Source organism: Chryseobacterium rhizoplanae, from assembly GCF_900182655.1.
Classification (GTDB): Bacteria; Bacteroidota; Bacteroidia; order Flavobacteriales; family Weeksellaceae; genus Chryseobacterium; species Chryseobacterium rhizoplanae.
On record NZ_FXTC01000001.1, the window covers coordinates 1095496 to 1196357 of the forward strand.

Here is a 100862-nt window from a genome sequence, read left to right on the forward strand (position 1 = left end):
AAATGGAATAGAAACGATTCCACTGTTCTGCAAAATCTGAAAGCAAAGAACAAAGTAGCGAAGATCAACACATAATCATGTTGAGCGATTGCTACATTATTGCAACATTACCTTACCGTCCAATTAAGATTAAAAATATCCGACACTCCTACACAGGATAGGGAGTCAAATAATTGATGGCTAAAAGTAAAATTGATAATCACTCTTTAATATTAATATTTAAACTATGAAAACAAACAAAATGTGGCTACTGGCCTTTCTGTTAATCATTCTTTCCAGCTGTTCTACGATGGAAGAAAAAGTTTTTTCAGAAGAATCTGAAACTAACCTGAATGCCAGTGCAAGAGCATTGGCAGCAACACCAATGCTGCATGTCGGAGGTAGAAACCTCCAGGACCCTTGTGGCAATAATGTTCTCTTACATGGTGTTGCCATAACACCCAGCCCTTGGTTTAACGGATGTCAATATGGTGCCAATTCAGGCTATTGTACCTGGGACAATTACAATGTTCAGGGAGCCCTGAACTATAACAAAGCTGTCATGAACAAGCTCAGCAACGCTGCCGATGGCTGGTATCTCAATTATATTCGTCTTCACATTGATCCGTATTGGACCAATGATCCCGGACCAGCTATCCCTGAGAACGATATCTCAAGATTCAATTATAACCGCCTGGTTACTTATACAGATCAGGTGATTATTCCACTAATCAACCATGCCCGCAGCCTGGGAATGTATGTCATCCTGCGTCCGCCAGGGGTATGTCCGAGCCGTATTGCCGTGAACGATGCCTATCATAGTTATCTTAAAACCGTATGGACCTTTTTGTCACAACACCCGGGCTTAAAGAATGCTGACAACGTAATGTTCGAATTAGCGAATGAACCTGTTGAAATCCTGGGAACAAATGGTACATGGGGATCTACGGGGAACGAGCACTTTGCAGCACTTAAAAACTTCTTCCAGCCTTTAGTCAATATTATCCGTAATAACGGAGCTAATAATGTTTGCTGGATACCGGGTACAGGATGGCAATCGCATTATCAGGGCTATGTCAATAACCAGATCACAGGGGGAAATATTGGCTATGCTGTTCACATTTATCCGGGTTACTGGGGTGGTGTCAACAACTATCAATCCTTTCAAAATGCATGGAATATCAATGTTAAACCAATCGCAGACATTGCTCCGATTGCCATTACCGAGACCGACTGGGCACCTCAGGGATATGGTACCTTCGGTGTTGCTACAACCGGTACGGCAGGTGGAAGCGGATTTGGTGCAAACTTAAAATATATTGTGGATCAGTCGGGCAATGTGAGCTGGAACCTCCTTGCCCCTGATGATCTGCTTCACAAGGGAGACCCTAATGCAGGAACAGCCTTCAACAACGACTGGGAGGCCTGCGCCGCCCCAAGCAAACAGTGGTTTCAGCAATATGCATCCTCCAATTATCCCGTTGGAAACTGTAACACAACCAGCAGCCTTGTCAATAATGGCATTTACGAGATTGAATTTCAGACTGATGCCAATAAAGTACTTGATTTAAAATCAGGTGAGGATGCCAATGGCGCAGTGTTAAGACCATGGACAAGAAATGGTGCTAATGCACAGCGTTGGGTTGCCATTGATGCTGGCAATGGTTACTGGCGTTTTGTATCCAAAGCGAGTGCGTCTAACCGTTGTATTGACCTGACAAGCAACAGCAATACACTGGGAACGTCAATCCGCCTTTGGCAGAACTATAGTAATGACGCACAGGCATGGCAGGTAGTTGCCGTCTCCAATGGTTATTACAAAATTCTTTCAAAGGTTGATGCATCACGTGGCTGGGATATTCCAAGCTGTACCATGGACGGCAATTCTAACTTACAGCTTTGGGATTATTATGGCACATCCTGCCAACTGTTCAAGTTCAAATTTATAGCAATGAACTAAACATCTCAGAAAGATGTAATAAATGTGACTTTATTTTCTAAAATTTTTATATTATTTCGCGGTAAGGACTACTTACCGCGATTTTTTTAAACAAAAAACTAAAGTTTCACTCTATAAGAAATTCATTTCAGCAACTTGCCATTTCTCCTGATCGTATGCTTTTGAACTGTAAATCATATATAAATTGACAATTTAATAAGCTGTTTTTATGCCAATCCGTTTCCCCATGAATGAAGTTCAGAAAGAATAGGCCCCAGCTTTTGACCTCTTTCTGTCAGTTTATAATAAACTTCCGGTGGAAAATTATGCACTTCAGTCCGTTCAATAATAAGATCTTTTTCCAGCTGTTTCAACTGTTCTGCAAGTACTTTCTTGGAAACCCTGGGCATATTCCGCCAAAGCTCCACAAAACGCACCCGATCTTCTTCAAAGAGGTTTTGTAGAATTAACGGTTTCCATTTACCAGAAAGGATATTCAGACTTCGTCTTAATCCACAGTTTTTAAATTCTTCAAAATTCATAAATCAGTTGAATATTTATGGTTAACCTTTTGGTAACCTTCGATTGTTTTACCGTGATCAGGTAATAACTTTGTTCAACAAAAATACCCAAAATGAAATTACAATTGTGGCGTAACGCAACATTACTACTGAATATTGATGGAGTTTCTATTCTGATAGATCCCATGCTCGGAGACAAAGGTTCCAGAGGAAAAATGCCAATGACAGACAGCGAATTACTCAATCCTCTCGTAGACCTGCCTTTTAATAAAGAAGAATTAAATAAAAAATTAAAAAGCGTAGATGCGGTTGCTGTAACCCATCTTCACCCTGATCATTGGGACGCTGCTGCTATTGAACTTCTTGATAAAAATATTCCGGTTATCTGCCCGGGTGTCATTTCGGAACAAATTGCAGGACAAGGTTTCAAAAACATTATTACGATTAATAATGATCCGGTTCAATTCAAAAATATTGAGATATCAACCACAAAAGGACAGCATGGAACCGGAGAAATCGGAGAAAAAATGGGAATAGTGAATGGATTTGTATTTAAAACAGAAAATAAATCAGTATACATCGCTGGAGATACTATCTGGTATGATGAAATTGCTCAGGAAATTGCTCAGCATCAGCCACAACACATCATTGTAGCAGGAGGAGCCGCTACTTTTTCCGTAGGAGATCCCATTATTATGACCAGTGAAGACATTCTGAAAGTCTGTGAATATGCTCCGGAGTCTACTGTTTGGGTAACTCATCTTGAAACCTTAAGCCATTGCAGGGAAGACAGAAAATTTATTAAGGAAAAAATCAATAAAAACCGCCTAGAGAAGAGATGCTTTGTACTTGATAATGGTGAAGAAGCTGAATTAAAATTTTAAGCGACTATATATAATTTTACACCATTGTCATTGACTACGTCGAATCTTCGATTTCTGACGAAGGAAGAATCTCATGTAAACTGGATTCTTCATTTCACTGCGTTACATCCAGAATGACAGAGTCATAATAATGAGATAGCAGCAGTAATGTAAAATTATGTATAACTACTAAATTTTAATTAATAAAACTGTTTGAAAAATCAAAAAAATTAAGGATAGAAAGCAATAATTAATTGATTTCTATCCTTTAAACGTATGACTAATCTTCTACATATTTATTTCTCGCAGCCTTCATTCCGAAATGGAGCATTAACAGTACCGCAGAACTCAATAAATAAAATGAGCTGTTCCAGGAAACATCCCAATCATGCAATTTTCCAAATAACGGAGGACCAAATGCAGCAATCAGATATCCAACAGACTGTGCCATTCCGGAAATCTTAACAGCATTGATGCTGCTTTTCGTTCTCGTAGAAAAAAACAGAATAGATAAACTGAAAGACAAACCGTTGGAAATTCCTATGATCACGGCATTCACATAAATCCACTGAGATTTCAGGAACACAAACATCATCGTACTTCCGAACATCAGAGTGCATATAAAAAGAATCATCAGCCTCTGATCTTTCATCTTGCTGGCAATAATCGGGCAACAGAATGTCACAGGAATCATCGTAATCTGAATCACAAAGAAAACCCATCCGGAACTTTCTCCCTGCATATTAAAATCTGCAAGAAATGAAGGCAACCAGGTCACCAGACAGTAATAAAATAAAGACTGCAGGCCCATAAAAATACTGATATTCCATGCCTGAGCGGATTTGAACATATTAAAACCAGAAGTAGTGAGTGCAATTTTAGGAAGATTTTGATTTCTTTTATTAAAGATAAATTCCAATGTTAAAACAAGAAAACCTAATGCTGCAATAATAAGCCAGATTCCTAAAGAACCTTTCCATCCAAAACCCGTCAGTTCCCCGATCTTTACACTAAAACCAGAAGCCAAAGCTGCCGTAAGATTCATGGATACTGCAAAAATCCCCGTCATAAGGCCAATCTGATTCGGAAAATTATTTTTAACATATCCAGGAGTAACCACATTTCCAATGCATATCCCTAAACCAATGAATACAGAACCTAAAAACAACAGCCAAAGGGATCCGCTGATACGTAGAAATAAGCCAAAACTTAAAATAATCAGGGAATACATCAGAAGTTTACTAATTCCGAACTTATTAGAAAATCTACTCACCAATACTGAGCAGGCCGCAAACATAAACAGTGGAATAGAGGTAAGCAGACTTACCTGAAAATTATCCAGTTTCAATGCCTCTCTTATTTCACCCAATACAGGAGCTACTGCCACAATCGGAGAGCGCAGGTTACTGGAAATTAATATAACTACCAGAACGTTAATGATTAACAAAACATACGAAGCATTCTTTTTTACTTCATTCTTCATCATGATAAAAACTTTTCTGCAAAATTAGTATAGTAATTTTGTTTAATTTTGCCAAAGTTTTAACCTAAAACGACATGAACGCTAACGACAATATAAAAATAGATGATCTTGAGAAACCTTATTTTGTATGGTTTGAAGAAAACTGGGTTCATGATGATGTTCTTCACCATCACAAGAAAGGCCAGCTTGTATATGTGGAAAGCGGTTTTCAGTACATCACCATTGATGAAAAAATTTATCTGCTTCCACAAAATCATGCGGTGTGGATTCCTCCAAATGCGGTTCATAAAACCAATTCACATTCTGAAAAGATCAAACTAATGATCATGTTTGCTGATATCAGGACAAAAAAAACTTTTTATAATGAAATCAATGTATTTTCTGTTCCCCCGGTTTTAAAAGAAATGATAAAATATGCAGAAAAATGGTCTAAGCAAACGGTTTCAGATGATAATGAAAACCTATTTCTGAAAGCATTGTTCAACGAACTTCCACAATTTGTGGAGCATTCATTAACTCTTCATATCAGTCTTCCAAAAGATCAGCGCCTTACAAAAGTTATTGAGCATCTTCATCATCACTATCGGGAAGAAATTAAGATGGAAGATCTCAGCGATACAGCCCTTTTGTCTTTCCGTACACTGGAACGTATTTTCAAAAAAGAAACCGGGCTCACCTTAAGTAAATACCAGCAGATGCTTCGTATCATTAAAAGTCTGGAGTTTCTGAGTGCCGGTCATCTTACCATTTCAGAAACAGCTTATGAAGTAGGGTATAGGAGTGTACAGGCTTATACCAGAAGCTTTCTGTCTGTGATGCAGTTCAGACCTACAGATTTTGTTAAAACAATTCAATAGCCGTTTAAAGCAACTACAGAGCTGGTCGAAATACCGTAAAAAAGAGAGTTATTGAGATCTTAAAACTTTAAGTATTCCTTTATATAAAAGTAACTGACTCGTTTAAAAAATAGAATAATTCACATTTTACATCATTTTCCACTTCAGTAGTCAATATTCAATTATGATATTATTGAAAACAAAAAGGTCTCCACGAATGGAGACCTTAAAAAAACACAAATGATGAAAAAAAATTATTTCGATTCACAAATATAAACAAAAATCATATTATGCAAAACATCATAAGCTCATTTTTTTTAAAAATTATTTATTTTAAGTAAAAATAATTATTCTCTAAACGATTTTAGTTTTGTTTAGGATTCCGGAATTCTTTACATAAAAAACATATCCTGCTAAATATAATTCGCGCCCTGATGAATTGTATGCCGTTTTTTAGCCTCAACAGAAAAATTGCAAAAAGTGAATTATTATAAAAATAAAGCTTCTTTAACACAGTATCTAAACAAATGTTTAACTTTTTTGTGACTCTACTCATAAAATTCTATAAGATTTTTACAGTAATTTCTCCAAAACATACAGCATGAGTCCAAAAAAATTTAAGGGAGTTCCTAAACAAAGATTCGGAGGTTTTCATGATACGGAAACCAGAAAACTATTTGATCAGGAATCCATGTCGTTGAAATTTGAAACATTAAAAGAACGGTTTTTCTCAGTCAATAAGTGGCAAAGCTATTGTGGGGACGCATTTGCAGCATTCAAACTCTACGATTTCAGCGGCCATCCGGTGGACCGTGAACCCCAGAAAGGAGATTTTATCAGAATTGATATTCCGGGACCGGGAGAGCCTGAGGCCAAAGGATATGATTGGGTAGAGATTACAGATATCTGTTTTTATGAGAACAGTTTTGCTGAATGCATAACAATGACCTGCAGACCGTCCAGAAATCCGGAAGACAAAAAAAATCGCCATATTGCTCATTTTTACAGCTCCGGATCAACCTCTACTTTTATGATATCAAAAAGTCCTGGTCATTTAAAAGCCGCAGTGTATGGACGAAATGAAAGACCCAATCTGAATGCTGGGTTCCTTGATGTCATCAGAAATCTTGTTATCGCTGCCGGAGGAATAATGGGAACCGCTAAAATACAATGGAAACAGCTTACCGACGGTTTTTTAGATTTTGAATAACAATTTTCTGCCTTTTTTGATCTAGATCAAAGTTTAGTATTTGTTGTACAGGGACCTTTGCACCCGAATATTTTAAACAAAATTTATGAGTACAACATTAGAAAAAGGGCAGACTATTAATTTCTATCAGGCGACTGCTCCTATTATCATTTCGGTATTCGGGGTTTATCTTACGATAGGAATTGCCTTGGGAGTACTTCCCGGGTTTGTCCAGAACACACTAGGCTTTGACAGCATTATTGTGGGGCTTGTTATTGGTCTCCAGTCGTTGTCAACACTTTTAACCCGCGCATATTCCGGAAAAATTACAGATACCAGAGGAGCCAAGAAAAGTAAAATGTCCGGTGTGGTATCAGCTGTTATTGCCGGGATTGTTTATGTACTGGCAGTGCTGTTTCAGGCTCATCCGCTGACGGCACTTATCTTTCTGCTACTGGCAAGAATCATTCATGGTGTTGGCGAAAGCTTTCTGGTTACCGGAGCATTAACATGGGGAATAGGACTTGCAGGACACTCTAACTCCGGAAAAGTAATGACCTGGAACGGTATTGCTATGTATGCGGGAATTGCCATAGGAGCTCCTTTAAGTATCTGGTTGAGTAGGGAATACAACATCATGTCTGCTTTTATGCTCATAGCTTTGCTTCCGTTTGTAAGCTCGCTTTCTACTACAAAACTTCCTTCTATTCCTGTAGATAAAGATCATGTACGAACGCCTTTTTATAAGGTGATCGGTGCGATATCAGGCCAGGGGCTGAGCCTTGCTTTTTCATCAATGGCTTTTGGATGTATTGCTTCTTTTATTGCATTATTTTTCTCACAAAAGAATTGGGGGGATGCATCACTTGCTTTTATGATTTTCGGAATATGTTATGTTCTTACCCGGATTTTCTTTGCTTCATTTCCGGATAAATACGGAGGTTTTAAGATTGCTTTGATCTCTCTGATTATTGAAGTGGCAGGGCAGCTGCTGATCTGGACGTCTGCCTCCAAAACACTGGCCATTATCGGATGTGGATTAACCGGGGTTGGATTTTCATTGATTTTTCCGGCTCTGGGAGTTCTTGCCATTCGAAAAGTAAAACCACAAATGAGAGGAACAGCATTGGGAGCATATGTTGCTTTTGTTGATCTTTCGTTAGGATTAGCAGGACCCATTGCCGGACTGATCGCCGGTTGGTTCAATTATCAGACAGTCTATCTTTTCGGAGGCATTAGCTGTATTGTATCTATGATCATTCTATTATGTAATAAAAAATAAAAAAATGGAAAATTCTATAATCACTCAAGCAGAGAAAACGAAAAAAATACGTTCCGCATTTATCGTTAAAAATAAACAATATCTCACTCCACATCTTATCCGTGTAGCATTTGAAATTGATGAAAATCAGGCTAAAATGCTGGCTAATGTACGGTCTGGTTCTAATAATAAAATATTTATTCCAACTGAAGAGGGAAGCGCTCCTTTAATCAGAACATATACCAACAGAAAAATTGATCTGGAAAACCGGGAATTAAGTATAGATTTTGTTGCCCATGGTGATAACGGACCTGCTTCTGCCTGGGCGTTACAGGCGAATCCGGGTGATTCATTGGAAATCGGAATGAAAGAAAGCACAAGACCTTTAGTTCCTGATGCCGATTTTTATCTGCTGGCAGGAGATGCAACAGCATTGCCCGTTATTTGCGCTATTGCAGAGCAGTTTCCTCCTTATATATCAGCAAAAATACTATTAGAGGTGGCAGGCAAGGAAGATGAACTTATTTTGTGTTCCGCAGCAGATACATCCGTCGAATGGCTTCATAATCCTCATCCGGAAGAGGGAAGCCGGCTTTCAGAAGCTGTAAAATCGGTTCAGTTTCCACCCGGAGTTTTGAAAGAATATGTGTATATCGCTGCAGAATATTCAACAGTACATGAACTTCGTACTTATTTTAAAACAACCCTGCAATGGGATCCTCATGCAATATATGCATGTTCTTATTGGAGAGCAGGACAACCGGAAGGGAAATCATCTGAAAGCACTTAAGAAGCTGGAACCGCAGTAAATTTTAACATATTTATTACTACATTTGCTGCGACTGATTTAAATAAATGGAAGACGTATTAGTTTCATATATTAAAAGCAAAATATCAATAACAGACGAAGAATTGAAGGTTATTCTTTCTTATTTCAAACCTGTCAAATTAAAAAAGAACGAGCTTCTCGTTACCAATGTTCATTCTCCCAAAAAAACATTCTTTGTTGTAAAAGGCTGTTTACGGATATTTTACATTAATAAGGAGGGACAGGATTCTACAAGATATTTTGCTTTTGAAAATCAGTTTGCTACAGCGCTTCATACCTTTATTACTTCGGAACCTTCTGATGAACTTCTCCAGGCTGTGGAAGATTCGGAGGTATACTATATTACCCATCAGGATTTTTATCATTTATTAGACATTATCCCACAATGGGAAAAATTTTACCGAATTTATATTGAAATTGCCTGTATTGCTAACACCAAAAGGCTAATGTCTTTTATGGTGCAGGACGCTCTTGAAAAATACAAACAGTTACTGGAAGAAAACCCAATTATTGTACGCCGGCTTTCTAATAAAATGGTAGCTTCCTATCTAAATATTTCTCAGGAAACCCTAAGCAGGTTGAAGTCAAAACTATGATTTTTTTGTTTGACAAATCTAACATGATCAGGAATGACTATTCTTTATTTAAACCATTTTTAAACTAGCTAAAATTATCAAAAAATTAATACCAGAGCCTGTTCAGGAAAAATTTAAGCCCTATATTTGCACTCATGTTAAAATGGTTCTCCATATTATGCTCGATGATGTATGTGCTGGCTACCACCAATGCGGGGGAAGTACTGAAGGTACCTATGTTTGTGGAACATTTTATGGAATACCAAGGAAGCTTATCAGAATTTGTCATGGAACATTATGATAATCACAAACAGGATTCTGACTGGGATACTGATCAGAAGCTGCCATTTATCAATCCTCCCATCGTACTGACTGTACATGCCCAGCTTCCGGAATTGACTTTTGAAATAAAAAAGCCTAAAGAAATTACTGTTTCCAAGAAAAACAGCATCTATAAGGAAAAAGATTTCTCCAATCATTATCTTTCCCAGATTTTCCAGCCTCCACGGCTTTCATAATTGATTTTACACTGACATGCTTTAGCCTTAAAGCAGTCTATTTATTATTACATCAATTTAACCTGTTGTGCATTATAACACTGTTTATGATGTCTTTACTAAATTTTGTTGTAAATTTTTCATGATGATAAGTTTACAACAAAGCACATGAGTATCAGGCAGATATTCTTATTTGCGGGTATAATGTCTTCTGTGATCGTACAAATAAAGACTTCAGCAGCTTTTATAAGACACTCCGGGCTATCAATTAATAGTTTTTTCCATGTTAAATAAAATTATTGAGTTTTCTGTAAAGAATAAACTCATCATTGCTCTGTTTACAGTGGGGCTTGTTCTTTTTGGGGTCTATGAAACCACCAAACTTCCCATAGATGCTCAGCCGGACATCACAAATAATCAGGTCCAGATCATTACCACAGCGCCTTCATATGGCGCGGCAGATATAGAACGTCTTGTTACATTTCCTATCGAACAGGCTACAAGTAACATCAGCGGAATTACCGAACTTAGAAGTTTCTCACGTTTCGGACTTTCATTAGTAACGGTAGTTTTTGATGACAAGACAGATGTCTATTGGGCTCGTCAACAGGTTCAGGAACGTTTACAGCTTGTTCAGGACAACATTCCTGCGGGAATCGGTAAACCGGAATTAGGCCCTATTTCCACAGGATTGGGGGAAATTTTCCAATATGTCATAAGAGCAAAAAAAGGATATGAAAATGTCTATGATGAAACTGAACTCAGAACCATCCAGGACTGGGTGGTCAGAAGGCAGCTTCTGGGAACTAAAGGTGTGGCGGATGTCAGCAGCTTCGGAGGAAAACTGAAGCAATATGAAATTGCCATTAATCCAAACAAACTTCAGGCATTCAATATCAATATCAACGATGTTTTTGGAGCATTGGAGAAAAATAACCAAAATACCGGAGGCGCCTATATTGAGAAAAAAGAAACGGTTCTGTTTATCCGCAGTGAAGGGCTTCTGGGAACTACGGATGATATCGGGAGTATTCAGGTGGCGGAAACCAAAGAAGGTATTCCGGTGCATATTAAAGATGTTGCTTCTGTGAAAATAGGGTATGCGACAAGGTATGGTGCCATGACCTATAATGATACCGGAGAAGTATCCGGAGCTATTGTACTGATGCTGAAAGGGGAGAATGCCAATGTAGTGATTGGGAATATTAAAGAAAGACTGGAAAAAATTCAGGAATCACTACCTGAAGGCGTTGTCATTGAACCTTTCCTTGACCGTGCAAAAATGGTAAATAACACCATCAGTACAGTAAAAACAAACCTGATGGAAGGAGCTTTGATTGTTGTTTTCATTCTGGTTTTATTCTTAGGAAACTTCAGAGCGGGATTATTAGTAGCTTCTGTAATTCCTTTAGCCATGCTTTTCGCAATCATCATGATGAATATTTTTGGGGTAGGAGGAAATCTGATGAGCCTTGGAGCACTTGATTTCGGACTTATTGTAGACGGAGCCGTCATCATTGTGGAAGCGGTACTGCATCAGCTGGCCCACAAAAAGCATTTCGGAAAAGACAATATGCTCAGCAAAAAAGAAATGGATGACCAGGTTTCCGGTTCCGCTACCAAAATGGTGAACAGTGCGGTTTTCGGGCAGATCATTATCTTAATTGTATATCTTCCGATTTTTACACTTCAGGGAATTGAGGGGAAAATGTTTAAACCAATGGCTCAAACTGTTGCTTTTGCACTGATTGGAGCATTTATTCTTTCCCTTACTTATATTCCTATGATGAGTTCTCTGGTACTGAGCAGAAAAAAGAAGGAAAAAGAAAATATTTCAGACCGCGTAATGGGTAAAGTGGAAACAGGTCACCAGAAATTCCTGATAAAAGCCCTTAAAAATAGAAAAACCATTATTCTGGGAGTATTTGTACTGTTTGTTGGTGCTGTTTTTACCCTTTCCAGAATGGGTGGAGAATTCATTCCATCTTTGGAAGAAGGTGATTTTGCGGTTGAAATGAGAATCCTTCAGGGAAGCAATATCAACGAAAGCAAAAAAGCAACCACCCAGGCAGCCAACATCCTTTTAACCCAGTTTCCGGAAATACAAAAGGTGGTCATGAAGATTGGTAGTGCAGAAATTCCTACAGAACCAATGCCCATGGATTCCGGGGATATGATCATTGTTTTAAAACCTAAAAAGGAATGGACTTCCGCCAAAACATTCCCGGAGCTTTCCAACAAAATGAGTAAAGCACTGAGCGTTATTCCGGGATTGACCACCAGCTTCCAGTTTCCGGTACAAATGCGTTTCAATGAATTAATGACCGGAGCGAGACAGGATGTGGTATGCAAAATCTATGGGGAAGATCTGGACAGCCTTGCTGCTTACGCAAAAAAGATGGGAAGCATTATCAATACGGTAAAAGGTGCCCAGGATCTTTATATAGAGCCCGTTGTAGGAGCTCCACAGGTTGTGATTGATTATAACCGTTCAGAACTGTCCCGCTATAATATTTCTGTAGCAGATATCAACAGGGTTATCAATATGGCTTTTGCAGGGCAGACGGCAGGCGCTTTATATGAAGGAGAAAAGAAGTTTGACATTGTTGTCCGAATGGATAATGAACATAAAAAAGACATCACCAGTATTCAGAATCTATTAATTCCTACTTCATCAGGAGAGCAGATTCCATTGTCACAATTGGCAAAAGTTGAGCTTAAAAACAGTCCGAACCAGATCCAGAGAGAAGATACCAAAAGAAGAATTATCGTAGGGTTTAACGTAAGAGGAAGAGATGTTCAGAGTATAGTGGAAGAGCTTCAGCAAAAGGCTGCTAAAAGCCTGAAATTATCACCTGGCTATACCGTTTCTTATGGAGGAGCCTTTGAAAATTTAAATAAAGCCAAAGCCAGACTTGGAGTAGCTGTGCCGATTTCATTAGTGATGATCTTCCTGCTGTTGTTCTTTGCTTTCGGTTCTGTAAAACACAGCTTACTGATCTATACTGCCATTCCATTGTCAGCCATTGGAGGTGTTTATTTCCTGGCGTTGAGAGGAATGCCTTTCAGTATCAGTGCGGGGGTAGGATTTATCGCTTTATTCGGAGTTGCAGTACTTAACGGAATAGTTTTGATATCAGAGTTTAACCGATTGAAAAAGAACGGAATAACCAATACCAACAGAATTGTACTGATAGGCACAAAAATCAGGCTTCGTCCCGTTTTAATGACCGCTTTTGTTGCTTCGTTAGGATTCCTTCCTATGGCAGTCAGCAACGGTGCCGGAGCAGAAGTACAGCGACCTTTGGCCACCGTTGTTATTGGTGGATTGATGCTTGCTACACTTCTCACTCTTTTTGTACTTCCTATTCTCTATGTTTTGTTCGAAAATATTAATAAAGATAAAATGAAATTCTCTAAAAAAACCAATTATAAAAAACTGTCAATTTTCTTACTGCTGATCTCTTTCAAAAGTTTTCAGGCTCAGGAAAACATTACTTACGACCAGGCTTTGGAAAAGGCCTATCAGCAAAACGGCATCCTTAAAAACTCAAAATTAGTATCAGATTATCAGGAAAAACTCAAGGGCAGTTATCTGGATATTCCGCAGTTGGAAGTTACAGGAGGATTTGGACAGATTCAGGGAGAAGAAACCGATAATTCATTCGGAATTTCTCAAAGATTCAGTTTTCCTACGGTATATTCAAAAAGAAAGCAGATGCTGGATGCAGAATGGTCCGCGAGTATCATTAATCAAAACCTTACCAAAACACAGCTTACCAAAGAGGTTACAGACGTTTTTTACAGAATATTGGTGCTTCAGGAAAAGAAAAAAGTATTGGAATACATCAGCCAGATGTACAATAATTTTGCTGACAAGGCCGGACTAAGATTAAAAAAAGGAGAAGCCAATATTCTGGAAGAATCAACCGCAGAAATCCAGAAAGAACAGGTAAAAATACAGCTGAACAGTCTTGAAAATGATCTGAATATGGCAAAACTCCAGCTTCAGTTATTGCTTCAGTCAGAAACTCCTTACCAGCCGGTTGCTGATCAACCGATAATGAATATCGGGCTTCAGATTTCCGAGGAAATGGTAAAACAACATCCTGAACTTCAATATCTGCAGCAACAGATCAAAGTAGGAGAGGCCGAAGTGCAGCTGGAAAAAAGTAAACTTCTTCCGGATCTTCTTGTTGGATACACCAATCAGAGCATGAAAAACATCAATAACAACCGTTTCAATTCAGTGCAGGTAGGTGTAGGAATTCCATTGTTTACAAAAGGACAAAGAGCTTTGGCAAAGGCGGCACAGGCAAAAATTGCCATCTCTGAAAATCAATTCCAAAGAAAAGAAATTGAACTTAAAAACAGATTGAAACAGCAGCTGAATAATTATATGAACCAACAGAGAATTATTGAAAATTATGAACAAAAACAGCTTCTAAAATCTGAGACTATTTTAAAGACAGCCCAGAAACAGATGGAAGTAGGAGAAATTGATTATCTGGATTGGGTAATATTGGTGAACCAGGCCGTAAAAACGAAGGCAGATTATATCGATCAGCTGGAAAAACTGAATCAAATCGGTGCCGAACTTAATTTCTTAATTTCAAAATAACAACGTCATGCATTTCAAGAATATATCAATATACAGCCTTATCCTAATCCTTACTTTATCTTCATGTTCAGGGAAAAAAGAAGAAGAAAAAACGGTTTACGAAAACACAAAATTTACCAAAAACAATGAAAATTCGGTACATCTTACGGAAAAACAAGTTCAGTCTGTAGGAATTACCATCACATCCATTCAGAACAGGAATATGGAAAAGCTGGTAAGACTGAACGGAAAAGCAGAAATTGCGCCTTCCCACATCAGTTCGGTTTCCAGTATTATGGGCGGACACATCAAGTCTATTAACGTAATTAACGGAAGTCATTTCAACAAAGGGCAGGTTCTTGCTGTTGTAGAAGATCCGCAGTTTATACAGCTTCAGCAGGATTATCTGGTGACAAAAGCACAACTTGAAGCGGCAAGACTGAACTTTAACCGTCAGAAAGACCTTAATACGAGCAAAGCCAGCAGTGATAAGACGATGCAGACCGCTCAGGCAGATTATGCTACCCTGAATGCTACTTTAAGAGGGCTTGAAGAAAAGCTGAGAATCATCGGAATCAATGCCAAAGGTCTACATACCGGGAATATCAGAAGTAAGATCAATATTTACGCTCCGTTTAGCGGTTTTGTAAGTAAGATTCTTGTGAATAACGGACAATACATCAATCCGGCAGATACTTTGTTTGAACTGATCAACCCGGCAGGATTGCTGTTGGAGTTAAAAATCTTTGAACATGATGTGAATGACGTGAAAGTAGGTCAGGAAATTTTAGTGTACAACAATCAGAATCCGGATGTGAAATCCAACGCCAGAATCGTCAGTGTAGTTCCAAGTATTGAAAATGGAGGATCAGCAACGGCAATTGCTAAGTTGTCTTCGGTAAATTCTGAATTTGTAAAAGGAATGTATATCAATGCTGAAGTTAATATCAGCAGCCGTTACACACAAGGCCTTCCGAACGAGGCGGTAGTTTCTTTTGAAAATAAAAATTATGTTTTTGAAGATCTCGGAAAATTCAATTACAAAATGATTCCAGTAGCAACCGGAATTTCAGATGATCAATTTACTGAGATTGTAAAAGCAGATGCTTTAAAGGATAAGAAAATTGTACAGAAAGGAGCGTACAGCCTTCTGATGATGCTTAAAAACAAAGCAGAATAATTTAAGCTAAGGTTTTTTATTCAGTTTATATAACCACAAAAGGCACAAAAGCTTTCATTTTAAAACACTTTAGTTATAGTAAGTTTAAAATATTAACGTAAATAAGTTCACATAAGACGAAAATCAAAGATTTTCATAAAACTTAGGTGTACTTATGATACATAAAGCTAACTCTTAAAAAACTGAAATGTTCAAAACTTTTGTGCCTTTTGTGGTTAAAATAAAACATATACGAAAAGATCAGTCAGCCGGCTGATTTTTTTACCTTTAAAAGAATAAATACAAAGCATTCATAATCAAGCCTTTATCAGTGACAAGGTCGCATCTCTTTGCTTCCTCAAAATATGCATTTTAGTCATGTTACTTTGCATTAAAAATTACAAAAACATGACATTTGACATGTTTTAAGCATTGAGAAATGTTATTTAACGCATAATTCATTTTAAAATAATATATTTAAGAAGTGAATAGTTTTTAAAGGATTTTTTAGATGAATAAGAAAAGAACTTTTATCGAAAATTTATGACAAAAAAACCTTTGCACAATTTCCATATTCCGGTAATGGGACTGGCTTACACTATAGACAGCCCGATCCGTGTTGCACAATATGGAATTTCTTCTGTGATCTCTATCATTGATGATGAAATCCTTGAAAAGATGAAAAACTTTTATAACAAAAAGTTTAATCTTGACTATTTTGGGATCTCAACAAAAACAGACGATTACAGGGCAAGAAGAGTTACTGCCTATCTGGATATGGTGGATGATATCGTGAATGAAAAATTTGAATCTTTCAAACAGGAAATCAGCAAAAATACAGAGGCATTAAAAGACTTCATGGCCATACTTCCGAATACTTCGGACCTTAAAACCGGCCTTCAGAATCTTATCAATCAAAAAGATAACTGGAGCTCCAATATCAAAAACTTCATAGAGTCCAACCTGAAACCAGGAAGCATTGACGTCAATATCATGACGAAAGTGGATAAGGACAATTATCAGAACAATGAGCAGCTTCCGGTAATGTATAATGATGCCCATGCTTCACTGCGCGGATTTGCCAAAAGCAAACTGTCCTCATCAATGGTTCTTTCTGCAGGAATGAATCCTCGTCTGTACAGCTATATGGAAGAATTTGAAGACTTTTATCCGGATGAAAACGGAAATATCAAAAAGAAAATAATCCTTAAAGTAAGTGATTTCCGTTCAGCAATGATCCAGGGAAATTTTCTGGCTAAAAAAGGATTGTGGGTCTCAGAATACAGAATAGAATCCGGCTTGAACTGCGGAGGACATGCTTTTGCAACCGAAGGATTACTTCTCGGACCGATCATGGAGGAATTCAAGCAAAAGAAAAATGATCTGGTACAGTCGGCACATACCTTAATGACAGCCGCTTTGGAACAAAAAGGAAAGCCTGGGGTTTCTGAACCTTTAGAAATGAAAATTACCGTTCAGGGCGGAGTAGGAACTTCCGAAGAGCATGAGTTTCTATTGGCCCATTACAATGTAGACAGTGTAGGATGGGGCTCTCCGTTTTTACTGGTGCCGGAAGCAACCTCTGTAGACACAGAAACCAGAAATCTGCTTGTGAAATCAAAAGAACAGGATCTGTATCTGAGTAATATTTCGCCTCTGGGAGTACCTTTCAACACGGTAAAAGGAACCTCTAATGAAATATTGAAATATGAAAAAGAGGGCAAAGGCAAATACGGCAGTTCATGTCCGAAAAAGCTTCTGGCATTAAGCAAAGAATTCTCTCCTGAAGGAACCTGTACCGCTTCTAAAAAATATCAGGACATCAAACTGAAAGAATTGTATGCAGACCGTGAAGCCTTAACAGAAAAGGAATTCGATAAAAGAAAATCTCAGATTACCGATAAAGCCTGTCTGTGTGTAGGACTTGTAAATGCTGCCTATATGGAGCAGAATATTGAAATCAAAGGTGAAAAGCAAGGTGTTGTGATATGTCCCGGACCCAATATTGCCTTTTTTGACAAGGAAGTTTCGCTTTCAGACATGGTAAAACATATTTATGGAAACACCAATATTCTTTCCCATACCCAGCGTCCGAATATGTTTATCAACGAACTGAAAATGTATGTGGAGTATCTGAGAAAGGAAATCACATCATCAGTACAGATTACCCATGCCCAAACAAAAAAATGGAATACTTTTAAGAAAAATATACTTGAAGGAATAGAATATTATCATGATCTTTTTAAAGGATCATCATTCTTCGGCAACGGATTATCAACCATCAACCTGCAATTACAGGAATATAAACTTCAGCTTACTGCTATTGAGGTTCCGCAGGTTGAAAAATAACCGTATTTTTTAATTGATAGATAATAAAAACAGCTTTCAACGCGGAGGCTGTTTTTGTTTTTTTGAGTTGTTCTGTTGGGGAAATATAAATGCAGGCAATCAAATATTTCCAACAAAGCATATATTTTTTTGCGGTACACAATTTTATCGGAGATAAAAACCCCTGCGCCTTAAAAGGATATTACAGATAAACAGTTCTTACGCCTTCGCGTTTTTCCAACTCCTAATCAATTTCATAAAAATGTTATTGTTGGAACATCGCAAAGGCGCAAAGGTTTATAAATCCTACTTTTTAATTTTTAGGCGCTAGAAAATCAAAGATTTTCAGCAAGCGTGTATCTAATTTTTACGGTATCTAATTTTATCGGAGATAAAATCCTTGCGCCTTACGATGGTACAAATAAAATTCTTTGCGCCTTTGCGTTTATCCAACTTCTAATTATTTCAATATATAATAATCAAAAAAACCTTGTAAACATCAGTATTTTCATTAATAATAACTATAACGGGAATGGCTATTTTGAATATTCATCAGGTTTAATATTCCTTACCTTAGAGGTCACTTAGTAAAATTATTTTTATGGAAAAAAGAAAGATCAAAAACACCGATTTAACGATTGCACCAATCAATTTCGGAGGTAATGTTTTTGGATGGACACTGGATGAAAAACAGTCTTTTGATATACTGGACCGTTTTACAGAAGCAGGATTCAATTTTGTAGATACTGCAGATACGTATTCATGGTGGGTGAACGGGAAAGGAGGACAGTCTGAAGAGATCATCGGAAAGTGGATGAAAAGCCGTTCTAACCGTAATGACATCGTTCTGGCAACCAAAGTAGGTTCTGAAACCAAAGAACATGGCTATGATATCAGCAGAAAACATATTTTACAATCAGTAGATGAGTCGCTGAAAAGGCTTCAGACTGATCATATTGATCTTTATTATACTCATTTTGATGACAATGTCACTCCGGTAGAAGAAACACTTTCGGCTTATGATGAGATCATTAAAGCTGGAAAAGTTCGTTATATTGCGGCTTCTAATTTATCACCGGAACGATTAAAAGCATCGTTTGAAGCTGCAGAAAAGAATAATCTTCCCAAATATGTTGCATTGCAGCCTCATTATAACCTGATGGAAAGAGAAGGTTTTGAGGGAAACTATGCACCTTTGGCAGAACAGTTTGATTTAAGCGTATTTCCTTATTGGTCTCTTGCTGCAGGTTTTCTAACAGGTAAATACCGTGATGAAGCGGACCTTGCGAAAAGCGCAAGAGGTGAAGGCGTAAGAAAATATTTAAATGATAAAGGGCTTGAAGTATTAAAAGCACTGGATCAGGTAAGTGCGAAACACAATACTACCCAAGGGACGGTTTCTCTGGCATGGCTATTATCCAATCCTTTGATCACAGCACCTATTGTAAGTGCTACAAGTGCATCACAGCTTGAAACGGTATTCAATGCTCCAAAACTTATTCTGGATCAGGAAGATATTGATCTGCTCAATAAAGCGAGCAACTAATTTTTCAACTTTCATTATAGACTAAAATTAAATCCGTTCAGTGATGAACGGATTTTTTTATTATTTGACGACGCTAACCACCCCGTCAAAAATTCTTTGAATTTTCGCCACAATTGTGATTATTCAGCTATTAATTAATCAGAATATTCTTTCAACAACTGTCTGTAGCTCATCAGTATTGAAGATTTTGAAATAAAGCCTATAAAATCATTATTCTCACTCACTACCGGAAGGTTCCATACGCCTGTATCATCAAAAGTCTGAAGAATATCCAGCGGTTTATTGTCACGGTGGAGTATAGCCGGTGGAGTTTTCATAATCTGAATAACCAGCTGGGAAGCATCCATTTCCTTGTTAAAAAGATAAGGTCTTATATCATCCAGGGTTAGGATTCCCTTTAGCTTTTTATTATCATCTACAACGGCAAAAATATTTTTATCTCCGTTTTTTACCATTTCAAATAGTTCAGTAACAGAAGCATTCTCATTAATCGTCTGAGAATACTGATCGATAAAATCTTCCGTTCTCAAAGCAAAAAGAAGGTTTTTATCATGTTTATTGGTCAATATCTTTCCTTCATCGGCTAAAGATTTCAGTTCCGGAGAAATTGGGGAAAACCATTTGGCAATAAGATAAGACATCACAGAAACAATCATCAGAGGAATGAACAAATCATACCCGAAACTGGATTCAGCAATCAGAAATATCGCTGTAAGAGGAGCGTATAATACACCACTCATTGCTCCGGCCATTCCTACCAGAACAAGATTTGTTACCGGAACGTCTGTAAAACCTATGTGCTGGCAAACCAGAGCAAATAAGTACCCTAAAGTCCCTCCTGCAAAAAGCGACGGAGCAAAATTACCTCCGTTCCCTCCGCTGAATATCGTAAAAGAAGTGGCAAATGCTTTTAACAGCAATACCAGAACTAAAAATATAATAATTGTCCATTCTCCGATCTCAAAATACCTGAAAAAACTGTTTTCAATAATAGAATGGGTATTTCCGTTGGTAAATGCTTTCACCGTTTCATATCCTTCTCCGAATAAGGGAGGAAACAGAACACACAACAATGAAAGTACAGCGCCGCCAAACATTGCTTTTCGCATTCTGGAAAGCTGAAGCCCTTTTATAAAATGTTCTACTTTTTGAGAAATAATTACAAAATAACGGGCATACAAGCCTGTTACAATTCCTAAGATAAGATAATAAGGAACATTTTTATAGTTGAATGCATCTCTTGTATAAAACCTGAAAAGAACATCTTCCTGAAGCAAAATCCTCGACAAAAGACTTCCGCAGACAGCAGCCACCACCAAAGGAATAAAGTCTGTAAAAACCACTCCCGTCAGGAGAATTTCAAAGGCAAACATAATTCCGGCAATCGGCGCATTGAACGCCGAAGCAATCCCTGCTGTAGCACCTGCGGCCAGCAATAGAGTACGTTCTTTGTAACTTAATCTGTAAGTCTGCGCATAGTTTGAGCCAATAGCAGCTCCGGTAACGGCAATAGGACTTTCCAGCCCTGCAGAACCTCCCAATCCTACGGTAACTGCACTCTGTATCACCTGAGAATACATTTTAACGGAAGCTACGATACTGGAATTCTGTGCAATTTCATAGAGAATAGCCCCGATACCTTTACGGTCCTGTCCTTTGAACAAGGTCAGAACAATCATAGTGGTCAAAACAATTCCTAAAAAAGGAAAAACAATATAGAACAATATCTGATATTCAAAATGGACTTTATTCGTAATGAAATTGTGGATATAGTGTACCAGCGTTTTCAGAATAACTCCCGCAAGACCCGCAGTGCAGCCTACCAGAATCCCGGAAAGAACAAGGAACTGATTTCGGCTCAGCCTGTTGTTCAGCCAATGCAGAATAAGCTCATAACTGCGTGCTTTTTCTAATCCGTATTTCTGGAAATCTCTTTTAAATTTAAGGAAGCTCAGGTACTTTTTTTTGTTGTGAATTTTCACCTTGGAAACATTTTTATGCTGCTATGAATGGATACAGCTCCGTAAATTTATGAAATATCTTACAAAAACACCTAAAAACACCTTTCTCAATTTCTATTCATGATCTTTAGCTATGACAAACTTTATCCTGTTTTCTTAGAATTACCTGTTAATAATAATCCTGCAACCACAGCTCCAATAAGTCCTGCACCTGCCCAGATCAAAGGTTTTGCAGGAATAGAGAACAATGTTTTTCCATCAATTCCCATATTTCCTTTAGAAGGTTCCTGTACATTCCCGCCGGTGTTTTTATCGTGATGTGCTTTTTTCATAACCATCCGCATTCCTGCTGAAGAAACATAGCGGATCACTCCCGGAAACATTTCATACAGGTTTTTAAATACCACTGCGGACCAATCGGGATAGGTAGCTTCTTTTGGATTCTTGGCAGTCTCTACAATAGAAGCGGCCAGCTTACGCGGATCAAATGAAGGAGGAGGTGTACTGAGTTTTACTCCTGAGTAATTAGCAGCATGTTCTATTCCTGATGACTTCTGAAATCCCGGGTAAAGCGCACAGATATGAATATCAGGAAAATCTGAAACTTCTCCCTGTAAGGTTTCCACCATACCGCGGATTCCAAATTTTGAGGCGGTGTAGGCTGTTCCATACGGTGCAGGCATCCATCCGCCAATAGAAATATTATTAAGCAAGACTCCTTTTTTCTGTTTTTTAAAGACAGGAAGCACTGCATGGGCCGAGTGCATATATCCCAGCAGGTTTGTTTTCACAATCTGATCGCTGACATCAACCGGAATTTCCTCAAATTTACCAAATGCCAGCACTCCGGCATTATTCACCCAGTAATCAATTTTACCACTAAATTCAAGGGCTTCTTTAACTAGATTTTCAACGTCTTCGGCTATAGAAGTATCTGTGGGAACAGCGATCACCGTAGCGCCCAGTTTCCTGCATAGTTCTGCTGTTTCTTTCAAAGCATCTTCACCTCTTGCTGCCAGCACAAGATCTGCTCCCTGTTCTGCAAAAGCTTCTGCTGCAGCCTTCCCAATACCACTTGAAGCACCTGTAATGACTACTGTTTCTCCAAAAAAAGGAGGTCTTCTTTGATTTTTCATATTAATAGAGATTTAAGTGTTGGTATTTTTAATTATCCGTTCCCTGTATTTCTTTTTGGAAAGAGAATAAGCCTGATGGATGGATTGTTGGTGATAAACAGACGGAACCAGTCCATTGCCATCTGAATTTTATTTTTGAATCCTACCAGAGGAATAATATGAATGAAAAGCCAGGTGAGCCACGCTATGAATCCATTAAAAGAATGCTTTGGAAGATCTACCACAGCATTGTATTTTGAAATAATGGCCATACTGCCTTTATCATTGTACCGGAATTGCTCCAGAACTTTTCCGTCTTCTATCCGTTTAAAATTGGCAGCGAGATTTTTCCCCTGCTGAATGGCAACCTGAGCAAGCTGGGGATGTCCTTTCGGAAATTTTTCTTCAGCCAGCATTAAAGAAAGGTCTCCCAATGCATAGATATTGGCCGTTCCTTCTACTTTATTATAGGCATCTACTAAAACTCTTCTTCCTTTTCCAATGCTTTCTTCCGGCAACCCCGGGATTTCTTTTCCAATCACTCCGGAAGTCCAGATCAGGGTCTCCGTTTCAATAGATGTTCCGTCGCTTAGAATAACTTTATGATCAGTGTAATCTTTTACTGAAACATTCAGCAGAATTTTAACGCCTAATTCTTTCAGTTTTTCATAGGCTGTTTCCTGAGCCAGCTGGCTCATTGGTGAAAGTAAGGTAGGTAAAGCATCAATCAGGTAAAGGTTAGAAAGCCCCAGTTTTATTTCAGGATATTCTTTCTGAGCAATGTATTTTCCCATCTCAGCCAGCATCCCGGCCAGTTCTACTCCTGTAGGACCACCTCCGGCAATAACGATATTCTGAAGTTTTTCTGCTTCTTTGATGTCCTTATTCCGGGCAGCTTCTTCCAGGGTCAGCAGGATATGATTTCTGAGATAAAGAGCTTCTTCAATATTTTTCATAGGCAGGGCACATTTCTTTACATTTTCCATTCCAAAGAAATTAGATTCTGTTCCTAATGCCAATACCAGATAATCATAGTTCAGGTTTCCTGTATCAGTTTCTATGGTCTTATTTTCAGGGTTTACTTTCAACAGGCTTCCCATATGAAATTTCACATGTTTGTCGTTGGAAAAGAGTTTCCTGAAAGGGTAGCTGATATTGGAAGCTTCTATAAAGGAAGTAGCAACCTGATAGATGAGTGGCGGGAAAAAATGATAATTGTTCTTATCAACCAGGGTTATCTTGAACCTTTTATCATTTTTGAGAGATTTGATAAGATTGATGCCCGCAAATCCTCCTCCTACGATTAGAATATGCTTTTTCATAATAATTTGTTATTGAAATGGTATACTGAAAATGATTCAATAACAAGACCAAAGAAGTTACAAAGTAAATATTTAACATAATGTTTAAAACAACAAAACCCACCTTATTTTAATGAGAAACAAGAGTTTCAGGGTTTGCAATCTGTTTTTCTTTTTAACTTTTCGCACGATGTTTGCAGCCTGTTTAAGAATCCAACACTTTAAATATATTCATATGAAAACAGACATTTTAACAGAAAAGCACCGACTGGGACTCGGTGGAGTAGCGATAGGAACGGCTTTTGAAAATATTACAGATGAACAGGCTCATAAGATACTGCAAACAGCCTGGGATACAGGAATCCGATATTATGATACGTCTCCGTGGTATGGACTGACCAAGAGTGAGCGGAGATTCGGAGATTTTCTTAAGGATAAAGACAGGAGTGACTTTATTTTTTCAACCAAAGTAGGAAGACTTTTTCATGAGGTTTCTGAATCTGAAGTTCCACCTACCATGTGGAAAAATCCTCTTCACTACGATTTCTTTCATGATTATACAGCCAATGCTGTGCAAAAATCTATTGAAGACAGCCTGGAAAGAACCGGACTGAGCCATATTGATATCGTTTACATTCATGACCTGTCTGAAGATCAGGTAGGAGACCGCTATCCTTATTTTCTGAAACAGGCAAGAGAAGGGGCTTTTAAGATTCTTTCAAAGCTTAGGGAACAGGGAGTTATCAAAGCATGGGGAATGGGTGTGAATAAGATAGAACCTATTTTAGACTGTATTGATTCTGCCGATCCGGATATCTGTCTTTCAGCAACCCAGTATTCTATTCTGGAACATGAAGATGCGGTGGACCGGCTGCTTCCCGTTGTGAGAAAAGCAGGGGTAAAACTTGTTTCAGGAGCAGGATACAATTCAGGGTATCTGGCAGGAAGAGAACGCTACAATTATAAAGATGTGATCCCAAAAGGGATGTATGAGAAAAGAGCCCGCATGACATCTATTGCAGAAAAATATAACATAAGTATTATTGATGCTGCTCTTCATTTTGTATTAGCCGCTGATGAGTTTGCTTCTATTATTCCCGGAGCAAGCAAAAAAGAGCAAGTAATGGATAATGTAGAAGCCCTGCATGCCGATATACCTATGGGTTTCTGGCAGGAATTAAAAGCCGAAGGCCTGATTTATGAAAAAGCACAGGTCCCGCAATAAATAAGAAAAATACATAAAGAGAGTTGAATCATTCACTATTCAACTCTCTTTTAAAACGATATAATTAGTTACCGTATGTAAAATAAACTCTTGGTGCTATCTCAGTATAGCCACCGTCTTTAAAGTAAGCAGCAAAATATTTTCCCGAATTATTTAATTTAAAATTAAGAGAGCCATTAATCTGTCCGTTTGTATATTCCCATTTTGTTGAGTAATTAACAGCTGTATTTTGCCCGGGGATGATGCCGTCTCTGTAAATACCAATCCAGGCTTTAGGATCAGCAGACCCATTGCTATAAACAATATTGATATTTTCATTGAGCGCATATGCGGTTTTATTAAGGCTTATTGCAGGAGTGGATATATTTTTAGTTTTGACTGCAAATGTTGTCCATACGCCTTTATGGTCTGTAGGCCATATACCAACAGGTTCTGAAAATTTATCTTTTGAAGTCTCTAATTGAGGAGTATTCTTGACAACAGTTTTTTTGGGACCTACGATATAGCTGTCTTTTACTCTTATTGTACCATCATCGTAATAAAAAATATAATCTATTCTGTCCCGCTCATCAGCTTTAGGTGCCCAGGATGCCTGTGCCGGCCATGTAAAACCAGGATATTCCACCTCATTTGGATACATGACTCTATAACTATCCTTGAACCCATTTTTAGATAAGGTAAGAGTGGAGTTCCAATTCATAACCACTCCACGGTGATCGTAAAGGTTTTTGACGGCTTCGGTCCAGTCAAGGTGAGATGCTTCATTGAAATCTCCACCTAAGACTATTGTTCTTCCTTTTGCAATATCCTCCTTTACGCGTGCAAGAAACTCCTGAATTTCCTTTGGTCTGTTAGAGCTGTTGTTAGATTGACTGATCTTAACCGGATCAGTAACCGGAGCGGGTAATTCGTTAAAAGTTACAGGATCGTAGCCCCGGGGATAATTAACTGCATAATTGGTATAATCCAAATGTCCGGAGTACACAGCAATCTCATTTCCCGGTACAATTTCAGTGAGGAGCCGATGATAAGCGCTGAATTCCGAATACTCCTTGATGGGATATTTACTCAGAACGCCATTATCATTTCCTTTCAATGCATAATATGTTTTTCCTTTCGCTTTTAAAGAGGCTACAATACGTTGGTCAAAAGAAGTGTTGTTATAGTTTCTTATTTCGGACAACGTTACAAAATCCGGTTCACGGGCTGCGATTTCATTAACAACTGCTTCATATCCTCCGGAAACCTTCGTCCCTTCCTGCCAGATATTAAATTGAAATACACTAAAAGAATATTCGGTATTGTTTAATTTTCCTACACCAGATAAATTATTATTTTTATCTGCTAATGAGGAAGAGTCAGGCTCAGAGTCAGAACTCCTACAAGAAGTAAAAGACAATACTATCGCTGACAAGATCGAAATAAATAATATTTTTTTCATAATATTTTTTTTATTTCAAATATAAGTGATTTCATTTAATTATCTCATTACCCGCGTGTTAATTGTTTTCATTTTATGCAATACATTAAACATTTTGTGAGATTACACTTTATTTAAATAAAATTTTAAACACAATATTTTATTTACTTAATTTTATATAGCAAAATTTAAATTCAAAATTTCTTCAAAATTTAATGATAGTTTTATGGCATGAAAATCCTAATCGTTGAAGACGAAACAGCACTTACCCAAAGCATTTCCGAATATCTGTCTGGAGAGAACTACCTGTGTGAAGCTGCCAGCACATTCAGTGAAGCCATGAGTAAAATAGAGATATTTGACTATGACTGCATTTTACTGGACATTATGCTTCCGGATGGAAATGGTCTGAAAATACTTGAAGAATTAAAAAAGCAACAGAAACAGGACGGCGTAATTATTATTTCTGCCAAGAATGCTTTGGATGACAAAATTGAAGGGTTAAAACTGGGTGCGGATGATTATCTTACCAAGCCTTTTCATCTCTCCGAGCTTATGGCAAGGGTATATTCTATTATCCGGAGGAAGCAGTTCAGCAGCTCCAATGTAGTAAAACAAAATGAACTTCAGATTGATTTGCTGGCTAAAACAGTTGCTGTAAATGATGAAGCCATTTCATTAACCAAAAAAGAATTTGACCTCTTGATTTATTTTATCGGCAATAAAAATAAAGTCATCTCCAAAAGTACTCTGGCAGAACATCTTTCCGGAGATCTTGCAGATATGCTAGACAATCATGATTTTGTATATGCCCACGTAAAAAACCTTAAGAAAAAGCTGTATGATGCGGGATGTGGACATTATCTGAAAACAGTGTATGGAACGGGCTATAAGTGGGAAAACTAGAATAATTATAAATGATGAATTATAAATTATGAGTGAAAAGAAAAATGTGCTGAAAGATAAAAGTTTTAGTTTTGCAATTAGGATTATTAATCTTTATAAATATCTTTCTACTTCTAAGAATGAATATGTTCTGAGTAAACAGCTATTAAGAAGTGGAACAGCGGTGGGAGCTTTGATAAGAGAGTCACAGAATACAGAAAGTAAAGCAGACTTTATTCATAAGCTCGCTGTTGCTCAAAAAGAATGTGATGAATCTATTTACTGGATTGAGCTTTTATATCATACTGAATATTTACCATCTACTGAATTTGAAAGTATAAATAATGAAGCCATAGAAATATTAAAAATAATCCGAAGCATCATCATTACATCAAAAAACAAATAGTCTTCCGTAAAAAACAATTCATAATTTATAATTCATAATTATCTTGAAGCCTCTACTCACCAAAACCACAAAACCTTTTCTCATCTACGTACTTATTGTACTGATGATAAGCATTCCTGTCTATTATTTTGTGGTGGACACCATCTGGAAAGGTGAGCTGGATGAGCATAATCACATTATTATCAAGAAAACGGCTTATGAATTTAATCAATTAAAGCTGTCTGAAGAAGAATTGGACAAAAGCGTTACACTATGGAATCATATCCAGCCTGAAACGAATATTGAGAAAATTTCAACTCAGCAAATAAAACGGGATACGGTTTATACTTATGAAAAGCATTTACCTTTTATTTCGGAACAAAAAAAGGAACGGTACAGATGCCTGAAAAAGGTCATTTATCTGCAAAACAAACCTTATCTTTTTACTATACAGACCAATATTGAGGAATCACATGAAACAATAGCGGTGATCGCAATGATTACCATATTTTTCTTTGTAATCATTGTTTTAGGGCTTTTATACCTGAACAGAAAGCTTTCGTCATCTATCTGGAAGCCATTCAGGGATACATTGGATCAACTGAAAACCTTCAATCTTAACAGTCAGAATATCCTACAATTTCCAGCTTCTTACACCACAGAATTTGAAGAATTGAATCAGTCTCTTTATAAACTGATAGAACGCAATATTTCTACTTATAAAACCCAGAAAGAATTTACAGAAAATGCTTCCCATGAGCTGCAGACTCCGTTGGCCATCATTAAGAATAAGCTTGATCTTTTGCTTCAGGATCAGAATCTCACTGAAAAGCAGTACAGAATTGCCGAAGAGATGAACAAGGCTCTTACAAGAAGCTCCCGCATCAATAAAAACCTTTTGCTGCTGGCTAAAATTGAGAATAACCAGTTTGACGGTTCGGAGATTGTTTTGTTTGACCATTTACTTCAACAAAGTATTGATACCCTCGGGGAACATTTTGAGCAAAAAAATATTTCCGTTCAGGAAGAGATCTCTGGCGGTGTACAGGTGAACGGAAACAGCATTCTCACAGAAATACTGATTAACAATCTCATCATCAATGCCATTCGCCATACTTCTCCGGGAGGGTTTATTTCTATACAATTGACAGATTCTTCGTTTGAAGTTTCCAATTCCGGAGTTGAAAAGCTGAATACGGATTTCCTGTTCAAAAGATTTTCAAAACTTTCAACAGATAACAGCGGAAGCGGGCTGGGACTCGCTATCATTCAGGAAATCTGCAGGTTTCATCATTGGACGATTAGCTATCGCTTTGAAAACCATCGTCATTTCTTCACTGTTAAGTTATAGTTAAAAAAATTTAACGGCTCCGGCAATTCAAAATTTCTTCTAAATCGCATTGCACCTTTGTATAGAATATACTGAGGCAGATGGTTATTTGTAAAATGACTTCATTCACAGGAATTATCTGGTTTTCTGAATCAATGCCATTTGTGGCATCTAAAAACAAAGCAAAATGAGAACAGCAAACAAAGTAGCAGCCGTTACACTCCTTTTCTGGCTTATGAAAATTGTAGCCACCACCTTGGGGGAAACCTTGGGAGATTTTATTTCTATGACCCTTAATCTGGGGTATGTTGTAGGAATTTTGGTTACACTCGCATTTTTTATCCTCATATTATCCGTACAGCTTAGTGTAAAAAAATATATTCCGGCAGTTTACTGGATCGTGATTATCGCAACAACAACTTTGGGAACAGAAATCTCCGATTTTATCGACCGTACTTTAGAAGCAGGATACCTGGTGGGGAGTCTGATTTTACTTTTTGGTCTTTTAAATTCCTTATTCTTATGGTACCGAAAATATAAAAACCTTGAGGTTTATCCCATTTTTGAAAGAAATAAAGAATTCTATTACTGGACGGCCATCTTATTTTCCAATAGTCTGGGAACGGCTTTTGGGGATTTTCTGAGTGATAATTTAGGACTCGGATATATGACGGGAGCTTTGATCACCGGGCTCATTATATTAATAGTAGTAGCGCTTCATTATTTTACAAAAATCAATCATGTTGTCCTGTTCTGGATTGCTTTTGTTTTTACCAGACCATTTGGTGCTACATTCGGAGATCTTTTGACAAAACCTTTAGCTAAAGGAGGTCTGGACCTTGGAACACTCAATGCTTCCCTGATATCTCTTGCTCTGATGGTTTTGATGATTATCATCTCACAAAGAAAACACAGCCGGGAATTACCTATTCAAAACGAATAATTAATATTCTCCTTATAACAAACTTTTTATAGAAAATAAAGAATAGCAGAATGAATAAAACAGCCTTGTTATTTTTCCCAACCTGTATGGTAATTTCTTCCCTTGTTTCAGCGCAGACAGCTTCTGTAACGGCATCCGGAAGAATCATGAATAAAGATAAAACTGCAATACCTTACGCCCATATTATTTTAAAAAAAGAAAAAGACAGCACTTTTACGGCCGGAACTATCACCAATGAAGAAGGAAGATTTTCTATTACAGGTATAAAACCGGACCATTATCTTCTTGAAACCTCCATCACCGGATATAATACGTATACCCAGCCCGTTTTCATAGGAAGTCTTTCAGAATTTCTGGAAGTCCCTGTTATTGAACTGAATCAGAAACAGGAAAATGAAACCAAAATAGAAGCCATCACCATTACGGCATCTAAAAAAAATGAGATAGACAGCCGACTTGATAAAAAAACGTACTCTGTAGCAGACAACATCAGCCAAAGTGGCGGATCAGTATTACAAAGTATGCAGAACCTTCCGGGAATTACTGTACAGGACGGTCAAGTACAGCTTAGAGGAAATGATAAAGTAACGGTACTTATTGATGGTAAACAGACTGCTCTCACCGGGTTTGGAAGCCAGACAGGGCTGAATAATATTCCGGCTTCTGCCATTGATAAAATTGAAATCATCAACAATCCTTCCTCAAAATATGATGCAAATGGAAATGCGGGAATCATCAATATTATCATGAAAAAGAATAAACAGAACGGATGGAACGGAAAAGCAGGATTTACAACAGGTTTAGGTTCTCTTTGGGTAAGAAAAGAAAATCTTCCCACCATAAGACCACAGTATACACTAACGCCTAAAATAAACCCATCACTGTCTGTAAATTACAGGAAAAACAAGGTAAATATATTTTTGCAGGCCGATAATTTATATACTGAAACACTTAATAAAAATGAATTTGTAACCCGTACTTATGATAATGGAACCGTTATTAATTCTCAGCTGAAAAGAAACAGAAATACGAATTTTTTTACCACTAAAGCAGGAATAGACTGGACCATTGATCCGCAAAATACCGTAACCATTTCAGGAATGTATGGAAGCGAAAAGATTATTGACAGGGGAGATCAGCCGTTTTTCAATGGAGATAGGTCCCAACGTCTGCGCCTGTGGCAGTTTTTGGAAGACGAACTGAAAACAACCGTGATGGGAACCGCTTCTTATCAGCATAAATTCAAAGATGCCGGACATGTTTTGAACGTAGGATTCAATTATACTTTCCACAGAGAGGATGAAAAGTATTTCTATGATAATTATCTTCCTTCTTCCACAGGAACGGATGCCTTCAAGCTGCTATCTGATGAGCAGGTGTATGATTTCAACGTAGATTATGTAAAACCTCTGAAATACGGCCGGATAGAAACCGGGATTAAAGTAAGAAACAGAAGCATTCCTACCAACATGAATTTTATTCCCGGTACCAATTCTGTACTGGATGCTTCTGCGGGAGGGAAAGCCGATTATAAAGAATTTATTCCTGCAGTATACGGAAATTATGTTTTTGAAAATGAAAAATGGGAAGCAGAACTGGGACTGAGGCTGGAATATGTAAAAATTCAATATGATGTAAATCCCAACCACCCAACTTATAAAAGTGACGGATACAATTATACCCAGCCATTCCCGAATTTCAGACTTGCTTATAAGCTTGATGACCGTAATAAGTTCTCTGTATTTTATAATAGAAGGGTAGACCGTCCTAATGAAGTGGACATCCGTATTTTTCCAAAGTATGATGATGCAGAAATCATTAAGGTAGGAAATCCGGCACTGCGTCCTCAGTTTACAAATTCTATTGAATTGGGATATAAACACAATTGGGATAACGGATATTTATATTCTGCTTTATACCACCGTTTTGCCAACGGGACCATCACAAGAATTTCAAGTATTGTCCCGAACAGCACTCTTATTTATGCCATATTCCAGAATGCCGGAAAAAGCTATAACACAGGGATTGAAACAATATGGAACCAAAAGGTATCGGATGCCTATTCCTTTAATGTCAACGGAAATTTATACCGTAATCAGATCAATGCATTTACTGTAGAAAACCTGTATCCAAAGCCTAATACTTTTTCTGCAGACCAGCAGACTGCCATTTCAGGGAATGTCAAGATGAATAACGTTTTTCATTTTTCTAAGGGATTGGATATGCAGTTTACACTGGTTTATCTGGCTCCGGATATTATTCCGCAGGGAAGAATACAATCAAGGTTTTCAATGGATGCAGGAGTGAAAAAATCTATTCAGAAAGGGAAGGGTGAACTGTTTTTAAATGCTTCGGATTTACTCAACACAATGGTCATCAGAAAATCTATTCAGGGTAGTGGATTCGCTTATACCAGCAATGATTATTATGAAACCCAGGTGATCCGGCTTGGGTACAGCTATAAATTTTAACACCAAATTCGTAATGCCATTTTATCAGAATAAAATTGTAGGAACAGGATTGATAAAAACCCTTTACCATACAAAAGACTGTCTCAAAAGTCAGATAATTTCGCTTTTGTCATTGATTGAGATTCTTCATTACATTTCATTCAGGATGACACTTTTGAGACAACCTCTTTTTATACCACTTTCGCCTTACGGACTATTTTTGCCAACAGGTTCGGAAAGAATCTCTTCAGGTAAACCGCCATGACTTCTTTACCTCCTATGGCTTTTTGTTTTTTCTGCTTTTCTATGGCATAGAGCATTTTTTTTGCGAAAATATCTACAGGCATTCCATTTTTTGTGGCATCATCCATTGTACCTTGTGATGAACCATCTCCGGTAACCGCATTAATGGAAATATCGGTCTGTATAAAACCCGGACAAATGATCGTAATCCCAATATTCTGACTGAATAATTCTGCCCGTAAAGCATCGAAAAAACCATGTAAAGCATGTTTTGCTCCCGCATATCCACTTCGCATAGGAGCTCCGAATATTCCCATAAGACTGGATACAACCGCAATCTGTCCTCCTTTATTTCTGATCATATAAGGTACAGTTGCTTTAGTAAGGGCCACCGTTCCGATATAATCAATATCTATAAGCTGTTTATCCACCTCAATATCCGTTTCCATGGCTAAAGAACGTTGAGAAAGTCCTGCATTATTGATCAGAATATCAATTTTTCCAAACTGTTCTGATGCTTTTGCTGCAATGGCAGGCATTTCTTTATAATTCTTCAGGTCTAAAGGAATCACGGCATACCGATCTTTACTTAATCCTGCTTTTTCAGCCACCACATGCAGCTGTTCTTCTTTTCTGGACGACAGGATGATTTTAGCATTGCTGTTCTTTGCCAGATCTATTACCAAAGCTTCTCCGATACCTGATGAGGCTCCGGTAATCCAAATGACTTTATGATCAAAATAACTGCTCATACTTTACTATTTAATTTTTAAGTCCTGCAATATATTGTCCGGCTTTCATTCCTGAAAAAATACACCCTCCCAAAAATGTTCCTTCCAGCGCTCTGTAACCGTGCATTCCTCCACCGCCAAAGCCTGCCACTTCTCCGGCTGCATACAATCCCTCAATAATGCTGTCGTCCTCTTTTAAAACCTGACCATTAAGATTGGTTTTTATACCTCCTAATGTTTTACGCGTTAAAATATTGAGTCTTACAGCAATCAAAGGTCCGTTTTCAGGAGCTAAAATCTTATGAGGAGCTGCTACACGCCCAAGTTTATCTCCTAAATAATTTCGGGTATTGCGAAGGTAATTGACCTGCGTATCTTTTGAAAATTTATTGTCTAATTCTCTGTCACGGGCTTCAATCTGAGATTTTATTTTATCATAATTCAAAAGTCTGCTTCCGGCCAGTTCATTCATTCTCTTTACCAGATCTTCCAGATTATCTGATACAATAAAGTCTTTTCCATGTTCTTTAAAAGCTTCTACCGGCCCGGGAGCTTTTTTACCAAAAATCCTTTTCAGAAAAAGAACGTAGTCCTTATTCGTGATATCCGGATTCTGTTCTGAACCCGAAAGGGCAAATTCTTTTTTAATAATTTTCTGAGTGAGGATAAACCATGAGTAAGAAAAACCTGTTTCCTGTATATACTGTAAAGTTCCCAACGTATCAAACCCGGGAAGAAAAGGAGCGGGCAGACGTTTTCCTTTTGCATCAAACCATAAAGAAGAAGGACCAGGTAATATACGGATTCCATGGTTAGGCCAGATAGGATTCCAGTTTTGCAACCCTTCTGTGTAATGCCACATTCTGTCGCGGTTGATAATATGAGCTCCAGTATTTTCTGCGATACCGATCATTTTTCCATCTACATAGGCAGGAACGCCGCAGACCATATTTTCCGGTGCTTTACCAAGTCTTTCCGGCCAGTTTTTTCTTACCAGCTCATGATTGGCACCAATCCCTCCGGAAGCAATAATGATATTGGGAGCGGTATATTCAAATGATGAAATCACATTTCTGTTTGTTTCAGCGCCTCTTTCTTTAGTATCATTCTCCAGAATATCTCCTTTGAGTCCTTTGATTTTTCCATTTTCTAAGATTAATTCCGTCACTCTGTGCCTGAATTTCATCTGCAGCAACCCTTTTTCCTGAGCTTTGTATGCTTTTTCTACAAAAGGTTTAACAACTCCTGTCCCGGTTCCCCAGCTTACATGAAAGCGAGGTACTGAATTTCCATGTCCTGTTGCTGAACCATCACCACGTTCTGCCCAGCCAACCATAAACATCAGCTTGATCCCTAATTTGGAAATGTATTCATACTTTTCACCGGCAGCAAATTTCAGATAAGCTTCAGCCCATTGACGGGGCCAGTAATCTTCCGGACGATCGAAACCCGCTGTTCCTTTCCAATCCTGAAGTGCCAGTTCATAAGAATCTTTGATCCCCATTTTCCTTTGCTGAGGCGAATTAATCAGAAAAAGCCCTCCGAAAGACCAGAATGCCTGTCCTCCTATATTCTGTTCAGTTTCCTGATCCAAAAGCAGGACTTTTTTTCCGGCATTGGTAATTTCCATGGCAGCAGTAAGCCCTGCCAGTCCGCTTCCTATGATGATGGCATCAGGCCGGAATGTTTCTTCCATTTTCCAGGTATTTTTATTGAATGATACTTACTATAAATGTATTAAATATTTAAAACCAAAAAAATATAAGCTGCAAAATATTAAGTATTTAATACTAAAGTTGTTTATACTTTACAAAATCACAGAAAATTTTCGTTTTAAAGCACTGTTTTTCAGGGAAAATCAATTACTCTCTTCAAAATATCCCGTAAATGCCGATTTTCCTGTAAACCTCTATAAAACATTTCTATCTTTGTGAAAAATAGAAGTATGAAGTATTTGTTTATCGTTGCTTGCTTTGTCTGTTCCATTTTCAGCCAGGCACAGCAAAAACAGGATCCATGGAAAGACAGCCAGCTGATGGATCCGGCGTTACTGGCTTCCCGGATCGAAAAGCATAAAACTAAAGATCTGGTAATCATTTCGGTGGGTCCTGAAGCGATCATCAAAGGTTCCGTAGACATCGGACCAACACATGAGCCTGAAAACCTGGAAAAACTGAGAAACTATCTGAAAGACATTCCTAAAAACAGAGAAATCGTAATCTACTGCGGATGCTGTCCTTTTGTAAAATGTCCTAATATACGTCCTGCTTTTGCTTTACTGATGGAAATGGGTTTTAAAAATGCAAAGCTTTTAAATCTTCCGAAAAACATCAAAACAGACTGGCTGGATAAAGATTATCCTACAAATGATTAATATGAAGACTGGTTTTACCCTATTATTTTTAACATTTTTCTCAGGATTTATTGCTGCCCAAAGTGCAATAGAAGTAGGAAAGAAGGCTCCTGAAATTACCATGACCAAAGCAGACGGAACTCCATTTTCCCTTTCAACATTAAAAGGAAAGGTAGTTCTGATTGATTTCTGGGCAACCTGGTGCGCCCCTTGTGTAGAAGAGCAGCCTGAGCTGAAAACATTATACGATACCTATTCTGAACAGGTTAAAAACAATACGTTTGAAATTCTGGGAGTTTCTTTAGATAAAAATAAGGAAAGCTGGCAGAAAGCAATTGACAGATTTAATATCAAATGGATACAGATCAGTGATTTAAAGTTCTGGAAAAGCCCTGTAGCGAAGTTGTATGAAGTTGATGAACTTCCTTTTAATGCCATCATCGACGGACAGGGAACGATTTTAGCTAAAAACCTTCACGGTAAGGAGCTGGAAGAGTTTTTAAAGAAAACTTTAAGTCAGAATTAAGAATATAAAATCTTGCAGATATTGAAAGAGTGGTACATAAATTACCGCTCTTTATTTTTTATATACGTTACAAAGTAATTGATATACAGTATACAACAAGCCTTTCTTTCGTTTTATAGCTTTGAAGAATGAAAAAAAGTGTCTTCCTCCGCCTGGGGCTATCAGTGATATTGCTGATGCATAGTGTGATTTCCATTTTTAGTGGAGATGTTAATAATTTTGGACATTTTTATCTGGATAGTATAGGATTCAGCCCCATTGGAACTTATATGGCATGGGTTGTAAAACTCACTCATCTTTTCTCTGTGCCGTTACTTTGGTTTGACCGATACATAAAGCCAGTAGCTATTGCTAATATTATCATTTTTATTTTTGGAATCTACTTCGTACATTGGCAAAATGGCTGGTTTGTAGTGGGAGGCGGAACAAACGGCATTGAGTTCAATGTCTTGCTGATCTTCAGCTTTCTGAATCTTATGTATCCCGAAATCAATTTTAAAAAGCAGAACCGTATTCCCCATGAAAAGGATATTTAAGTCTTCTGGAAATCCGCAGTTTTTTAAAATTTTCCTTAGTAACAATTCAAAACTGTAGTTTGTAGATCGTTACCTTAATTTGGTCAACATATATTTCTATATTTGATTGAACAAACAGTAATTTGTACTCCTAAAATCATGATCAACCTGAAACCATACAAAAGATCTAAGTGGCAGATTCATTTGCTTTTTTGGATATTGTATTATATTCTGGAGGTTTACCTTGACTTTTACTGGTCCAGGTATCAGTTTCCGGATTTCAAATGGCAGATAAGACTTCAGAACACCCTGATCCTTGAGCTAGGTTATCTTTTGATCAAAATACCTCTTGCTTATACTTTACTGTATGTATTTGAAAAGATTTATATTAAATTGATTTTCAAATACTTTTTCTATGTTTTCATCCTGTTCACAGCTGTTGTAGGACATCGTTTTTTAACACATTATATTATTTATCCTTATATCTATGGTGTTGCAGAGACTCTGGATGGAAAGTATCCGTCAGGGTTTATCAATGGTTATGTGGCATTCAATTCTTTTATGGACCTGATTTTTATGGTGGGCCTGATTTTCGGAGTCGAAATTACCCGGCAGAAAAATCTTCTGAAAAAACAGATCTCTCAATTGAAGTCTGAAAAGCTGGATCAGGAACTTACTATGCTGAAAGCACAGATCAATCCTCATTTTCTGTTTAACACCCTCAATAATATTTATGGAATGGCTCTGAAAAAAGCTGATGAAACTCCGGATGTTATTCTTCAGCTTTCCAAGATAATGCGGTATAATATCTATGAAGCAGCAGAAAAAAGCATTTCTATAGCCAAGGACATTGAAAATATCAAGGATTTCATACAGATCCAGAAAATCCGGCATCGTCATCTTACCATAAATTTTACGGAAGATATTGACCAGCCTTCTCAGGAAATTTCACCGCTGATCCTGATACAGTTTGTTGAAAATGCTTTCAAACATGGAGTTTCTGAAAGCTTAGGAGAGACATTTATTACCATCAATATCCGGTTGAAAAACGGAATTCTAACTTATGTCATAGAAAATTCCAAAGAAGAAAAACCCAATACGCATTCCACAAAAATAGGCCAGAAAAATATCAGGAGACAGCTTGAACTGCTTTACCCTCAACACACTCTTTCTGTGGAAGATCAAAACAACCGCTATATTGTAACATTAATTATAGATTTCTATGACGCACCAAATCTCTAAAAAATACAACTGTATTATCGTAGAAGACGAGCCCATTGCAGCAGAAATTCTGGAAAGTTTTATCTCCAGGGATCAGGAGCTGAATCTGGTAGGAAAATGTGCCGATGCCATATATGCCAGCAGTCTTTTAAATATTCATGAGGTGGATCTGATGTTTTTGGATCTCCATCTTCCCGTGGTAAAAGGCTTTGACTTTCTGAGGAAAATAAAAAATCCCCCATTCGTAATTGTTACCACTGCTTATCATCAGTATGCTGTAGAAGGCTACGAACTTGATATTGCAGATTATCTGATGAAACCTATTCCATATGAGCGTTTTCAGACTGCGATCGGGAAGTTCAAACATTTAATGGAGGCGGAGGATGCATTACTGGAAGTATCTGAACGTGATCATATCTTCATCAATAGCGGGAAAAAGCAGATTAAAATTATTCTGCAGGATATTTTCTACATCGAGAGCTTAAGAGAATATATTCACATTCATACAAAAGCAGAAACTTTCACTTTTAAAATGCCCATCAGTAAAATAGAAGAGGTTTTAAATCCTAAAATGTTTGCCCGTATTCATAAATCGTATATCATTTCAAAAGCCAAAATAGAAGTTAAATCAGCCAACATCATCCAGATTAGGGGGAAAAACCTTCCGGTGGGAAGGACATATAAGCCGTTGTTGGAGCTTTAAGTGGGAAGTGTTTAAACCACCCCGTCAAAAATTTTTAAATTTTTGCCACCCCTCCGAGGGAGGGGAATTTTCAGCCGTTCAATTCAAAATTCAGGAAACCGGCAGTTTTGCAGTTTCTGTTTCACAGTTTATAATTTTAGTAGATTTTATCGCGTTGTTGATATATATCTTTGACTCAATTCTTCACTTTTTGTTCAAATTTACCTAACAAAAGATATTTTCATTCATGATAAAAAATCAAAAAAAAATGATACTCATAGAATTATAGAGAACCAAATGAGATAAATGTGGTTAGTTTATTATGCTAATGTTGAATGATGATTGGCTTAATGATTAGTGATAATCTTAAGCCAATTTCTTTTTCAGGAGGAATATTTTATTTTAAAATATTTTAAGTCCAACTATTCCTGCAACAATCAGTAGTGCAGAGAGCAATCGTAAAATGCTTGCTGAGTCATGAAAAAACAGAATTTCCACCAATAAAGTTCCTACAGCACCAATTCCGGTCCAAACAGCATAAGCTGTTCCAATAGGGATACTTTTCTGGTTGTGAACCATTCAATATTCCATAATAAATGTGACTCTCAATATCCCTAATATTGATATCTTTATATTATGAAAAAGAGAAGACAAAGATCTCTTATTTTCTATATACTATTATCTCAATTATGCTAACAGATATCATTACAGCTCATCTTAACGTTCTTTTTTGTGGAATTAATCCCGGATTAAAATCATCAGATGACGGACATCATTTTTCGGGAAAGAGTAACCGTTTTTGGAAAGTCCTTCATCAGTCGGGTTTTACTTCTTATCAAATTGAAGCGGTGAATGATACTTCTATCCTGGATTTCGGGCTGGGGCTCACCACTGCTGTAGCAAGAGCAACTTCCCGTGCTGATGAACTTTCAAAAGGAGAGTTTGACAATGCTTTGGATGCATTTAAAACAAAAATAACAGAATATAAACCTCAATATATTGCTTTTCTCGGCAAAGCTGCTTACAAAGCTTTCTCTAAAAAGAAAGAAATTCTATGGGGACTGCAGGCAGAAGATTTCTGTGGAGCAAAAGTGTGGGTTTTGCCCAATACCAGCGGTTTGAACCGGGGATTTTCTCTTGATCAGCTGGTTGCTTATTATAAGGAGTTTTATCTTACACTTCACAAACCGTAATGGTTATATTGTATTCGGTTTGCTTACATATTTATTTCCTTTCACAAAGAACCGCCAGGGTAAAAGGGCATCTTCCTGTGCATACGCAACGCCTATACGGGGCACTTTTATAATATCATCAGAAGGATATCGAATGCCGTGATCTTCAATCCATATTTCATTTCCATCCAGATCTTTTTTATTAAAAGATTGATCAATACCTAAAGCTTTGGCTGCAGATCCGGGGCCGGAAGAAATAGCCGCCTTATCAACTGACATATTCCGTCTGAGTTCCATGATGTTTTTTCCTATCAGTGGCTCAACAGCTCTGATTAACACAGCGTGAGGCTCATCTTTTACAGAAGTTACAACATTGAACAGATGATGAATTCCGTAACATAAATAAACATAGGAAACACCGCCATGACTGTACAACGTTTCTGTGCGGTTGGTCCGTCTGCCGCCATACGCATGGGAGGCTTTATCCAGAACTCCGAAATAGGCTTCTGTTTCTACAATAATTCCGGCAGTTACTTCATCATTGATCTCTGTAAAAAGAACTTTTCCCAGAAGATCCTGAGCGAGAAAAAGAACGTCTTGATTAGAGTAATAGGAGAGTGGCAGTTTCAAAGGAATGATTTTATGAATTTAACAGGTTAAAAATAAGGATATAAAAACAATTTTCATAGAGTTAAACAGATTGTCACTACATTTGATTATGAATTTCATTCACCCCCAAAAACAAAATTATGATGAAAGCTTTTAATCTGACGCTGTTTATGGTCACTTTTTGTCTGACAGCATTACCATTCAGTATTCCTTATCAGCAGTCTTATCAAAAAATGATTGTCGGGAAGTGGCAGCCAGTACTTTCTATCACTGAAGGTATTGAAGCAAACGGAAAACGAACGGGAAAGACTCATTCAAAATTCAGCAGCAAAGATATCATGCAGTTTAATGCCGATGGCTCTATTATTGATGGCGGACAGCTTTATTTTTCGTATTCACTGGATCCTGATCATAAGACGTTATCTTTATTTGATGGGAGTAACTCTGAGAAAAAATTTGAAATCATTCAGCTAGACAAAACAGCAATGAAAATAGTAATGAAAGACGTTGATAAATACAAAGGAGAGCTCTTTCCTATAACCTGGACCATTGCATTTAAAAGAAGATAAAACGAAAACCAACATTTCTCTGTAACCTTTCAAAAGAGCTAATATCTTTAACCATATTTTAAGTGAGTTCTAATTGTATTCTAATGCAATAAAGCTCTACTGCTGCATTATTAGCTTTAATTTTGCAAAATGGAAAAGAAAAATTTATGTACCACTTTATGTAAAACTACCTGCTTGTTATTATTAATTGTTGGCAGCAACTTTATTAAGGCCCAAAGTAAGGGAAGCTCAGAACTAAAAATTGCCTATGGACTTGGAACGACCACAGATTTTCTTAATGCTTTCACCAGTGTGTTTACATTCGGTTATGGCCCTTATGAGACAAGAAATTCCGGGGCTTTTGTTGTTGAATATAACTATGCAATAAAGGATAAATGGATTATTGGGACAGACCTCGCATACCAACAGGTAACGAGAGAATATTCCGATAAATCAACGGAAAAATCACACAATTATACTTTTGCCGTAAAAAGTAATTACAACTATATATCCAAGCCAAAATTTCGCATGTATTCCGGATTGGGATTAGGATTAACATTGGAAAAGAGTAGGAATCCTGTACAAAATATCTCACATTTTAATTATCAGCTTACAGGACTGGGAATTAGATTAGGAGGCAGATTGGGAGTAAATGCTGAAGTAGGTTTTGGATATAAAGGAATAGGAAATGTAGGGCTGGCTTACAGTTTATAATAAGCAGGATCAATATTCATTACCTCTGTTTAAAAGAAAAACCAGATAATTTGATATCTGGTTTTTTCTTTTCTATCTTCCTCCGGGAGGACAGTGTTCTTTCAAATATTTTGTAAATAGAGTAGCAAGGTGCTCTGACGTACCTTCTCCTTCATCAATAGAGTGTGTACGGTTAGGATAAGACATCAGTTGAAACTGTTTGTTGTATTTTACCAGTTCGTTGATATATACTTCCGTATTCTGATAATGCACATTATCATCACCTGTTCCATGAACCAGTAAAAGATTTCCTTTTAGATTTTTAGCATAAGCCAGTGGAGATCCATTCACAAAATCTTCTCTGTTTTCCTGTGGAAGCCCCATATATCTTTCCTGATAGATATTGTCATAGAACAACTGGTTGGCCACCGGAGCAATAGCAATCCCGGTCTGGTAAATATCAGGATATTGTCCCAAAAGGTTCAGGGTAGAAGAACCTCCGCCGCTCCAGCCCCATACGGCAACCCTTGAAGTATCTGCATAAGGCCATTTTGCGAATAAAGCTTTAGCTCCCATTGCCTGATCACGGATATTAAGCTGTCCTATTTTACGATAAATGGATTTTCTCCATTCACGTCCTCTTGGAGATGGTGTTCCGCGGTTTTCAAGGGAAACATACAGGTAGCCGTCTTCCGCCATATCTCCAACGTATAATTGATTCCAGCCTGTATAGAAACCGTCTGTTACTGTTTGCATTGCCGGTTCTCCATAGACTGTGAAAACAACCGGATATTTTTTATTAGGATCAAAATTTTTAGGCTTTACCACCCATCCGTCCAATGTAACGCCATCCTGTGTGGTAATCTGGAAAAACTCTGTTTTAGACTTTGCAGGATCTGCTTTTGCTGTTCTTTTGGCGGCAACCAGTTCTTTATGTTCCGGAAGTGATATTACCGAACCCATTGAAATGGCATTAACGCTGTTATTGGTGAACATCGCGATCTTCCCATTGGGTGATATTGTGTATGTATTGGAACCTGTATAAGCTTCAGGGGTTACTTTTTGTGCTTTTCCTCCTTTCATACTTACTTTATACAGGTATTTCTGAGTCGCATTATTGGGTGATGCTGAAAAGTAAATCTGTTTATTCTGAACATCAAAAAACTCAGGTTTTATCACATCGAAAGCCTCTTTTGTAATCAATGTTGCCTTACCGCTCATATCTATTTTATAAATATGTCTCCATCCGTCTTTTTCAGAAAGCCAAAGGAATTCCTTTCCATTCTCTATCCAGTCCCAGCCACTTGGGTCATTATCGTTCCAACGGGATTTGATATCAATCCATGCAGCATCTGTTTCCGTATGAATAGTCTTACTGCTGCCGGAGCTGGCATCTGCCACGATGATTTTACTTTGATTCTGCTTTCTGTTCAGCTGCTGGAGGATAACAGATTTAGAATCCAGTACCCATTCCATTCTCGGAATATAGTTTTGCATTTCATCTCCTGCAATATCTGCTTTCTTTGAAGATTTAGAAGCAAGATCATAGAACCAAATGCTGCATCCTGAAGGATTTTCTCCTACTTTCGGATACTCTACAGGAACTGTAAATGAATACAGACTGTCTGTATTATTGATCATCAGGAAGTTTTTTGTACCTCTTGCATCCAGCTTCCAGTAAGCAATTTTGTTACCGTCGGGTGACCATCGGAAACCATCCTGAGTTCCAAATTCCTCTTCATATACCCAATCGAAAGTACCGTTGATCATGCCATCTGTACCATCTGTAGTGATTTTGGTCATCTGGTTGTTTGAAAGGTCTTCAACATACATATTATGCTTGGATACATACGCTACTTTTTTTCCATCCGGGGAATACTTTGCAAACATCAGCGATGAAGAAGGCAGACCTTTTCCAAGCTGGGTAAGCTTTTTAGTATTTTTGTCGAAAATCCAGTAATCTCCACGGGTATTGTCTCTCCATACTTTTCGGGTATTGGCAAAGAGTAATAAACTTTTGTCATCTGGAGATACCTGAAAGCTTTGTACCTGCAGTGGTTCAGAGTTTCCCGCAGGAACAAGTTCATTGCTGTTTAAAAGTGTCTGGTCTTTTCCGGGATGCAGTACATCAACAATTTCAACCCCCTTTTTAGTAAATGAATAATAAGCATTACCATCCGGAGTCCACTGTGTTTTTTGTGCAGCCAATGGCGACAGACACAGGAAGTATAATGCAATAACGGTTAGTTTTTTTATATTCTTCATAGTTAGTATGGATTAAGCTAAGTGTTCAGCTCTGTAATTCTCAATTTCTTCAACTGTTTTTATTAATCCGTTCCCAAGAAGCCTGTATCCGTCATCTGTAATCAGGAAATCATCTTCCACACGGATTCCTCCAAAATTTCGGTATTCATTAACTGTATCGTAATTGATAAAATCTGCATTTTTATTTTCAGCCTGCCAGATATCTATCAGTTCCGGGATCATATAAATACCGGGTTCAACCGTTACTACAAATCCGGACTCAAGAGCCTTTCCTAAACGTAAAGATTTAAGGCCGAATGTTTTGGTATCTTTTGGTTCTTCTTCGGTATAGCCAATGTATTGCTCTCCGAGATCTTCCATATCATGTACATCAAGTCCCATCATATGTCCCAATCCGCATTGGAAAAATAGGGTATGGGCATGGTTTTTTACCGCTTCTTCAGGATTTCCTTTCATCAATCCAAGATCAATAAGACCTTCCACAAGATGCTGAGAAGCTTTCAAATGAATATCCTTGAATCTAACACCCGGTTTCAGAAGTTGTTGTGCATTATTAAAAGCATTCAGAACCACTTCATACATTTCCTTTTGTTTTGTACTAAAAGTTTTGCTCACAGGAAATGTTCTGGTAAGGTCGCCCGCATATCCCATTGCCGTTTCCGCTCCAGAATCATTAAGGAAAAGATCTCCCTCTTTCAAAGTATTGAGGCGATAATGATTATGCAGAATTCCTCCGTTTATGGTTACAATCGGAGGATAAGACATCTGACATTCTTTATTGGCAGCCAGGTATTGAATGGCATTGGCTATTTCATATTCTTTAATGCCCGGTTTTGCAGTCCGCATTGCCAGCAAATGCATTTCATTGGATACATTCACTGCCTGTTCTATCTGCACTATTTCCTGAGACTCTTTTATAGAACGCTGCTTCACAATGGCTTTAATCATCTCTGCAGAAGGCTGTAATGCAGCTATTTTAAGACCAAGAAGATCGGCAAGTAAAATTTTATTGAAAGACTGATACGGAGGAAGATAATGTACCTTTCTGCCGGAAGTCTGTGCTTTTAGAATATATTGGGCAAGTTCTGCATACGGCATGGTTTCCTGTACTCCGGATTTCAGACTTTTTTCTTTCAGGGTTTCCTGTCTGCCCATCCATACGATATCATCTATACTTAATTCATCTCCGAAAATAATGGTCTTATTCTCATCAATATCAATAATGCCCGCAATATGGGGTTCCTGGATTCCGAAATAATATAAATAGGTACTGTCCTGACGGAAATAATAAGGATTGTGTTCAAAATTCACAGGATTCTCTATATTTCCCAGAAACAATAAAATTCCGCCCGATACATTACTTTGTAAAACGGCTCTTCTATCTTGGTAGGTTTGTGTTGAAAACATATTATGAATACTTTTTAATTTAAAGCTTTAAAGTTACGATTTTGTACTATTGACCGCTCTTTATTTACTAAAATAAAGAATAATGTAAAGTTTGGATTTTAATATGATATCCAGTGTTCATATTTTGCTTAAATTCGGTCATATTTTAACCTTTTACATCAAAATATTGGTTCTATGAAGAGTCTTCAGTTTTCAGTCCCTGCTGACACCAACAAAAGTATCCGTATTCAGGAAGATATAATGCCCAATTTTTATCCTTACTTCCATCGGCATACGGAAACCCAGATCATGTGGATTCTTAAAGGACATGGAACACTGGCCATAGAACAAAATCTCTTTAATTTTGAGGCTGGTGATATTTTCTATCTGGGAGCTAACCAATCACACGTCTTCCGGGGTAATTTTGATAAGGATGAAAAACAAAAAGTTCATTCCATCTCTATATTTTTTGATCCATATAAAAAGATCGCTGCATTTTTTGACTTACCGGAATTTGGAGAACTTAAAAATTTTATAGCCCATTCAGAAGTCGGTTTCCAGGTCGCCCCTAAATTAAAAATAAGTATCGGGGAAAACATTGCAGCCTTACAAAAAACAGAAGGAGTAGAGCAGGTCATAGATTTTATCAGGATTTTAAACCATCTTATGCAAAACAGGCATCTGCATATTCCCTTATCTTCAGAAAAGAATCTGCCCAATCACATTTCAGATTATGATCAAAGAATTATAGATGCCCAAACCTTTATTAAGAAGAATTTTGCCCAGCAGAAACTCACCCTTGATCTGATTGCGAAAGAAGCTTGTATGACTCCACAGGCATTTTGCAGATCTTTTAAAAAACGTACCAGAATTACCTATATTCAATATCTTAATGAATTACGAGTGCAGAGAGCCTGTAGATTATTAACCTCCAGCAGCATGTACAACATTTCTTCCGTTGCTTTTAACAGCGGGTTCACCAGTCTTACGAACTTTAACCGGGTATTTAAATCCATCATGAAGTACTCTCCAAATGAATATCTGAAGCATTATAAAGAGGCTACTACAGACCACGAATAATCACATGTTAAAATACGGTTAGAATACATTAAAATATTAACATTTACCGTTATAAAATTCACTTAGTTTTGAATAAATATTATTTGATATGAGTACAAAACTAAACTGGGAAGGTATTTATCCTGCTGTATTAACTCCTTTTACCAAAGAAGGTGAGATAGACTTTGAAATGTTTGCTCTCAATACAGAAACCCAGATTAAAGCAGGCGTTCATGGAATTATCCTTGCAGGAACATTAGGGGAAGCCAGTGCACTGGAAACTGAAGAAAAATTTGAGTTGCTGAAATATGCAAAAAAGATAATACAGGGAAGAATTCCGGTTATTCTTAATCTTTCTGAAAATACAACCAAAAATGCGGTACAATTCGCTCAAAAAGCTAAGGAATGGGGTGCTGACGGACTTATGCTGCTTCCTCCTATGCGGTATAAAGCAGACAGCCGTGAAGTGGTAGAATATTTTAAAGCAGTAGCAGCTGCTACAGATCTTCCTATCCTCATTTATAACAACCCTGTAGATTACGGAATATACGTCACCCTAGAAATGTTTGAGGAGCTTATTGACTGTCCAACTATTCAGGCTGTTAAAGAATCTACAAGAGATCTCGCGAATGTAACCAGAATGATTAATCGTTTTGGAAAAAGAATAAAAATTCTTGGCGGGGTAGATACCATTTGCCTGGAAACCCTGATGCTTGGTGCAGATGGCCTTGTAGCCGGTCTTGTAGACGCTTTCCCTAATGAAACTATGGCAATGTACAACTCCGTTAAAGCAGGTAAATATGACAAAGCTGTAGCAATCTACAGATGGTTTATGCCATTACTGGAACTTGATATTCACCCAAAGCTTATTCAGTACATCAAGCTGGCTGCTACAGCGGAAGGGATAAGCAGTCCTTATGTAAGAGCTCCGCGTCTTGAACTTCATGGGGAGGAAGCTGAAAGAATTCAAAAAATTATTGAAGAAGGTATAGCCAACCGCCCGATACTATTAACTCCAGAAAAACAAATATGATTGAAGAAGCATCAAAAGAAAATATTGATAGGAGAATTCAGATGGCTGCCGATGCCTATCAGTTTCTTAAAAATACCACTGTAAAAGAACGGGCGGCTTTTATGAACACAGTTGCTGATCAGATTGAAGCATTGGGAGAAGAACTTCTGACAACGGCCCATACTGAAACCTCACTGCCTTTAGCCAGACTTACCGGAGAAAAGGCAAGAACCGCAGGACAATGGAGAAGCTATGCAAAAGCTGTAGCCACAGGAATATATGCAGAACCGAGGATTGATCTTGCTCAGCCTGACAAGCAAAAAGGAGACCTCAGAAAATACAATGTAGGCATAGGACCTGTGGTTGTTTTCGGGGCAAGTAATTTTCCCTTTGCTTTTTCTACAGCGGGTGGTGATACGGCGAGTGCCATTGGAGCAGGCTGTCCTGTTATTGTAAAAGCGCATCCGGCACACCCTAAGGTTTCTCAATTAATGGCTGATACCATAACAGCTGCTGTGAAAGAATTTGGATGGCCTGAAGGAATCTTTAGCCATATTACCGGAACATCCTATGATATCGGGGCTTATTTGGTTCAGCATCAAGAGATCCGAGCCGTTGCGTTTACAGGTTCATTTACCGGAGGAAAAGCTTTGTTCGATATGGCACACCATCGTAAAGATCCCATTCCCGTTTTTGCAGAAATGGGCAGCATCAATCCTGTATTTGCCCTGCCGGATTTGCTTGAAAACAGAGCAGAAGCGTTCGCTAAAGAATATCTTTCATCCTTAACATTAGGAGTGGGACAATTCTGTACCAATCCGGGAGTATGCATTGCTCTTAAAGGAGAAGCTCTGGACCGTTTTATCGATACCCTGAAAAACGGAATTCAGGAAACGGTTCCCGCAAAGATGCTTCACAAAGGAATCTATGAAAGTTTTGAAAAACATAAAACCATTGCAGCAGAACAGCCGGAAGTATATATTCTTGCAACAGCAGATACAGAAATTGATGAATGGCAGGGAGGTGCTATGGTAATAGAAACCAGCGCCCAAAACTTTATAAAAAATCCTGTGCTGAGTGAAGAGGTATTCGGACCTTTTGGGATCATTGTAACTTGTGAAACCCAGCAAGAAATGATGGAAATTGCTCAACAATTGAAAGGACAATTAACAATTACCATAGCTGCTACCGATGAAGATGCCCGGAATAACCTTACGCTGATCAATCTTCTGAAGGATAAATGTGGAAGATTACTATTCAACGGAATGCCTACAGGAGTAGAAGTTGTTTATGCCATGCACCATGGAGGCCCTTTTCCTTCCACTACTGATTCCCGTTTTACCTCCGTAGGACCGGATGCTGTCAGGAGATTTATCCGTCCTGTTTCTTTCCAAAACTGGCCGGATGAATTTTTACCTGAAGAGCTGAAGAATGAAAATCCGTTACAGATCAGCAGAATAGTAGATGGAGAAGTCAATTCAGAATCATTAAAATTACAAACCACATGAACAGAACATTCTTTTGTATAGATTCACACACCTGTGGCTGCCCTGTACGTCTTGTAGCAGGAGGAGGTCCTATTCTAAAAGGAAAATCCATGATGGAACGTCGCCTTCATTTTATGAAAGAATACGACTGGATCCGGAAAGGGCTCATGTTTGAACCCCGTGGCCATGATATGATGAGTGGAAGTATTTTGTATCCGCCTTTTGACGAAGAAAACGATATCGGAGTTTTATATATTGAAACCAGCGGATGTCTTCCCATGTGCGGGCACGGAACGATAGGTACAGTAACAATTGCCATAGAAGAAGGTCTTATTTTTCCTAAAATTCCCGGAAAACTGCGCCTTGAAACACCTGCAGGACTTATTCTTATTGATTATGTACAGGAAGGCAAAAAAGTAACTTCTGTAAAACTGACCAACGTAAAATCCTTTCTGTATGCTGAAAATCTGGAAGTTGATTGTCCGGATCTCGGAGTAATAAAAGCGGATGTAGCTTATGGAGGGAACTTCTATGCGATTATAGATCCTCAGGAAAATTTCAGAGATATTTCTGATTTTACAGCCAGCCAGCTTATTCATTATGGAAAGATTATCAGAAAATTACTCAATGACAAGTATGAATTTATTCATCCTGAGAATGAACATATTACCGGATTAAGCCATATTCAATGGACAGGAAACCCTACAGATCCTGAAGCAAGCGGGCGAAATGCTGTTTTAGTGGGAGAGAATGCCTTGGACCGTTCACCATGTGGAACAGGTACCTCTGCAAGAATGGCTCAATGGTATGCTAAAGGAAAATTAAAAGAAGGCGAAGAGTTTATCCATGAAAGCTATATCGGATCCCAGTTTATCGGGAGAATTGAAGGAACGGCTACTGTTGGCGGAAAACCGGCAATTATCCCTTCAGTAGAAGGCTGGGCAAGAATCACCGGTTATAATCATATTATTATTGATGATGAAGATCCTTACTGGCAGGGATTTCAGGTTATGTAAACAAACATATGACACAGAATAAAGGAAAAGCACTCATTATTGGTGCAGGAATAGCAGGTTTAAGCTCCGCCTATTACCTTGTAGAGAAAGGCTGGAGTGTAGAAATTCTGGAACAGAACGATCTTTCCAACAATTGTTCTTATGGCAATGCAGGAATGATTGTACCCAGCCACTTTACTCCGTTAGCGGCACCAGGTGTTGTGGCACAAGGAATCCGCTGGATGTTTGATAGCAAAAGTCCGTTTTATGTAAAGCCTTCATTGAGTTCTGACCTGTTTTCCTGGGGGATAAAATTCTTAAAACACTCCAACCAAAAGCATGTGGATCGCTCAGCAACAGCCATCAGAGACCTTAATCTGGCGAGCAGCATCCTCTACAACGAGATTGCCTCAAAGGATGAATTTGATTTTGAGCTTAATAAGAATGGTATTTTAATGCTTTATAAAACAGAGAAAGTTGCAGAAGAAGAGATAGAGCTTGCGCACAAAGCAACCAAGATGGGTTTACCCGTTGATATTCTGGATAAAAAAGATATTCAGGAACTCGAACCCAATGTTCAATTGGATGTTATCGGAGGGATCAATTATAAATGTGACGGCCATATGAATCCGATGAAACTGATGAAACAGATGATCTCTTATCTTAAAAAGAATGGTGTCACTTTTCATACTCATCACAAAGTAACCGGGTTTGAAAAATCAGGAAATAGGATTAAAGCCATAATTGCCAATGATAAAAAGTTTACAGCAGACCGTTTCGTCATGACCGGAGGCTCATTTCTCCCTGAACTGGCTCAGAAGGCAGGAATCAAAATTCAGTTAATGCCCGGAAAAGGATATTCATTTATGCATAAACCGGAAAATCCTCTTAATACCTTAGAGCATGCAGCTTTATTACTTGAAGCCAGAGTTGCAGTAACTCCGATGAATGGGCAGATCCGCTTCGGTGGAACGATGGAACTGGCTTCCCATCATGATACAATTAATATGAAAAGGGTAGAAGGGATCATCAGGTCTATTCCTCAATATTTACCTGACTTTCAGATTGAAAAACCCAAAGAACCTGAAATCTGGTTCGGCTACAGACCCTGTGCTCCGGATGGGCTGCCTTATCTGGGACAGTCTTCCAAACTCAAAAACCTGATTATCGCAGGCGGCGGTGGTATGATGGGTTTAAGTTTAGGACCTATTTTTGGAAAAATAGTTTCAGAACTTGCCAATGACCAAAAGCCAACGGTTGAGATAAAGATATTCAACCCTGAAAGATTTAATTAAAAAACATCACATAACACACACAAAATTATGCCTAAAACCATTTAAGTATTCAAATAATTTATTAACAACCAAATCCAAAAATCATGAAAAAATTTAAATTACTACTACTTGCTTCCCTATTTCCAATAATAGGTTTTGCTCAGGAAAACAGACCTCATGAGTGTAAAGCAGATGAAATGATGAAAAAACATTTTGAACTGCATCCTGAATCTAAGGCTGAATATGAAAATTTTGAAAAATTCACCAAAGATTTTGTAAAAAAAATGGAATCAAACAAAACTCCATTGAATAATAGGATCAACAATCCAACCTACATCATCCCTGTGGTTTTTCATGTGTATGGAGAATCTCAAAGTAATGTAAAAGTAAATTACCAAAAAGTAGTTGACTTACTGGAACAAATCAACTTAAATTTCAATGGAATTAACACGGATTCAAATACTGTGGATCCTGATTTCCAATCTATCAGATCAGCATTAAGCATTGAATTTCGATTAGCTAAAATTGATCCAACCGGAAAAGCAACAAGCGGAGTGGTATTTCATCCTTTCAAAGGTGGATATGGCAATGGAGGCGGGTATGATGCACAAATTGGTGCAGATGCATGGGATAATACAAAGTATATGAATGTGTATATACAAAATGATCTGTATGCTAATAAAGATTTATATCAATCAGGAGTTGCCTGGTATCCGGATTCATACATGACTTCAGTAAATACAGCCAGAGTTGTTTATAATGGACGTTATATATTTAATGCTGCAGGAACAGTGGCTTCAAACGAGTTTTCCGATACATTTACTCACGAATTCGGGCATTGGTTAAATCTTCAACACACGTTTAATGTTCCATGTTCAACTGCAAACCCAACTAATGATGGTGATGGAGTTGCTGACACCCCTGTAGAAAATACTTCTTCCGGATTAGGATGTTCAGCTGGAAACAATTGTCTTGGACAAAAAGTAAACGTTGAAAACTATATGGGATACAATGGTTCTTCCGGTTGTTATAAAATGTTTACCAATGGACAAGTTAACAGAATGCTGGCAGCATTAAACCATCCTTCGCGAATGAATTTATGGCAGCCTGCCAACTTAGCCGCAACCGGAGTTGCCAATACCCCGCCTAGATTAACCCTTAGCAACAGTACATTTACAGAGAACTTAAACAATAATGGAGGCGTATCATTAGATGGAACAGTAGCATCTGTCCCTACATCAACAATTACGCTAAAAGGAGCAACATTTGCCGTACCCAATGGAACAACTCTTACTGCAGGAACACATTTCACTTCTTCATTACCAGCAGGGCTAACAGCAGCTATAGCGGTTACAAGCCCTACTACTGCTACACTTACCATAAATGGTGCGGCAACCAGCCATCCTAAAAGTCAGGTCCTGAATTCATCAATTACGTTTCTAAATCCGGCTATAACAGGAGGCGTAACTTCATTAGGATCAACGACAGCTCTGGCATTAACTTTTTCTTACAAAGATCCCTATAAAATAGTTACAGGAACTCCTCTGGAAAGTTATGCCAACCCAACACCAACAACAGTAACCACCAACTCCGGGGCAACCTGGAAATATTTCATCATTAACCCGGAGCTTAGTGATGATGCAGGGTATGGCGCCTGGTACTATGGAGCCAATCAATTAAAATTGGAAACCTATTGGAAAGGATTAGTCTGCCAAACAGGAACACGAAATATCAGTTTAATTCCAGCCTGCACCACTATAACGAATGCAAATAATATAGGGTACCCAATTGGGACTCCCGGACAACTTGACGTGTACACCCCTACATACACTAACTGGTCTGGCCAAACCGCTTATGTTGGTTTTAGAAACCAATTCGAGGGCTACAATATTAACGGCTATTTCAAACTGACTGTTGGGGCCAATGGCTCAGGTTATTCTGTAACTGCGTTTGGATACAATACACAACCAAATGGCAGTATTACAACACCTTGTGCATTACCATTATCCACTGCAGACGTTGATACAATAAACCCAGAAACTTCTATCTATCCAAATCCGGTTTCTGATGTATTAAATATTAAAACAAAAGGGGAAATTAAGTCAATTTCTGTTTATGATATGTTTGGAAGAAAAATGAATGCTAAAGTTACGGGTGAGAAGGTTGATGTTAAACACTTCCTAAGCGGAACTTATGTAATTGATATTGAAACTTCTTTAGGGAAATCTTCCCAAAAATTCATTAAAAAATAGGATCAAATGCTAACTGTCAGTTTGGAAACGAACAAGCTGCATTCTTGATATAAACTTTTTAAATAGCAAAACACTTTTCTCAGAAATATGAATAATAGCTTAGTATTCATATGCAGTTAATTGGGCTTCATTGTAAGCCCAATTTTTTATTATATAGGTTCAGTTTCTGGTTTATTTGTGTACTTTTATTCTGTAATTACAATTCCAATGCATTATAAAAACAACACCATCATCATCCGTGAATTTACACCTGAAGAATTTCCTTTGTTTTCCACTCTTTTTGAAAATGAGAATGTTACCCGCTATCTGCCTTACAAAACTCCTGAAGAATATAAAGAAATGTTTGACAAAGCACTCTCAGACTATGAAACAGGACCATTCAGCAGATGGGGAATATTCGACACTCAGAATAACGGTTTTGTGGGAATGTGCCTGGCCAGAATCTTCCTTGATAATCCGGACCAGCTGGAAATAGGATATACTTTAGCAGAAAATTACTGGGGAAAAGGTCTTGGAACTGAGGTTTGCAAAGCCCTTGTTGAGTATTGTTTATCATTAAATCATCAGAAAGATATCGTTGCAGTAACCGATCTTGATAATATAGGTTCTCAGAAAGTTCTTCTGAACAACAACTTTAAAAGAATTGAAAACCTAAAACGGGAAGATAGGGAACTGGCTTACTTTATATTACAAAAATAGTAACAGATCCTGATCCTTAGAACTGGAACTCACAAATGCCCCTCCTTTGGAGGGGTGGCGAAAATTCAAAGAATTTTTGACGGGGTGGTTTCCAACATTCACTGTCAACGTCCCTTTTGTGAATGAATTACATCAAAGCCTTCCACAGAAAACATTTCATTTATCAGATATTTATCATAACTTGCAGAAATTATGATGTCAAAACGTTGCAAATACGCGCTTAAAGCAATGGTCAGATTAGCAAGGAATTATAACCAGGGCTTTCTGCCAACCTCTGTTATTGCACAAGACGAGAACATCCCCAAAAAATTTCTTGAACAAATCCTTCTTGAACTTAAAAGAGCCAAACTTGTCAACAGTAAACAGGGTAAAGTAGGAGGGTATTATTTACTAAAATCGCCCGATGAAGTCTCATTAGCAGATATTTACCGCATTTTTGACGGCCCAATTGCATTAACCCCATGTGTCTCTTTAAACTTTTACGAAGCCTGTGATGATTGTGTGGATGAAGCAGTCTGTTACCTGAGAAAAGAATTAATGATCGTTCGTGAAAAGACAAGAACAAGCATGATGGAGGCTACTCTGACTAAATTCATTACTAAAGAATAAAAATTTTTTATTTAAATTCTACTATTTTGATAGGAGTTATAGAATTTTATATATATTTGCAGGACTTAAATTTCAATTCAAAATGGAAAACAGTCTGAGAAATGAATACGAAAACCTTTTGAGAGAAGCTACTGAAGCTTCTTTTCAAACTAATGGACTGCAATTACTGGCTGAAAGATTTCCGGATAAAGTGATCTTTTCAACCAGCTTCAGTTACGAAGATCAGGTGATCACTCATCTGATAAAAGATTTAAATATTGAAATTTTCACCCTGGATACAGGAAGACTTTTTGAGCAGACCTACGAAACCTGGACTTCCACAAAAGCTTTCTTTAAAAAGAACATCAAAGCTTATTATCCGGATATGGAAGAGCTAAGAGAATTTGTAACAGAAAACGGGCCTGATTCATTCTATCAGTCAGTTGAAAAAAGGAAAGCGTGCTGTACCATCCGTAAGGTTAATCCATTAAAAAAAGCACTGGAAAGTTATAAAGTATGGATTACCGGTCTTAGATCCGAGCATTCTCCAAACCGGCAGAATATGCCCCAGCTGGAATGGGATCAGGATAATAAGATCATCAAATTTCATCCCATCCTTCACTGGACAACAGAACAGGTGACAGAATACGTGAAAAATCATCATTTACCTTACAATCACCTTCACAAGAAAGGATTTGTAAGCATAGGATGTGAACCCTGTACCAGAGCAATCAAAGAAGACGAAGATTTCAGGGCAGGCCGATGGTGGTGGGAAGATGCCAACAAAAAAGAATGCGGTCTGCATATTCATCAATAAAAAAGAAAAACATGTCAATACAGCAGTTAAACTATTTAGATCAGTTAGAAGCCGAATCTATTTATATATTAAGAGAAGTAGCAGGCCAATTTGAACGTCCGGCTTTATTATTCAGTGGCGGGAAAGACAGTATTGTGCTGGCTCACCTGGCAAGAAAAGCATTTTTTCACGGGAAAATCCCGTTCACATTTGTTCATGTGGACACCGGGCACAACTTTCCGGAAGTCTTGGAATTCCGTGATCAGCTGGTAAAGCAGTTAGATGTTAATCTGGCAGTAAGAAAAGTAGAAGATACTATAAAAAGTAAAAAACTAACCGAGGCTAAAGGTAAATTCCCAAGCAGAAACTGGCTGCAAACCTACACTCTTCTTGACACGATTGAAGAATTTGAATTTGATGCCTGTATCGGAGGAGCCAGAAGAGATGAAGAAAAAGCCCGCGCCAAGGAAAGAATATTTTCAGTGCGTGATGAATTCGGACAATGGGATCCTAAACTGCAGCGTCCTGAACTGTGGAATATCTTTAACGGGAAAATCCACAAAGGAGAAAATGTAAGAGTTTTCCCTATCAGCAACTGGACAGAGCTTGATATCTGGAATTATATCCGAAGAGAAAAAATTGAACTTCCTTCTATTTATTTCTCGCATGAAAGGGAAGTGGTAGATTTTAACGGACAGTGGCTTGCCAATTCTTCACATGTTGTATTAGAACCTGAAGACATCATCACTACCAAAAAAATACGCTACCGTACCGTTGGAGACATGACCTGTACCGCTGCAGTAGAATCCAATGCAGTGACAATAGATGCCGTAATTGAAGAAATTGTAGCGACCAGAATTTCAGAGCGGGGGGAAACAAGAATTGACGACAGAGTGACAGAAGCAGCAATGGAAGACCGAAAAAAAGGAGGCTACTTTTAGATAAGCAATCAGCAATGAGTCATAAGTAATAGAATAGACAACTTTACTTCTTAATAGCAAAACATTGCTCATTGCCCATTACTCATTATTTATAATAAAAATCGGATGGATATATTAAGATTTATAACAGCAGGAAGCGTAGATGACGGTAAAAGTACCCTTATCGGCAGACTGCTTTACGATAGCAAAAGTATTTTACAGGACCAGTTGGAAGTCCTTGAAAAACATTCCAAAAACAAAAATGAAGACGGAGTAGACCTTGCCCTTTTAACGGATGGTCTTCGCGCAGAAAGAGAGCAGGGAATCACCATTGATGTTGCCTACCGTTATTTTTCAACGGCAAAAAGAAAATTTATCATCGCTGATGCACCCGGCCACGTACAGTATACGCGTAATATGATTACCGGAGCATCCAATTCTGATCTGATGGTCATTCTGATCGATGCAAGAAAAGGCGTGATTGAACAGACCAGAAGGCATTCCATCATCGCTTCTTTATTACAATTAAAGAAAGTAGCTGTAGCCATCAATAAAATGGATATGGTGGATTATTCGGAAGAAGTTTTTGAATCTATCAAATCTGAATATTCAAAAATTGCAGAAAATCTGGGATTAAACGATGTCACTTATTTTCCGATCTCTGCACTGAAAGGAGATAATATTGTTTCAAAATCCTCCAGAACAGATTGGTACAAAGGAAATTCACTTCTTGAATATCTTGAAGAAGTAACACTGAATGAAGAAAAAAATAATGGAAGCCGTTTTCAGGTTCAATATGTAATTCGTCCTCAGACTGAAGAACTGCATGATTACAGAGGATACGCCGGACAAATATTAAGTGGAAAATTCACAAAAGGAGAAAAAATCCATATTCTTCCGGCAGATCTGACCACTGAAATTACTAAAATTGAGATCAATGGTATTGAAAAAGAGGAAGCTTTTGAAGGACAGCCTGCAGTGATCCATCTTGCCCATGATTTAGATGTCAGCAGAGGAGATATTTTTGTTACGGAAGAACAGATTCCGGCCGTTGAAAAAGACCTTGAAGTTCTCTTATGCTGGCTTGATCAGAAACCTTTACAACCAGGGAATAAATACCTTCTGCAGCAGAACAGCAGACTTGTGAAAGCAATTGTCAAAGAGGTAGATTACAAGATCAATGTTAACACGCTGATCCAGGAACAGGCAGATAGTGAAATTAAACTGAACGAAATAGTAAAAGTTACCCTTCGAACGGCACAGCCTTTGGTCTATGACAGCTTTACCCATAATAAAACAACGGGCTCTGCCATTTTGGTGGATGAAACGTCCAATTCAACGGTAGCAGCCTGTATAATTCAATAAAAAAATGGCAATTTCCGATCACTTAATAGAAAGAATTCATCAGACCAAACAAAATAGTAATCATGGATTCTTTGATAAAATAAAGACCAAAAGATGGGTTAAGGATTTGTATGAAACACTTTTCCTTCCCCAGAATGACAATACTGAAGATCAGCTGAAAAGAAATTTTAAAGCGCTGCAGGAAACTCTTTCAGAACAGATCAATGCTGTAACAGGAGGTCAGGACAGTACTGAGAAACAGGTAAACCAGTTTTTTGAATCTCTGCCGAACCTTTACGATCAGTTGGTACTGGACGCAAAATCTATTGTAGAATTTGATCCTGCGGCCGATTCTCTGGAAGAAGTCTATCTGGCATATCCCGGCTTTTTTGCCACTTATGTTTATCGCATTTCACATCAGTTGTGGAGTCAGAAAGTGAAAATCGTACCACGCGTCATTTCAGAGTATGCCCACAGCAAAACAGGAATTGATATTCACCCGGGAGCTACCATCGGAAAGTCTTTTTTTATTGACCATGGGACAGGAATTGTGATCGGGGAGACAACAGTCATTGGAAATAATGTCAAAATCTATCAGGGAGTGACCCTCGGAGCCTTGAATGTTTCCAAGGAAAAAGCCCATCAGAAAAGGCATCCCAATATTGAAGATGATGTGATTATCTATTCTGGAGCAACCATTTTGGGAGGCGAAACTACCATAGGCAGAGAAAGCATTATCGGAGGAAATGTTTGGATAACACAGGATGTTCCTGCCAATTCGCTGGTTTATCATAAAAGTGAAATAAAAATAAAGGATAATACTTCATTACCGGAATCATTAACCTTTGTCATTTAAAAAAACAAAAAAATAAAGATATGAGATTTCAGAACGCATTAGAAACGATTGGAAATACTCCCGTCGTAAAAATTAATAAATTATTCAATTCAGATCACGAAATTTGGATTAAACTTGAAAAAAGCAACCCTGGAGGAAGCATTAAAGACAGAATCGGACTGGCGATGATTGAAGATGCAGAAGCCAAAGGATTATTAAATAAGAACAGCACCATTATAGAACCTACCAGCGGAAATACAGGAATAGGTCTGGCCCTGGTAGCAGCTGTAAAAGGATACAAACTCATTCTTGTCATGCCGGAAAGCATGAGTATAGAACGCCGTAAAATCATGGAAGCTTACGGAGCAGAATTCGTGCTTACTCCAAGAGAAAAGGGGATGAAAGGCGCCATTGAAAAAGCGAATGAGCTTGCGGAAGAAACACCTAATTCATGGATTCCAAGACAGTTTGATAACCCTGCCAATGTAAAAGTTCATGTAGAAACGACTGCTCAGGAAATTTTAAAAGACTTCCCTGACGGCCTTGACTACATCATTACCGGAGTAGGAACCGGAGGACACATCACCGGAATTGCAAAAGCTGTAAAAGAAAAATATCCAAACGTAAAAGTATTCGCTGTAGAACCGGAACTATCTCCTGTTTTAAGCGGAGGAAGCCCGGCACCACACCCACTACAAGGACTAGGAGCTGGATTTGTTCCTTCCATTCTGGATATTACTCTTTTAGACGGAGTGATTACCGTAGGGAAGGAAGAAGCCTATGAGTACGCCCTCAATGCCGCGAAAAAAGAAGGCCTTTTTGTGGGAGTTTCCACCGGAGCCGCTTTAGCAGCCATCGCAAAACATTTACCTGAAATACCACCTAACGCTAAAATCCTGACGATCAATTACGATACCGGAGAAAGGTATCTGTCTGTGGAAGGACTCTTCTAAATCCTTAAATAACATCTACTTCAATGAAAACAAATATAAAATCACCAAAGGTATTCCTTATCGGTGCAGGGCCCGGCAACCCTGAACTGATCACTGTAAAAGCAGTAAAAGCGATTGCAGAAGCAGACGTCATTTTATGTGACCGCCTTGTAAGTCCTGAGATTCTGGAATCCTACGTCAATGGAAATACAGAAATCATCTATGTAGGAAAAGAATGCAGCAAAAATGCATCCACCCCTCAGTCTCATATCAATACTTTGATGGTGGAATATGCCCGTCAGAACAAAACTATTGTAAGGCTGAAAGGAGGAGATGTTTCCATATTCTCCAATATTCTGGACGAACTGCAGGCTTTAAAACAAAATCATATTCCTTACGAGATCATCCCGGGAATTACAGCAGCTTTAGGAGCAGCAGCATTTGCAGGGATGCCTTTAACGGCAAGAGGATATTCTACATCAGTTCGTTTTCTGACCTATTATAAATCAGATATTGTAACTGAAGAATACTGGGAAGAACTTACTTACACCAATGATACTCTTGTTTTCTACATGTCCAAAGGAAATCTTACTCCTCTTGTAGAAAAGTTTATACAGCTAGGGATTTCAAGTGATAAAAAAATTGCGGTCATTGAACAGGCTACAACGCCTTATCAAAAGGTATATACTTCATCTTTTGATGATTTTAACGAAAAATTCGGGGACAAAACCTTCGCATCACCTTCTTTGGTTGTGGTAGGTAAGATTGTTAATCTCCATGAAGACTTTTCATGGCTTGAAAATGCAGAACAGGAAGGTCTTTACTTCAAATCGGTGGAAAACGGAAGTCTAATCCCTACAACTCAAAATTTCTTTGAATATGCTGTCTGAAACAAAATTAAATGTATTAAAACAAATCTCCGGAGACCTTTCCAGGGATGAAGCCATCTGGGCAAGCGGATATCTTGCAGGTATTGCCGGAGGAACTTCACTGACCGCCGTTCTACCGCCACAGCAACTCAATAACAGCACTCAAAATGCTGTAAAAAAGATAACTCTGGCATACGGAACAGAAACCGGAAACAGTAAAAAACTGGCTACAGCACTGGCAGGTATTGTGAAGAAAAAAGGACTTCAGGTTAAACTTGCTGACCTTTCTCAATACAAGCCTAAAGATCTGGCTAAAGAAGAATTCTTTTTCATTGTAATCAGCACTCAGGGAGAAGGAGAACCGCCAGCTCTTGCCAAAAAATTCTACGATTATATTCATGAGAATGAAATTGATCTAAGCGGACTGAAATATGGAGTACTGGCCTTGGGAGACAGCAGTTATCCGCTGTTCTGCCAAACCGGAGAAGATGTAGATTCACGTTTTGAAATATTAGGTGCCCAGCGCATTATTCCATTGAAAAAGTGTGATATAGATTATGAAAAGGAAGCTTCACACTGGATAGAGCATGTATTTGAAACAGTCAATAAAAATACTGATCAGAGTCCAAAAAATGTTGTAGTACCAAAGGTTTCTACCGGAAGAAAGAAATACTGGGGGAAAGTTTCGGCCATCATCAATCTGAACGATATTACTTCTGAAAAAGAAACGTATCATATTGAAATTGAAACAGAAGGAGCACTTGCCTATCAACCAGGAGCAGCGCTGGGAATTATTCCATTCAATTCAAAATCTGTAGTGGATGAAATTATTACACTGACAGGAATTGATCCTCAGAAACAGATAGAAACAGCTAAGGTTACAGCTTCTGTTGAAGTACTCTTACACAAACACCTTAACATCAGTTATTTACTTAAATCCGTTGTTGCTCAGTATGCGAAAATAACAGGACATTCCATCCCGGAAGTGAGACTCAGCCTTCTCGATCTCCTCAGAATTTATCCCGTAAAAAATGCAGATGAATTTGAAGAAATCTTACAGATAGTAACCGCTCAGGCACCGCGTCTTTACTCCATATCATCCTCTCTGGAAGCTCATGGTGACGCGGAAATTCATATTACCGTTGCGAAATCAGAATTCTTTATTGATCATCAGAAACACAACGGGTTATGCAGTGGTTTTCTGAGTGAATTCAAAGAAGGGGAAGAGGTGGAATTTTATATTCAGGATGCAGGACACTTCAAACTTCCTGAAGCCAATAAAGACATCATTATGATAGGACCGGGAACAGGTATTGCGCCTTTCAGGTCTTTTCTTTGGGAACGTGATGCAACCGGGGCAGAAGGAAGAAACTGGCTGTTTTTCGGGGACAGGAATTTCGTTTCAGATTTTCTCTACCAGGCTGAACTCCAGGATTTCCTTAAAACAGGCAGTTTAACTCATTTAGATCTTGCTTTTTCCAGGGATACAAATGAAAAGATATATGTTCAGCACAGGCTGGAGCAAAAAGCTCAGGAAGTATTTTACTGGCTGGAAGGAGGCGCGTCAGTATACGTATGTGGCGCTAAAGAACCGATGGCCCGTGATGTGGAACAAACACTTCTGACCATTATTCAGAATGAAGGAAAACGCAGCAAAGAAGATGCTGTAAACTATCTGGAAGAAATGGAGCTTGACGGCAGATATGCCAAAGATGTTTATTAAACGGAGTAAAGAAGTATTCGTAAAAAATTAAAGGAAACATTTATGAACAACGATAAAGAAAACCTTTCACCGGTAGAAAGGATTAAAACCAGCAGTAACGGGCTCAGAGGATCTTTAAAAGAGAGCCTTGCTGATCAATTTACCGGAGCTATCCGGGAAGATGACCAAACTTTGATCAAATTCCATGGAATGTACCAGCAAGACGACAGAGACCGAAGGGAAGAACGTGTCTCCAAAAAACTGGAATGGCTGTATTCTTATATGATCAGATTAAGACTTCCCGGCGGCTTTTTAACTCCGGAACAATGGGTAGGATTGAATGAAACAGCTGAAGATCACTCAACAGGAACCATCAAAGTAACCACAAGACAAACCATTCAGCTGCATGGTATCTTAAAATCGCATTTAAGACCTATCATTCAGAGCTTCAATCTGCAGCATCTGGATTCTATTGCAGCCTGTGGAGATGTCAACAGAAATGTAACCTGTACCGCCAATCCTTCAGAATCCCCTTTACAGCAGGAAGCTTACGAACTGGCAGGGAAAATCAGTGAAATGTGTCTTCCAAAAACCAAATCTTACTACGATATCTGGATTGATGACGAGCTTTTGATTGACCGTAAAGCAGAAGAAGATCCATTATATCAGGACAGATACCTTCCAAGAAAACTGAAAATAGGAATTGCTGTTCCGCCCAATAACGATGTAGATGTATTTATCAATGATATTGCATTGATCGCTATCATTGAGAATGATAAAATAGTGGGTTACAATATTGCTGCCGGAGGAGGATTAGGAGCTACTCACGGAAATGAAGCCACGTATGCCCGTCTCGCCTCCATCCTTGGATTTGTGGATACGGAAGAAAAAGTATTGAAGGCCGTCTACGAAATCATCACGGTTCAAAGAGACTTTGGAAACAGAAGCGACCGAAAATTATCAAGATTAAAATATACGATTGATAAATTGGGTATCGACCAATACAGAGCTGAAGTAGAAAAAAGAACGGGATTCAGTTTTGAACCGGCCCGTGAATTTAAGTTTGAACAGAGAAAAGACCGTTATGGCTGGATTCAGAATCATGAAGGGAAATGGTTTTATACCGTATTTGTAGAGCACGGAAGAATCCTTAATACAGCTGAATATCCTTTAAAATCAGGGTTATTAAAAATCGCACAGACTGGTAAAGCCAATTTCCGTTTTACCTGCAACCAGAACCTTATTCTGGCTGATATTGACGAAAAAGATAAAGCTGAAATTGAAGCTATTTTAAAAGAACACGGAATCTTTGATTATATAAACGGTGCAAGCGCCTTACGTAAAAATTCTGTTGCCTGCGTAGCTTTGAACACCTGTTCATTGGCTTTGGCAGAAGCTCAGCGTTATCTTCCTTCTCTGGTCACCAAAATAGAACCTATCCTTGAAAAATATGGTCTTTTGGAAGAAGATATCACGATCCGTATGACCGGCTGTCCTAACGGTTGCGGAAGATCTCCAAATGCGGAAATAGGATTTGTAGGAACAGCCTACGGAAAATACAATCTTCACATCGGAGGAGACCGTTTAGGAATGCGACTGAATACAAAGTTTAAAGAAAATATAGGGGAAGAAGAGATTCTTGCCACGCTGGATGAGCTTTTCGCGATTTATGTACAGAAAAGACTTGCAGAGGAAACATTTGGTGATTTTTCATACCGTTACTTACACACCTTAAATTAATTATATGGTTACTTTTCATGATGATCTGAAAAAAAACAAAAACAATCAACCCCTTCTTTTAGGCAGACGAATGTGTATGTGTTGTTGATTCTCAAAATAACAATATATACAAAGCTGTTTCAACTTTTTGAACCATGAGGAAAAGTTAATACAACATCCTGTCATTGCGAGCCAAAGGCGAGGCAATTTCAGCATTATATTAACGGCTTAAACCACCCCGTCAAAAATTCTTTGAATTTTTGCCACCCCTCCAGAGGAGGGGAATTCTAAGCCCTTCAATTGTAATATGAAACCATATTGAAGCTTTTCATTAAAGGTAAAAAAGTTCAGACAGCTTCATTCTCAACCTAAAAAATGAAGAAAAATGAAAAACAAAAAGCAGGGACATTTTCTACCTAAAGCAGGTATTATAGCATTTACATTTCTATTTTTTAACCTTGCAGAAGCACAGCAGCAGCTTATAGAGCTTAGCGGAAGTATCAAAAATACAGGCACACATAAAGGTCTCGATTCTGTAAAAGTGCAGATCGAAAATACACAGGACACCGTATTAACCGATCAATCGGGTAATTTTAAGCTCAGAACAAGGGTTACTATTCCATTCAGAGTGGTTATTCAGAAAGACGGGTTCAGCAGCCAGACGGTTGAAATCCTTTCGCCTTCCAACAAAATAACGGTGGGACTTAATCCTCAGAACACCATCATTGATGATGTTGTGATCTCCGCCTCAAGGGTTCCGGAAAAGATATTGAGATCACCGATCGCTATTGAAAAAATTGATATCAAAACGATCAGGGAAAGTCCGGCAGCATCGTTTTATGAAACCCTGGAAAATGTAAAAGGGTTACAGCTTTTAACGTCGAGTCTTACTTTAAAAATTCCAAATTCAAGAGGATTCAATTCGCCCAATAATTTCCGTTTTATGCAGTTGGTAGACGGTGTAGATGTACAGTCTGCAACACTGGGCGTACCATTGGGAAATGCAATAGGGCCCACAGAACTGGATATCCAGTCGATGGAAGTCACTCCGGGAGCCGCTTCAGCGCTGTACGGAATGAATGCCATTAACGGACTGGCGAGTTTACAGACCAAAGATCCTTTTACTTCTGAAGGAATAAGTGTTTATTTCCGCGGTGGAGTGAATCATGTAGATAATGTCAACCATAAAATAAGTTCTCTGGGAGAAAGTGCCATCCGGTTTGCAAAAGTATTCAATAAAAACTTTGCAGTGAAGGTGAATGCTTCTTATTTCAGCGGAACAGACTGGATTTCCAACGATCTCACCGATCAGAATTTCGGTTCATTGGTAACAGCCAATCCTAATTTTTCACTGGCCAATAATCCGGCTGAAGATCTTTGGAATAAATACGGTGACGAAAGAAACAACCGTGTTGCCGTAAAAGTGGATTACAACGGTAAACCTACTACATTCAACGTTTCCAGAACAGGATATCTTGAGAAAGATCTTGTGAGTCCTGATGTGAAGAATATCAAATTCGATGCAGGATTATATTACCGTTTCGGAGACCAGTGGAGAACTTCTTATGTGTATCGTTACTGTTTGCTGGACGGAACTTTCCAGAGAGGAAATAAAATCCGTTTACAGAACGCTACGGTTCAGAACCATAAAGTAGAACTGACAGGAAGAGAATTGACCTTCAGAGCGTATGTATCTATAGAAAATACAGGAGATTCTTATAACCTGAAACCTTTGGCAGACAATCTGGACCTTACAAATCTTTCCAATACCAACTGGAAAAATATATTTCAGACTGCTCTTCAGAACAGCTTAAATGCTGGAACCAATCTTAATGATGCATTTATTCTAGCCCGGCAGGAAGCCGATAAAAACAGGGCAGTTCCCGGAACCGCAGCCTTTGAACAGTTAAAAAATACCATTATCGGAATCAATAACTGGGATTCAGCCAATGCAGGAGTAGCTGGAGCTCCGGCAACAGGAGGGGCAAAGCTTGAACAAAAATCCCGCTTTTATCAGGGTGAACTTACCTACGATTTCAGCAGATTTGTGAAAATTTTCAGCCTTCTGGCTGGTGTAGATTACCGACTGTACAGCATTACTCCGGATGGAAATAACTTTGTTGATTTCAACCGTCCTGTGAGTGAAAGAAATATTCCTTTAGCCAACGGCACCTTCGGGAAAGATGTGATCTATCAGAAATATGGAGCTTTTGCACAGATTACCAAGCTTTTCTTTGATGATAAATTAAAAATCAATGCCGCATTACGTATCGACAGAAACCCGGAGTTTGAAGCAAAGCTGAATCCCAGGATCAGCGTGGTATATTCTCCTGTTAAAGAGCATAACTTCAGGGCATCTTTCCAGAATGGATATCGTTTCCCTTCGTTATTTGAAGCACTTTCTTTCGTGAATAACGGGAATGTAAGAAGAGTAGGAGGTCTTTCAAAAGTAAATGACGGATTAGGTTATCTGGAAAATTCTTATACACTGGCTTCTATTGACAGGTTCACCTCAGCGGTAAATGCTGATGTGGATGCAGGAAAAACCCAAAGCCAGGCTGCTCAGGATAATAAACAGCTTTTAACGGTAGCCAGTTTACAAAAGCTACAGCCGGAAAAAATCAATTCATTTGAAATAGGATATAAGTCTGTGTTTTTCAATAATAAACTGGTGCTTGACTGGGATTTCTATTACAACATCTACGAAGGATTCCTGGGACAGGTAGAAGTGGCAGTTCCAAAAAACAGCCAGGTGGGAAGCAATGCAGCCGTGCTTGCGATGCTCGACAGAAGTAAACAGGACAGATACAGGGTTTATACCAACAGTAACAGCACTTACAAAAGCTATGGAACCTCTTTGGGAGTCCGGTATAATATTACAGGAAACTATAATATCAATACCAATGTTTCTTATAACGATCTTGCATCCAACAATACCTCAGACCTCTTTATCACTGCATTCAACACTCCAAAATGGATGGTAAACGTAAGTTTGGGAAATAGAGAAATCGTCAAAAACATAGGATTTACCATTGTAGGAAGATGGCAGAGCGGCTTTACATGGGAAAGTCCTTTAGCATCAGGACCCATTCCAGCTTATTATACGATCGATGCACAGGCAACATGGAAACTTCCTGAAATTCATGCGAATATTAAAATTGGAGCTACCAATTTGCTTAACCGCCGTTATTTCCAGTATGCAGCTGGCCCTGAAATCGGAGGGCTGTATTATCTCGCTTTTACGTATGACTTAAAACTGTAATCAGGATGAGCAATTCTTTATATCCCATATTTTTAAAACTTGAAAACCTGTCACTGCTGATCATCGGCGGTGGCAAAGTTGCCCTTGAAAAACTGGAGTCCGTACTGGGAAACTCTCCGGATACTTTCATCAAACTGGTGGCAAAAGAAATTATTCCTGAAGTCAGGGCCTTACAACATGAATTTTCTAATCTAACCCTGCATGAAAGAGCCTACGATGAACATGATTTTAATGATGCCGATCTTGCCATTATTGCAGTAAATGATATTAAACTGGCAGGAGAAATCAGGGGAAAAGCCCAGCAGAAAAATGTATTGGTGAATATTGCTGACAAGCCTGATCTGTGTGACTTTTATTTAGGTTCCATTGTCAAAAAAGGAAGTCTTAAAATTGCGATTTCCACCAATGGGAAATCTCCGACTATCGCCAAGAGATTAAGGGAAACCTTTACCGAAACCATTCCTGACGAAATGGATCATGTGTTGGATAATATGCAGCATATCCGGAACAAACTGACGGGAGATTTCAATTATAAAGTGAAGGAACTCAACAAAATCACTACAGAATATCTGTCTGACGGAAAAGTTTCTTCAAAACCGGATATGGAAATGGAGAAACTGATTAATATTACCAAAACAGCCCAAAGAAAAGCCAATATTTACCTTGCCATCATTGGTGTTTTACTTCTTTTCGGATTATTTGGACTTGTGGTCTATCAGTTTAATCTTTCAGATGACATCCAATATTTTCTGAACAAAGACGGCCATATCTTTTACTGGATGCTGTTTGCAGGCTTTATGGCAGAAATTGTCGCCGGATCCATGGGAATGGGTTATGGAGTAATCTGTACCACCATTCTTTTACTGCTGAATGTTCCACCGCCTGTTGTGAGTGCGAGCATCCACTCTGCAGAATCGTTTACCACAGCAGCAGGAAGTTTCAGCCATTACAAACTGGGAAATGTCAATAAGAAAATGGTGTGGGTATTATTCCCGCTGGCTATTGTGGGGTCTGTTATCGGGGCATTGACGCTGTCTCATTACGGGGAACATTATGCTCATATTGTAAAGCCTATTATTGCCTGCTACACCTTGTATCTTGGAATTAACATCTTACGAAATGCATTTAAGGATAAAAAATCAGGACAAGCGAAAACCAAACGGAGAACCAATCTCAGAATATTAGGATTGGCAGGAGGTTTTATTGATTCCTTTGCTGGTGGCGGCTGGGGACCTTTGGTAACCGGAACACTGATCAAAGAGGGAAGGATTCCCCGTTATGTCGTGGGAAGCTCTACCGTAGCCAAGTTTTTACTAACTGTAACGAGTGCGATAACTTTTATTTTCACCATTGGAATTCATCACTGGAATATTGTTTTAGGACTTTTATTGGGTGGTATTTTTACGGCTCCGTTTTCGGCGATGCTTACGGCAAAACTTCCTACAAAAAAAATGTTTGTTGTGGTAGGAATTGTAGTTATTCTGATGAGTCTTGTTACAATAACAAAGTCTTTTTTGTCATAAAAAATTAAACGCAGAGATTTTAATGTTTTACTTTAATTTGAGGATCAAAGGGGGAAAAATTCATGATATCGCCTATTGGCACTATCATTACTCATTTTTAGTAACAATCTGAAACCATTAAAACTTTGCGTTTTTTTATTTTTTTAAACTATATATAAAATGTTTTTGGGAAACGCAAAGACGCAACATGATTAATAAAAGGCTGCTATAAGGCACAAGGATTTTATCTCCGATAAAATTGAATACCGCATATTTCTTCTAGATCTTTAAAAAAATCTATATCATATCCTTTGCTGAAAATCTAATATTGAGCGAAGTCGAAATATTCTTGCGACTTAAAAATTTCACATAAACTTGTAAAAATCTTTGTGCCCTTGCGATTATCCAACAAAAAACAGCTCTTAAAAAAGAGCTGCTTAAACTAATTAATTATTTAAGATTTGTTTTTTTTAAAGTATCAAGTCCGAAACCTGTACATCCCTGAAACAAAAACAGGAGTAAAAACAGAAGATACAACGTCTGAGGCAGATAAAGAAAATAACTCAGCCATGTAAAAGGATCTACTTCGTAAATTCCGGTTTCTGGCTTTACAGGAACTAGTTCCTTAGGAATTGAACTGAGATCATGCGTGAATAATGCAACCAGAATAATGATGATTAAAAACACAGAGCTTATTCTCGTCCAGAAACCCAGCATTAAAAATAGCCCGAATACACATTCACAGAAAGCCGTAAAATTCGCCGTAAACTGTGGAAATGGAAATCCAATAGAACTTATAGTATTCAACATATATCCTTGAAAAATAGGATGGAAAAGTTTGTTAAAGCCCGCTATAAAAAAGAAGAGCCCAATAAGTATTCTGCAGAGTGCATATATATTGACTGTATTCTTTTCGAGGTTTGATCGTATTGCTTTCATTATTTTTTTAATTCATTTTTGATTAAATCAACATGACAGTACCATGAACAGGGATTGATCATGTGATTATTTGATTAGATAACAAGGTTTTTATGTAAATCTCAGATCACGTTATTTCACGATAGCTGAAATGTATCCTGTTATTTTAGGAGGAATCCAGATAGAATTAAAAAATGAAGAATAGGGTGGATCATCATATAAGAAATAACGGTTGTTTATTTCCTGATCTATAAATTTTTCAAAGGCAAAAGAATGAAAAGAAGCAGTAAAAAACAGAGAAAAACCGGAACAGTAATTACTGTTACATTTTATCGGAGTTCTGTTGTTATCCGCAAAATCAAGCTCATTGCATTTTTTATGAGAAGTCTTTTCCTGACTGTAATGATGTTTTGTTTCTGTGGAAAGAAAGTTGGTATTTTCTGTTTTTAGGATCACCAGATGGAGCAATATTACAAATATATTAAATACCTGTAGATACTGCCATAATCCATTTCTTTTCCTCATAAATACAATAGAATGAAGACAAATATAGTAAAATATTCATAACTGATTTTTAATTGAATGCCTGTTTATCAAGCTCAGAAACTACGACTTTAGCCATTTCTTTAGAACTGAAAGGATTTTGTCCTGTGATCAAATTACCATCCACCACCACGTTGGAAGTCATCGGAATAAAAGCTTTTTTATAATGTACATCCCGTTCTTTAAGGGCTGCTTCAAGATTAAAAGGAACTTCATTTTTCCTTCTTGCCAAAGTTTCTTCAAACCAGTCAAATCCAGTAATATTTCTACCTTTGATCATGTATTCTCCATCAGAAAGCTTTACGTTCAATAATCCTCCAACTCCATGACAGATCGCTGCGACCATTTTATTATTTTCATATTGGTTTCTTAGTATAATCTGTAGAGTTGTATTATCAGGAAAGTCATACATTGTTCCATGCCCGCCTGCAAGATATACGCAGTCGAAAGATTCATTCTTTACCTCATCGAGACTTTTTGTATGTGTTAATTCATTCATAAACCCTGGATTTTGATAATATTTTTTTGAAATTCCATCCAGAACCAGAGGTTTAAGGCTTTCCGGATCAACGGGAGTATTTCCGCCTTTAGGAGAAGCTATGGTAATCTGCCATCCTTTCTCCCTGGCAGCGTGATAAATATGGGTAAGCTCGCTCAGCCATAAGCCTGTTTTAAAATTACCGCTGGCATATTGATCTACGTTCGTTATGATTAGCAATATTTTTTTCATCATGATAGTATTAATTAAAAGATTTCCTGAATTCTAACGGTGAAACAGTGGTCTGATTTTTAAATAAGCGGTGAAAGGATTGAGGATGCTCAAATCCTAAATTATACGCAATCTCAGAAACGGTCATTGTAGTAGTAGACAGCAGTTCTTTTGCCTTTTCTATTACTCTGTTCTGGATATGCTGCTGGGTAGTCTGTCCTGTATGAACTCTTAGCATATCACTCAAATAATTAGGACTGATATTCATCTGCGACGCCACAAACTGTACAGTAGGAATACCATTGATCAATAATTTTTCATCTTTAAAATAATCATCGAGCAGATTTTCCAGCTGGCTTAAAAGATCATGATTCACCTTTTTCCGGGTTAAAAACTGGCGGTTGTAGAATCTGTCGCAGTATTTTAACAGCAAATCAATATTGGATACCAGTAAATCCTGGGTGAAACCATCCATATTAGCTTCTATCTCCCTGCTGATATTATCCATGATATCCGTTACGGATTTTTCTTCTTTTTCGGAAAGATACAAAGCCTCATTCGCAGTATAGGAGAAGTAGCCATAATCTTTTATTACGGAAGCTAATGGATATCCTTGCAGAAAGTCAGGGTGAATAACCAGCACGCTTCCTCTTACTTCGGAAAGCAGAATATCTTCAAACTGCAATACCTGGTGGGGAGCAATAAAATACATAATCCCATCTTCGAAATCATAATAATGCTGTCCGTATTTGCATCTGCCTGCACAATCTTTTTTAATGGAAACTACATAAAAATCCGTAGTCACCGAACTTAAAATAGTTTCAGGATCAATATTCACTTCATTAAAATCAAAGACACTGATCAAAGGGTTGGAAGGCCTTTTCAGGTTCAGGTACCTGTGTAATGCGGTGATGGAGGTTATTTTTTCGGGAGCTTTCATTTTATTTCTTTTTTACCACCCCGTCAAAAATTCTTTGAATTTTCGCCACCCCTCCGAAGGAGGGGAATATTTTGCCCTTCGGTTGTGGTATTGGTGTTTCTAAGTTACTTATTTTAACGAAATTATTTTGCTGATTGCTGTTCTTTTTTGATCTGCTCAATTCCTTGTCTGTAAGTCGTTACCGCAAATTCCGGGAATCTCTTTCTGAATTTTGAATCATCAAAAAGGTTATCATATTGATATCTCGGAAGCAGTTCCAGTAATTCTTTTGCATTTTTGTTGAATAAAGATCCTATTGTAAAAAATAGTTTCGGGATTACAGAATACCTGAATTCTTTTCCATAGACCTGAGAAGCCAAAGCAATAAATTCTTTATAATTCAGCTTATGATCATCTACCGGTAAATGCCATGTCTGTCCGTAGGCATCAGGTGTATTTCCGATCAAAGCAGTGGCACGGCTGGCATCAGGAGTCCAGATCAGGCTTCTTATCTTATCATCTCTCAAAGGAACTTTGAGTTTCTTATCCTCTTTAATAGCATTGAAAATAAGGCTATTCGTAATACTCTGAGTTTTTCCGGGACCATAAAATTCAGGAGCTCTGCAGATAACAGCTTCTATGTTTCCGGCTTTCATTTCTGTTAAAAGCATTTCTGTCATCTGTTTTCTTATCATTCCTTTTCTTCCCACAGGAGCGAATCTGGTTTGCTCTGTTAACACCTCATTATTTTGAGGATACATATAGGTATTATCAAAATAGACCAGCTTTGTTCCGTTGATTTTACAGGCTTCAATTACATTTTTCATGATGGTCAAAAACTGTCTTTCCCATAAATCCGTATCCATAGGAAGGCCAAGGGTAAAATAAGCTATTTCACTTCCTTTCACGGCTTCTATTGCTTTTTCTCTGCCTGATAAATCGGCTGAGAAAACAGTATCTGTATCATTTACTTTTTTGGCATTTCTGCTGACAATACGGATATCTGAAGTGTAATTTCTTTTCAGTTCTCTTGCCAGTTCTTCACCAATCTGCCCATTGGCACCTAATATGGTTTGCATCGTTTTCTATTTTGAAGGTTACGTATTCCATTGAAAATAAACAAGATATTTTCAACTGCTTTTATTTATGATACAAAATTCGGGCATAATTATAAAAACAGAGTAACTTAATCCATGGAAGTTGTAACATAATCTCTGAAGAGCGAAAGAAACATAAAAAAATAATGCTGAGAAAGTAAAAATACAGCATTGAATCATTATTTTAACCACAAAAGGCACAAAAGTCTTAAACACTTCAATTTTTTCAGAACCAAACCTTATGCGTAATAAGTACACCCTAAGTTTTGTGAAAATCAAAGATTTTCATCTTATGTGAACTTTCCTGCGATATCATTTTAAACTTACTTAAATAACTTAAGTGCTTTAAAATGATACCTTTTGTGACTTTTGTGGTTTGGTAAAGTTAAACAACTTTATAATAATCAGGTATAATTCTTTACTCTCTCAGCCTTACTGATCTTTATTTTTGGTCCAAAGCCAGGTAATTATCTTTAATTCTGCTGATCAGAATGTAGAACAATCCGGCATAGATCATCTGAATGCCCATTGCTTCCCAGTTTTCAACCGTACTGCTACCAAAAAGCAGCAGAATAATCAGAGATGCTCCGGCCATAGTGGCAATACGGGTTTTAAAACCAATGGTCAGCAGAACACCAATTGTAAATTCGAGAAAGGGGAGAGTGACACTAAAAAGATGAACCATTGGCTGCGGCAGCCAGCTTGTTTCAAAACCTTTCATCATTCCTGATGCAAAATCCTGTAGTTTTACCAAACGGACTAATCCGTGTCCTAAAAGATTGATTCCCATCGACACACGAAGGAAAAAATAAGCTGTTTTTGTATTATTCATAAAGGTATTTTTTAGAATGGAAGAGGGAAGCTGGAGGCTGGAAGATATACATCTGTTATGATTCACTTTTACCGTGTCTATCATTTATTTCAATTATTCTGTAATTTGTTTTTACGGACTTCAATAACTTCCTTCCTCCAGCTTCCAGCTTCCCTACTTATTAAACTTTTCTTCACTGTTATCAACAGGAGTATCAGGATCATTCATCACCATTTTAGCAATATCATCTTTTCTCATAAAGACTACACCTTGCTTTTCTTTGGTATATTTTATAAATTCTTCCATGGCATGCATCATTGCGGGAGTTCCACCAATTCTGTCGTGAAAGCTGATGCTCATCATTCTTCTTTTGGAAGCTCCTTCTTCATACAGACGGTCGAATTCAAATTTCAATTGATTTAAAAACTGATCAGGACTCCAGTGTTTTCCTTCAATATTGACAATATCATTATTCCGTAATGTGTAAGGGATTACGACAAAATTTTTCCCTTTTACTTTGGTAATGAAAGGCTCATCATGGCTCAGGTCATCTATGTGGTACAGGAATCCCAGTTCCTGTAAAACTTTAAGCGTATTCGGGCCTCTTCTCAGCCAATTAGCATTATAGCCTACCGCTTTCTTACCTGTAATTTTTTCAACAACATCTACACCTTGTTTCACAAAATTCAACTCGTCAGCATAATTCTTGTTCCACTGATTGTCCCAGGCAATTCCATGGGCGGCAATTTCATGGCCTCCGTTCGCAATCGCATTAGCCACTTCCGGATATTTTTCTGCGGCTGTTCCCACTACATGAGACGTTACTTTGATGTCGTATTTTTTCCATAGATCCAGCATTCTGTAAATTCCTTCATTTCCTCCATAGCGATACCAGCTTTCTGCCGGAAGATCAGGTTGCCCTTTAGGAAGGGGAGTTCCACTGAAAGGACTTTCAGCGCCTTCAGGCTGTCCACCTGTTTCAAACTGCATGGAAACGGAAATCACCAGCTGAGCTCCATTAGGCCAGTATTTTTTTGTTGAAGTTGGTGTTTCGTGTTGATCTTTTTTTGCTCTTTTATCTTTGTCATGATCAGAAAAAGACATCAGAACAATTGTTGAAGCAAGCAACAGGACAGATTGTTTTATGTATTTCATTTTGAATGTATTTAGTAAGACAAAATTGATCAATAATGAATCATGATCTATTGTAAAAATTAATGGTAAATTTGTAAAAATCCATTTTTTATGAAACGAATCGTTAATTTCAATTCTTTTAATGTTTTCAGCATTGAAAAAGAAAACTGGGACGTTGAGTATCACAATCATAACTTTTATGAACTGATTATCATAGAAAAGGGAAAAGGATTTCACCACCTCAATAATATTACTTTCCCCTACCAAAAAGGAGATGTTTTTCTCCTGCGGCCTAGCGATGGTCATGAATTTTCCATTACTCATAAAACACGTTTCATTTATATAAAATTTACAGAACAATACATCTGGGAAAATCTGCTCTCCAACAAGAAGAATGAGTTGAAAAAAGTGGTTCAGCTTCTGATGGAAGATCATTCATTTGTATACGAATCGGTGATCCAATCTAAAACGGACAGGGAACATCTGTTGCAGCTGGCCCGGATTCTTCTGTACGAGTTCAGTCATAAAAATACTTATAATAAAGAGATAAGCTCAGATCTGTTTTCCGCCATTATTACGATTCTGATCCGGAACACGATGAGCAATATCACGGCTAAAAACTGGCTTACTCAAAACTTAAGCAGAATTGAAAGGATATTGTATTATATCAACATCAATGCTTTAGATCCAGATAAAATGAAAATTGAAAATCTGGCCAAAGAGTTTATGCTTTCTCCCAATTACATCAGTATTTATATCAAAAAACAGACTGGTTTCTCCATACAGCAGCACATCATGCAGCATAGAATAAAAACGGCTGAAAAGCTTTTACTTCAGAGTCATTATAACATCAGTGAAATTGCTGACAAGCTGGGGTTCAATGATGCCAGTCATTTCAATAAAATATTTAAAACGTATAAAGAAATGTCTCCTTCTGAGTTTAAAAAGAAAGGTTTATCTTATTGATCATAGGGTTTATATATTTTTCATACCTTTAATAATCAAATCTTTAAGTCTATGAAAATAAGCGCAGGGATTTTATTGTTTAAAAAGGAAAAAGACAGTCGGTATTACTTTCTGGTACATCCCGGCGGTCCTTTCTGGAAAAATAAAGACCTGGGAGCGTGGTCTATTCCTAAAGGAGAAGTTTTTCCTGATGAAAATTTATTGGAGCGGGCACTGAAAGAATTTAAAGAAGAAACCAGTAAAACAATAGATGGGAAGTTTATAGAATTATCACCCATTAAACAGAAAGGAGGAAAAACCGTTTATGCCTGGGCTTTAGAAAATGATCTTGAAACGGCAGGCCTTTACAGCAATACTTTCCCCTTAGAATGGCCACCCAAATCCGGTAAAATATTGGAAGTTCCCGAAGTAGATCAATGGGAATGGTTTTCTTCAGAAGAAGCACTGCAACGCATAAACACGGCACAAAAAGATTTTATCACAGAGCTTGAAAATATCATAAAAAATCAATAACACCTTAAAACAAAGACCATGAAAAAATTAAACAGACAAACATTGAAAAACATCATTGGAGAAATCGGTATTGAACTTAATCTCCCTCTTCCTGTAGGCGTTTGCCTTGGAAACCTGCTTTCCCTGTGCCCGCCTCATTCCCATTGTCGTGCAGATGAAAGATGCTATCCGGATGCTGCGGGGCCCTGCATTAACGGGCTGTGTCCTTCAGGCTATCACTGCCATTCAGGAGAATGTGTAAGATAGTATAACAAAAAATAAAACGTTTATCAGGTGATAAACGTTTTTTATTATATCTAAAGTTTTACCTTTTTATTCCGATCGCTTTTAACGCGCTGGATGTCAAAAATATATCATCAAACACCGTAAGTGATTCTACATCATTAAAGCCTGAAGGAAGCAGGTCATTTTTATTGAAAGAAAGCTCTATTGAAGCATCATAGGCAGCTGTAATACGAACTTTTGAATATCCGTTATAGTCAACTTGAAAACCTTCGAACATACAGTTCTGCTCTGCCTTCTGGTATTCTGCGTATTCTTCAAATCCTGCAACATCCGTTCTTTTCCCGTCATTATGATTCAGAGATTTCCATGCAGTATAATTCTTTGGTTCTTTCAGAATATTTCCTTCACGATCCAAGGGAACAAACATTCCAAGAGTCAAACGCTTCTTTAAAAAATTGGCATAATTATTCATCAGATTCAAAATCTGAAGATCGGCATATCCTTCATGTGAATAATATTCCAGCACGAAAGTGGTCATCGGAATCAGCTTATGAGAAGCATCAGTCGGCATAAATTAGTCTTTACTTTTTTTGGCCGATAAAAATAGTATTTTTATTTACTCTACCCAATGGGAGGTGATGAATAGCATGGAATTTATACCGATTCTGAATAACAATAAGAGTAGGAAAACCCTTTATTTTTCAGTAATTTTGAGGAAAATAACTCTAAAACAATAACCAATCCAGCGGTAAAAACTTAGGATTTATACCTTTTACAAATTATTAAATGTTGAAAAAGATACTATTAGGAGCCAGCATCATTCACTGCTGCTTTTACAATATTATGGCTCAGAATCCCGGCCAGCGCCCGGTTTATACTTCGGAATGGGGACATCTCTTTCGTGATCAGGGAAATATGAAAGATATTCTGGGAATATTTTCTACCGAGGCACCCGTTTATCTTCTCGATTCTACCCGAACACAATACAAAGTGCAGGTAAGCAATGGGGATATTGGTTTCATAGACCGTCAGCCTTTACAAAAAAACATGCGTGGTAAGAAATCTGCCGGAGAGCCGGCCCAATATTTCAACAGAGGATCACAAGGATTCCAATGTCCGCATTTCTATGTACAGGTATCGGAATTACGTGTACGAAAAGCTCCCACAACAGAAAGTATGCCGGTAAGGAGAGTCGCCTTAAATGAATTGGTATGTATTGATTATGTCCCTTTATATCAGGACGGCTGGATCTATATGGGCGATCATTTCCACGAAAATCCCGAATATATCCAAATGAAATATCTGGGTCCTGAACTTACCTATGAAAAAGTACTAAAAGACTATCTGGCAGTAAAGGGCAAAGACAGGGAAAAAGAACTGGTCCAGGTTGGAAGATTACGTGAAATGGCATGGATTGAGGATAAAGACCTTAAACAGGCCTTACAATATTGGAAAGAATCTAATATCGGAATAGACAATCCAAAGATAGATATAGACTTTGAACTTCTGCTGGCGGATCAATTCGCGAAAAAACCGGGAACAGAAGCCTATGAAAAAAAACTAAAAGCTTTGAATCTGCATTTTATATGGAAGGAAACCACCCTTTTTGACGGAAAAATTACAGATGCACAGATGAAACAGCTGGAGTTGCAGAAAGTGAAAGATATTCCCAATATGCCTGAATGCGGCTGGGAACCTCAATATTTTTACAGAACACGCAATATCATTCTTGCTTTTGAAGAATATAAAGGAAAAGTTTCCGGAAGTATCTACAAAATGTCCTTCAGTAATGGTGAAGCTTTAGTATTGGGAAATGAACGTATGGATTCCAATTATGATGAAAAGAATTTTGTGACCCGTTTTGGTGATATGCTGTCTGCCCGATGGATTTCTTCCCCACATGAATATCATATTCAGAATGGCGATGCCGGACTTCTTATTTTCACTTTTAAAGATGGTAAGCTTTTCAGCTACGAATGCATGTATTATTGTTAAATGAATTGTTAATCATACTGATCAATAGAAGCGGGTTTTAACCCGCTTATTTTATTATCTGCCATTCCAAGGGCTTCAGCCAAACTTATACAATATTAAGTTTCGGCTGAAGCCGAACTATCTGTATGCAATTATTAGAACGGGCTAAAGCCCGTTCCTATTGAATATTCATACCGTTCTCAGATATAATAATACCAGGTTTATCTATCAATAGAGGCGGGTTTTAACCCACTTATTGATTAATGACCCTATCAACGGCTTCAGCCAAAACTTAAAATATTTTCCAACATAAGTGATTAAATTTTAAAGCTGTATCTTTACCCTACCAAACAAAATATTATATGTCATTTATTACACCGGAAGGAGCCAGGAAGGCTCAGCTATCCCTATCCGAAAGAGCACCCGTTGCTCATGCTATTCTCTCAGGAGCAGAGAATATCTCGAAATACAACAGTGGAGTATGTCATGATGTGGTTGCCTATGCTTTATATATGCGGGGTGCCTCTATAAGTCCTGCTCAGCTGGCAGAATCAGCCGGACAAAAATGGTTAACTCTCTTCAATTATCCGGCGGGAGAAAAATGGGATGGATATTCACCCATTCCGGCAGGAAAAGCGATTGGTTTTTACAGGCTTATTGATAAAACCTTCTTTCATTCAGCTGTTACAACAGGAAAAGGAAATGAAATAAGATCCGTTAACGGATTCTCATTAGGTTCTGCATGGTCTGTACCTGTAGATATGAAATGGGTATTAGGCAAAAGAAATTCTGACGGTACTTTCAATTATGATGGTACCAAAATAGAAGTCTATATCTCTTCTTTATAGCAGAGATTTTATTGTGATAAAACACGGGCAGATTTGCAAATTAGCGAATCTGCCTGTTTTATTATAGCAACTAAGCATCAGCACATTTCGGGCAGATCCCGCTGATAATAAAATTATATTCTTGTGCGATGAAATGTTCCGGCAAACTGATTTCCGGGATTGCGTTTTCAATACATGTCACAGAATGACATTCTTTGCAGTTGAAATGAACATGATTATGAAAATGCTGTTCATGGCTACATTTCCCACTGCACTTTGCAAAATTCACCACGCCGTCAATGTTGACGATCTTGTGTATAGCACCTTCGTTTTCAAGTCTTTCCAACACCCTGTAGATGGTTACTCTATTGCATAGATCACCCAATTTTTTCTGAATATCAGAGTGGGTAAGGGCTATATCTGAATCATTGATAAGATTTAAAATTTCAGTTTTAGCATGTGTATTTCTGACCTGTTTCATATTTTAATGCAACAAAGTTGCGTTATTTAAATTTTTATCTATACTTTTGCAACAAAGTTACAATAAGAAAATTAATCCATACTATTATGAAGTCAAAAATTCTTGATGCTGTAGGAATCTCCGCTGCTGTTTTGTGCCTGATTCATTGTATAGTCTTTCCTTTATTGCTGATTGTCCCTTTGGGTATATCCCATAATCCTTATATCGATTTAGCCTTCCTTTGCATCGGTACCGTTGTCGTGTTCAGGGTTACCAAAAAAATAACCCGCCGATGGCTGAAACTTTTATTCTGGATATCTGTTTCCCTCATTTTTATTTCTGTACTCACAGATCTGATATTTGAGATTCATGTTCCTCTGATCTATCTTGGAACTGCAGGTTTAATCACTGGTCATATCATCAATTTTAAAAATCATAAACATTAAATACATGACGAAGAAACTTCCTGTAACGGTACTCAGCGGTTTTTTGGGAGCTGGAAAAACCACATTGCTTAATCATATTCTGCACAACAAACAAGGCTTGAAAGTAGCTGTCATTGTGAATGATATGAGCGAAGTAAATATTGATGCCCGCCTTGTTGAAAATCAAAATACCCTTTCCAGAACAGAAGAAAAACTGGTGGAAATGAGTAACGGATGTATCTGCTGCACACTCCGTGAAGACCTGATGGTAGAAGTAGAGCGTCTTGCTCAAGAAAATCGTTTTGATTATTTATTGATAGAAAGTACGGGAATCAGTGAGCCCATTCCGGTTGCCCAGACCTTTACCTATATTGATGAAGAGAGTGGAATAGACCTTTCCCGCTTCAGCTATGTAGATACCATGGTAACTGTGGTGGACTGCTTCAATTTTATGAAAGATTTCGGTTCCAATGAATTGCTGATGGATCGTGATCTTACCGATATGGAAGGAGATTACCGGACAATTGTCAACCTTCTTACCGACCAGATTGAATTTGCGAACGTTATTATCTTAAACAAAACAGATCTTATAGATGCTGAAACACTTGGCTTTTTAAAGGCTGCCATTAAAAAATTAAACCCTGATGCGGCCATCCTGCATTCCGAATTTGGAAAAGTTGAACCTCAGCAGATTTTAAACACCCGGCTTTTTGACTTTGATAAAGCACAATCTTCAGCCGGTTGGCAAAAAGAATTACAATCTGATCATCACACCCCGGAAACTGAAGAATATGGAATAACCTCAATGGTGTTCAGAGATAAAAAACCGTTTCACCCTGTAAGGCTCTGGGAATACCTGAATTATCATTATTCGGAAGGAACAATTAGAGCAAAAGGCTTATTCTGGCTGGCTTCAAGACCAAGTGATGCTTTGAACTTTTCCCAGGCCGGCGGCTCTTTCCGACTTGAAAAGGCAGGGGTATGGTGGGGAAGTATGCCTATGAACCAGCGAGTACAGTATTCTTCATTTACAGAAAATCAGGAATTTATAGAAAGCAGATGGGATAAAAACTGGGGCGACAGAATCAATGAGCTTGTATTCATCGGGCAAAATCTGGATAAAGATCAAATGGTATCAGATCTTCAACATTGCCTTATTAATGAGCAGGAAAAAGAATTGCTTGAACAAAAAATGCCCTTTGAAGATCCGTTTCCAAAGGATATTTAAAATTAACCTTTAATTAATGCAACTTTGTTTCGATAAAAAACTAAATGCAATAACTTACCACATTATTTCTAAACAATATGGACAGAAGAAAATTTCTAAAAGGTTCAGCATTACTTTCAGGGTTATTGACCTTATCACCGTCTGATCTCTGGAGCTTCGGGAGAACAAGTGAAAATCCCCGGGCAGGAAAAGCAAAGAACATCATCTTTATGGTAAGTGATGGGATGAGTCTCGGAACGCTTTCCATGGCAGACCTGTATTCCCGGAATATTTTGGGAAAGGGGAGTAACTGGCTCAATCTGTATCATGAGAAAAAAGTAACCCGTGCTTTGATGGATACTGCTTCAGCAAGTTCTATCGTTACAGATTCTGCTGCGGCAAGTTCAGCCTTCGGAGGCGGAATACGCGTTAAAAACGGAACCCTGAACATGGGACCCAACGGTGAAAAGCATCTTCCCATATGGCAGCAATATAAAAAAGCAGGAAAGAAAGCAGGTTGTGTGACAACCGTTACCATCACCCATGCCACTCCTGCAGGATTCTGTGTAAATTCTTCAAAAAGAAATGCAGAACCCCAAATCGCTGAAATGTATGCCGAGCTGGAACTGGATGTACTGCTGGGAGGCGGAGACGAATTTTTCAATCCTGCCAAAAGAGAAGACAAGAAAGATGTCTATTCCCTATACAGCAAAAAAGGATACCGGATTCTAAAAACACAAAACGACCTGAAAGAAATCAAAAAAGGAGAGAAGTTATTAGGAATATTCAGCACAGGGGCATTGCCGTACAGCATTGACAGAACCCATCTTCCGGAATTTAAAAACACACCTACTCTTGCTGAAATGGCAAAGACCGCTATTGATCAGATGAAAGATCATTCCAATGGCTTTGTACTTCAGGTAGAAGGCGGAAAAGTAGACTGGTCTGCCCATGCCAATGATGTTGCGGCACTGATACATGATCAGCTGGCATTTGATGAAGCTGTAAAAACGGTGATGGATTTTGCAGAAAAAGATGGAAACACCTTAGTCATCATCACCACAGACCATGGAAATGCCAATCCCGGAACGATTTACGGAACTGATGCCACCAAAAATTTCAACAGCATTTCAGACTATCAATACACCAATGAATATATTCTGAACAAGATTCAGAAGGACTATTCAGTTAAAGATATTAAAGACTGGATCTATGAGGGCAACAAAATTGTTCTGAATGATGATGAAGCCAAACATCTGCTGAGTTTTTACAACGGGTTGGAGAAAGAAGAAGAAGGGCTCTATAATTATAAAAAACTGCCTTTCAAGCTTTATTCGGAAATTCAGAAAAGCAGGAATTCTGTAGGATGGATCAGCATGGATCATTCCGGGGATTATGTGGAAGTAGCGGCTTATGGTCCCGGAAATGAACTTTTACAGCCTTTTATTAAAAATACAGACCTGCATGATCTGATGTTGAAAGCCTGTTTGATATAGACATTCATATTTTTTCATATTTAATTATTTGGGAGAGTGCAAGGCGGATTGATTGTGTCCGCCTTGTTTTTTGTGATTTATTTACATGTTTTTTATAATATCACCTAACCTTTTCAGGGCATTTTCTACTTTATCATTCCAAACATTATTGCAGCTGATCCGGATATAATTTCTGTAATCTCCATTATTGGAAAACAGCGGTCCCGGAGCAAAATTTACAAACTGATCAATGGCTTTTTTCTGAAGTTCAAATGCATCAATATGGGCAGGCAGCTCTATCCATACTACCAGACCTCCTTCAGGCCGGCTCATCCGGATATCATCCGGGAAATATTTTTCTATCGTCTGAATCGTCAATAGCATCAATCTATGCAGTTCAGGTCTAAGTTTACGCAGATGACGATCATAAGCTCCTGTTTTCAGTAGCTGTAACAAAGAGGATTGTACAATGCTTGCCGTAGCAACATTAGTAACGGCTTTTAATTTGACCACCTGCTCTGAAAACCGTCCTGCAGCACACCAGCCGATTCTGTAACCAGGCGCAGCCGATTTGGAAAAAGAGGAGCAAAGCATCACCCAGCCATGCTCATCATAACTTTTTATAGTTGTTGGACGCTGTGACTGAAAATGTAAATCCCCATAAATATCATCTTCTATGACCGGAACCTGCATTCTTTCAGCAAAAGCGGCTATTGCTGATTTCTCTTCATTGTTTAAAGTAATACCATTTGGATTATTAAAATTTGAAAGTAACAGACATGCTGAAATCTTTTGTGTGCTGCAGATTTCTTCCAATTCCTGAATATTGATTCCAGTTAAAGGGCAACCTGAGAATTCAATGACTTTGAGATCAAGACTTTCTATTGCCTGCAAGATACCATGGTAGATGGGGGACTGCACAAGTACAGTATCACCCGCTTTTGTTACAGCACGCAGACATAAACTGACAGCTTCCAATGCGCCATTGGTGACAATCACATCATCAGCTGAAAGATTACCCTGCCAAAGGAAAGACCTGCGAGCAATTTCGGTTCTCAACTGACTATTTCCCGCAGCAGGTTCATACTGTAAATGCTGTCCTGTTAAATCTCTGGAAGCCTGCTGCAAACTTCTCCGTAAAGCATTAAAAGGCAGAAGGTCCGGATGTAAAACGGCATTAAAAAATGAAACATAAGATTTATTTTCTGAATCCGGAAATGATACTTCCTGTAACACTTTCCCGATTGCTATCTTTTGAGCAAGCGTATTGTTTTCCGCCTGTTTTGGCAGATTTACAGAAGAAACTGAGGTACGGAGCACAACAAACCCCGACCTTTCTTTTCCTGCTACCAATCCCTTATCTTCCAATAGAGTGAAAGCTTTCAGAATAGTCCCAACACTTATTTTAAACTGCTGCCGGATACTGCGTAATGATGGAAGCTTAGCACCAACGGGATACGTTCCGTTATTAATGGAAAGCTCAAACTTATCCGCCAATGCTATGTATTGAAAATCGCTCATCTGTTATACTAATATATTCATTTTTTGTATCTGTTACAACACAGCAAAGATATCTACTTTTACTGAACAAAAAAATAAGAAGAATATGAAAAAACTAGGATTGGTAGGAGGCATCAGCTGGGCTTCAACTTTGGATTACTACCGTCTTCTGAATGAAGGAGTTAATCAGCAACTGGGCGGATTGAATTTTGCGGAATGTATTATTTATTCTGTCAACTTTAACCATTTTCAGCAATTTAATGCGGATTACGACTGGGATGCAACTTTTGAACTTTTGTATAATGCTGCCGAAAATTTAAAAAAATCCGGAGCAGAAGCTATTGTGCTTTGTGCCAATACAGCCCATATTGTTGCAGACAGGATTGAGAAACAGATAGGATTACCGCTCATTCATATTACAACGGCTACAGCCAATGCTGTTCAACAGAAAGGATTAAAGAAAATCGGTTTATTAGGAACAAGCTATACAATGGAGCTGGATTTTTATAAGGATAAACTGATAGAAGGCGGCTTGGAACCTCTTATTCCTGAGAGAAGTGAAGACAGAGATTATATTGAGGATATTTTAAGAAATGAGTTAAGCAGAGGAATCATTAATCCTGAAACTAAAAAAAATTACCTGAAGATTATTCAGGAGCTTATAGACCGTGGAGCAGAGGGAATTATTTTAGGCTGCACAGAAATTCCGCTTCTGATCAAACAGGAAGATGTTGCTGTTCCTGTATTTGATACCATCCAGATTCATGTAGATGCTGCCGTAGCATTTGCCGTTTCCAATCAAAACATCACAGTTAATTCATAAAACACTCAAATACAATATAAATACAGTTCAATTTAAAAGAAACCAATAATAAATTTATTTAATGGTTTCAAACATAAGTACCGTATCATCAGATATGGTACTTTTTCTTTTCATAATGTCTATTGCTACTTTTGGGGGCTCAGACATTTAATTTTTAATACGACATGCTCTGTCGCTGTCAGAAGATAATTTTACACCAGAATAAAATAAATTTCAATATAAATAAAGAGGATTTAATAATAAATAGTATGATTTACAGCATACCACACTAAAGTTATTTTCGTGTCTTAAAAAATGTTAAATTCGCGCAGTTTTAATAAACTAATTACTAACTCAGAAAAAAACACGAGAATGAAAAAAATCTCTCTCAGTGCATTTTTCTTATGTACAGCCCTGGGTATGAATGCCCAGGAAGTGGTATGGCAGAAAGACATTAAGTCCTCTACCCAGGATTTTCTAAGCCAGGTAACCCCAACCATCGATCAGCAATATTTGATCACCGGAAGTTCTATACAGTCAGGAAGCGGGAAGCTGGAAGTAAGCAGAACAATGGTTATGATTTCCACTTGATAAAACTGAATCAGCAGGGAGAACAGGTTTTTGAGAAATATTTTTCAGGAAACAATCACGACTATCTATCTTCAACTGTCACTACTCAGGACGGTGGTTTTCTGATCACTGGTTCATCGTATTCAGGAAAAGGACTTGATAAAAAGGAGGATTCTAAAGGTGGCTCAGACATTTGGTTAATTAGAATTAATGAATTTGGTGATGAATTGTGGCAAAAGACTTTAGGAAGTTCTTCCGACGAAGAAGCCAGATCTGTTATTCAGAGTACCGATTTGGGATTCTTTGTTGCCGGTAATGTCCAAAACGCTGCAAAAGGTTACGGTTCCAAAGATGTCTGGATTACAAGATTGGATAAAAACGGAAAAGAACTTTCCCAATTAATTCTAGGCGGAAAAGGCTTAGATGAAGTGGAGAAAATGATTCCAACGAGAGATGGAGGTGTATTGTTGGGAATTTATTCCAGAAGTTTCGGGATGCGAGATACGGGTTCCGTGTCAAACAGTCAAAACTCGAATCCTGTATCCCGAAACTCGAAACAAACTGAAAATTTCGGCGAGGGCGACTACTGGATTGTAAAGTTAGACAAAAACGGAAAAGTAGAATGGGAAAAGAACTTTGGAGGGAAAGGAGATGATCACATCAGAACACTAGCTTTGACTTCAAACGGCTTTATTATCGGTGGAGAGTCCAGATCAGAAAGATCAGGGAATAAAACGGTTGGATTAGAAGAAGGAACAGACCTTTGGCTGATTTCTTTAAATGAAAGAGGTGATGAACAGTGGCAGAAATCCTATAATTTCAAAAACCGTGATATCCTAATGAGTATGAGTGTAATAAGCGGGAAGCAGGAAGATGGAAGCTCGAAGTCTAAAGGCATTCTGCTGGGAGGCTATACCCAGGCAGAAGGAAGAATACAAACGGATGATGAAACTTTTTGGATGTTATACCTTGATACTAATGGAAATGAACAGTGGAGAAAACATGTCAAAGGAGAATCCAGACAAAAAGAAGAAAGACTTTCTGACTTAAAGCTGAATAGAGATGGTTCTATTGTATTAGCAGGAACCAGTGCAGAAGAGCTTGGTAAAGAGAACTGGAAGATTATAAAGCTGGGAGATAAACAGGTTGATCAGTTGATTGAAAAATACGACATCAAAATTTATCCAAATCCAGTATCTGATTATGCTTATGTAGAAATCGGTTTTGATCCTTCGACAGGCTCAGGACAAGGTTTTAAAGAAGCAGATATTCTATTGTATGATATGAGTGGAAGACAGCTTCAAAGTCTTACAACTAAAAACAAAGTAACCAAGATTAATACCCAGCCTTTGGTTCAGGGTGCTTACTTGATCACTATAAAAACTGATACTAATAAAACGGCGAATGCCAAATTAATCAAGAAATAACATCATGAGAAAAAAACATAAGATCATAGTATTCCTGCTTACTTTTTGTTCAGGAGTGTTATTTTCACAAGGTTCATCAGGTGAAAGCTTCACCTCTGCGCCTTCTGCTACATCGATAAAGAGCTTCATCAATGCTCCAATCTCATTATCTACGGGAGTTCCGGATATTAATATCCCTTTCTTTGCGCTGGCTACCCATAACCCGGGAATAGGAATCAATGTAGGAATATCTTATCATCCCAACAATTCTGCTAAAACCAGCAGAGCTTCCGATGTAGGCCTTGGCTGGTCTTTATATGGAACAAGCTGTCTTATTTACAGAGCAACAGCTCTGGGAAATGAAAACGAACCTTCAGCAACCTATTATTATTCCTTTATGGGATTTAACGGAAAATTCTTGTTAAAGAACGATCCGCAATTAGGGAAATATATACGCCCTCTTACTGAGACTAATCTGGATTTCACCTATATGGATGATGATACTTTTAAGGTTGTTGATCCATCAGGAAATACCTATTTTTTCAATAATAAAGACCAGAATATTTTCAAAAAATCGCAAATTTACAGATCTTATGCTTCAACTTATTACCTTACAAAGATAAAAGACGTTCATCAGAATGAGTCATTACTATTCGATTATATAGAGGACAGTTATGTTCCTAGTCTTGAATCTCTTTCTATAAAAAGTTTAAAAGTCAGCAAAGTGACTTCACCGGATTTTGGGTCTATAGAATTCAGTTACAATTTTGATGAAGCTCTCAGAAAAAAGGTTTCAGATCCTTATCAACTGCACACCGTGGTCTTGAAAAACAAAGCCGGGAAAGTGATCCAGAAATATACCCTGCAAAATGAGGGAGGTGTTTTTATGTATACAGATCCGGCTCCTTCAACTTGCCCATTAGATTTGGGAGAATTGGTTTTCAATGAAAAAAGGAAACTTAGCTCTATACAAAAATATGGAACTTCTTCCCAATTTGAAAAAACCAGTTTTGAGTATACAGAATTGCCTTCTTCAGAAAATAACTGGGCTGGGCTTGATTGTCTGTGTCTCAACGGGCCAGGAGGTGAAAGATATTTGAAAGTAGGGCTATTGAATACCATAAAATATCCTACTGGAGGCCAGACCCGCTATGAATTTGAACCCAACCAGTATGAAGTTAAAAAGACCCATATATTTGACCCATTGTCTAATTCTGATGAACAATATATCAATCCTTCTGAATATATGGACCATGATGCCCAAGTATTGGAAGACGTAGGAACCTTTAATTTTGACACCCATTTTACAGATACTTATACCTTCAATCTTCCTCCTAATCCAGATAATTCTGAGGGAGCAAGCTATTTGGTATACTGTCTCAATGTAGGTGCTTATTATACAGATTCTCCGGTATGGGAACCCGGGACAATCCCTAGTTTAGCTGCTGAACTGACCTCCGGAGTGATAGGAAGTGACTGGAATAAGAAATTTATGCCCGGAACCAACACTTTCAAAATATCAGGAACAGGTGGCGGTGGTAATGTTACCATCAAAAGAATCAGATACAGATCGATTCCGCTTCCCAACTATACAACAACAAGTGGATTTAGAATCAAAAAAATAGAATTTCTTGAAAATGGAATCCCTGTAGATTCTGAAACCCGTTATTATTCTTACCAGCAGTTTGATGACAACTCTAAAACAAGTGGCGCTGCTGTCTGGCTTAAAGACAATACCGTTGTTTATAAAAATGTGAAAGAAACCATTGGTCAGAATAAAGGATATGCCAGATATTATTTTAAAACTTTAATGGATCATCCTGATAACCAAAACGCTTCCACTAATTTCTCTCACTATAATATACTGATTAATGGTCTTTTGGATAAAAAAGAAATTTTTGATGCCAGCAATAACATAGTGACAAAAGAAGAAAACATATATGAATTAACTCCAACAGGATTACCATATTCTCTTGATGATAATACTAATTCAGGTTTTCCGGTAAAAAATTCTATTGTGACGAAGCAGACCAATACCACTACTTCTTTTGTAGGCCAGGATGCTATTTCTTCAACAATAGAGTCTACAAGAGAAACCATAAACCTTAATATTACAGGCAAAAAGACCATTACTCCTGAAGGAGATATTCTGGAAGAAAATTATAAATATCCAAAGCAGGTTGCAATTCGCTTATTTGCAGCAGGAATCAGAGACAGAGTAATTACTACTGAATCCAAAAAAAATGGAGCTACCCTTTCTAAAACAGAAACCCGCTATGATGATACTTCCCATTTATATCCAACTTCAGTAATCGGATTTTTGCCTGATGATCTTACCCAGTCCTTTAAAAATGCGGTGAATGATATTTATGATGACAAAGGAAATCTTGTTCAGTACAGAGCATTTCCAAATACGGCAGATGCTTCTACAGGAGGAATTCCGACTACTATCATCTGGGGATATAACAAAACCATGCCGATTGCTAAGATAGAAGGTGCAAAACTATCGGATATTCCGGCAGCACTTATCACAACCATTATCAATGCCTCTAATGAAGATGCTGATGCCACTCCGGCTAATGAAGCGGCAAAAGAAACAGCACTGATGAATGCACTGAACACCTTCAGAAAAGATACTGCTCTTAAAAATTTCGTGATTACTGCCTACACCTATGACCCAATGATCGGAATGACCACTACGATTTCACCTAATGGAATGATGGCAAAATATCAGTATGATTCTTTTAACAGGCTTCAGAAAGTCATCAACAATGAAGGAATTACGGTGAAAGAATACCAGTACAACAACAAAAACTAACTGATGAAAAACAATATAAACATACTCTATACTGGAAAACTGAAGATGAAAAAGTGTTTTTCAGTTTTCGCTCTGGCACTTTCTCTTGCTGCTGGTGCACAGACCACGACAGAGAACTATGTATACAGCAAAGTAACACTCTCTGAAAATGGCAGTAAAAAATCAGAGACTATACAATATTTTGATGGTTTGGGACGGCCTAAGCAGACCATTCAGGTAAAATCGACTCCCTTGGGACAGGATATTGTAATGCCTGTTACCTATGATCAGCTGGGAAGACAAACCAGAAGTATTTTACCGGTTCCAATGCCCACTTCCAATCTTGGAATACAGAATGTTTCTGAAGCCACAGCCAATGCTTATTACGGAGTTCCCAACGCGTATTCCGAACAAAAACTGGAAGCTTCTCCTTTAGCGAGAGTTCTTGAAACTGCAAGCCCTGGAGCTGAGTGGGCTATGAATTCAGGTCATACCCGAAAAGCAGCCTATGAAATCAACAAAAACTCAGATAAGGTAAAGAAGTTCTCATTTACCAATTCATGGGTCAGCACCATTGCAGTTTCTTCTGTTCCTACCGTTTCTTTTTACAATGAAAAAGTATTGGTAAAAACTTCAGGAACTGATGAAGATGGTAATAAAACCATTGAATTTACCAATGGATTGGGACAAACCGTTCTGGTAAGAAAAGTAATTACCGCAACTGAAAATGCAGATACCTATTATCTTTACAACGATTATGGCCAGCTTATCTATGTCATTTCTCCAAAAGCAGAGGCTCAGATTACCTCCAATAACAATGTTGTAACGCAGCAGATTCTGGATGATCTCTGCTATCAGTATAAATATGATAATAAGGGCAGACTGGCAGAAAAGAAAATTCCCGGAAAAGGATGGGAATACATGGTGTATAATAAAGCTGATCGGCTTATTCTAACGCAGGATACGGTCCTTAAAGAAAAAGGGCAATGGCTTTTTACCAAATATGATCAATTTGGAAGAGTTGTGTACACAGGAATCACCAATAATGCTGCCAGCAGGGCATCAATGCAAAACAGTGCCAATGTGAACACTAATCTATATGAAACCAGAACAGCAGCGGCAGGACTAACCATAAACAGCATGCCGGTATATTATACTAATCTTTCGACTCCTACCGGGGTTACTCAGATTTTAAGCGTTAATTATTATGATACCTATCCCGAATACAGCTTTAATCCTGCATTTCCATCAACAATTTTTGGAAAACCTGTCTTAACGGATAACCTTACGGGAAATCTAAGCACAAGGGCTCTTCCTGTAATGAGCCTGGTAAAAAATATAGAGGATGACAGCTGGACGAAAAGTTATAGCTACTATGACACCAAAGGAAGACCTGTTGGAGGATATTCAATTAACCATCTTGGAGGCTATACGAGAACAGAATCTGAACTTGATTTTGCTGGAGTACCGCTTCAAGTAAAAACTTATCATAAAAGACTCAATACCGATATGGAGAGAGTTATTACTGAAGTTTTCACTTATGACAACCAAAACAGACTGCTTACCCACACCCATCAGGTAGACAGCAACACACCCGAAATTCTGAACCAGAATAAGTATAATGAGCTTTCTCAACTGCAATCTAAAAAAGTGGGCGGAACTTCCGCAGCTTCTCCTCTTCAGGTTGTAGATTATACCTATAACATCAGAGGGTGGATTACTAAAATCAATGATCCTGCGAATCTGAACGGAAAACTTTTTGGCTATGAAATAAAGTACCAGAATCCTGTTTATACCAACATTGCTGCCGGGAAGTTTAATGGTAATATTGCAGAAATAGACTGGAAGAATTCATCCGAAGATGTGTTGAAAAGATATTCATATTCCTATGATGTTCTTAACAGGCTGAAAGATGCAATCTATACGGAGCCGAATGCTACCAATCCTTATAACAACAATTATAATGAGAATCTAACCTACGATCTCAACGGAAATATTGCGACTCTCAAAAGAAATGCTTTTCCGGTATCAGGAAATACTTCTACTCTTGTAGATGATCTTACCTATCAATATACAGGAAACCGTTTAACGAAAGTTACAGAAAACGCATTGAATGATACGGGATACGAAGGAGGAAATAACCCTATTACCTATGACCTGAACGGTAATATGAAAGATATGTTGGATAAGGGTATTCAGTCTATTGGATATAACTACCTGAATCTTTCCGATAATTATACAATCCAGCAGACAGTTCCGCTTGGAGGAACCTTTAGCAGTACTATAAATTATCTTTACCGTGCTGATGGCAGCAAGCTTAGAAAAACGTTTTCAACGACTCCATTACGGGGATCAACAAGTACTACTGTAACCGACTATCTGGATGGTTTCCAGTATAGTTATTCTGAAGGAGGCGGGATATGTATAACTTGCAGAACAGAAAACGCCTATGAACAGCAGGCATATAAAGGAATTTCCGGAATTATACTTCCCGGAGAGGGAATTTGGAAATTAGATTTTGTACCTACTGCAGAAGGAGTATACAGTTTCACAGAAAACCGTTATATTTACCAGTACAGAGATCATCTTGGAAATACCAGGATAAGTTTTGCGAAAAACAGCGAAGGCGCTCTTGAAGTGACAGATACCAACAATTATTATCCGTTCGGGCTCAATCATATTTCAGGAATGTTTAGCACATCCGGTTTCGGAAGTTATTATTCTTACAAATATAATGGTAAAGAGCTTCAGGAAACAGGAATGTTTGACTATGGAGCAAGAATGTACATGCCAGATCTTGGAAGATGGGGCGTGATAGACCCGCTAGCAGAAGCATCCAGAAGGTTTACACCATACCATTACGGGAACAATAACCCGATAAGGTTTATAGACCCTGATGGAAGACTCACAGTAGATAACCTGCAAGGAGGATATAGTACGGGAAGTGCGGTTGCAGATTTTATGTACAGAACCGGCTTAAGTTCAGATGAAAGAAATATGCCTTTATTCTACCGTAATGAGGGTGGAGCGATGATAAGAACTGAAGCCTTAGGGAATGAAGGACAAGGTGGTGGAAGCGGACCTACTCCCAGAAGCAGTACAGGTCCCGGAGTTATAGAAAGATTTATAAGTTGGCTGTTTGGGGGAAAGAAAAAAGTAGTAAGGCTAGAAGTTGGGCAAGTAGAAAGGGTTCAACAAACAGCATTGTTTGGACTTATTAGAAATGCTAATGTAAACGCCAATGGTGAAAGCCCATTAGAACAATATAGGACATGGAGAGATAATCCATCATACCATGCAGGTGAAAGCTGGCTTGACAGATTTGCCAGAAATGTGAACAGTTCTCATATGGAGATACTACAAGATGAAGGAAGCGGTGGCGGATTGATGTTTGGTGGTTATGGAAAGACTATAGCTGCTGCAGAAGAGGTTTCTATGACATCAAAGATTGCTGCCGAAGCAGAAGCAAATGGTATTTTAAGTACTCAAAGAGGAATTAATCCTGCAAAAGTTGCCGAATATTTTGAACAAATGTCAAATGGTACTTACAAACCTACAGGAGGTGCGGGATATATCTATGAAGGGAAATATATCTTAACAGATGGAAATCATAGAATGAATGCGGCTATTCAGCATGGGATAGAAAGTGGTAATTTTAAATATGTTGAGGAAATAATCAATAAGGGAAACTTTATAAGAAGAAATCCTCTAATAGACAATTATAAAGTTTATAAACTACCTGTAAAATAAAAAATAATGTATAAACAAATAATGCTTTTCAATAAAAATATCAATTTAGAAATTGGAAGTGTATACGTAATTTTTAATAATTACTTATTACAAGAAGACAAATTACATCAATCAGAAAAAATCTTTTACATTAATTTACCTTTTTATAATTCTATTAAAATTTCAGAATATATAAATGATAAGGATTTATCTATTGAGAAATACAAAAAATTAATTAAAAAATACAATTTAGAATTTATTAAACCTCAAGAAATTATTGATGTATTTAATCAGTTAGTTTATGCAATTATCAATGAGATTGAAAGCCATGATATTTTTATAATTGGGACAATGGGAATATCTTTTGAAAGTACAAAGTTAATCTTAAAAGAGTTAATAAATATTGCCAAAACACATGAAAAAACATTCGTTTTTGTGCAAAATGAATCAAAAAATCTTAATATTATAGAAAAAATTGATCTCTTGAAATTAAATAATTTTGAAACTTGGTATGTAAATAAGTTAGAAAACAATGATGATTTTGTATTTAAACAAAGAAGGTAATGAAAAAGTACATAAATTCCCTGTAAAACCAACAAGATAATGAACAGAGTATCTATAATTAATTCAAAGGAGTTACAAACCTTAAAGGATATGAATGATTATGTTTTCGTTAATTTTGCCTATGATAATGCTCTAAAAATAGGTTATTTTTACGATGAAATTAGGAAGAATGAGAGAATTAAGTTAATTAATTTATTTAATCAATTAACAGGTATTGAAATTAGAGTAGATGATACCTTAGGTAAATTACACATAATTTTACTAAAATTATTAATCGATGGAAAAAAAGATAATATCGTTATTAGCAATGTTGGTTTCCATATGATATCATTTGAGTTTTTGATTGATAATTTGAAAAAAATCTTTCAACATCTAAATGAATTAGTAAATAAAAATGTAATTATAGTTGACTGTAATCTTAATAATCCTGAGGATATTAATATTTAGAGCAATATTTCAAAACTTAACCCACTGGCGCAGGCATATTGTGCGTGTCCGTGAGTAAAACAAAAAAACCACTGCTTTTGTAGTGGTTTTTCTTCTCTTTTTCTATTCTAGAGAAACCAATATAGAGATCATCTTGACAGATAAGTGAAAGATTAGCTTTGACGAAGGCTGTGAACGTAGTTCAACCAGATAAGTTTTGCAAAAAACAGCGAAGGAGCTCTTGAAGTGACAGACACCAACAATTATTATCCGTTTGGTCTCAACCATATTTCGGGAATATTCAGCACATCTGGTTTTGGAGGTTATTACTCTTATAAATATAATGGTAAAGAGCTTCAGGAAACAGGGATGTTTGATTACGGAGCAAGAATGTACTTGCCGGATTTAGGAAGATGGGGAGTTATTGATCCACTAGCAGAAACATCCAGAAGATTTACCCCTTACCATTATGGAAATAATAACCCAATAAGGTTTATCGATCCAGATGGAAGACTTACTGTAGATAACTTACAGGGTGGATATACCAGAGGAAGTGCAGTAGCAGATTTTCTGCAAAGAACTGGGTTGGCAGGAAATGAACAGAATATGCCGTTATTCTACCGTGATGAAGGCGGAGCCATGATAACAACGGAAGCTGTGGGAAATGACGGACAAGGTGGTGGTGATGAAACTAAACAAGGACCTAAACCCGGTATTTTAAAGAATATAGGTAATTTCATTGGAAGGCTATTTGGTAGGAATAACAATAAAAATAAAGTAGAAGTTGGCCCTGCTGAACAAATTTCAGAAAAACAGTTTTCAAACGAGATTAGTGCATGGCAAATTGTTAGTGCTTTGTTGTTTAACAGCACAGATCCTTACTCAGCAATTGGAAATATGGGGGTAGGAGACTATGCTGAGGAAAGAGAGAATGTTGGTATGGCAGCTATGATCTTTATTAATCCGGAGGCTGCTGCTGAGGGATTGGAAAGGAAAGCTCTGTCTAGAGGAGCAATGTCAAAAATCTGGGGAGCTGGCCCGAAAAGAATTGACCCACAAAACCTTCCAAAAAGTGTAACAGAAGATTGGGTTGAAATTTTAGCAGGGAGAGGGGTAAAACAACTTGATGAATTTGGAGTACATGCTGTAACTCAAAATAGATCAGGAATAAGCCCCAAATGGGTTGGATCATTAGAGTGGAAAATAAAAGATGTCCCTGGCTCTGTTGGATTAAATAGCAGCAGAATTGTTCAACATCCTGATGGGAAGTGGGGGCTAGTTATTGATCATGATTATACAAAAATTATAAATTTACCGACAAGTTCGGCAGTAAAATGAAAATAGAACTTTTATTAGAAGAACAATTATTGCTTACGACAAGCTATATAAAATTGATTTATAAAAAAGATTTTGATAAAATAATCATACGGAGAGAATATATTAAATTTATCAATTTACAATTTGGAAAACTATTACAGAAAGATTTAATTATTAGAGTTTCTTTTAAAACTTTTAAAAATGACTATGCCTTTAATACTTCTGATATTACAATTAATACAAAAGAAATTATCATATCAGGAATTCTCAATGATCCATTAGGAATATATGATCAAGGATATATTGATAATTTTAAACTACTTACTGATCAAAAAGGAAAAATAAAATGGTATGATCTAACTGATAAACAAAAATATTATTATTTAAGAGGATGTGTTTTACTAGGTGGAGTAAAAGAGAATATAGATAATAGAAACTCAACAATAATTATTGATCTATCAAATGTACAAATTGATTTAGATGTATATTATGAAATTGGAAAATCTTTTTTTACTTCGTTCGGTTATTTTGGTACTGAATTCCATTCTTTTAGAGACTGTTTAGTTAGCATCAAAGAATCGTTAAATCAAAGAGAAAATATGCCAATTTTAAAAATAAGGGGATATAAAAATTTTGAAAAAAATTTTTCAAACAATATTTTATTTAGTGACTTTTATGAGAAATTCACAAATGTTGGTTTCAAGATTGAAAATGTGAAATAAGGTTTAATATTCCGAACAGATAGCTAATAAATTATAGTATTGAAAATCAATACTATAATTTAAAATATAACTGTAAAGAACTTCGGGCTGAACCATATCTCAGGATCATTCAGTACTGCAGGTTTCGGAAGTTTTTACAGTTATAAATACAATGGTAAAGAGCTTCAGGAAACAGAGATGTTTGATTACGGAGCAAGAATGTACTTGCCGGATTTAGGTAGGTGGGGAGTCATTGATCCACTAGCAGAAGCATCCAGAAGATTTACCCCTTACCATTATGGAAACAACAACCCGATAAGGTTTATCGATCCGGATGGAAGACTTACGGTAGATAACCTGCAAGGAGGATATAGTACGGGAAGTGCGGTTGCAGATTTTATGCAAAGAACTGGCATGGTTGGAAATGAACAGGATATGCCATTATTTTACCGCAATGAAGGAGGAATGATGATAAGAACCAATGCTTTGGGAAATGATGGCCAAGGTGGCGGAGGCAGTTTTACATTTATTGGAAAAGCAGCAGTATCTATATTTAATTATTTCAAAGATGGAGGGAGAATGTCTGGACTGAGCTTCGGTGATACTGAGCTGACATGGTATACGGGTACTGCTACCCAGGATGCTTATAGAATGGGTGATGATATCTATTCAGACATAGATCTCGGAGGAATACATAAAGCAAAAATTGCTAATTACAACCCTATAGCCTATGGAGAATTAGTAGACAGAGGCTTTAACTGGATTCAAAGCCATCCTAGAGAAGTATCAGCTTTTGCAGGTATTATACAGGCTGGGTCTACAATTGCCGAAAAAGGATTGACAAATTGGAATATACCTTCTAATATAGCAAAAAGCCGTATTTTTGCAGAAACTATAAGTACAAGATTACCTTTTTCTGCCAAAGCATTAGGGAATACTTCAAGAGTTCTTGGTATTGCAGGAAAAGTTGTTGGGGCTTTAGGTTTAATGAATACCGCTTATCAATATAGACAAGGTAATATCTCTGGTACGAGAGCCATTGTTGATGGGGTAATGGGAGTTGCCGGATTCTTTCCTGCCACAGCCTGGGTATCTCTAGGTTATTTTGCAGGTATGGCTATTTATGAACATTATTATAACGATGACAAACCTATATTTTAAATGATTAGATTTATAAGATTACTTTTTTATCATATTTATGTTTTCTATAATAGAAAAGAAGGAAAATCATTAGCAAAATTTTCTACCTTTTTAGTTTTTATAGTTATATGTTCTGTTTTAATCACGACTATCTATGACCTGATTTATCAATATTATGATATTAATTATACAACGCTTTCTGGAAAGCCGTACATAATTGTTTGTGTTGTTATTGGTATTATCATTGCTTACTATTTATATAAAGAGAGTTTTCAGGATTTTAATGAAAATTATGATTATAATAAAAATTACTATTATTACTTTTTCATCATAATAATGTTCACTCTTGGTTTATTTATTTATGGAGGTAAGGTTAGTAGAGAAAGAATTTTTAAACAAAGAGAGTTACAAAAGGAACATATTGAAAACAAAAAGTAAAACTAATATAAAATAGGTAATGCTCAAGATATGTTGGTAAAAAAATATAGCGTTGAAATCAACGCTATATTTTTTTAAATTTAATGAAAAACTAAAAATTTAAATAATATTTTGATTATAGAAAACAAAATTATATAATTATAGATAGAGACAGTACACTCCGAATCTGGAACAATGGGGCGTGATAGCCCCACTAGCAGAGGCATCCAGAAGATTTACCCCATATCATTACGGGAACAATAACCCGATAAGATTTATAGATCCAGATGGAAGACTTACCGTAGATAACTTACAGGGTGGATACACCAGGGGAAGTGCAGTAGCAGACTTTATGCAGAGAACCGGTTTGGCGGCAGTAAATGAACAGAATATGCCTTTATTTTACCGCGATGAAGGTGGAGCGATGATAACAACGCAAGCTGTGGGCAATGACGGACAAGGTGGAGGTGATGAAACTAAACAAGGACCTAAGCCCGGTATTTTCAAGAGTATAGGTAATTTCATTGGAAGGCTATTTGGTAAAAGTAAACATGCTGCTGCTGGTATTCTCACTGTCGGAGCTGCTACATTTGAAGGTCTTGCTCCTCCGGTAGAATTTGGTCCAACTGTAGCAAGATTGGCGGGTTATGCAAGATTAGGCTTATGGGGTTTACCACTAATGCTTAATGGAGATAGTGGCTTTTCTGCAAATTCTAAACCGATTACGGGTGCTATTGATATTCCTGTTACAACAACGGCTGATGAATCAGGGCCAGAATTTGAATATTTTTATAGAGCAATGTCATATAATGAGTACAGTAAAGCAGGTGGATATTTAACACAACGATTAAATGAGTCAGGAATAGAGATGGGAGAAGGACCATATGTAACACGAAGATTAGAATATGCACAAAAAGCAAGTTTCAGCTTTGGATATTCTGATCAGTATGATATTATTGTTCAATATACTGTCCCAAGCGGTACTTATGAAATATTTAAAAATATTTCTCTTCCTGCCAGAGGAACAACAATGAGGCAAAGTGAACAATTAGGATTACCTATTAAAAAGAGAGAAGATGGTGATTATAACTTTTCCTTTTATGGTCGAAACACAGCAATTTTTAATTCAACCATTATAGGATTACCTCAAATTATTTCAATAAAAAAATAAAACATGCAAAATTTTAATTTATTTATTTCAGCAATTGATAATGATGATGATGATCAGATTGAAGGTTATAAAAAAATATTATTAAACAATCCTAATAATTTTTTTACTGAATTATCACATTTCGTTGTTGATAATTCAAAAGAATATGATAGGCTACAATATATTGTAGATTTATATAACATATTTGATAGTTCTCAGAAAGAGTTAGATATTGTGAAAAAAGTTGGAAATCTTATATTTTCATTGTATTTAGAAATAATTGATGATCTTATTAAAAATAAGGAAGAATATTCTATATACAGTTATATAGACTTTCTATACACTAATAATTCTTTTTTAAAAAAACACGAACAACTTTTCTTTGAAAAAAGTTTTAATGTTCTAAGCTCAAACTTAAATAAAGAAGAATCAAGTTGGTTTATTATTTCCTGCTACAGATTAGTTGATTTATATTTTCAATTTGATAAGGATAACTTTTATATTGAAAAATATTTAGATGTTGGTGATAACGACTTAATAAAAAAATATATACGACTTAAGATCCACTAGCTAAAATATTTTAATTTTTACAATACATTAAAAAATTATTATCAAAGTTTTTAATTAAAAAGATAAGCATGATAACCACTGAAGAAGTTTTTAGTCTGATTAAACAAGAAAGAAAATTTTTGGGAGATATTAAAAAATATAAAGTTAAGATAAGTGATAGTAATAATTTTGAAAGAGAAAATCTGATTGGAGTATATAAAATTAGACAATATACTGCTACTCGAACAGGAAATAATAAGTTGTCTGATGAAATGGGTACTCTGATCTTAAACCTGGAAAATTATACTGGAAATAAATTAAGATTAGTGAGCTTATTAGGAAAAACATACTATGGAATATATTATTTGAGTGAAAATTTTGATAAAGTTATTGGATATTTAGATAGAGAAATTGATGATAAAGAATTTAATTTAATGAAATAATAATGTTTACTCCAAGTTGATTCTTGCACAAGCTTATATACAATAAATTAATTAAAACCACTGTTTTTCATTGGTTTTATAATCTGAAAATTATAAAGATGCAGCAAATATGAACAAGAAATGTTGATTCCTAGAGTAGTAATAGGAGGAACACCAATAGTAGTAAAATAAATGGAAACAAGCAATTTTCAAAAAATATTAAATTTATTTAAAAAGCAAAGTGATAATTATTTATATGCAACTGTAAGTCTTCAAACTAAATTGGACATTTTGTAATAAGTCCTTAAGGAGTATTTAGGTTTATAAATTTATTAATTTCTGTTGAAAATACAATTGT

At 37.5% G+C, this 100862-nt stretch carries 88 protein-coding genes and 1 pseudogene; 66 read left to right on the forward strand and 23 right to left on the reverse strand.

Annotation, left to right across the window (positions count from 1 at the left end):
* The first annotated feature begins 226 nt into the window (after nucleotides 1-226).
* Nucleotides 227-1939 carry an RICIN domain-containing protein gene (locus FN817_RS04820; protein WP_047423001.1) on the forward strand — a complete coding sequence of 571 codons (1713 nt, stop codon included), beginning with the start codon at nucleotides 227-229 and terminating at the stop codon, nucleotides 1937-1939.
* A 206-nt stretch (nucleotides 1940-2145) separates the two neighbouring features.
* On the opposite strand, the gene FN817_RS04825 is transcribed toward FN817_RS04820, so the two are convergent.
* On the reverse strand, nucleotides 2146-2460 hold the full coding sequence (locus FN817_RS04825) for a winged helix-turn-helix transcriptional regulator (protein ID WP_047423003.1): 315 nt from the start codon (nucleotides 2458-2460) through the stop codon (nucleotides 2146-2148).
* A gap of 92 nt (nucleotides 2461-2552) precedes the next feature.
* Here FN817_RS04825 and FN817_RS04830 point away from each other — a divergent pair, with 92 nt between their 5' ends.
* Nucleotides 2553-3323: an MBL fold metallo-hydrolase gene (locus FN817_RS04830; RefSeq protein WP_142716949.1), complete on the forward strand. Its 771-nt coding sequence runs from the start codon at nucleotides 2553-2555 to the stop codon at nucleotides 3321-3323.
* A gap of 259 nt (nucleotides 3324-3582) precedes the next feature.
* Here the strand turns inward: FN817_RS04830 and FN817_RS04835 are convergent, their stop codons facing one another.
* Nucleotides 3583-4788: a CynX/NimT family MFS transporter gene (locus FN817_RS04835; protein ID WP_228451474.1), complete on the reverse strand. Its 1206-nt coding sequence runs from the start codon at nucleotides 4786-4788 to the stop codon at nucleotides 3583-3585.
* A 71-nt stretch (nucleotides 4789-4859) separates the two neighbouring features.
* Here FN817_RS04835 and FN817_RS04840 point away from each other — a divergent pair, with 71 nt between their 5' ends.
* The 10 genes from FN817_RS04840 (at nucleotide 4860) to FN817_RS04885 (ending at nucleotide 19605) form a co-directional block, all read left to right on the forward strand.
* A complete protein-coding gene (locus FN817_RS04840; RefSeq protein WP_142716950.1) occupies nucleotides 4860-5642 on the forward strand; it encodes a helix-turn-helix domain-containing protein in 783 nt (260 codons plus the stop codon).
* 580 nt (nucleotides 5643-6222) lie between these two features.
* A complete protein-coding gene (locus tag FN817_RS04845) occupies nucleotides 6223-6831 on the forward strand; it encodes a hypothetical protein (protein ID WP_142716951.1) in 609 nt (202 codons plus the stop codon).
* 85 nt (nucleotides 6832-6916) lie between these two features.
* A complete protein-coding gene (locus FN817_RS04850; protein WP_142716952.1) occupies nucleotides 6917-8092 on the forward strand; it encodes an MFS transporter in 1176 nt (391 codons plus the stop codon).
* Nucleotides 8093-8096: 4 nt separating this feature from the next.
* A complete protein-coding gene (locus FN817_RS04855; RefSeq protein ID WP_142716953.1) occupies nucleotides 8097-8861 on the forward strand; it encodes a siderophore-interacting protein in 765 nt (254 codons plus the stop codon).
* A 65-nt stretch (nucleotides 8862-8926) separates the two neighbouring features.
* Nucleotides 8927-9496, forward strand: coding sequence for a Crp/Fnr family transcriptional regulator (locus tag FN817_RS04860; protein ID WP_047423014.1), 570 nt, complete (start codon nucleotides 8927-8929; stop codon nucleotides 9494-9496).
* A 134-nt stretch (nucleotides 9497-9630) separates the two neighbouring features.
* Nucleotides 9631-9993, forward strand: a complete 363-nt coding sequence (locus tag FN817_RS04865) for a hypothetical protein (protein ID WP_142716954.1) — start codon at nucleotides 9631-9633, stop codon at nucleotides 9991-9993.
* A gap of 262 nt (nucleotides 9994-10255) precedes the next feature.
* Nucleotides 10256-14593: a CusA/CzcA family heavy metal efflux RND transporter gene (locus tag FN817_RS04870; RefSeq protein WP_142716955.1), complete on the forward strand. Its 4338-nt coding sequence runs from the start codon at nucleotides 10256-10258 to the stop codon at nucleotides 14591-14593.
* A 7-nt stretch (nucleotides 14594-14600) separates the two neighbouring features.
* On the forward strand, nucleotides 14601-15752 hold the full coding sequence (locus tag FN817_RS04875; protein WP_142716956.1) for an efflux RND transporter periplasmic adaptor subunit: 1152 nt from the start codon (nucleotides 14601-14603) through the stop codon (nucleotides 15750-15752).
* 522 nt (nucleotides 15753-16274) lie between these two features.
* Entirely contained in the window at nucleotides 16275-18080 is a 1806-nt protein-coding gene (locus FN817_RS04880) for a hypothetical protein (RefSeq protein WP_142716957.1), read from the forward strand.
* Between the two features lie 580 nt (nucleotides 18081-18660).
* Nucleotides 18661-19605 carry an aldo/keto reductase gene (locus FN817_RS04885; RefSeq protein WP_142716958.1) on the forward strand — a complete coding sequence of 315 codons (945 nt, stop codon included), beginning with the start codon at nucleotides 18661-18663 and terminating at the stop codon, nucleotides 19603-19605.
* Nucleotides 19606-19739: 134 nt separating this feature from the next.
* On the opposite strand, the gene FN817_RS04890 is transcribed toward FN817_RS04885, so the two are convergent.
* From FN817_RS04890 to FN817_RS04900, 3 genes are all read right to left on the reverse strand, one after another.
* Nucleotides 19740-21587 (reverse strand): chloride channel protein, encoded by a 1848-nt coding sequence (locus tag FN817_RS04890; protein ID WP_142716959.1) that lies wholly within the window; start codon nucleotides 21585-21587, stop codon nucleotides 19740-19742.
* A gap of 122 nt (nucleotides 21588-21709) precedes the next feature.
* Nucleotides 21710-22702, reverse strand: coding sequence for an SDR family oxidoreductase (locus tag FN817_RS04895; protein WP_142716960.1), 993 nt, complete (start codon nucleotides 22700-22702; stop codon nucleotides 21710-21712).
* A 32-nt stretch (nucleotides 22703-22734) separates the two neighbouring features.
* Nucleotides 22735-24003, reverse strand: coding sequence for an NAD(P)/FAD-dependent oxidoreductase (locus FN817_RS04900; RefSeq protein WP_142716961.1), 1269 nt, complete (start codon nucleotides 24001-24003; stop codon nucleotides 22735-22737).
* Nucleotides 24004-24217: 214 nt separating this feature from the next.
* On the opposite strand from FN817_RS04900, the gene FN817_RS04905 reads away from it, so the two are divergent.
* A complete protein-coding gene (locus tag FN817_RS04905; RefSeq protein WP_142716962.1) occupies nucleotides 24218-25207 on the forward strand; it encodes an aldo/keto reductase in 990 nt (329 codons plus the stop codon).
* Nucleotides 25208-25271: 64 nt separating this feature from the next.
* Here the strand turns inward: FN817_RS04905 and FN817_RS04910 are convergent, their stop codons facing one another.
* Entirely contained in the window at nucleotides 25272-26648 is a 1377-nt protein-coding gene (locus tag FN817_RS04910) for an endonuclease/exonuclease/phosphatase family protein (protein WP_142716963.1), read from the reverse strand.
* A 210-nt stretch (nucleotides 26649-26858) separates the two neighbouring features.
* Between FN817_RS04910 and FN817_RS04915 the strand changes: the two genes are divergently transcribed.
* The 5 genes from FN817_RS04915 to FN817_RS04935 all read left to right on the forward strand — a co-directional run bounded on the left by FN817_RS04915 (nucleotide 26859) and on the right by FN817_RS04935 (nucleotide 32641).
* The gene (locus FN817_RS04915; protein WP_142716964.1) at nucleotides 26859-27533 is read left to right on the forward strand and encodes a response regulator transcription factor; all 675 of its coding nucleotides are present in this window, start codon (nucleotides 26859-26861) and stop codon (nucleotides 27531-27533) included.
* A 28-nt stretch (nucleotides 27534-27561) separates the two neighbouring features.
* The gene (locus FN817_RS04920) at nucleotides 27562-27918 is read left to right on the forward strand and encodes a four helix bundle protein (RefSeq protein WP_142716965.1); all 357 of its coding nucleotides are present in this window, start codon (nucleotides 27562-27564) and stop codon (nucleotides 27916-27918) included.
* A gap of 43 nt (nucleotides 27919-27961) precedes the next feature.
* Nucleotides 27962-29248 (forward strand): sensor histidine kinase, encoded by a 1287-nt coding sequence (locus tag FN817_RS04925; RefSeq protein WP_142716966.1) that lies wholly within the window; start codon nucleotides 27962-27964, stop codon nucleotides 29246-29248.
* Between the two features lie 166 nt (nucleotides 29249-29414).
* Nucleotides 29415-30170: a COG4705 family protein gene (locus tag FN817_RS04930; RefSeq protein ID WP_142716967.1), complete on the forward strand. Its 756-nt coding sequence runs from the start codon at nucleotides 29415-29417 to the stop codon at nucleotides 30168-30170.
* Nucleotides 30171-30220: 50 nt separating this feature from the next.
* On the forward strand, nucleotides 30221-32641 hold the full coding sequence (locus FN817_RS04935; protein ID WP_142716968.1) for a TonB-dependent receptor: 2421 nt from the start codon (nucleotides 30221-30223) through the stop codon (nucleotides 32639-32641).
* Nucleotides 32642-32811: 170 nt separating this feature from the next.
* On the opposite strand, the gene FN817_RS04940 is transcribed toward FN817_RS04935, so the two are convergent.
* Both FN817_RS04940 and FN817_RS04945 read right to left on the reverse strand, forming a co-directional pair.
* Nucleotides 32812-33615: an SDR family oxidoreductase gene (locus FN817_RS04940; RefSeq protein WP_142716969.1), complete on the reverse strand. Its 804-nt coding sequence runs from the start codon at nucleotides 33613-33615 to the stop codon at nucleotides 32812-32814.
* A gap of 10 nt (nucleotides 33616-33625) precedes the next feature.
* Nucleotides 33626-35290, reverse strand: coding sequence for an FAD-binding dehydrogenase (locus tag FN817_RS04945; RefSeq protein ID WP_142716970.1), 1665 nt, complete (start codon nucleotides 35288-35290; stop codon nucleotides 33626-33628).
* A gap of 249 nt (nucleotides 35291-35539) precedes the next feature.
* On the opposite strand from FN817_RS04945, the gene FN817_RS04950 reads away from it, so the two are divergent.
* The 5 genes from FN817_RS04950 to FN817_RS04970 all read left to right on the forward strand — a co-directional run bounded on the left by FN817_RS04950 (nucleotide 35540) and on the right by FN817_RS04970 (nucleotide 38912).
* Entirely contained in the window at nucleotides 35540-35968 is a 429-nt protein-coding gene (locus FN817_RS04950) for a rhodanese-like domain-containing protein (RefSeq protein ID WP_142716971.1), read from the forward strand.
* 1 nt (nucleotide 35969) lies between these two features.
* Nucleotides 35970-36473 (forward strand): TlpA family protein disulfide reductase, encoded by a 504-nt coding sequence (locus tag FN817_RS04955; protein ID WP_228451475.1) that lies wholly within the window; start codon nucleotides 35970-35972, stop codon nucleotides 36471-36473.
* 128 nt (nucleotides 36474-36601) lie between these two features.
* On the forward strand, nucleotides 36602-37009 hold the full coding sequence (locus FN817_RS04960) for a DoxX family membrane protein (RefSeq protein WP_142716973.1): 408 nt from the start codon (nucleotides 36602-36604) through the stop codon (nucleotides 37007-37009).
* 138 nt (nucleotides 37010-37147) lie between these two features.
* A complete protein-coding gene (locus FN817_RS04965) occupies nucleotides 37148-38230 on the forward strand; it encodes a sensor histidine kinase (protein ID WP_142716974.1) in 1083 nt (360 codons plus the stop codon).
* Complete coding sequence (locus FN817_RS04970) at nucleotides 38211-38912, forward strand: LytR/AlgR family response regulator transcription factor (RefSeq protein WP_142716975.1); 702 nt, start codon at nucleotides 38211-38213, stop codon at nucleotides 38910-38912. Before FN817_RS04965 ends, FN817_RS04970 begins: the two co-directional genes overlap by 20 nt.
* A gap of 381 nt (nucleotides 38913-39293) precedes the next feature.
* Here the strand turns inward: FN817_RS04970 and FN817_RS04975 are convergent, their stop codons facing one another.
* Complete coding sequence (locus FN817_RS04975) at nucleotides 39294-39470, reverse strand: DMT family transporter (RefSeq protein ID WP_142716976.1); 177 nt, start codon at nucleotides 39468-39470, stop codon at nucleotides 39294-39296.
* Nucleotides 39471-39580: 110 nt separating this feature from the next.
* Here FN817_RS04975 and mug point away from each other — a divergent pair, with 110 nt between their 5' ends.
* Entirely contained in the window at nucleotides 39581-40084 is a 504-nt protein-coding gene (gene mug, locus FN817_RS04980; RefSeq protein WP_142716977.1) for a G/U mismatch-specific DNA glycosylase, read from the forward strand.
* Between the two features lie 3 nt (nucleotides 40085-40087).
* On the opposite strand, the gene FN817_RS04985 is transcribed toward mug, so the two are convergent.
* The gene (locus tag FN817_RS04985) at nucleotides 40088-40693 is read right to left on the reverse strand and encodes a DNA-3-methyladenine glycosylase (RefSeq protein WP_142716978.1); all 606 of its coding nucleotides are present in this window, start codon (nucleotides 40691-40693) and stop codon (nucleotides 40088-40090) included.
* Between the two features lie 119 nt (nucleotides 40694-40812).
* On the opposite strand from FN817_RS04985, the gene FN817_RS04990 reads away from it, so the two are divergent.
* Both FN817_RS04990 and FN817_RS04995 read left to right on the forward strand, forming a co-directional pair.
* Entirely contained in the window at nucleotides 40813-41241 is a 429-nt protein-coding gene (locus FN817_RS04990; protein ID WP_142716979.1) for a hypothetical protein, read from the forward strand.
* A gap of 129 nt (nucleotides 41242-41370) precedes the next feature.
* Nucleotides 41371-41934 carry an outer membrane beta-barrel protein gene (locus FN817_RS04995; protein ID WP_142716980.1) on the forward strand — a complete coding sequence of 188 codons (564 nt, stop codon included), beginning with the start codon at nucleotides 41371-41373 and terminating at the stop codon, nucleotides 41932-41934.
* Between the two features lie 72 nt (nucleotides 41935-42006).
* Here FN817_RS04995 and FN817_RS23575 read toward each other — a convergent pair whose 3' ends face one another.
* The 3 genes and pseudogenes from FN817_RS23575 to FN817_RS05005 all read right to left on the reverse strand — a co-directional run bounded on the left by FN817_RS23575 (nucleotide 42007) and on the right by FN817_RS05005 (nucleotide 45585).
* Nucleotides 42007-42669 carry an alpha/beta hydrolase family protein gene (locus tag FN817_RS23575; protein WP_394345032.1) on the reverse strand — a complete coding sequence of 221 codons (663 nt, stop codon included), beginning with the start codon at nucleotides 42667-42669 and terminating at the stop codon, nucleotides 42007-42009.
* Between the two features lie 240 nt (nucleotides 42670-42909).
* Nucleotides 42910-44178, reverse strand: a pseudogene (locus tag FN817_RS23580) (DPP IV N-terminal domain-containing protein); the annotation flags it as partial.
* Between the two features lie 12 nt (nucleotides 44179-44190).
* A complete protein-coding gene (locus FN817_RS05005; RefSeq protein WP_142716982.1) occupies nucleotides 44191-45585 on the reverse strand; it encodes an aminopeptidase P family protein in 1395 nt (464 codons plus the stop codon).
* A gap of 174 nt (nucleotides 45586-45759) precedes the next feature.
* On the opposite strand from FN817_RS05005, the gene FN817_RS05010 reads away from it, so the two are divergent.
* From FN817_RS05010 to FN817_RS05095, 18 genes are all read left to right on the forward strand, one after another.
* Complete coding sequence (locus FN817_RS05010; RefSeq protein WP_142716983.1) at nucleotides 45760-46644, forward strand: helix-turn-helix domain-containing protein; 885 nt, start codon at nucleotides 45760-45762, stop codon at nucleotides 46642-46644.
* Between the two features lie 88 nt (nucleotides 46645-46732).
* Entirely contained in the window at nucleotides 46733-47656 is a 924-nt protein-coding gene (locus FN817_RS05015; protein WP_142716984.1) for a dihydrodipicolinate synthase family protein, read from the forward strand.
* Nucleotides 47653-49143 carry an aldehyde dehydrogenase (NADP(+)) gene (locus tag FN817_RS05020; protein ID WP_142716985.1) on the forward strand — a complete coding sequence of 497 codons (1491 nt, stop codon included), beginning with the start codon at nucleotides 47653-47655 and terminating at the stop codon, nucleotides 49141-49143. The genes FN817_RS05015 and FN817_RS05020 overlap by 4 nt, the downstream gene beginning before the upstream one ends.
* Entirely contained in the window at nucleotides 49140-50138 is a 999-nt protein-coding gene (locus tag FN817_RS05025; protein WP_142716986.1) for a 4-hydroxyproline epimerase, read from the forward strand. Before FN817_RS05020 ends, FN817_RS05025 begins: the two co-directional genes overlap by 4 nt.
* 8 nt (nucleotides 50139-50146) lie before the next feature.
* Nucleotides 50147-51412: an NAD(P)/FAD-dependent oxidoreductase gene (locus FN817_RS05030; RefSeq protein WP_142716987.1), complete on the forward strand. Its 1266-nt coding sequence runs from the start codon at nucleotides 50147-50149 to the stop codon at nucleotides 51410-51412.
* Nucleotides 51413-51495: 83 nt separating this feature from the next.
* Nucleotides 51496-53643, forward strand: coding sequence for a M43 family zinc metalloprotease (locus tag FN817_RS05035; RefSeq protein ID WP_142716988.1), 2148 nt, complete (start codon nucleotides 51496-51498; stop codon nucleotides 53641-53643).
* Between the two features lie 207 nt (nucleotides 53644-53850).
* Nucleotides 53851-54342: a GNAT family N-acetyltransferase gene (locus FN817_RS05040; RefSeq protein ID WP_142716989.1), complete on the forward strand. Its 492-nt coding sequence runs from the start codon at nucleotides 53851-53853 to the stop codon at nucleotides 54340-54342.
* A 192-nt stretch (nucleotides 54343-54534) separates the two neighbouring features.
* On the forward strand, nucleotides 54535-54951 hold the full coding sequence (locus tag FN817_RS05045) for an RrF2 family transcriptional regulator (protein ID WP_081983596.1): 417 nt from the start codon (nucleotides 54535-54537) through the stop codon (nucleotides 54949-54951).
* Between the two features lie 82 nt (nucleotides 54952-55033).
* Nucleotides 55034-55747, forward strand: coding sequence for a phosphoadenylyl-sulfate reductase (locus FN817_RS05050; RefSeq protein WP_142716990.1), 714 nt, complete (start codon nucleotides 55034-55036; stop codon nucleotides 55745-55747).
* Nucleotides 55748-55758: 11 nt separating this feature from the next.
* Nucleotides 55759-56667, forward strand: coding sequence for a sulfate adenylyltransferase subunit CysD (gene cysD, locus FN817_RS05055; protein WP_262712095.1), 909 nt, complete (start codon nucleotides 55759-55761; stop codon nucleotides 56665-56667).
* Between the two features lie 105 nt (nucleotides 56668-56772).
* Complete coding sequence (locus FN817_RS05060) at nucleotides 56773-58011, forward strand: sulfate adenylyltransferase subunit 1 (RefSeq protein ID WP_142716992.1); 1239 nt, start codon at nucleotides 56773-56775, stop codon at nucleotides 58009-58011.
* 4 nt (nucleotides 58012-58015) lie between these two features.
* Nucleotides 58016-58846, forward strand: coding sequence for a serine O-acetyltransferase EpsC (gene epsC / locus FN817_RS05065; protein ID WP_142716993.1), 831 nt, complete (start codon nucleotides 58016-58018; stop codon nucleotides 58844-58846).
* Between the two features lie 20 nt (nucleotides 58847-58866).
* Nucleotides 58867-59778, forward strand: coding sequence for a cysteine synthase A (cysK, locus tag FN817_RS05070; RefSeq protein WP_142716994.1), 912 nt, complete (start codon nucleotides 58867-58869; stop codon nucleotides 59776-59778).
* A gap of 23 nt (nucleotides 59779-59801) precedes the next feature.
* Nucleotides 59802-60647, forward strand: a complete 846-nt coding sequence (gene cobA, locus FN817_RS05075) for a uroporphyrinogen-III C-methyltransferase (protein ID WP_142716995.1) — start codon at nucleotides 59802-59804, stop codon at nucleotides 60645-60647.
* A complete protein-coding gene (locus FN817_RS05080) occupies nucleotides 60637-62349 on the forward strand; it encodes a diflavin oxidoreductase (RefSeq protein WP_142716996.1) in 1713 nt (570 codons plus the stop codon). Before cobA ends, FN817_RS05080 begins: the two co-directional genes overlap by 11 nt.
* 42 nt (nucleotides 62350-62391) lie before the next feature.
* Nucleotides 62392-64068, forward strand: a complete 1677-nt coding sequence (locus FN817_RS05085; protein WP_142716997.1) for an NADPH-dependent assimilatory sulfite reductase hemoprotein subunit — start codon at nucleotides 62392-62394, stop codon at nucleotides 64066-64068.
* A 364-nt stretch (nucleotides 64069-64432) separates the two neighbouring features.
* Entirely contained in the window at nucleotides 64433-67309 is a 2877-nt protein-coding gene (locus FN817_RS05090; RefSeq protein WP_142716998.1) for a TonB-dependent receptor, read from the forward strand.
* Nucleotides 67310-67314: 5 nt separating this feature from the next.
* A complete protein-coding gene (locus tag FN817_RS05095; RefSeq protein WP_142716999.1) occupies nucleotides 67315-68832 on the forward strand; it encodes a TSUP family transporter in 1518 nt (505 codons plus the stop codon).
* A gap of 429 nt (nucleotides 68833-69261) precedes the next feature.
* Here the strand turns inward: FN817_RS05095 and FN817_RS05100 are convergent, their stop codons facing one another.
* The 7 genes from FN817_RS05100 to FN817_RS05130 all read right to left on the reverse strand — a co-directional run bounded on the left by FN817_RS05100 (nucleotide 69262) and on the right by FN817_RS05130 (nucleotide 74963).
* Nucleotides 69262-69750: a DoxX family protein gene (locus FN817_RS05100; RefSeq protein ID WP_142717000.1), complete on the reverse strand. Its 489-nt coding sequence runs from the start codon at nucleotides 69748-69750 to the stop codon at nucleotides 69262-69264.
* Between the two features lie 111 nt (nucleotides 69751-69861).
* Nucleotides 69862-70254 (reverse strand): hypothetical protein, encoded by a 393-nt coding sequence (locus tag FN817_RS05105; protein WP_142717001.1) that lies wholly within the window; start codon nucleotides 70252-70254, stop codon nucleotides 69862-69864.
* A gap of 49 nt (nucleotides 70255-70303) precedes the next feature.
* The gene (locus tag FN817_RS05110) at nucleotides 70304-71005 is read right to left on the reverse strand and encodes a type 1 glutamine amidotransferase domain-containing protein (protein ID WP_228451476.1); all 702 of its coding nucleotides are present in this window, start codon (nucleotides 71003-71005) and stop codon (nucleotides 70304-70306) included.
* A gap of 7 nt (nucleotides 71006-71012) precedes the next feature.
* Complete coding sequence (locus FN817_RS05115; RefSeq protein ID WP_142717002.1) at nucleotides 71013-71921, reverse strand: helix-turn-helix domain-containing protein; 909 nt, start codon at nucleotides 71919-71921, stop codon at nucleotides 71013-71015.
* Between the two features lie 122 nt (nucleotides 71922-72043).
* The gene (locus FN817_RS05120; RefSeq protein ID WP_142717003.1) at nucleotides 72044-72979 is read right to left on the reverse strand and encodes an NAD-dependent epimerase/dehydratase family protein; all 936 of its coding nucleotides are present in this window, start codon (nucleotides 72977-72979) and stop codon (nucleotides 72044-72046) included.
* Nucleotides 72980-73439: 460 nt separating this feature from the next.
* A complete protein-coding gene (locus FN817_RS05125; RefSeq protein ID WP_167498809.1) occupies nucleotides 73440-73829 on the reverse strand; it encodes a DoxX family protein in 390 nt (129 codons plus the stop codon).
* Nucleotides 73830-73982: 153 nt separating this feature from the next.
* Entirely contained in the window at nucleotides 73983-74963 is a 981-nt protein-coding gene (locus FN817_RS05130) for a polysaccharide deacetylase family protein (protein ID WP_142717005.1), read from the reverse strand.
* A gap of 90 nt (nucleotides 74964-75053) precedes the next feature.
* Here FN817_RS05130 and FN817_RS05135 point away from each other — a divergent pair, with 90 nt between their 5' ends.
* From FN817_RS05135 to FN817_RS05145, 3 genes are read left to right on the forward strand one after another with little or no spacing between them, the layout of a single operon-like run.
* A complete protein-coding gene (locus FN817_RS05135) occupies nucleotides 75054-75908 on the forward strand; it encodes an AraC family transcriptional regulator (protein ID WP_142717006.1) in 855 nt (284 codons plus the stop codon).
* A gap of 51 nt (nucleotides 75909-75959) precedes the next feature.
* Nucleotides 75960-76421, forward strand: coding sequence for an NUDIX hydrolase (locus FN817_RS05140; RefSeq protein ID WP_142717007.1), 462 nt, complete (start codon nucleotides 75960-75962; stop codon nucleotides 76419-76421).
* An 18-nt stretch (nucleotides 76422-76439) separates the two neighbouring features.
* Nucleotides 76440-76667, forward strand: a complete 228-nt coding sequence (locus FN817_RS05145; protein ID WP_142717008.1) for a hypothetical protein — start codon at nucleotides 76440-76442, stop codon at nucleotides 76665-76667.
* 58 nt (nucleotides 76668-76725) lie between these two features.
* Here the strand turns inward: FN817_RS05145 and FN817_RS05150 are convergent, their stop codons facing one another.
* Nucleotides 76726-77217: a hypothetical protein gene (locus FN817_RS05150; RefSeq protein ID WP_142717009.1), complete on the reverse strand. Its 492-nt coding sequence runs from the start codon at nucleotides 77215-77217 to the stop codon at nucleotides 76726-76728.
* A gap of 215 nt (nucleotides 77218-77432) precedes the next feature.
* On the opposite strand from FN817_RS05150, the gene FN817_RS05155 reads away from it, so the two are divergent.
* Nucleotides 77433-78641, forward strand: a complete 1209-nt coding sequence (locus tag FN817_RS05155) for a hypothetical protein (protein WP_142717010.1) — start codon at nucleotides 77433-77435, stop codon at nucleotides 78639-78641.
* Nucleotides 78642-78982: 341 nt separating this feature from the next.
* Nucleotides 78983-79468, forward strand: coding sequence for a hypothetical protein (locus FN817_RS05160; RefSeq protein WP_047423104.1), 486 nt, complete (start codon nucleotides 78983-78985; stop codon nucleotides 79466-79468).
* Between the two features lie 70 nt (nucleotides 79469-79538).
* On the opposite strand, the gene FN817_RS05165 is transcribed toward FN817_RS05160, so the two are convergent.
* On the reverse strand, nucleotides 79539-79928 hold the full coding sequence (locus tag FN817_RS05165) for a Fur family transcriptional regulator (protein WP_047423107.1): 390 nt from the start codon (nucleotides 79926-79928) through the stop codon (nucleotides 79539-79541).
* Nucleotides 79929-80014: 86 nt separating this feature from the next.
* On the opposite strand from FN817_RS05165, the gene FN817_RS05170 reads away from it, so the two are divergent.
* From FN817_RS05170 to FN817_RS05180, 3 genes are all read left to right on the forward strand, one after another.
* Entirely contained in the window at nucleotides 80015-80353 is a 339-nt protein-coding gene (locus FN817_RS05170; protein WP_142717011.1) for a MerC domain-containing protein, read from the forward strand.
* Nucleotides 80354-80357: 4 nt separating this feature from the next.
* On the forward strand, nucleotides 80358-81560 hold the full coding sequence (locus FN817_RS05175; RefSeq protein ID WP_142717012.1) for a GTP-binding protein: 1203 nt from the start codon (nucleotides 80358-80360) through the stop codon (nucleotides 81558-81560).
* 77 nt (nucleotides 81561-81637) lie between these two features.
* Entirely contained in the window at nucleotides 81638-83035 is a 1398-nt protein-coding gene (locus tag FN817_RS05180; RefSeq protein ID WP_142717013.1) for an alkaline phosphatase, read from the forward strand.
* 81 nt (nucleotides 83036-83116) lie between these two features.
* Here the strand turns inward: FN817_RS05180 and FN817_RS05185 are convergent, their stop codons facing one another.
* Nucleotides 83117-84535 (reverse strand): aminotransferase-like domain-containing protein, encoded by a 1419-nt coding sequence (locus FN817_RS05185; protein WP_142717014.1) that lies wholly within the window; start codon nucleotides 84533-84535, stop codon nucleotides 83117-83119.
* An 85-nt stretch (nucleotides 84536-84620) separates the two neighbouring features.
* Here FN817_RS05185 and FN817_RS05190 point away from each other — a divergent pair, with 85 nt between their 5' ends.
* The 14 genes from FN817_RS05190 to FN817_RS05250 all read left to right on the forward strand — a co-directional run bounded on the left by FN817_RS05190 (nucleotide 84621) and on the right by FN817_RS05250 (nucleotide 100525).
* On the forward strand, nucleotides 84621-85337 hold the full coding sequence (locus FN817_RS05190; RefSeq protein WP_142717015.1) for an aspartate/glutamate racemase family protein: 717 nt from the start codon (nucleotides 84621-84623) through the stop codon (nucleotides 85335-85337).
* 351 nt (nucleotides 85338-85688) lie between these two features.
* Nucleotides 85689-85907: a hypothetical protein gene (locus tag FN817_RS23370; protein ID WP_228451477.1), complete on the forward strand. Its 219-nt coding sequence runs from the start codon at nucleotides 85689-85691 to the stop codon at nucleotides 85905-85907.
* Complete coding sequence (locus FN817_RS05195; protein WP_228451478.1) at nucleotides 85904-87313, forward strand: T9SS type A sorting domain-containing protein; 1410 nt, start codon at nucleotides 85904-85906, stop codon at nucleotides 87311-87313. Before FN817_RS23370 ends, FN817_RS05195 begins: the two co-directional genes overlap by 4 nt.
* A 4-nt stretch (nucleotides 87314-87317) precedes the next feature.
* Nucleotides 87318-90110, forward strand: coding sequence for a hypothetical protein (locus FN817_RS05200; protein ID WP_142717016.1), 2793 nt, complete (start codon nucleotides 87318-87320; stop codon nucleotides 90108-90110).
* A 3-nt stretch (nucleotides 90111-90113) separates the two neighbouring features.
* Complete coding sequence (locus FN817_RS05205; RefSeq protein ID WP_142717017.1) at nucleotides 90114-93839, forward strand: DUF6443 domain-containing protein; 3726 nt, start codon at nucleotides 90114-90116, stop codon at nucleotides 93837-93839.
* Nucleotides 93840-93845: 6 nt separating this feature from the next.
* Nucleotides 93846-94382 (forward strand): hypothetical protein, encoded by a 537-nt coding sequence (locus FN817_RS05210; protein ID WP_142717018.1) that lies wholly within the window; start codon nucleotides 93846-93848, stop codon nucleotides 94380-94382.
* A gap of 39 nt (nucleotides 94383-94421) precedes the next feature.
* Entirely contained in the window at nucleotides 94422-94829 is a 408-nt protein-coding gene (locus tag FN817_RS05215) for a hypothetical protein (RefSeq protein ID WP_142717019.1), read from the forward strand.
* Nucleotides 94830-95054: 225 nt separating this feature from the next.
* Nucleotides 95055-96146: an RHS repeat-associated core domain-containing protein gene (locus FN817_RS05220; protein WP_228451479.1), complete on the forward strand. Its 1092-nt coding sequence runs from the start codon at nucleotides 95055-95057 to the stop codon at nucleotides 96144-96146.
* Entirely contained in the window at nucleotides 96143-96847 is a 705-nt protein-coding gene (locus tag FN817_RS05225) for a hypothetical protein (RefSeq protein ID WP_142717021.1), read from the forward strand. Before FN817_RS05220 ends, FN817_RS05225 begins: the two co-directional genes overlap by 4 nt.
* Nucleotides 96848-96943: 96 nt before the next feature.
* A complete protein-coding gene (locus FN817_RS05230; protein ID WP_228451486.1) occupies nucleotides 96944-97987 on the forward strand; it encodes an RHS repeat-associated core domain-containing protein in 1044 nt (347 codons plus the stop codon).
* Nucleotides 97988-98404 (forward strand): hypothetical protein, encoded by a 417-nt coding sequence (locus tag FN817_RS05235; protein ID WP_142717023.1) that lies wholly within the window; start codon nucleotides 97988-97990, stop codon nucleotides 98402-98404. It begins immediately after the preceding gene.
* A 181-nt stretch (nucleotides 98405-98585) separates the two neighbouring features.
* Nucleotides 98586-99554 carry a hypothetical protein gene (locus FN817_RS05240; RefSeq protein ID WP_142717024.1) on the forward strand — a complete coding sequence of 323 codons (969 nt, stop codon included), beginning with the start codon at nucleotides 98586-98588 and terminating at the stop codon, nucleotides 99552-99554.
* A 3-nt stretch (nucleotides 99555-99557) separates the two neighbouring features.
* A complete protein-coding gene (locus tag FN817_RS05245) occupies nucleotides 99558-100103 on the forward strand; it encodes a hypothetical protein (RefSeq protein ID WP_142717025.1) in 546 nt (181 codons plus the stop codon).
* A 68-nt stretch (nucleotides 100104-100171) separates the two neighbouring features.
* Nucleotides 100172-100525, forward strand: a complete 354-nt coding sequence (locus FN817_RS05250) for an enoyl-CoA hydratase (protein ID WP_142717026.1) — start codon at nucleotides 100172-100174, stop codon at nucleotides 100523-100525.
* The last annotated feature ends 337 nt before the right edge of the window (nucleotides 100526-100862 follow it).

Bases quoted from the DNA above. Each gene is read 5' to 3' on its own strand.
- FN817_RS05245 (WP_142717025.1), top strand. From the start codon at position 99,558: ATGCAAAATTTTAATTTATTTATTTCAGCAATTGATAATGATGATGAT.
- FN817_RS05090 (WP_142716998.1), top strand. From the start codon at position 64,433: ATGAAAAACAAAAAGCAGGGACATTTTCTACCTAAAGCAGGTATTATA.
- FN817_RS05050 (WP_142716990.1), top strand. From the start codon at position 55,034: ATGGAAAACAGTCTGAGAAATGAATACGAAAACCTTTTGAGAGAAGCT.
- FN817_RS05020 (WP_142716985.1), top strand. From the start codon at position 47,653: ATGATTGAAGAAGCATCAAAAGAAAATATTGATAGGAGAATTCAGATG.
- FN817_RS05155 (WP_142717010.1), top strand. From the start codon at position 77,433: ATGTTGAAAAAGATACTATTAGGAGCCAGCATCATTCACTGCTGCTTT.
- cysK (WP_142716994.1), top strand. From the start codon at position 58,867: ATGAGATTTCAGAACGCATTAGAAACGATTGGAAATACTCCCGTCGTA.
- FN817_RS05170 (WP_142717011.1), top strand. From the start codon at position 80,015: ATGAAGTCAAAAATTCTTGATGCTGTAGGAATCTCCGCTGCTGTTTTG.
- FN817_RS05040 (WP_142716989.1), top strand. From the start codon at position 53,851: ATGCATTATAAAAACAACACCATCATCATCCGTGAATTTACACCTGAA.
- FN817_RS05120 (WP_142717003.1), bottom strand. From the start codon at position 72,979: ATGCAAACCATATTAGGTGCCAATGGGCAGATTGGTGAAGAACTGGCA.
- FN817_RS05030 (WP_142716987.1), top strand. From the start codon at position 50,147: ATGACACAGAATAAAGGAAAAGCACTCATTATTGGTGCAGGAATAGCA.
- FN817_RS04875 (WP_142716956.1), top strand. From the start codon at position 14,601: ATGCATTTCAAGAATATATCAATATACAGCCTTATCCTAATCCTTACT.
- FN817_RS05060 (WP_142716992.1), top strand. From the start codon at position 56,773: ATGGATATATTAAGATTTATAACAGCAGGAAGCGTAGATGACGGTAAA.
- FN817_RS05185 (WP_142717014.1), bottom strand. From the start codon at position 84,535: ATGAGCGATTTTCAATACATAGCATTGGCGGATAAGTTTGAGCTTTCC.
- FN817_RS05100 (WP_142717000.1), bottom strand. From the start codon at position 69,750: ATGAAAGCAATACGATCAAACCTCGAAAAGAATACAGTCAATATATAT.
- FN817_RS04935 (WP_142716968.1), top strand. From the start codon at position 30,221: ATGAATAAAACAGCCTTGTTATTTTTCCCAACCTGTATGGTAATTTCT.
- FN817_RS04920 (WP_142716965.1), top strand. From the start codon at position 27,562: ATGAGTGAAAAGAAAAATGTGCTGAAAGATAAAAGTTTTAGTTTTGCA.
- FN817_RS04885 (WP_142716958.1), top strand. From the start codon at position 18,661: ATGGAAAAAAGAAAGATCAAAAACACCGATTTAACGATTGCACCAATC.
- FN817_RS05045 (WP_081983596.1), top strand. From the start codon at position 54,535: ATGATGTCAAAACGTTGCAAATACGCGCTTAAAGCAATGGTCAGATTA.
- FN817_RS23575 (WP_394345032.1), bottom strand. From the start codon at position 42,669: ATGCAAACAGTAACAGACGGTTTCTATACAGGCTGGAATCAATTATAC.
- FN817_RS04910 (WP_142716963.1), bottom strand. From the start codon at position 26,648: ATGAAAAAAATATTATTTATTTCGATCTTGTCAGCGATAGTATTGTCT.
- cobA (WP_142716995.1), top strand. From the start codon at position 59,802: ATGAAAACAAATATAAAATCACCAAAGGTATTCCTTATCGGTGCAGGG.
- FN817_RS04990 (WP_142716979.1), top strand. From the start codon at position 40,813: ATGATGAAAGCTTTTAATCTGACGCTGTTTATGGTCACTTTTTGTCTG.
- FN817_RS05140 (WP_142717007.1), top strand. From the start codon at position 75,960: ATGAAAATAAGCGCAGGGATTTTATTGTTTAAAAAGGAAAAAGACAGT.
- FN817_RS05035 (WP_142716988.1), top strand. From the start codon at position 51,496: ATGAAAAAATTTAAATTACTACTACTTGCTTCCCTATTTCCAATAATA.
- FN817_RS05150 (WP_142717009.1), bottom strand. From the start codon at position 77,217: ATGCCGACTGATGCTTCTCATAAGCTGATTCCGATGACCACTTTCGTG.
- FN817_RS04830 (WP_142716949.1), top strand. From the start codon at position 2,553: ATGAAATTACAATTGTGGCGTAACGCAACATTACTACTGAATATTGAT.
- FN817_RS05010 (WP_142716983.1), top strand. From the start codon at position 45,760: ATGAAGAGTCTTCAGTTTTCAGTCCCTGCTGACACCAACAAAAGTATC.
- FN817_RS05005 (WP_142716982.1), bottom strand. From the start codon at position 45,585: ATGTTTTCAACACAAACCTACCAAGATAGAAGAGCCGTTTTACAAAGT.
- FN817_RS23370 (WP_228451477.1), top strand. From the start codon at position 85,689: ATGAAAAAAATCTCTCTCAGTGCATTTTTCTTATGTACAGCCCTGGGT.
- FN817_RS05015 (WP_142716984.1), top strand. From the start codon at position 46,733: ATGAGTACAAAACTAAACTGGGAAGGTATTTATCCTGCTGTATTAACT.
- FN817_RS05085 (WP_142716997.1), top strand. From the start codon at position 62,392: ATGAACAACGATAAAGAAAACCTTTCACCGGTAGAAAGGATTAAAACC.
- FN817_RS05200 (WP_142717016.1), top strand. From the start codon at position 87,318: ATGAGAAAAAAACATAAGATCATAGTATTCCTGCTTACTTTTTGTTCA.
- FN817_RS04915 (WP_142716964.1), top strand. From the start codon at position 26,859: ATGAAAATCCTAATCGTTGAAGACGAAACAGCACTTACCCAAAGCATT.
- FN817_RS05095 (WP_142716999.1), top strand. From the start codon at position 67,315: ATGAGCAATTCTTTATATCCCATATTTTTAAAACTTGAAAACCTGTCA.
- FN817_RS05180 (WP_142717013.1), top strand. From the start codon at position 81,638: ATGGACAGAAGAAAATTTCTAAAAGGTTCAGCATTACTTTCAGGGTTA.
- FN817_RS04835 (WP_228451474.1), bottom strand. From the start codon at position 4,788: ATGATGAAGAATGAAGTAAAAAAGAATGCTTCGTATGTTTTGTTAATC.
- FN817_RS04965 (WP_142716974.1), top strand. From the start codon at position 37,148: ATGATCAACCTGAAACCATACAAAAGATCTAAGTGGCAGATTCATTTG.
- FN817_RS05135 (WP_142717006.1), top strand. From the start codon at position 75,054: ATGAAACGAATCGTTAATTTCAATTCTTTTAATGTTTTCAGCATTGAA.
- FN817_RS04970 (WP_142716975.1), top strand. From the start codon at position 38,211: ATGACGCACCAAATCTCTAAAAAATACAACTGTATTATCGTAGAAGAC.
- FN817_RS05160 (WP_047423104.1), top strand. From the start codon at position 78,983: ATGTCATTTATTACACCGGAAGGAGCCAGGAAGGCTCAGCTATCCCTA.
- FN817_RS05110 (WP_228451476.1), bottom strand. From the start codon at position 71,005: ATGATGAAAAAAATATTGCTAATCATAACGAACGTAGATCAATATGCC.
- FN817_RS04975 (WP_142716976.1), bottom strand. From the start codon at position 39,470: ATGGTTCACAACCAGAAAAGTATCCCTATTGGAACAGCTTATGCTGTT.
- FN817_RS04960 (WP_142716973.1), top strand. From the start codon at position 36,602: ATGAAAAAAAGTGTCTTCCTCCGCCTGGGGCTATCAGTGATATTGCTG.
- FN817_RS04855 (WP_142716953.1), top strand. From the start codon at position 8,097: ATGGAAAATTCTATAATCACTCAAGCAGAGAAAACGAAAAAAATACGT.
- FN817_RS05145 (WP_142717008.1), top strand. From the start codon at position 76,440: ATGAAAAAATTAAACAGACAAACATTGAAAAACATCATTGGAGAAATC.
- FN817_RS05165 (WP_047423107.1), bottom strand. From the start codon at position 79,928: ATGAAACAGGTCAGAAATACACATGCTAAAACTGAAATTTTAAATCTT.
- FN817_RS04820 (WP_047423001.1), top strand. From the start codon at position 227: ATGAAAACAAACAAAATGTGGCTACTGGCCTTTCTGTTAATCATTCTT.
- FN817_RS04955 (WP_228451475.1), top strand. From the start codon at position 35,970: ATGAAGACTGGTTTTACCCTATTATTTTTAACATTTTTCTCAGGATTT.
- FN817_RS05215 (WP_142717019.1), top strand. From the start codon at position 94,422: ATGAACAGAGTATCTATAATTAATTCAAAGGAGTTACAAACCTTAAAG.
- FN817_RS05210 (WP_142717018.1), top strand. From the start codon at position 93,846: ATGTATAAACAAATAATGCTTTTCAATAAAAATATCAATTTAGAAATT.
- mug (WP_142716977.1), top strand. From the start codon at position 39,581: ATGCTAACAGATATCATTACAGCTCATCTTAACGTTCTTTTTTGTGGA.
- FN817_RS04930 (WP_142716967.1), top strand. From the start codon at position 29,415: ATGAGAACAGCAAACAAAGTAGCAGCCGTTACACTCCTTTTCTGGCTT.
- FN817_RS05225 (WP_142717021.1), top strand. From the start codon at position 96,143: ATGAAAATAGAACTTTTATTAGAAGAACAATTATTGCTTACGACAAGC.
- FN817_RS04880 (WP_142716957.1), top strand. From the start codon at position 16,275: ATGACAAAAAAACCTTTGCACAATTTCCATATTCCGGTAATGGGACTG.
- FN817_RS05235 (WP_142717023.1), top strand. From the start codon at position 97,988: ATGATTAGATTTATAAGATTACTTTTTTATCATATTTATGTTTTCTAT.
- FN817_RS05025 (WP_142716986.1), top strand. From the start codon at position 49,140: ATGAACAGAACATTCTTTTGTATAGATTCACACACCTGTGGCTGCCCT.
- FN817_RS05250 (WP_142717026.1), top strand. From the start codon at position 100,172: ATGATAACCACTGAAGAAGTTTTTAGTCTGATTAAACAAGAAAGAAAA.
- FN817_RS04900 (WP_142716961.1), bottom strand. From the start codon at position 24,003: ATGAAAAAGCATATTCTAATCGTAGGAGGAGGATTTGCGGGCATCAAT.
- FN817_RS04940 (WP_142716969.1), bottom strand. From the start codon at position 33,615: ATGAGCAGTTATTTTGATCATAAAGTCATTTGGATTACCGGAGCCTCA.
- FN817_RS04945 (WP_142716970.1), bottom strand. From the start codon at position 35,290: ATGGAAGAAACATTCCGGCCTGATGCCATCATCATAGGAAGCGGACTG.
- FN817_RS05115 (WP_142717002.1), bottom strand. From the start codon at position 71,921: ATGAAAGCTCCCGAAAAAATAACCTCCATCACCGCATTACACAGGTAC.
- FN817_RS04870 (WP_142716955.1), top strand. From the start codon at position 10,256: ATGTTAAATAAAATTATTGAGTTTTCTGTAAAGAATAAACTCATCATT.
- FN817_RS05105 (WP_142717001.1), bottom strand. From the start codon at position 70,254: ATGAGGAAAAGAAATGGATTATGGCAGTATCTACAGGTATTTAATATA.
- FN817_RS04995 (WP_142716980.1), top strand. From the start codon at position 41,371: ATGGAAAAGAAAAATTTATGTACCACTTTATGTAAAACTACCTGCTTG.
- FN817_RS04865 (WP_142716954.1), top strand. From the start codon at position 9,631: ATGTTAAAATGGTTCTCCATATTATGCTCGATGATGTATGTGCTGGCT.
- FN817_RS05130 (WP_142717005.1), bottom strand. From the start codon at position 74,963: ATGAAATACATAAAACAATCTGTCCTGTTGCTTGCTTCAACAATTGTT.
- FN817_RS04950 (WP_142716971.1), top strand. From the start codon at position 35,540: ATGAAGTATTTGTTTATCGTTGCTTGCTTTGTCTGTTCCATTTTCAGC.
- FN817_RS04860 (WP_047423014.1), top strand. From the start codon at position 8,927: ATGGAAGACGTATTAGTTTCATATATTAAAAGCAAAATATCAATAACA.
- FN817_RS05080 (WP_142716996.1), top strand. From the start codon at position 60,637: ATGCTGTCTGAAACAAAATTAAATGTATTAAAACAAATCTCCGGAGAC.
- FN817_RS04840 (WP_142716950.1), top strand. From the start codon at position 4,860: ATGAACGCTAACGACAATATAAAAATAGATGATCTTGAGAAACCTTAT.
- FN817_RS04850 (WP_142716952.1), top strand. From the start codon at position 6,917: ATGAGTACAACATTAGAAAAAGGGCAGACTATTAATTTCTATCAGGCG.
- epsC (WP_142716993.1), top strand. From the start codon at position 58,016: ATGGCAATTTCCGATCACTTAATAGAAAGAATTCATCAGACCAAACAA.
- FN817_RS04895 (WP_142716960.1), bottom strand. From the start codon at position 22,702: ATGAAAAATCAAAGAAGACCTCCTTTTTTTGGAGAAACAGTAGTCATT.
- FN817_RS04905 (WP_142716962.1), top strand. From the start codon at position 24,218: ATGAAAACAGACATTTTAACAGAAAAGCACCGACTGGGACTCGGTGGA.
- FN817_RS05125 (WP_167498809.1), bottom strand. From the start codon at position 73,829: ATGAATAATACAAAAACAGCTTATTTTTTCCTTCGTGTGTCGATGGGA.
- FN817_RS04845 (WP_142716951.1), top strand. From the start codon at position 6,223: ATGAGTCCAAAAAAATTTAAGGGAGTTCCTAAACAAAGATTCGGAGGT.
- FN817_RS04825 (WP_047423003.1), bottom strand. From the start codon at position 2,460: ATGAATTTTGAAGAATTTAAAAACTGTGGATTAAGACGAAGTCTGAAT.
- cysD (WP_262712095.1), top strand. From the start codon at position 55,759: ATGTCAATACAGCAGTTAAACTATTTAGATCAGTTAGAAGCCGAATCT.
- FN817_RS05190 (WP_142717015.1), top strand. From the start codon at position 84,621: ATGAAAAAACTAGGATTGGTAGGAGGCATCAGCTGGGCTTCAACTTTG.
- FN817_RS05205 (WP_142717017.1), top strand. From the start codon at position 90,114: ATGAAAAACAATATAAACATACTCTATACTGGAAAACTGAAGATGAAA.
- FN817_RS05175 (WP_142717012.1), top strand. From the start codon at position 80,358: ATGACGAAGAAACTTCCTGTAACGGTACTCAGCGGTTTTTTGGGAGCT.